Annotated in this window: 51 protein-coding genes and 1 pseudogene; 18 read left to right on the forward strand and 34 right to left on the reverse strand. The window is 33.4% G+C overall.

Features of this window, described 5'->3' with window-relative positions; genetic code table 11:
* The 5 genes from B0A64_RS16830 to B0A64_RS16855 form a co-directional block, all read right to left on the reverse strand.
* Positions 1 to 379 (reverse strand): hypothetical protein (locus B0A64_RS16830; RefSeq protein ID WP_208863549.1); only part of this gene is annotated, 379 nt, incomplete at its 3' end.
* A gap of 2 nt (positions 380 to 381) precedes the next feature.
* Positions 382 to 1,176, reverse strand: a complete 795-nt coding sequence (locus tag B0A64_RS16835) for a hypothetical protein (RefSeq protein WP_089480666.1) — start codon at positions 1,174 to 1,176, stop codon at positions 382 to 384.
* Positions 1,177 to 1,468: 292 nt separating this feature from the next.
* Positions 1,469 to 1,789, reverse strand: coding sequence for a hypothetical protein (locus B0A64_RS16845; RefSeq protein ID WP_089480668.1), 321 nt, complete (start codon positions 1,787 to 1,789; stop codon positions 1,469 to 1,471).
* A 174-nt stretch (positions 1,790 to 1,963) separates the two neighbouring features.
* Positions 1,964 to 3,775: a hypothetical protein gene (locus B0A64_RS16850; protein WP_089480669.1), complete on the reverse strand. Its 1,812-nt coding sequence runs from the start codon at positions 3,773 to 3,775 to the stop codon at positions 1,964 to 1,966.
* Between the two features lie 263 nt (positions 3,776 to 4,038).
* Entirely contained in the window at positions 4,039 to 4,305 is a 267-nt protein-coding gene (locus B0A64_RS16855; RefSeq protein ID WP_089480670.1) for a hypothetical protein, read from the reverse strand.
* Between the two features lie 516 nt (positions 4,306 to 4,821).
* Here B0A64_RS16855 and B0A64_RS16860 point away from each other — a divergent pair.
* Genes B0A64_RS16860 through B0A64_RS16870 form a run of 3 tightly spaced genes read left to right on the forward strand, consistent with a single transcriptional unit; the run spans position 4,822 to position 11,922 of the window.
* Positions 4,822 to 7,845, forward strand: a complete 3,024-nt coding sequence (locus B0A64_RS16860; protein ID WP_089480671.1) for a SusC/RagA family TonB-linked outer membrane protein — start codon at positions 4,822 to 4,824, stop codon at positions 7,843 to 7,845.
* Between the two features lie 16 nt (positions 7,846 to 7,861).
* A complete protein-coding gene (locus B0A64_RS16865; RefSeq protein WP_244285438.1) occupies positions 7,862 to 9,292 on the forward strand; it encodes a RagB/SusD family nutrient uptake outer membrane protein in 1,431 nt (476 codons plus the stop codon).
* Positions 9,292 to 11,922 carry an alpha/beta hydrolase family protein gene (locus B0A64_RS16870; RefSeq protein ID WP_089480673.1) on the forward strand — a complete coding sequence of 877 codons (2,631 nt, stop codon included), beginning with the start codon at positions 9,292 to 9,294 and terminating at the stop codon, positions 11,920 to 11,922. The genes B0A64_RS16865 and B0A64_RS16870 overlap by 1 nt, the downstream gene beginning before the upstream one ends.
* A gap of 92 nt (positions 11,923 to 12,014) precedes the next feature.
* Here B0A64_RS16870 and B0A64_RS16875 read toward each other — a convergent pair whose 3' ends face one another.
* The 4 genes from B0A64_RS16875 to B0A64_RS16890 all read right to left on the reverse strand — a co-directional run bounded on the left by B0A64_RS16875 (position 12,015) and on the right by B0A64_RS16890 (position 14,517).
* Positions 12,015 to 12,293, reverse strand: a complete 279-nt coding sequence (locus tag B0A64_RS16875; protein ID WP_089480674.1) for a DUF6520 family protein — start codon at positions 12,291 to 12,293, stop codon at positions 12,015 to 12,017.
* Between the two features lie 98 nt (positions 12,294 to 12,391).
* Positions 12,392 to 13,381 (reverse strand): hypothetical protein, encoded by a 990-nt coding sequence (locus tag B0A64_RS16880; RefSeq protein WP_123875929.1) that lies wholly within the window; start codon positions 13,379 to 13,381, stop codon positions 12,392 to 12,394.
* An 82-nt stretch (positions 13,382 to 13,463) separates the two neighbouring features.
* The gene (locus B0A64_RS16885) at positions 13,464 to 13,922 is read right to left on the reverse strand and encodes a MauE/DoxX family redox-associated membrane protein (RefSeq protein WP_089480676.1); all 459 of its coding nucleotides are present in this window, start codon (positions 13,920 to 13,922) and stop codon (positions 13,464 to 13,466) included.
* A 304-nt stretch (positions 13,923 to 14,226) separates the two neighbouring features.
* Positions 14,227 to 14,517, reverse strand: a complete 291-nt coding sequence (locus tag B0A64_RS16890; RefSeq protein WP_317045007.1) for a hypothetical protein — start codon at positions 14,515 to 14,517, stop codon at positions 14,227 to 14,229.
* 636 nt (positions 14,518 to 15,153) lie between these two features.
* Between B0A64_RS16890 and B0A64_RS16895 the strand changes: the two genes are divergently transcribed.
* Genes B0A64_RS16895 through mobC form a run of 3 tightly spaced genes read left to right on the forward strand, consistent with a single transcriptional unit; the run spans position 15,154 to position 18,834 of the window.
* Positions 15,154 to 15,546 carry a plasmid mobilization protein gene (locus B0A64_RS16895; protein ID WP_089480677.1) on the forward strand — a complete coding sequence of 131 codons (393 nt, stop codon included), beginning with the start codon at positions 15,154 to 15,156 and terminating at the stop codon, positions 15,544 to 15,546.
* Positions 15,531 to 16,835, forward strand: coding sequence for a relaxase/mobilization nuclease domain-containing protein (locus B0A64_RS16900; protein WP_089480678.1), 1,305 nt, complete (start codon positions 15,531 to 15,533; stop codon positions 16,833 to 16,835). Before B0A64_RS16895 ends, B0A64_RS16900 begins: the two co-directional genes overlap by 16 nt.
* 16 nt (positions 16,836 to 16,851) lie before the next feature.
* On the forward strand, positions 16,852 to 18,834 hold the full coding sequence (mobC, locus tag B0A64_RS16905; RefSeq protein ID WP_317045009.1) for a conjugal transfer protein MobC: 1,983 nt from the start codon (positions 16,852 to 16,854) through the stop codon (positions 18,832 to 18,834).
* 239 nt (positions 18,835 to 19,073) lie between these two features.
* Here the strand turns inward: mobC and B0A64_RS16910 are convergent, their stop codons facing one another.
* The 10 genes from B0A64_RS16910 to B0A64_RS16955 form a co-directional block, all read right to left on the reverse strand.
* Positions 19,074 to 19,784, reverse strand: a complete 711-nt coding sequence (locus B0A64_RS16910) for a M48 family metallopeptidase (RefSeq protein WP_089480680.1) — start codon at positions 19,782 to 19,784, stop codon at positions 19,074 to 19,076.
* The gene (locus B0A64_RS16915; RefSeq protein ID WP_089480681.1) at positions 19,784 to 23,008 is read right to left on the reverse strand and encodes a type I restriction endonuclease subunit R; all 3,225 of its coding nucleotides are present in this window, start codon (positions 23,006 to 23,008) and stop codon (positions 19,784 to 19,786) included. Before B0A64_RS16915 ends, B0A64_RS16910 begins: the two co-directional genes overlap by 1 nt.
* Positions 23,008 to 24,207, reverse strand: coding sequence for a PDDEXK nuclease domain-containing protein (locus tag B0A64_RS16920; RefSeq protein ID WP_089480682.1), 1,200 nt, complete (start codon positions 24,205 to 24,207; stop codon positions 23,008 to 23,010). Before B0A64_RS16920 ends, B0A64_RS16915 begins: the two co-directional genes overlap by 1 nt.
* A gap of 33 nt (positions 24,208 to 24,240) precedes the next feature.
* Complete coding sequence (locus tag B0A64_RS16925) at positions 24,241 to 26,220, reverse strand: hypothetical protein (protein WP_089480683.1); 1,980 nt, start codon at positions 26,218 to 26,220, stop codon at positions 24,241 to 24,243.
* A gap of 70 nt (positions 26,221 to 26,290) precedes the next feature.
* Entirely contained in the window at positions 26,291 to 26,848 is a 558-nt protein-coding gene (locus B0A64_RS16930) for an SLATT domain-containing protein (protein WP_089480684.1), read from the reverse strand.
* 19 nt (positions 26,849 to 26,867) lie between these two features.
* A complete protein-coding gene (locus B0A64_RS16935; RefSeq protein WP_089480685.1) occupies positions 26,868 to 28,172 on the reverse strand; it encodes a nucleotide-binding domain-containing protein in 1,305 nt (434 codons plus the stop codon).
* A 28-nt stretch (positions 28,173 to 28,200) separates the two neighbouring features.
* A complete protein-coding gene (locus tag B0A64_RS16940; RefSeq protein WP_089480686.1) occupies positions 28,201 to 29,424 on the reverse strand; it encodes a restriction endonuclease subunit S in 1,224 nt (407 codons plus the stop codon).
* 2 nt (positions 29,425 to 29,426) lie between these two features.
* Positions 29,427 to 30,959 carry a type I restriction-modification system subunit M gene (locus B0A64_RS16945; protein ID WP_089480687.1) on the reverse strand — a complete coding sequence of 511 codons (1,533 nt, stop codon included), beginning with the start codon at positions 30,957 to 30,959 and terminating at the stop codon, positions 29,427 to 29,429.
* Positions 30,960 to 30,980: 21 nt separating this feature from the next.
* Positions 30,981 to 31,199: a hypothetical protein gene (locus B0A64_RS16950; RefSeq protein ID WP_089480688.1), complete on the reverse strand. Its 219-nt coding sequence runs from the start codon at positions 31,197 to 31,199 to the stop codon at positions 30,981 to 30,983.
* Positions 31,200 to 31,206: 7 nt separating this feature from the next.
* Positions 31,207 to 31,764: a restriction endonuclease subunit S gene (locus tag B0A64_RS16955; RefSeq protein ID WP_089480689.1), complete on the reverse strand. Its 558-nt coding sequence runs from the start codon at positions 31,762 to 31,764 to the stop codon at positions 31,207 to 31,209.
* Positions 31,765 to 32,266: 502 nt separating this feature from the next.
* On the opposite strand from B0A64_RS16955, the gene B0A64_RS16960 reads away from it, so the two are divergent.
* Positions 32,267 to 32,653 carry a single-stranded DNA-binding protein gene (locus tag B0A64_RS16960; protein ID WP_089480690.1) on the forward strand — a complete coding sequence of 129 codons (387 nt, stop codon included), beginning with the start codon at positions 32,267 to 32,269 and terminating at the stop codon, positions 32,651 to 32,653.
* Between the two features lie 30 nt (positions 32,654 to 32,683).
* Entirely contained in the window at positions 32,684 to 33,745 is a 1,062-nt protein-coding gene (locus B0A64_RS16965; RefSeq protein ID WP_089480691.1) for a DUF932 domain-containing protein, read from the forward strand.
* A 68-nt stretch (positions 33,746 to 33,813) separates the two neighbouring features.
* Here B0A64_RS16965 and B0A64_RS16970 read toward each other — a convergent pair whose 3' ends face one another.
* From B0A64_RS16970 to B0A64_RS17035, 14 genes are all read right to left on the reverse strand, one after another.
* The gene (locus B0A64_RS16970; RefSeq protein WP_089480692.1) at positions 33,814 to 34,689 is read right to left on the reverse strand and encodes a diacylglycerol/lipid kinase family protein; all 876 of its coding nucleotides are present in this window, start codon (positions 34,687 to 34,689) and stop codon (positions 33,814 to 33,816) included.
* A 140-nt stretch (positions 34,690 to 34,829) separates the two neighbouring features.
* The gene (gene nadD, locus B0A64_RS16975) at positions 34,830 to 35,423 is read right to left on the reverse strand and encodes a nicotinate (nicotinamide) nucleotide adenylyltransferase (RefSeq protein ID WP_089480693.1); all 594 of its coding nucleotides are present in this window, start codon (positions 35,421 to 35,423) and stop codon (positions 34,830 to 34,832) included.
* A 420-nt stretch (positions 35,424 to 35,843) separates the two neighbouring features.
* Positions 35,844 to 36,566: a 4'-phosphopantetheinyl transferase family protein gene (locus B0A64_RS16980; protein WP_089480694.1), complete on the reverse strand. Its 723-nt coding sequence runs from the start codon at positions 36,564 to 36,566 to the stop codon at positions 35,844 to 35,846.
* The gene (locus tag B0A64_RS16985; protein ID WP_089480695.1) at positions 36,563 to 37,753 is read right to left on the reverse strand and encodes an NAD(P)/FAD-dependent oxidoreductase; all 1,191 of its coding nucleotides are present in this window, start codon (positions 37,751 to 37,753) and stop codon (positions 36,563 to 36,565) included. The genes B0A64_RS16980 and B0A64_RS16985 overlap by 4 nt, the downstream gene beginning before the upstream one ends.
* A complete protein-coding gene (locus B0A64_RS16990; RefSeq protein ID WP_165769839.1) occupies positions 37,753 to 38,460 on the reverse strand; it encodes an MBL fold metallo-hydrolase in 708 nt (235 codons plus the stop codon). Before B0A64_RS16990 ends, B0A64_RS16985 begins: the two co-directional genes overlap by 1 nt.
* A gap of 117 nt (positions 38,461 to 38,577) precedes the next feature.
* Positions 38,578 to 39,387 (reverse strand): sterol desaturase family protein, encoded by an 810-nt coding sequence (locus B0A64_RS16995; protein ID WP_089480697.1) that lies wholly within the window; start codon positions 39,385 to 39,387, stop codon positions 38,578 to 38,580.
* 23 nt (positions 39,388 to 39,410) lie between these two features.
* A complete protein-coding gene (locus B0A64_RS17000; protein ID WP_089480698.1) occupies positions 39,411 to 46,040 on the reverse strand; it encodes an alpha/beta fold hydrolase in 6,630 nt (2,209 codons plus the stop codon).
* A 7-nt stretch (positions 46,041 to 46,047) separates the two neighbouring features.
* The gene (locus tag B0A64_RS17005; RefSeq protein ID WP_089480699.1) at positions 46,048 to 59,058 is read right to left on the reverse strand and encodes an SDR family NAD(P)-dependent oxidoreductase; all 13,011 of its coding nucleotides are present in this window, start codon (positions 59,056 to 59,058) and stop codon (positions 46,048 to 46,050) included.
* A 7-nt stretch (positions 59,059 to 59,065) separates the two neighbouring features.
* A complete protein-coding gene (locus B0A64_RS17010; RefSeq protein WP_089480700.1) occupies positions 59,066 to 66,232 on the reverse strand; it encodes an SDR family NAD(P)-dependent oxidoreductase in 7,167 nt (2,388 codons plus the stop codon).
* Between the two features lie 4 nt (positions 66,233 to 66,236).
* Positions 66,237 to 78,626: an SDR family NAD(P)-dependent oxidoreductase gene (locus B0A64_RS17015; protein WP_089480701.1), complete on the reverse strand. Its 12,390-nt coding sequence runs from the start codon at positions 78,624 to 78,626 to the stop codon at positions 66,237 to 66,239.
* Between the two features lie 5 nt (positions 78,627 to 78,631).
* Positions 78,632 to 84,007, reverse strand: coding sequence for a beta-ketoacyl synthase N-terminal-like domain-containing protein (locus B0A64_RS17020; protein ID WP_089480702.1), 5,376 nt, complete (start codon positions 84,005 to 84,007; stop codon positions 78,632 to 78,634).
* Complete coding sequence (locus B0A64_RS17025; protein ID WP_089480703.1) at positions 83,988 to 89,120, reverse strand: beta-ketoacyl synthase N-terminal-like domain-containing protein; 5,133 nt, start codon at positions 89,118 to 89,120, stop codon at positions 83,988 to 83,990. Before B0A64_RS17025 ends, B0A64_RS17020 begins: the two co-directional genes overlap by 20 nt.
* A gap of 11 nt (positions 89,121 to 89,131) precedes the next feature.
* Positions 89,132 to 91,396 carry an ACP S-malonyltransferase gene (gene fabD, locus B0A64_RS17030; RefSeq protein ID WP_089480704.1) on the reverse strand — a complete coding sequence of 755 codons (2,265 nt, stop codon included), beginning with the start codon at positions 91,394 to 91,396 and terminating at the stop codon, positions 89,132 to 89,134.
* Positions 91,397 to 92,580: 1,184 nt separating this feature from the next.
* The gene (locus tag B0A64_RS17035) at positions 92,581 to 92,862 is read right to left on the reverse strand and encodes a hypothetical protein (protein WP_089480705.1); all 282 of its coding nucleotides are present in this window, start codon (positions 92,860 to 92,862) and stop codon (positions 92,581 to 92,583) included.
* A gap of 377 nt (positions 92,863 to 93,239) precedes the next feature.
* Here B0A64_RS17035 and B0A64_RS17040 point away from each other — a divergent pair, with 377 nt between their 5' ends.
* From B0A64_RS17040 to B0A64_RS17065, 6 genes are all read left to right on the forward strand, one after another.
* Entirely contained in the window at positions 93,240 to 93,542 is a 303-nt protein-coding gene (locus tag B0A64_RS17040; protein WP_089480706.1) for a TIGR03643 family protein, read from the forward strand.
* 13 nt (positions 93,543 to 93,555) lie between these two features.
* Positions 93,556 to 93,975 carry a DUF2452 domain-containing protein gene (locus tag B0A64_RS17045; RefSeq protein WP_317045008.1) on the forward strand — a complete coding sequence of 140 codons (420 nt, stop codon included), beginning with the start codon at positions 93,556 to 93,558 and terminating at the stop codon, positions 93,973 to 93,975.
* Between the two features lie 15 nt (positions 93,976 to 93,990).
* On the forward strand, positions 93,991 to 94,641 hold the full coding sequence (locus B0A64_RS17050) for a flavin reductase family protein (RefSeq protein ID WP_089480708.1): 651 nt from the start codon (positions 93,991 to 93,993) through the stop codon (positions 94,639 to 94,641).
* Positions 94,638 to 96,065 carry a cryptochrome/deoxyribodipyrimidine photo-lyase family protein gene (locus B0A64_RS17055; protein ID WP_089480709.1) on the forward strand — a complete coding sequence of 476 codons (1,428 nt, stop codon included), beginning with the start codon at positions 94,638 to 94,640 and terminating at the stop codon, positions 96,063 to 96,065. Before B0A64_RS17050 ends, B0A64_RS17055 begins: the two co-directional genes overlap by 4 nt.
* Positions 96,052 to 96,189 (forward strand): DUF2256 domain-containing protein, encoded by a 138-nt coding sequence (locus B0A64_RS17060; protein WP_089480710.1) that lies wholly within the window; start codon positions 96,052 to 96,054, stop codon positions 96,187 to 96,189. Before B0A64_RS17055 ends, B0A64_RS17060 begins: the two co-directional genes overlap by 14 nt.
* Positions 96,190 to 96,354: 165 nt before the next feature.
* Positions 96,355 to 97,863, forward strand: a complete 1,509-nt coding sequence (locus tag B0A64_RS17065) for a PAS domain-containing sensor histidine kinase (protein WP_089480711.1) — start codon at positions 96,355 to 96,357, stop codon at positions 97,861 to 97,863.
* 123 nt (positions 97,864 to 97,986) lie between these two features.
* Here B0A64_RS17065 and B0A64_RS17070 read toward each other — a convergent pair whose 3' ends face one another.
* Positions 97,987 to 99,042, reverse strand: a complete 1,056-nt coding sequence (locus B0A64_RS17070; protein WP_089480712.1) for a linear amide C-N hydrolase — start codon at positions 99,040 to 99,042, stop codon at positions 97,987 to 97,989.
* A 727-nt stretch (positions 99,043 to 99,769) separates the two neighbouring features.
* Between B0A64_RS17070 and B0A64_RS25235 the strand changes: the two genes are divergently transcribed.
* From B0A64_RS25235 to B0A64_RS17090, 4 genes and pseudogenes are all read left to right on the forward strand, one after another.
* Positions 99,770 to 100,039 carry a relaxase/mobilization nuclease domain-containing protein gene (locus B0A64_RS25235; protein ID WP_089480713.1) on the forward strand — a complete coding sequence of 90 codons (270 nt, stop codon included), beginning with the start codon at positions 99,770 to 99,772 and terminating at the stop codon, positions 100,037 to 100,039.
* An 11-nt stretch (positions 100,040 to 100,050) separates the two neighbouring features.
* On the forward strand, positions 100,051 to 100,578 hold the full coding sequence (locus B0A64_RS17080) for a hypothetical protein (RefSeq protein WP_089480714.1): 528 nt from the start codon (positions 100,051 to 100,053) through the stop codon (positions 100,576 to 100,578).
* A 14-nt stretch (positions 100,579 to 100,592) separates the two neighbouring features.
* Positions 100,593 to 100,808, forward strand: a complete 216-nt coding sequence (locus B0A64_RS17085; RefSeq protein WP_089480715.1) for a hypothetical protein — start codon at positions 100,593 to 100,595, stop codon at positions 100,806 to 100,808.
* 427 nt (positions 100,809 to 101,235) lie between these two features.
* A pseudogene (locus B0A64_RS17090) lies at positions 101,236 to 102,656 on the forward strand (hypothetical protein); the annotation flags it as partial.

The following is a 102,656-nucleotide window of genomic DNA, read 5'->3' on the forward strand; positions in this document are numbered from 1 at the left end:
TAGAAATATAATAATTTTTCTCTCTAAAATTTTCTTGAAAAACTGAAAAAAATAGATTAAAAAAATGGTCATTTAAATTGTTTTCAGAATATTTTAGTTCAACTAATTTTGAAATAGGAATGTAACCTTTATTAATTGCAAAATCGTATAAAGGCTTATAATCATTATATCTATTTGAATATGTTACAATGATTTTATATCCGAGTTTTTGAATATTAGTATCTCCAAAATTTGTAAATATAATTGCGTTTTTTAATAAATGATGAATTTCAGTTTCATCAAGTTCTATATTAAGTTGAAGCTTTTTATATGAATTTGCAAAATAAGTTTGTGCAAAATATTTTCTATATTGTTTGAGTGTAATTTCTGTGATTTCCATAATTAATTAGTTAACATTTCATCACTTAAAAAATCTGCTACAGATTTATAAGTCTCTTTTTGAATTGATATTATAATAACCTCTTCAAAAATGTCTTCTATAACAGTATTGTCTAAAAAATTAGAAACACTAATTTCCTCAATTTCATCTGATAAATTATGATATAAAGATGAAATCAATATTACATTTTTTTTCTGATTACTATTTAAGTTTGGAGAGTCGTCTGAAAGTAATTGTTTTAAATTTAATCTTCCATCATTTTCATTAATTACAAGTGAAACATCAATTAAGGCACTTTCCCATAATGAGTTTCTCTTTTCTGTAATCATTGTGGAAATACCTGTTTTAGCTCTGTTTAGTAGAATATTATTATAAGCTGTTGAATTATGACTTCCTTTACCATTATTACCAGACTTTACTTCGGAATACCAAAGTTTATTGTTTACAATATCACAGTAAATGATGTCAAATCCTTTTTTAATACTCTTTTCTTCTTTGTTTTTTAAAATGGATAATGATGATAACCCGTTATCTTGATGATTCAAAATGAGATGAGCAATTAATTCCCCAATCATTCCTTTTTTAATATTTGATGATTTTGAATTATATCTATCAATAAATTCTGTAAGTGTGTTTTTGTATGAATAAAATCTAGGTAGGCTGTCAGCTTCTGCAAAACCATTCCAAATTCCTTTTAATTGAATTCTTATAATTTCTTTAAATTCATCAGAGAGGTGCTCAATATAAAAAATTGAATACTTTGGTTTTTCTATAATTTTTATTCCGTTTATTGCCATTTAAAAAAGGTTCATTTTTGCAATTTCGCGCATCATTTCTGCCAACGTTCTCTTGTAAAAAGTGTTGTAGGCAGTTTTTTTTACGAATCTAAATTTACGTTTAATTTTTTAGCCAACTTATGCACAAGAGTTCCAATATTATAATAATCTAAAACTCCAACTACAGTTTTACACCATTGGCATCTAACAAACATTAATTTAAAATTTGAATCTTTAGGTGCTTCTGTTGCAACTTCGAAACCGGTTTTTTGACAATGTGGACATTTTGAACTTGAATACATAATTATTTAAATTAAGAGTTAAAATCTATATTATTTCTTCTGCAATATTCTTCAATTGTAGAGTGGATTAAGTTACGAGTCTCGTTGGAAACCACCACATATATTCGGAGTTCAGTATTTAATGGTAATGTTAGAATAGCGTTTTTAATAGCATTTTTGTTCGAAAGTGCATGATGAATTAAGCGAGAAATTGCTATTGTCGGAGCGATCTTATTTACTACCTCCATAAAATTAGGCATTAAATTTGCGTCACTTGGACCAACAAAAGTATAATTATTTTTCAATAAAAAAGGCTGGAACTTTTCTTCCAATGCAAAAACATCTTCATTCATATTTGTTGATTTCTAAGCTGTTACATTAATTTTACCTACATCGTTTGTTAGCTTGGCGATGTAGCGGGTTAAGGAAGCCAAATCTTTGAATTAATGACTAATTTTCCAAGTACAAAACCATCTTTAAGTTAAGCAAAATCCCGCCATATGCCAAACGATGGTTAGGCGATGTAATTATGGTTTACAATGTATATAAACATCTTTATTTACTTCTTGACAACTTGATATTAAAGATGATATAAACCATAAAATTTGGATTGCTTCGCTTCGTCTTGCAAAAGGAACTCCATCTTTCAAATTATTTAGATTTTGTTCAAGTGTGCTTCGAGATATGAAATCGATTACTAAATGAACTTCCCCTTTAAAATGGGGATTATTAATTGATGCCTTGTATTGATTAATTGCATCATCAATATTATTTCCTTTTCGCAATCTATTTATGTTAGTATTTACACCATCATTATTGTAAGTTGAATTCCATAAGTCTCTTTTTTCTTGAAGCTGATATGATTGTGGACTTAAGTTTCCTAAATTTTTTTGCGCTTGTCCTACAATGTCCTGAAATGCTGAAGCTGAAAATTGAGTAGTATTATGTTTTGAGTGATAAAAGATAACTTTACTGTCATATATTGCAATATGGTCAGCCCATTCTTTTACTAAATCATCGCAGATGAAGTAATCCGCATCAGCCATAAAATTTTGTTCTACAAAGTCAAAGATAGATAAATCAGCAAATTCTGTTTGACCTGCCGTAAATAAACCTTTTTCGCTATCACAATTTTCTAATTCATTATGTGCTACAAAAATCTTCATAAAATGTTCAATGTTGCCTAAAAGCTTTGAGTCCTTAAATAATTTTCTATTTGAATAGACTAAGTCAATATTGTCAAAATTTATTATGAAACTGCTAGATTGGCTGATATAATCAATAATTGAAATTTCTGCACCATTTGATTTTTTAAGTATTACATTCTTTAGTTTTGGAGACTTTAGCGTAATTGATTTTTCATTGAATTTTAATTCAATATCGTTTATGGTTGGATTTTCAACTTTAAAGACATCGTAATAATCATCATAAGTGACTTTGGAAAGGCGTTCAAAATTTTTCAAGAATTTAATAATATCAAAACTCTTTTCTAATATTAAGTCTTCGTCAAAATACCTAATAACTGTATTTGAAATGGTTTCGTTATCAAAATCTGTATATAACCCGCTGAATGTAAATAAAATTGAGATTGGAATTAAAGTATCTCGCACACTTTCATAATCTTGTGGTTCTGCAAAAACAGACAAAAAAGTATCTTTATCTGTGTGAAGTTTAATTTGACGAATTAAAATTTCTGCCCATCTACAAAAATCTTCAATCGAATTTTTTTTACCAAATTTATTTATTCTAGAAGAGTTTAAAATTAAAGAAATTTTTTCATTAGCATTTTTTAACCTTAGTGAGCTGAGCATAAAATTGTTTGCCCCTAATCCTGAAAAATTTTCTTTTAAATCTATAGCTTCTAAACTTTTTTCTCTCAAAGCTTTATCGGAAACATTAAGATTTTTAAGATTAAATTTTTCAAACTGTGTTTCCTCATTTACGAAAAGTGTTGATAAAACTTTGTAATCAAGAGGATTAAATTGTTTTAAAAAATCTTGAATTTTAGACACATTTTTTCTACTGATTACGATGTAATCATCAATTTCAACAATTAGAAGATAAGCTAGTTTTGTCTCAATCCAATTTTCAACAGATTCTTCGATAAAAGTTGGCTTTGTATTATATTTAAAAATACAAATCGAATATTCAATTTCAATATTATTTATAGTCAAAGTTTTTTTTACCTCTTTTAGTAAAAAGTTACTCGACTTAATTACAGAAGCATCTCTAAAAAGCACATCAATTTTATGTTTTGAAATATTTATATTTTCTGTATTATGAAAAATATAGGCATTTTCATTAATAATGATGTTTTCAAGCTTTTCTTGTTCTGTCATAATCTGCGATTTTTTTGGTTTATATCGCCTAACTTATTTATATCTGCTATAAAATGACCTCTGTAAATCTAATTTTGTCTGGCTTGCCATTATACTTAACTTTATCAAACATACAAAACCGCTTTTGTATTATTTTACGGTTTTCCATAAACCTTATAATTTATATGTCGCAAAATAATTCTTTTATTAATTAAAAGGCTACCGTATAAATACCTGTTTTAAATTTTATTGAGCATAAAAAAAGATGCCTAAGCATCTCTTTATTATTTTGATTTTAAACTATTCTCTATTTCTTCTACTCTTTTCATAAAATCAGAAAGAGAAATTTCAAAGTATTCACATAACAATTGTAGTGTACTAATAGAAACATTATTCTTAGCAGTTTCAATTCTACCAATATGGAATGCTACTTTTTTGTTTTCTTTTATATCGTAATTAACTTCTAGTTGATTAACATTTTTAATTGCTCGATACTCTTTTGAGGCGAGTGAGATTGCTTTTAATAACCTATAGTTTTTATATTGTATCATATAAATCAAAGAGAACGAGAAAAAAAGCTTATAACAATGACAAGTATGTCATTATGTTTTATATCTTTATAGCCTAAATACTAGAAATAGTATTAATTTTGCGATTCTTCATATAAAAACATTTGAAGCATTCGCTTTGAATCTCGCGCCGTAAAACTGGTAATTTTAGCAACGAGATGATAAGTAAGATGCTCACGTCTTGTATAGGCGTGGGCTCACTTATTGTTGCTCGGTATACCAGTACCTTCGGCGCATTAAGCTGAGTTCCATGCCTTTTTTATGTCATAAACTTTTCTGGGATTCTTAGTGGTTTTACTTCTTTTTTATTTTAAAGTATCGCTCTTATTCAAAGTCGAACCCTTTAAATCATTAATGCCTGTGTAATAAAAACAAACATTCTTATGACAATTAAGCCGTCTACTTAATTCATAAAAAATGGTCCTCTACTACAGCGACCAAACTACTATAGAGGACCGTAGCTAATCAAAACTTCGTTTAACTAACCAATTCAATATTATGAATAATATTTCATATTACAAGGATGGGAAAGCTCTTTATTGCCTATTTTTCCTTGGGCTTTGCTTATCTTTTTCATCTCTTTATTCCAAAAACACAGTCCGGCACAGTACTATTTTTACTCAACAACATCAAATTCAAGGGACTATAACCGATGGTCTCAATCCACTGCCTGGTGTTACTATTGCTGTTAAAAGCAGACTTAATTCGTCTACTATTTCAGATTATAGTGGACAATACACTCTTTTTTCCGCTCCAAATGACACCTTAATTGTTTCTTTTATTGGTTTTAAAACTGTTCTTGTCCCAATTAATGGACGTAAAACTGTAGATGTTCAATTGATTTATGATACTACAACTTTGCAGGAAGTTCTTGTAAATGCAGGATATTATTCTGTAAAAGAAAGTGAACGTACAGGAAGTATTGCCAAAATAACATCCAAAGATATCGAGAACCAGCCCGTTAACAATGTTCTGGCGACCATGCAGGGACGCATGGCTGGAGTCAGTATTGTTCAGACTACGGGCGTTCCCGGAGGAGGCTTCGACATTCAGATCCGTGGACAAAACAGCCTGCGGACCAATGGAAACAATCCTCTTTATATTATTGATGGAGTTCCATATTCTTCAGACCCAATCGGCACAGGAATAAATTCAGCAGTACTTCCCACACAGCCAAGCCCTCTAAACAGTATTAACCCAGACCAGATTGAGAGCATAGAAGTACTCAAAGATGCAGATGCAACGACAATCTACGGATCTCGCGGAGCAAACGGTGTAGTGCTTGTTACCACAAAAAAAGGCAAATCAGGAAAAACCAGATTTGCTGCCCGGATTTCTTCAGGTGCAGGAACCGTAACACGCTTTATGGATCTTATGAATACACAAGAGTACCTCAATATGCGAAGAGAAGCATTTGCTAACGATGGAATTTCTCCTATCCCTGATTACGCTTACGATGTAAACGGCACATGGGATCAAAACAGAAATACAGACTGGCAGAAAGAACTCCTTGGCGGTACAGCTGTAATTACAGATATTCAAACATCACTTTCAGGAGGCTCTGAGCGGACTCAATTTTTATTGAGCGGAAATTTCAATAAACAGACAACTGTTTTTCCGGGCGACTTCAATTATAAAAAAGGGAATCTGCACCTGAACGTCAACCATGAATCTGAAGACAAAAAATTTAGAATCAACACCTCCGTTGGTTACACCATACAGAACAATAATCAGCCCAGACTGGATTTAATGCGGGAAGCTGTGAACATATCTCCTAACGCTCCGGCACTTTATAATACAGATGGCACCCTTAATTGGGAAAACAATACTTTTAACAATCCACTTAGAAATCTTGAAGGAAAATATGCCTCCAAAACAAATGATTTGATTGCCAATATAATGCTGTCTTACGACTTAACCGATAACCTGCAGCTGAAATCAAGTTTTGGATACACTACACTTAACAACACCGAAACCACCGCTAATCCTTCGACAAGATATAACCCCGCTTTTGGGTTAGGCCCTGAGTTTTCAACGCTGATTGCCAGTGGTGCAGATCGTAAATCATGGATTATTGAACCTCAGCTCAATTGGAATAAAACCATTAGACAAGGCAAACTCAATATACTCGTGGGAAGTACATTTCAATCACAGCAAAGTAATCAGCTGGTTCAGTATGCATCAGGATTTTCCAGCAACAGCCTTATTTATAACCTTGCCTCGGCATCTAATATTTTCACAATGGTAAGCGAGGAAACAGAGTATAAATATCAAGCTTTTTTTGCAAGGCTAAACTACAACTTGAAGGAGAAATACATCCTTAATCTTACCGGAAGAAGAGATGGATCAAGTCGTTTTGGCCCAGGAAACCAATTCGCTGCATTTGGAGCAGTAGGCGGCGCATGGTTATTTTCTAAAGAAAATGTATTTAAAAACAGTACACTTTTAAGCTTTGGAAAACTAAGGGCAAGTTACGGAATCACAGGTAATGATCAAATCGGAGATTATCAGTATCTTAATACCTATGCCTCTACAGGAATTAATTATGGAGGGACTGTGGGACTGCAGCCTGCAAGATTGTTCAATCCTAATTTTGGATGGGAGGCCAATAAGAAATTTGAAGTTGCACTCGAAACAGGGTTTTTAAATGACCGGCTGTTTCTGACTGCCGCTTGGTACAATAACCAATCTTCAAACCAATTGACCGGAATACCACTGCCTGGTACCACTGGTTTTCCTACTTTGCAAGCCAATCTTGATGCTACGGTACAGAATAGAGGAATCGAGCTGACACTGCGCACTGTAAACTTCCAAAAGAAAGATTTTAATTGGAGTACCAATATCAATCTTACCATAGCCCGAAATAAACTACTCCAATTTCCTGATCTTGAAAGTTCTACTTATGCAAACCAGTATGTAATTGGCCAGTCACTCAGTATTCAGAAAGTGTACCATTTTACAGGAGTTGATCCCCAAACAGGAATCAATACTTATGAAGATGTGAATGGTGATGGACAGCTGTCGGGTACTGAAGACAAAAAAACAATAAAGGATTTCAGCCCCCAATATTATGGCGGATTGCAAAATACGCTTAGATATAAAAACTGGCAGCTGGATTTTCTTTTTCAGTTCGTAAAACAAATCAATTATAATGAGTCTATTTATTTTGGAGCTCCGGGCTCTTCTGGAAATCAGCCTAAAGCAGTACTAAACCATTGGCAGCAATTGGGCGATACAGCTAAGTACCCAATATATACAGATGGAACAAACAGTACCGCCATAGATGCCTACTACAAGTATTTTGAAAGTGACGGTGTTATCAGCGATGCTTCTTATGTACGTCTGAAAAACATTTCACTTTCCTATGAAATACCACTAAAAGACGTGCAATGCAAGTTATTCTTTGAAGGACAGAATGTACTGACTTTCACAAAATATAAAGGAGCTGACCCAGAGTTCAAATCTTCTGGTTATTTACCACCGCTTCAAGTGCTTTCTGCCGGAGTTCAGTTTAGTTTTTAATTTAAAAATGAAAAAGATGAAAAATTTCAATATTAATAATTTACAATCAAGGGATTCCAATCCTGCTATTTGGAAGTCCCTACTTTCTCTGTCATGCCTTATCCTATTTACTATCGTAGTAAGTTCTTGTGATAATTTTGTAGAAGTCGATTTGCCCGGATCTCAGCTTACTGCTAATACAGTTTTTGAAGAAAAAGCGACTGCCAATGCTGCCATGACAGATATTTATTCCAAAATAAGGGATGCTGGTGTACTTACGGGTTCCGCTTCAGGGTTGTCCCATTTACTTGGAAACTATACCGATGAGCTCAAATTTTACGGAGATCCACAAAATAGTACCGTTGCCTTTTACAATAATTCCCTGATAGCCTCCAATACAGAAATAAAAGGATTATGGGATAGCAGCTACAATCAAATTTATGCCGCCAATGCTGTTATAGAAGGCATAGATAAATCGGTTCATTTACCCCAAGCCGATAAAAAACAACTAAAAGGCGAAGCCCTTTTTGTACGAGCGCTGCTTCATTTTTATCTTACCAATTTATTTGGCGATGTTCCTTATTTAACCTCTACTGACTATCAGCAAAATAGTACTGTAAAAAAGAGGTCTGTTACTATGGTCTACACCAGCGCCAAAGAAGATTTAGAGCTGGCGATACAGCTTTTACCTGAAAATTATGTTGGTGAAGATCGTGTTCGGCCCAATAAATATGCTGCCCATGCATTATTGGCCAGAATAGATTTATATGCCGGATTATGGGATGAAGCTTCTAACGAGGCATCTGCTGTATTGAACAATACCGGACTTTACACTAACCAAGTAGGTCTTGATGAAATTTTCCTCAAAGAAAGTACAACTACCATTTGGCAGTTAGCTCCCGGTTTTGCTAGAGGGAATACCTTGGAAAGCATTACGTTTAATTTTACCAGCGGACCACCGCCTCTGTCTGCCCTTAATGATAGTTTTATGTCAGCATTCAACAACAATGATCTTCGAAAAACACATTGGATAAAAGCAGTTACAGATGGTACAAAAACATGGTATCATCCTTTTAAATACAAATATTCCGATACTGAATCATCAAGAGAGTATTCCATCATCTTTCGTCTTGCAGAAATATACCTGATACGGGCAGAAGCCCGGGCACAGGCAGGCGAACTTATAGGTGCTAAAGAAGATTTGAACAAGATTAGAAATAAAGCAGGGCTCGGGGATACCCTTGCCGGTACACAAAGCGAAATCCTCGATGCAATATTGCACGAAAGACAGATGGAATTATTTACCGAATTCGGACACCGCTTTTTTGATTTAAAAAGAGTGGGTAAAATTCAGTCTGTTTTATCTATTGCAAAATCAGGTTGGGATACCCGAGATGTTTTGTTCCCAATTCCGGAAGTGGAACTTAATCTCAACCCCAATTTAAAACCTCAAAATTCGGGATACTGATGAATACGATTATGTCCAACTGCAAAATAATTGGAATTAGTATTATTTTGTTTTTGATAACCTGTCTGGTAAACGGACAGGTTAAAAAAACAAGGAAGCTGACTCCGACAGATTTTCATTTGTGGAGTACGCTCAAAGCAGAGGCTGTTTCAGATTACGGCAATTGGGTCAGCTATTCACTTACATACGAATCGGGACTAGATACCCTTTTTGTTAGAAATACCAACAATTTAGAAACCATTGCTTTTGCAAAAGGCTGCAATGGAAAATTTATAGAGGAAAATTGGTTTGCATGTATGACTTCTGATAACATATTCCAAATGGTTAATTTAAAAACAGGAAAAACTCAAAATATTGAGAATGTACGGGCATTTTCATTTTCAAATTACGGAAAGTACCTGATTCTATATAGCAAAGAAATTGAAGGCAAAATGAAGATTGAAATTAGAAATCTCGATGGAAATTTAATTGATAATATTCACAATGTCACTTCCTACAGTATGAATCCTGATAGCAGCATGCTTAGCTATTGTATTTTAGAATCAAATAAAAACACAGTTGGTCTGCTTAAATTTGGAAAACAAATTTCCAAAACTATAGTGATACAAAATACAGAGAGACAATTTGAAAATATAATCTGGCAAACAAAGGGAAAATCGATTGCCTTTGTGAGTCGTTTAACTTCTGGAAAACCTTTTACTGCCGATACGGTTTTGTTCTATAAAATTCAAGACAGTCAACTTTTTGAATATGACAATACTGTCGAAAAAACATGGCCAAAAGACCAGGTACTGGACGCTAATTACACTTCATCACTTGGGATTTCAGAGGATAGTAAACGTGTCTTTTTTAGGATCAGAAAAAAACCGGATGAAAATGTTGTTAAGAATGACTTGGATGTACAAATTTGGCATGCCGCGGACAAAGAGTTGTTTCCATTTCGATCCAGTTACGGCAATGTTCAGGATATTTCAAGACTAGTTTACTGGGAACCAGAAAACAACCATTTTTTGCAAATTGGCGATGATAAGCATCCCATAGCTTTATTGGGAGAAAACCAACAATTTGCGCTGATATATAATCCCGATACCAACAAACCTGCCTTTAAACAGGAAGCCGACAGAGACTATTATCTTTTAGATTTAAAAACCGGTACAAAGACAGAATTTTTAAAACAGCATTCTGGCACATTTGGCAAATTATATTTCTCCCCCTCAGGTAAATATATAGTTTATTTTAAAGAGCATAATTGGTGGATTTATGACTATGAAACTGGTATTCATAAAAATATAACATCAAACACAGCTGTTTCTTTTTATGACGATTCCGATGAAGAATCTGGAGAACCTGATCCTTATGGTTATGCGGGATTCGATGCAAATGATCAGTCCGTATTGCTCTATGATAAATTTGACATCTGGCAATTTAAGTCCAATGGAACACTGGCTAAAAAACTAACCTGCGGCAGGGAGAATCAGGAGGTTTTCAGACTGGCCGATATTGATAAAGAAAATGGAAATCAAATTGTATTGAAAGGAGAACTTTTAGATCTTACTTCTAATTTAATATTGAAAGCACAAGCAATTGATAATAGCAAATCTGGATATTTTTATTTGGATAAAAATCAGCAGTTACAGCCTATAGTATACCGGTCAAAATTAACCAGTTCAATTCATAAATCGAAAATATCAAATGCTTATGTGTATTTGCAGGAAGATTTTAATGAGCCTCCCTCATTAGTTATCAAAAAAGGGAATCATCCTTCAAAGTCTATTTTTAAAAGTAATCTGCAACATAAGTATTATGAGTGGGGTAAATCTGAACTTATAACTTATAAAAATTCCAAAGGAACGGCTATGAAAGGCGTCTTATTTTATCCTTTTGACTATGATTCCAAGAGACAGTATCCAATGATTGTAAATATATACCAAAAGCAGACAAAAGCACTTCATACCTATGTAAATCCAAGCTTACTTAATGGTTCTGCGTTTAATGTGACGTATTTTACCAGTTTAGGTTATTTTGTCTTATTACCGGACATCGTATATGAAATAGGAAATCCCGGATATTCTGCAGCAGATTCTGTAATAGCTGCTGTCAATAGCGCAATAGCAAAGGCCTCGGTTGATAAAGCCAGGGTCGGATTAATTGGGCATTCCTTCGGAGCTTATGAAGCTGATTTCATCATTACTCAAACGAATCTCTTTGCTGCTGCAGTTGCCGGTTCCGGTGTCTCGGACTTGACCAGTGGTTATTTATCAGTAAACCGGGCAAATAAAAACACAGATACCTGGCGTTATGAATATCAGCAGTTTCGAATGGGCAAAACACTTTTTGAAGATTATGCAGGCTATCAAAAAAATTCACCGATCCGTTTTGCATCAAATGTAAGCACCCCATTGTTGTCTTACACAGGAGCAGAGGATTCGCAGGTGAATCCATATCAGACAATGGAGTTCTATGCAGCCCTCAGACGGCTCAACAAAGAGCATATAATGCTGCTTTATCCTAAAGAAAACCATGTTATACAAGGACATGAAAATCAAATAGATCTAACATTCAAAATTTCTGAATGGTTTGGCTATTATTTGAAAGGCGATACAAAACCGAAATGGTTTGAGCCAAAATAAGAGAAACCACTAAAAGCCAATAAAAGAACAATGCAGTTCCTGTAATATACTGGAGCTGCATTGCTTTTAAAAATAATCCGAATAACTAATAACTAGTTTGGGATTTTGTACAAAGGCACATCACAAACATTGACATTTGGATTGGCTTTACCAAATAATTGGGCACCTCCAGAAGTACAAATGTTAGCATTAAAAGTATTACTACATTGCTGTTCGGCATGACACGGATCTGCTTGTGATACATATCTATAGCCCTGTACATTTGCAAGTGCTTTTGTACTGCTCATTGAGGTAGTTGCAAAAGCACCACCCACACCTAGAACCACAACCGCCGCCGGCATCATGATTCTTTTTAAAAAATTTCTTTTCATAATAAAAATATTTAATCATTATGACCTACTCTTTTTTACAGGTTTTCGATCTTACCCCTGACATCGCGCGATATATTTTAATCATTGCTGATCTTTTTTCATTTACTTACAGGACTGCTTTGTGTAAGGTGTCCCCTCAGTTTATAACATACTATTTTTTCGCCAATCAGTGCATACAGGAGACCATGCAGCACATACATACTTCTTAATTTTTTGTCTCCTATATTGTAAATTGGAAAACTTGATCGATATGTTTTATTTGTGAGGTCATATACATCTATAATACTCGCTGTCTTCCAAATGTCTTCTGACTCATACAACCCCGGCAAAGCGGAGTTGACATACAATAGATTCCCTTCCATAGTAATTAATTTATTAACTATTAGTGGCGGTTTAGAAAAGGTTTTCATGGTACTGTTTTTAAGCTTTACTAATTTAATTTGAGCGAGGCTTACTGTATCAATAGTATTTCCTCTGTAATCTAAAGTAAGATCCGGATTAAAAACCATGAACTGGTTCCGGTACAGGTACACATACACTATTTTATTAAGCTGCTTATTGAAATGAAAACTCCCATCTGTATCAAATATGCCATCAAACTGTTTTTGCAATAATAATGGCGCAAACTTTACCTTTGTGGTATCAGATAAATTTAAGGTCCCCATAAGGCTTTCTCCTTTTTTTGGTTTCATATATCGAATAGCCATGTTCACGGAATCCATCGGTTCTAAGTGCGAAAAGTAATAACCGCTGTTTATTCTTAAATAAGCTTTCCAATTAGCCGTATTCCCTTTAAATATATAAGGAACGATTCCCTCAAAAACATAAAAATTATGATCTTTTACTCTTATTTGAGGAGAACGAAAAGCGAGGTGTTGCTCCTTTAATTCTAGATGCTGAATTTTTCTAATTTTTAATGTGGAATCAAGCTCCATTATCTGCAATGGTGCAGTGTAATTACCAAGGTATATTTTACCGTTACCGCTTCCTGCAAAATAATAGGAATTATAAGTTAAATCTGCCTGATGTATCTCCTGGGCAACATGCTGTGGAAATCGTCGAATAAATTTATTTTCATAATGAATCATATGCTCTGACAGATTAAAAAATAGAATCACAACACCAGCGCTAAAAACAGTGCAGACAAATAATATGATAATCTTTAATTTGTTATTCATGATTTCCAGATTTGTTGGTTATTGATATCTTATGTTTCGGTGCCAGTATGATACCTATTATGGCTAATAGGACAAAGCAGATATTGAAAATCAGATGTTCTCTCCAAGTCATTTTTTCCAATATCCCACCACAGGAACACGGCACAAAAGCACTAAAATTCAAAATAATATAGATGTAAACTGTAAACATTATCATAAGCATGTAAGCAGCACAAAGTCCTATAAGTCTATAATTTCTAATAAATAATACGACCGCTATAATAAGTTCTAAAACAGGCACAGTGATAGAAATCCAGTTTGCAAAAGCGCTCAATAATGGAGACTGTCCTAATTGTATTTTAAAATTTTCAAAATCGAATAGTTTACTGGCAGCAGCATACATAAAAAGGAGTGCAAATACTAAACAAATTATGTCCAGTATGAGCGTCTTGAGGTTTATATTTGATTTCATTCGAATTAGAAATTAATTTAAAGAAGTAATTCTTTATGAGGTTTATTTAAAAATCTACATCTGTCATAGAATAAATAAATTTCAACACATAAACTAACGACTTGAAATAAATACTTAATTTACAATGACATAGACAAAATTAAATCACTTGCTGCTATAAACTATTATCAAAAACCTGCCAAGATTTTTCAATAACATTCAATCGTAGTTAAAAAATGCAATAGGGTTCCCTTTACAATAAAAAAGATGCCATCAGAAATTATTTTTCTAATGGCATCAGGTAATTTGTTGATTTTAATTGCTGCTACTTTATGGCATCACCAAGTACACTTAGTTTTTCACTCAGTTCAATCAGTCCTGCTTTTTGTAAACATTCCTCTCCAAAGAGTTTTAATTCCTGAAAGTTTTCTTCTGCAATGCTAGTCAGAAGAATTGATGGTTTATCATTATCCTTAACAGATAATCCACGTTCAATAACATGGTTTAATAACAATACATTTTTTCGTGAAATTTTAAAATCAATCTTCACTACATCATTCATACCAGGGATACTAAGCACAGTATCAAAAACCTTGGCCACATCATTTGTTGTCATAATCTTCACGTTTTTAATTAATAATTTATTGATACAAAGGTATGGATGGAGTTCTAAAGTGTCATGGACATAATATGTCCATCATAGGCAAAATCCATTTCGCTTGCCTAATTTTGTATCTGAAATAAAAATAAAGTTAAAAATGACCAGCCAAAAACCTTCCTTGAAACAGTCAGGATTTTGCTATTTTAAAATTGGTTTACTGCTTTGAAAGAGCACATTTTTCAATCTAAAATACAGAGCATAAATTGGCATTACAATTACCCAGGTTACAGTAGTTCCTAATTATATGCAGTGTGCACTTTCCTTGAGTTCTAAAAATAAAAGAGAATTAGATTTTATAAAAAATACTGAAATGTTAATGCCTTTATAAATAGTGTATTCACTTCCGTAATAATACAGTTAATACATCTCGTAATGTAAAAAAGGTAATAAATGGTAAAACGGAGTTGGAAACATTTTAGAAATACTGCAATGTCTAAGAAACATTTGAAGTATCAGGGGAATTGCAACGTTCCTGCAATCGGCAAGATGTCCTGTTGTTAAACAACAGTTTCTTGCTGCCTACACTCGGGACTCGTTAGCAGTTATACGGGAAGGATAATAAGAGTTTGATAATAATAAAAATGAAAGAGGATGAAAAGAGAAAATTCAAACAGAACACGCATTGTCGGGTTACGGTTTACACCCGAAGAGTATGCGAAAATTGAAAAAAAATGGAAAGCCAGTACCTGCCGCAAGCTGAGTGATTATATTCGCAGACATCTATTTGAGAAACCTATAAACACCACTTTTAGGAATCAGTCTTTAGATGATATGATCCATGAAATGATGCCGTTATTGAGGCAATTAAATGGCATTGGAAACAACTTCAATCAGGCAGTAAAAAAACTGCATACACTAAATCAAATTCCGGAATTTAAAGTATGGATTATTAGCGCCGAACTGGATAAAAAAACCCTATTCGAAAAGATTGATGAAATCAAAAATTACATCCAGAAAATCTCGGAAAGATGGTTGCGATCATAAAGACCGGACATTCCCTTCACAAGGTTTTTTATTACAATGAAAACAAAGTAAAAGAGCATGTGGCAGAATGTATAGGAGCCGGAAATTATCCTATTGATGTTGATAAAATGGGACCTACTGTAAAACTGAACCGATTTTTAAAACAGCTGGAACTAAATGAAAATGTAAAACGAAACAGTGTACATATCTCAATTAACTTTGATCCATCAGAAAATTATTCCAAGGAAAAATTAATGGCTATTGCTGATTTGTATATGGAAAAAATCGGATTTGGAGAGCAACCTTATCTGGTATACCAGCATTATGATTCCGGGCATCCGCACATCCATATTGTCTCCATAAATGTTGAGAGGGATGGTACACGAATTGACATGCAGAATATTGGTAAAAACAGATCTGAACCCGCAAGAAAAGAAATCGAAGAACGTTTTGGACTCGTGAAAGCACAAGGAAACAAAATTAGTCCGGATTTTAAGCTCAAGCCAATCCTCTCAGGAAAGATTCAATATGGGAGAAACGAGTCCAAAAAAGCGATTACCAATGTATTGAATGAGGTTCTTTCTTCTTATAAATATGCCAGTCTTCCAGAACTCAATGCAGTACTCAAACAATACAATGTTTTAGCCGACCGCGGAAATGAAGACTCCAGAATGTTTAAGGCAAAAGGATTAATGTACCGGATACTCGATGAAAATGAAAAACCGATTGGAGTTCCTATAAAAGCCAGTCTATTTTACAACAAACCAACACTCAAATTTTTAGAGGAAAAATTTACATCCAACACTGCTGGGGGAATATCAGATATAAGAAGGGTAAAAAACGCAATTGACATGGCGTTTTTAAGAACAGAAATATCCCTTACAGAATTGGTTAAACTACTGGAAAAAGAGGGAATCAATACCGTTTTTAGAAAAAATTCAGAAGGATTACTTTATGGCATTACATACGTTGACCATAGTACGAAATGTGTTTTTAATGGCAGTAGATTGGGTAAACAATATAGTGCAAAAGCAATTCAGAAACGATGTGCATCCATAAAGGAGGTAGAGCAAAATAAAGTAAGTTTTTCGAGTGAAAAATCAAAGGCAATCACATTTGAAACACCAAAAACGGAAATAATTGCAACGCTGTTTGGAGATGATTTTAGGTATAACAAATACACAGGATCCAGCACAATAATGGGGCAGTTAGCAGAGATGCTCACGCAATCCGAACAGACGGCTGATTACCTTCCCTACGAGCTTAGAAACAAAAAGAAAAAAAGAAAAGGACAATCCAATAATCGATAAAATTGAAATTATGGCTATACAGACCGGAGAAAACGAACAGGCACTGAGAAAGATCTTGGATATGACAAGACTTATCAGCATCATTATTTTAACTATACATTTTTATTACTACTGCTATACAGCCTTTCGGGAGTGGCATCTGGTTAGCGGATTCAGTGATAAAATTATGTGCAATATTTACCATACGGGACTATTCAGTAATTTTCATAAGTCCAAACTCTTTGCTTTGGGATTTTTAATAATCTCCTTAATTGGGGCTAAAGGACGAAAAGATGAAAAACTGAATTACAAAACAGCTTTCGCTTATATAATTACAGGGGTTCTGATTTACTTTATCAGTTATCTTTCACTATACCTGAAAATTGAACTGATGCTGGCTGCAATTGCCTACATGACCATGACTTCTGGCGGCTTTCTGTTGATGCTTTCCGGTGGTACATTATTATCCAGAATTATAAAAAACAGGCTCAACAGCAAAGATATTTTTAATAGAGAAAATGAAACCTTTCCACAGGAAGAAAGACTTTTGGAGAATGAATATTCCATCAACCTTCCCGCCCGTTATCATTTAAAAGATAAGATAAGGGTCAGTTGGATAAACATCATAAATCCTTTTCGCGGTTTACTGGTTTCTGGTACTCCCGGATCAGGAAAATCTTATTTTGTTATACGTCATGTTATTACCCAGCACATTCGCAAAAGATTTACCATGTTTGTCTACGATTTCAAGTTTGATGATCTTTCCAGAATAGCCTATAATACCTGGATTAAACACAAACACCTCTATCCAAAATTACCTCAGTTTTATGTGATTAATTTTGACGACCTGACCCGGACCAACAGGTGCAATCCGTTGGAACCTTCAGCCATGAGTGACATAACGGATGCTTCCGAATCAGCACGTACTATTCTGCTCGGACTCAATAGGGAATGGATCAAAAGACAGGGCGATTTTTTTGTAGAGTCACCGATTAATTTTCTTTCCGCCATAATATGGTATTTACGAAAATACAAAGACGGAGAGTTCTGCACACTTCCCCATGTAATTGAACTCATGCAGGAAGATTACGATAGTCTCTTTACGCTGCTTAGAACCGAAAAAGAAATCGAAGTACTTATTAATCCCTTTGTGAATGCCTACCTAAATAATGTTATGGACCAATTAGAGGGGCAAATTGCTTCTGCAAAAATTGCCATGGCACGGCTTTCCTCTCCACAATTGTATTATGTTTTATCGGGTAATGACTTTACATTGGACATTAATAATCCAGACGATCCTAAGATCCTATGTATGGGCAATAATCCGCAGAAAATCCAAATATATGGAGCTGTATTGTCACTTTACGTAAACCGATTGGTAAAGCAGGTGAACCAAAAAAACAAACATAAAAGCAGTCTGATATTCGATGAATTTCCAACTATTTACCTCAACAATATGGACAGCTTAATTGCTACAGCCCGGAGCAATAAAGTAGCAACTTGCTTGGGTATTCAGGATTTTAGCCAACTGCGTAAAGATTATGGACGAGAACAGGCGGATGTGATTATGAATATTGTTGGAAACATAGTAAGCGGACAAGTTACAGGTGATACTGCCAAGCAATTGTCAGAGCGTTTTGGAAAAATTATGCAGGACAGGGAAAGCCTTTCCATTAATAGCGGAGATACCTCTATAAGTCGGTCCAAACAATTAGAATCGGCAGTGCCTCCATCCAAAATTTCCGGACTTAGTTCCGGTGAATTCGTGGGTATGGTAGCGGATGATCCTGATTGTAAAATTGAACTTAAGACATTTCATTCAGAAATAGTAAATGACCATGAAGCATTGAAAAAAGAAGAGGATAACTATGTCGATATTCCTGTCATTCGCAAAGTCGATAATACAATGGTACAACGGAATTATCTTCAAATAAAAAAAGACATCAAGGATATCATTTATGCTGAAAAAGAACGACTATTAAATGATCCTGAATTGATGAATTTAGTAATTAAGAAGTGATAAAAATTAAACTTATATATAATGACACAGAAACAATTTACCGATATTATTCAATTAATAAAGCAATCCAAATCAAATGCTATTACAGCAGTTAATACTGAAATGATTAATCTTTACTGAAATATTGGACAGTATAATCACAATCGTATCTAAACAGAACGGTAGGGGAAATCAGTGGTAAAAGAACTTAATGATTTTTTTTAATTGACATTCTTGCAAATTTGAAAAAAAACAATCATTTATGATAATGTAAATTCCAATTTTTCTTTCCATTTTTCCCAATCGGGAGATAGTATGTTTTGCAAATCATAGAATTCCTTGTTATGATTGTAATGTACTAAATGACAAAGTTCGTGAATTACTACATATTCGATACTCCCTTTTGGGGCTTTTATTAACTCTGTATTTAGAATTATTTTGCCAGATTTAGTACAACTGCCCCAACGTTTTTGCATCAATCTTATATCTAAAGCCGGTCTTTCAATTTTATACTTATTGAATTTTTCTATAGAACTATCCAACACTTCTTCGAAGTGAAAGATTGCTTTTTCCTTGTACCATTCGTTTAGTTTTTTTTCTAAATATTCTGGATTTGATTTTTTAGTTTTCATAATCATTGCACCTCTATAAAGTTTAATTTCATTTATAGTGTCTTCAATGATTTGCAACTTATATTGTCTTCCTAAATACAAATGTGTTTCTCCATTAACGTATTTACGCTCTGGCGTATGTGGTTTATAACTACAAAAAAAGGCTTGTTGTTTTAATATCCAATTGGCTTTTAATTTTACCTTTTTATTGATGTCTATTAAATTCGTATCATTTGGAGCAATAACCGATACCGATCCGTCAGGTAATACTTTTATGCCTAATGACTTTCTTTCGGCAAAAGACAATTTATATTCAATACTTTTGCTGCCATACTTTACTTGTTGGATTGATTGTAGCATTAAACGTATTTTAGTTTAGCAATTTTAATTACTTCGTCTATCAATTCATCTATTTTGTCAAATGAGAATTGCGTATCGTATTGTTGCTGTTTTTCGAAAAGTAAATCATCGAGGTTGTTTTTCAATTCTTTCTCAATTTCCGTATTGGTTTGCCAATCAATAATAAGTGTATTGTTTTCAAACACTATATTATTAATACAATCTTCTATCTCTAATCCTGTACTGGCTTGTACTTCTTTTGGCTCTGGTGCATTACTAAAACTATTCTCTAAAACTGCATTTATCAGATTATAAAAAGCAATTGCATTAGGTTTGTCCTGGATAGCATGCGGAACATTATTTTGCTTTCCAGTCAGGAATTGATTTTCGTATTCTTTAGCTTTTTGTAAATATAGTGCTTCATCAATTCGATGTTGATGATAATCGTTTATGGCTTCTCTAATTAATGCCGATAAACTTTTGTAGAAGATTGGATCTTCATTCATTTTAACATTAATTGCCTTAACCGTACGAGTTGCAATATGGTCGGCTTTTGCTGCTTTGCCTATTATTTTTTCTACTTCAGCTTCTCTTTTTTCTCTATCAAAAATATTTACTAGTTCCGTTATTTTTAATACTTCGCCTTCCGTAGTAATATGTTTATCTATTAATTTTTGAACTTGAGGTTCATAAGCTGCATAATCTAAATCGTCAAAATACCTTCTCTTAACATCTACTCTTAATTGCAAGAAAAACTTACTGTCCTTTTTGTATTTATCAATGACTTTCTCGTTTTTAATATCATTAAACTCTATTGATGCCATTGCTAATTTGAACAAACGGACAAAAGCAGAAAGTTTTTCATAAAAAGGATGTCTTATACTTTCATCATTTAATAATTCGGAATATGCTTCTGCATCGTATTTGTTTTTTATCGTTTTGAAAATGTCCCATAACTCGCTGTGTGCTTGTGGTAATTTTTCTATTTCCTTGTTGATGTTTATTATTGTTCCTGATAGTTCTTCTAACTCAAAATCATTTAAACCGCTGTATGTATTTAGAGCATTGTCCAGATTTTCTAAATTACCGAAATAATCGATTATAAAACCATATTCTTTTCCTGGAGCTACTCTGTTTACCCTTGCTATAGCTTGAAGTAAAGTATGCTCTTTCAATGATCTGGTAATGTATAATACTTGATTGTTTGGCGCATCAAAACCAGTTAATAATTTATCTACTACGATAATTATTTCAGGTTGTTCTTGCTTTTTGAAAGAACTGATTACTGATTTTTCGTAATCTAATTGTTTTCCATATTTACTCATCATTGCTTTGTAAAACTTCAAGACTACATCTTCGTTTTCCTCAAAAGCATCTTCGTAATTTTCTCTTGTATCAGGTGCAGAAATTAACACCTCACAACTTACTTTTCCAATTTCTTTTAAGTATTCTCGATATTTTATGGCTGTGGTTTTGTTGGGCGCTACTAATTGTCCTTTGAAACCAGTACCTTGAATATTATCCTCGAAATGTTCACTAATATCCCATGATCTTGCATAAATGACCTGATCGGCTTTGTTTAGTTGATTTGCTGTACTGTATTTCCTTTTTAGTGCTGTTTTACCATAAGGCGTAAGTGGTTCGGAAACTTTATCAAAAAAGGTGTCTAATGGTTTTTCATTTACTTCAATTAAATTATGCCTTCCTTCATAAAGTAAAGGTACTACTGCCTTATCTTCAACAGCATCTGTAATAGAATACACATCTATTAAACCTCCAAATTTATTGGCAGTACTTTTTTCTTTTTTCATTAAAGGTGTCCCTGTAAATGCGACAAAACAAGCATTCGGGAAAACCTTTTGCATTTTTACATTAAACGTACCGTATTGGCTTCGGTGTCCTTCATCAATTAATACAAAAATATTAGGTGAAGTAAATCCTTCTTTTGATTGGTTTATAGCCGCTTCAAATTTGTGTATCAATGTGGTGATTACTGCGTCCGTTGGGCTATTGATTAGTTCTACTAAATGTTTTCCGGTTTGTGCTTCTTCTACATCAACGTGACATTTTTGAAATGTTTCTGTAATTTGGGTATTTAAATCTATTCTATCAGTAACAAGAATTATTTTTGGATTTTTTATTTCTTTTTGAGTTGCAATTAATTGCGCCAACATTACCATAGTCAATGATTTTCCGCTTCCTTGTGTGTGCCAAATTACACCACCAGTTCGCTTGCCATTTGCATCCGCAATACTAATTTTTTTAAGTGTTTCTTTGATTGCAAAATATTGTTGGTATCGGGTTATCTTTTTAACACCATCATCATAAATTATGTAATTAAAAATCAAATCTATAATTCTTGATTTCTGACATAAACTGAATACTAATTTATCTTGTTCGGTTACGATTACTTCTTCTTTTTCCAGTTGATTAAAATAATGTAATACACTGCTAAATCGTTGTTTGAAAATAGCTGTTCGCTCTGTATTAGGTAATTCGCTGTTTTTTAGTTGTCTAATTGCATCGCCATATTGTATTCCTTCTTCCTTGGTACGGAATACTTCTTTCCATACACTCCAAAACTCTTTTTGTGTGGCTGTCGTGGCATATCTTGCCTCGTTTACCGCTAATGATAACACCATATTAGAATATTGGTATAATCCTCTTATTCCGTCCTCTGATTGGTTTCTTAAATGTTGCGATATTCCTTGTGTTACAGGGTCTTTTATCACATTGCTTTTGCATTCAATTACTACCATTGGAATTCCATTGATGAATAAAACAATATCTGGGCGATAGGTGTCGTTTCTTTCGCTACGTAATACGGCATATTCTTCGGTAACGTGGAATGTATTGTTCTCTATATTTTTCCAATCGATATATTGAAAAGAGAAACTTTTTTTATCGTTTAGAATGGTTTGTTCTAAACTTTTACCCAAAGTTATTAAGTCATAAAATGCTTGATTTGCCTTTATAAAACCATCCTGTATTGGTAATTCCCGCAAAGCGATAATTGCTGCATTGATATTGCTCTCTGAAAAAGAAAACTCTTTGTCTTTGTATTGAATACTATTTATTTTTTCGAGTTGTTTTTTCAAAATTGGTTCCAGCAATACATTACTGGTTCTACCGCCACGTAATTCCATTGCTTCATCTGGCGATACATATTGATATCCCATTTTTATGAGTAACTGCAATGCTGGAATTTGACTGATGTGGTCTTCAATATAGGATGGAATACTCATTATGACTCTATGTTTTTTGATTGATTATACAATTCTCCCAATTCGTGTAATTTGGCTTGGAGTAGTTTTTTATCAATTAATTTAGTGGTATACTCTGCAACTTTTGTCGGAGATAGTGAACGGCTCATTGCAATTTCTACAATCTCATCGTCTTTACTTTTACAAAGGATTATTCCGATGCTTGGGTTTTCGTGTGGCAGTTTGTGATCCCTGTCAAGTGCTTCTAAATAGAAGTTCATTTTACCTAAATACTCGGGTTTGAAATCGGTAATTTTTAATTCAAATGCAACCAAACATTGCAATACTCTGTGATAAAACAATAAATCTACTTCATAGTCTCTATTAGCTACTTGTACTCTGTATTCTTCGCCAACAAAAGAAAAATTATTTCCAATTTCTAAAATGAATTTCTTTAGGTTTTTCACTATTGATTTTTGTAAATCGCTTTCACTAAAATTATCACCTAATTCTAAAAACTCTAATGAATAAATGTCTTTTAAGTGCTCGTTTATCTTGGCCGGTAATTGTGTCGGCAGTGCCGACACTTTTGTATTGCTTAAAGCATAGCGTTCAAATAGGCCACTTTCAATTTGTCTTCTTATTTCCCGTTGGCTCCATTTCTCTTTTGAAGCCATAATCAAATAGAATAATTTTTCTTCCGGCAGCTTACACGCTGATAAAATCTCTAAATGAACTGACCAACTCAATTGTGTCTGCAGTAGGGATACAATTGTTTTTTCACTATTATCATCATCTAATTGTGTCGCCATTGGTGACGCTTTTACATTTTGTGGTTTTTGAATTTGTGCCAAGGCAGTTGACACAAACTCAAAACTTAAATGTGTCGGCGGTGCTGACACATTTTTATTTTTTTGGTTTTCAGTATTTAGAGAGATGATATTTTCAAACATGATATCAAATTCCGATCCCGGACAATAGGTTTCGTAAAACTGTTTCATTCGGTATAACCCCCTACGATTAAAGGATTTTAATGCAGGCATTTCAGTTTGGATATAATCTGCCAATTGTTGTACTGTGCCTTGTCCCCAAGTGCCTTGCGCTACTTTTTGGCTTACTGTTTTACCAATATCAAAGTATAATGTTACCAAAGCGATATTGGTATATTGCCTTACTCTACCTTGTGCTTCTTGTATTAGTTTTACAATATCGCCAAATTCAGGATTTTGAATGTTGCTCATAAATTAACTTTTTATATAGCTCCTCTAAATTATTTAATTCACTCTATTTTTTAAATCATAAATTTCATTTTCTACGATGACATTAATTTCATTAACATATTCGCTATGTTTTTTAATAAGTCTTTTATTTAAAGGAATTAACGGTAAAATTCCAAAAATTAATTCAACTGAACATCCAATTGCATATTGAACTATAGGGCTTGTGTTAGAAAGACCATATTTAAAAGTTGAAAATATTAATCCAAATACAAATAATGGAATTAATACTAAAGCAACTCTATTATATAGTAGTTGAGTATCATATTTATCTCTTAATTTCCCCCGTTTATCATTACTTAAGACATTATATGCTAAATCTCTTTGGCTTTCGGCTTTTTCTCTATTTGCTTTAGCAATACTTTCCTTGCTTAATGCTTCTTCCATATCTTTTACTAAACCAATAGTATCACCTTCAATAACTCTTCTTAAATAAAGAGCAACATTTTCTTCTTCAGCACCAACTACACGCATTCTTTTCACTTCTTTAGCAACTTCAATTACTCTTTCATTAGGCAATTCATTTATTTTAATGTTTGTCCTTAAAATGAAGGCTAAATCTTTTACTTCAAAAGCCTCACTTTCAGGAACTAAAGAGTATTTAATAAGATTTTTAAATAATGGAGCAAAATTTGAGGCATCCATATTTACACCACCGCTATTAACCGCCATTAAACCAATCACCACATCAAGTCCTACTGCAATTTCGTTTTCATCTCTTATGCAGTTTTCAATAGCAAATCTTTTCATTGTACTATCACTAGTGATAATCCAACATTTTTCATTTTTTCTTATAAATTGTGCTCCACTTATAATAGCAGCATCGTGGATTATTGGATTTTCTCTTTTATCTCTTCCTGTTCTTCTTTTATAAGTGTCATTAATTCTAGTTTTTAAACTTACATCTTCCTTTCCGTTTTCAATCGCAACACTTAAAGTATCATAATCATAAATTTCAATAGGTAAATTATCACTAAAATGTGATGGCATATCTAACAATCTATCAAACATTCTTGTGACATCAGTGGCATCTAAACAGCCACGTCTTAAAGCTGTTTGAATAAATGGACAATCAGAAGATCTTAATACATTTATATCAAAACTTTCAAAAACTCTAATTGTTTCTGTTCGTCTCCAGTTCATAGCTCTCAAATATTCCTCTCTAGTTGTATGGAGATAGACGGGAGAAATATTTAATTGTATTAAAATACTTTCTAACGAATTTAAAGAAGTAGAAAGTTCGTGTTCTTCTAAATCTAAAATCATCAAAATATTTGTGTCTAAAATAAATTTACTATCCTTAAATAAATCAATAGTAATTCCGTCGGCATAATTTCTTGCAGTGATTAATCTTGAAGAGAACATTGAAATACCATAATACCAAAAAAGTAAATTATCATCAGGATCTTCACTATCAATAAACTTTAAAAACTGTGCTTTTAGCCAGTCTTTATCATTTTCAACAATTAAGGTGTTGTTTAATAAAATATTATCCAAAATTTCGTGGATATTATGAACTGAATTAGCACCATTTTTCCCTTTATAGGTAATTTGTTGAAACCACTCAAAACTGTATTTTTCGAAAAATGAAATTGCTGTATCGATAAACCATTTTTCTATATTTTCTTCTTTGCTTTCTGCTTTTGAGAAATATTTATCCAGAACTTTAGAAAGTAAATCTTTGTTTTTATCTACTTCTTTTTTGATTTGATCTTTGTAATCATTATGAATAAAATGCCTATTCGATTTAACGTTTAATTTTCGCTCTTTAATTAATATTCTTATAGCGTCTTCAATATCCTTTTGTGATACCGGTGAAGTTAATACTGTAGTTAATTCAGCTTCAATTTGTTTTAAAGTTGTACCATCACCTTTTAAATAAACAATTTTTAATATTAATTGCGACAAAGCAATTTTAGATAATGTCTTGAATTGTCCATCGTGTTTTATGTATAATGTATGTAACTCTCTTTTCATTTATAGGTTTTGGTTTGGCTGTTAGCTTTTTTTTAAATAGCTCTAATAAACAATTCAATGTTTTATATGTTTAATTATTTTTCCTTAAACTTTCAGGTAAAAATTTATCAATTTCCTCATCCGAAAATGTAAATTCTTCGTTTTTCTGTAAAGCTTTTGAAGCGATTTTATAAGCTTTATTAATCGTTTTTGGAGCACCTCTATATGCATTTAGCAATTGCTCGTTAAGCTTATTTCTTTCTATTTGATAATCGTTCACATCTTTATTACCAATTCTAATATCAACTAGCAGTGATAATAATTTCTCTCTAACTTCTATTATATCCAGTGCAGCTTGTTTGTGTTTTTCAGCTAATGCCAGTAAATTATAGTCTTTTGAATATAAACTTAAACAGAGTAGGGCAGTAGAAAACAATGCTGCAAGAAATTGAAAAACGATTCCTTCACCAAAGATCACCACCAATATACTTGTTGTTGTTAAGGCCGAAAGTATTACCTCTGTTATTTTTAAACAATCATTTCTCTCTTTTAAAACATCCGCACATTTTTCATGTGTTTTGTGAGTATAAACTACTCTTCCATATATTTCTCTAATTTGAGATTCTAATAAAACTTTTTTTTCCTTCATGGCTTATCCTTTTATAAAATTATGCTGAAATAGGTACATCAATTGAATCTTTTGCTACTACTATGTTGTTCTTAATAATATAACACTCAACATAATGTTCACCATTAAAATTGGTAGTTTCGACTATTTGTTCACTTCCAAAATCGTTAGTAATTTGTCCTCTGATACAATTTCTTTTAATGGCCTCATTTCCTCTGTTTGTGACTTTCCATTTTACAGTATATGGATGTGGGATGTTTATTTCTGAAATGAAAAAACGAAGTGATCTACCAATTATTAAAGGATACTTTTTTCTTAAATACTCTCGTAATAGACCTTCTCTAAAACCATTTTGTTTAACTTCGCAATCAATCTCTAGATTGTATCTAATTTCAATAGGATATAAATTTTCGATATACTCCTCGTTACTTTTGTATGATAAATTAAGTGCTCTTGCTTCAGTTTCTTCATTTTGATATTTAGGGAAATCATTTCCATAAATATCTCGCCATTTATTATGCTTTGTCTTATCTGAAACAGCATCAATAGCTTTACAAGCAAGGTCATATGCTTTTTTAGATTTTCTTCTAAAAGATTTTCTCACTTTTACACGTTGCTTACTTCCTAAAGCTCCATACTCTTTCTGGTCTTTGGGTTGATCATATAAATATTTAAAAAAATCTCTACTCATTTCATCAAAATAAGCAAAGCTTTTGGTGTTATAATTAGTAGTGGAATTTAAGAAATTATATGCTAAAGTATCGATTAACAATCCACCCATGCACACACCATGTTTATTCTTCCAAGACCTGGTCATCTTACAAAGCCTCCTCAGATTTCTATTCTTATTTGGTTCTGCTTCCAACATCGCATCCATTTCTTTTCTTGGCTTTGTAATCTTCCAGGATCCATCACCATAAGTATCTGGATACTTATAATCTTGATCTTCTACTTCAAAAACTGGCTGAACATCGATGTGACTACCATCTGAAAAACTAACAGTTACAACACATCTGTCTACTTTTATATCTGAAGCAGAATATGTTTTTTCAATTGCTTTTTTTGTGTCTTGCAATAGTTTTGTTTGTCCGCCACTTTTATTGTAATCATTCCATTTAGAATTAGGCATAATATATAACATGTCTAAATCTGAAATGCCTTTAATCCCGCTATACCTGCCATAAGAGCCAACCTGTAAACTATTTGCTGTTGTTGATTCTGTATCACGAAAATATTGATTTAAAGCTTTGGTTATTCGAGCATATCTGCTAGAAATTGTAGTCGCTTTATCATCACTAATTTTAATATTACCTAGGAATTCTTGAAAGGTTTCAGATGTATTCATATGTTTATGTCGGTTTGGTTGATTTTTTCTATACGGTTCTAATTTTTCCAGTTAATAGTTGTTGCATCAATCCTTTTTTCTGTAACTGCAAGATTTCTAATTTCCGTTGATATTGATTTAGTTCTTCACTAGCTTTGTCAAGGATGTCAGCTATTGCTTTTTGTTCCTCAACATCAGGGATTTTAATTTCTAATTTTAGAAAATCGGTTTTACTCATTACTCTATTTCGACCTGCACCACCTGGAGAAATTAATTCCAATAAAAATTTGAACCTTTTTTGTAAAATAAAATGTCTAAAATATTCAGGAATTGCATTTTTATAATTGAATGTGTACGTTGGAAATCGATGCGAAACCAAGCCTCCTTCATCTTTTTTGCTTACTATCGCAACAGCATGTTCCCAAGCAAACGTGATATTTATAATTAAATCATTTTCTTTCACTTCATACATTGTTTCCATTGCAATAGAAGCTGGATCAAAATCATTTTTATGGAAAATCCCTTTGCCGTGACTTCTTAAACCAAGCGCTAAATAATTTGCAGTTGGTTTTATAATTGGTCTGGGAGTAAAATTTAAACATTCAGTTATAACCTTATTATTCCATTTTTTATCAAAACCTTTTACTCTTATTTTTCCAGTAAGCAATTGCTGTGCAAGCCCGTTATTTCTCACTATCAAATTACCAATAATAGCTTTACAATTATCAATAGCAACATCCCAAGTTGATAATGTTGAAGCAATTTTTTGTTGTTCTGGGAGGGTTGGAATAGGAATAAACATTGAATTTATAATATTTAAATTAAGTCCACCTCTTCCTCCATCACCAGTAGAAAGTTGTCTTAATTCGTTATATCTTGCATCTAGGTTATAATACAGATATTCTTCATTAAATTCGTTTGAAGGAAAAATTGCTGCGACAGATTGATTTGTACAAAGTTCAATCATATTCATAGCAACAGTTCCTCTTGTTTTTCCTTGCCCTGCTAAACCTACCAATACACATTTGGGAGGAATTAATTTTGTACTAGAATTTTTCAACCCTATTTCAGTTATCCTACCTGCAACATCGGATATTTTTTTTAAATTTAATTCACCAGAACTCATCCATTTTATTTCTCCTCCCCAATACTCTTTCTTTTGAGTTGAAGGTGTACCTCCAGCAGTGGTTTTTGTTATTTCACTAATCTTTTTCACTTCCCAATCATTAGGAATTAAACCGACAGAAGTTTTCTTATATTTTTTAATATCCATTATTATATAAGATTTAGCTCTTTCAAGTAGTTTTCCATTTGGTTTTCTACTTCGGTTAGTTGTTTTTTTAGTTCCGTAATAGTGGTATGCGTGGCTTTAATATCTACTTCTTCCTCTTCTTCAAACGTATCAATATAGCGAGGAATATTAAGATTGTAATCGTTTTCTATAATATCAGAGATTGTGGCACGGTAGCTATATTTGTCTTCTACAATAGCGCCTTTTTCGGTAACTAAAGGTGTAACAGATTTGAATGTCTTGAATGCTGTTACAATATGCTCAATATCAATTTTGCGCAGCTTATTTTGATTTTTACCATTCTCAAATTCACGACTGGCATCAATAAAGAGAATGTCTTTGTTGCTTCCTTTTCCTCTGTTGAAAATTAATATAGCGGCAGGAATTCCTGTTCCAAAAAACAGATTGGCAGGCAAACCAATAACAGCTTCTAATAAATTTTCGTCAATTAGTTTTTTACGAATTTGTCCTTCGGTACTGCTACGAAACAATACGCCGTGTGGTACAATTACACCAACTTTACCCACGTCTTCATAGGTAGTTTCTATCATGTGACTGATAAAAGCATAATCTCCTTTGCTCTTTGGAGGAACTCCTCTATGAAAACGGCTGAACTGATCGGAAGCCGCCGTATCGGCTCCCCATTTGTCAAGCGAAAATGGTGGATTTGCTCCCACAATATGGAATTTCATCAATTTGTCATTTTCCAACAATTTTGGATTATTGATAGTATCTCCCCATTCTATAGTAGCACTGTCTTGTTCATGTAAAAACATATTCATACGACACAGTGCCCAAGTACTGCCGTTGTTTTCTTGCCCGTAAAGGGAATAATTTTTACCCTCAATTTCATCGGCCATTTTAATCAATAGAGAGCCCGAACCCGCTGTGGGATCACACATTCTGTTACCGGGTTGTGGATCCAGTAATTTAGCTAATAGTGTACTGACTTCACTTGGCGTATAGAATTCTCCCGATTTTTTCCCACTTTCACCAGCAAATTTTGAGATTAGAAATTCATAACTATCTCCAATGACATCGTTGTTTTTTAAATGTGATGGTTGCAAATCTAATTCTGAAAAATCAACCAATAAGTTTTTCATAATCGCATTACGCTGTTTTGTTTGTCCAAACACCGTTTCAGAATTGAAAGAAATACTACGGAAAACCATTGCTAATTTGGAACGGTTAGCATCCTCTAAAGCGGTTAATCCGATATCGATAATTTCCCCAATGTTAGGTTCGTTTCGATTTTGGAATAGGTAATCAAAATTGCTTATTTCTGGTAATATAAAACGCTCTCTTTGTAATTGGCGTTTTACCATTTCTTCATTATCTGGATACTTAATGCGGTATTGTTCAACTTTGTCTTTCCAAACATCAGACAGGTATTTTATAAATAATAGTGTCAATATATAATCCTTGTATTGTTCACTTCCCATTACTGGGCGTAAAGTATCACAAGCTTTCCAAACAATATTATTGATTTCCTTTTGAGTAATTTTATTCTCTGCCATAGTGGTTATATTTTGGAGCTATTATTTTTTATTGTTATTTACTAAATCGTTTAAAGAAGCAATATCGTTTTTTTCTAAATAAGTACCTAAATGCATATCGCTTCTTACATTCAGATCAATGTTATACTTTTGTTCGATAGTTCCTATGTGTGTGTCACTTCTTTTTTGTCTTAATTCTCCGTTATCATTTCTGCTTCTGTCGCCTCTCATTCCTGGAGCATCATTTTTTATTTTTGCCATCTCGTGATTATTTTATGATTGTTGAAATTGTTGTTTGAAATAATTTTTGTTTCTCTTTGATTAAGGCATTTGTAAGCTCAATATCTTTTAGATACAGTTCTTGTAATGCTACAACTTTTTGTTGTTCTTCTAATGGTATTAAATTAAAGGTAAAGTCTGCCAACTCGTTTTTACGAATAGAAGGAATAGTACTTCCAGCACCTGATTGCTGAAAGTGCAGTAAATTTTTTGGAAGATTGAGTACTGAAACCAAATAAGCTGGTATAATTCTAGTTTTATCAGTGCGTAAAATAAAAAATATTGAAGACGCCACGGCTTTGCCAAGTTCTTCTTTATATAATGTAGCGAAAAATCGAAATCCTTTTGCTACAAAAAGAATATCTTCATTTTGTAATAAATTTGCTATTGATTTTGAATCTTCTTCCAAAAAAGTATCATCATTTACAATATATTGCCCAAATTCATTGAAATGTTTGGCTTGAAAATATGGAATAGTACCTTTTTTACTAGGCTGGCCATAATAACCGAACTGAATATTTGCTATTTCTTTTAACTTAACTTCCATCTCATTATTTTTGTAATGTTATTCATTTCTGATACAAATGTACAAAAATAATGCAAATACACAAATTTATTTTATTGTATATTTATTCGTTTTTTTTTAAACACCTTAAATGACTTGTGTATTATATAAAAAATTTAAAAAAATATATTTAAAATCTCGTAGACTACCTCTTTTATTTGCTTCATCTTTTTAATACTAACATTGAGTTTATATCTCCCTGGAATTTAAAAAACACATTTTCATCATAGAAAACCAAAAAAGTTTTTCTTAAAGCTTTCACTCGAAACGGACTAAAAGGGCAGCTAAGATAGTGACTTAAGCATGTCCCGTGCGCATAATGGCGGCGCTCCCCTTGCCACCCTTCGGGACTTATAGCACTTACCCATCCTTAAGCCACTTACATCTTGCTTTCTTTTTTCCCGTTTTTTCGTTTTGAAAACAATTTTTGTGGGAGCAGGATTAAAGAGAAAGTAAATAATAGTAATCCTTAAAAATTAAAATTATGGAAATCACAGGACGATTAACAGCAGATGCAGTAGTTCAAAAAGTGAACAATGACAAACAAGTAGTCAATTTCAGTATTGCCATCAATGACAATTACAAAACCAAAGGCAGTACCGAAGTAAAGGAAGTAACAACTTATATCAATTGCTCCTATTGGTTAAATACTGCTACAGCACAGTGGCTAAAAAAAGGAACACTCGTACAGCTCTTTGGACGTATTGGCATGAATGTCTACAATAACAGCGAAGGCGAAGCAGTAGGCACGCTGACTTTTCACACCAATAATATTAAAATTTTGGTTTTCCCCAAAAAAGCAGAAAGTACTGAAGCCAATTCAGCAGTAAAAGAAAAGAAAGCAAAAAAAACAGCAGACGTACCTTTTTAACAGTATCAAAATCACTTAAAATTCAACATCATGGCACATAATATAAATTACAATGAGCAGTCAGGAAAACACAGTTTTTTCAGTACTAAACAAAAAGCATGGCACAATTTGGGACAGATTATTACCGATTACCCCACAAGCGCGGAGGCAATTGCGCACGCAGGTTTGGATTATGAAGTAGAAAAACGTAAAATTTTCACAACCAGTTCATCCGAAACCATTTTGGATAATGAAATCATTCTGAGTAAAATAGAAGTACCAAATTACTACAGTACGGTGCGCACCGGTAATGATACCGTACTCGGCGTTGTGGGCAAAGACTACCAGATTGTACAAAATAGGGACGCCTTTTCTTTTTTTGACAGCATCGTTGGCGGTGACGGAATCCTATACGAAACTGCAGGGGCACTCGGAAAAGGGGAACGCATCTTTATAACAGCAAAATTGCCAGATTATATTAGGGTTGGTAACGATGATTTGATTGAGAAATATTTGTTCTTAACAACCTCACACGACGGAAGCGGAAGCATAACCGCAGCATTCACCCCCATACGAATCGTTTGCAACAATACACTTAATGCCGCTATGAATAACAAAACAAATACGGTACGTATTCGTCATACCTCCAATGCCAAACAGCGTTTGGAACAGGCACATAAAGTAATGGGCATATCCGATATGCTATCATCACAAATGGAATCCATTTTTAACCATTGGACAAAAATCCGAATAACGGACAATGAAGTGAAAAAACTAATACAGTCCGCCCTTGTTCCGAGTAAAGAAGTGCTCAAAACTATACAAAATGGAAGGGAAGACGAACTCTCGACTTGCTTTACCAATATGGTCGATAGCGCATTTGAATATGCCATGAGCAACCCTACACAACTGATGGACACCACTAAAGGAACTGTCTTTGGGGCTTACAATGCAATCACAGGATATTTTCAGAATGTTAGAAATTACAAAGATGAAGAGGCTAAATTAACTTCCCTTTTGATGGGTGGAACAGGACAGATTCGCACACAATCCACTTTTAATCTTTGTGTGGATTTTGCAAATAAAGGCTCGGACGCCTTGATTCTGAATTAGCTAATCAGGACAGGCATAACCTGCCTGTCCTTTTAAACCCTGATTAAACTCAATAATAGAATAACTTACTAAGCTATTACAGTCAATGCACTTGGCTTAATACGTACCTGAATAATAGGCTTTTTTAAAATATAAATTTCTCCGTCACAATGAATAGAAGTATCCGAATCAATATGTACATCAAACTCTGCCGCACGTAATAAGCTAGTATGGGATGATTGTTTGATTTTTTTACCAAATATATTTCCCAAAATCCTTCGTAACATCAAAAATGGATAAGGTTTAACAGCTATACAATCCAATAAACCATCATTAGATTGTGCGTCAGGAGCTAGATATAAATTGTTTCCTACTTTAGATACATTACAAAATGTAATTCTGAAAAATCTATTTTTCAAACCCAAAAAATCGCATTCAATATCTTTGTAGTTAAAACAATATTCATAAGTCACTATTCGAATAAAATTCCATATCCCCCGATTATGTTTTTTCTCATTAAATATCTTGGCGCAATGTGCATCAAAACCAATTCCAGATGCTGTTAAAAAGGGAAGATCATTAATATAACCTACATCCAATTTTTCTAATCTCTGTTTGTTCAAACCTTCAATAGCCAGTTTTACATCCAATGAAATTCCTAAATGTTTCGCTAATCCATTACCCGAACCTACAGGAATGATTCCCAAAATAATTGAATGACCAATTAATGCCTTTGCTATTTCATTAATGGTACCATCACCGCCTACTGCTACAATGATATCCGCACACTCTTCTACCGCTTTATTAGCAATCTCATAGGCATGATTTTTGTATTCTGTAAACTTTAAAGAATAGTTATATCTTTCTAATGAAATATATTGCGCTATATAATCTGTAATAGCATTAATATTATTTTTAGTTCCTGAAATTGGGTTAATTATAAACCAAACCTCTTGTTTATTCATAAAATCTTGTTTTTAAGTATTATAATTTTTAACTCAAGTTAAGATAAAAATTATCCTAACACTATAGCTTTACTAATTGAAGGCAAAAGTATACTGCTCGACTTTGGAGAAAAAAATCAAAAGACAAACTTTTAATTATTTCAAATAAAAAACTCATTCCTGGAGATATATTCCTCAACTACAGAAGGAACCAAATAATTAATAGGATGACGATTTTTAATAGCATTTCGAATATAGGTACCTGAAATATCGAGTATTAATGGAACTTCTATAAATTTAACCTTTGGATGTTTTTTAAAATTGCTATCAGGAGTATTGTTTTTAGGGCTAACATATATTTCATATTTTTCCAATACTTTATTAAAAACATTCCATTTCTTAAATTTTACCAGCGCATCTTCACCGATGATTAATTTAAATTCATGCTCTGGAAATTTATCCGACAGTTTATTTAAATTATCAACAATATAACTAGGCTTAAGCATGGTAAATACCGTAGGTGAAGATGATATAAAATCAAAGACCTTTAATCTAGGATTATCTGAAATTGACATATTAATCATTTCGATACGAGCACTTTTTGGCAACGTAGTTTTCCTGTTTCTAAACGGGCTTGGAGGTGCTGGGATGAGCCAAACCTCTTCCAGATCAGTTGTATATGCCATCGTATTAGCAATGATCAGATGTCCCATATGAATGGGATTAAATGAACCTAAAAATAAACCGATTTTCATAGATTTGTACAATTATAAAAATAAAATAAAATTTGGATCGTACTAATTTTACCAATAAGAGTAAAATCAATGGTCGCCTTACACAATAGTAATGCTTTTTCTACATTTAAGCAAATTGAGAATGATTTTCAGTATTAAAAAATTTAACACTATTTATTTTAGAATTCACTATAGTTTTTTTTACACTTAGTACCAGTTAAAAAAAACAATGATACTGAGATTATAAGAAGATATCCAAAGAATAATCAGCTGCTTTTTTATCAATTATTTAAAATCGCTAAGCTTGTTATCAAAATATGATTTTTTTCATTTTATTTTTCAGTAGATTATTTATTTAAATAAAAGTTTAAGACTACAAAGTATTATGGTGTGACTATAATACTTATTCTTTTCTTTCTACAACTTAATTTTTAAAATTGGTCAATATTGAGAGTTATATACTAGGCCTTTATTCATTATATGAAACTCCATAATTAAATCTTTAACTGTTAAAACCGAAACTTTCTCTGGAAATATTCCCTCCTCAGCAGCACAGATTGCCATTTTATAATCAGAATCGATAGCGTAAAGTTTATAGTACCAAGAACCAACATCATTATTTTTACCAATTATCTGGTTATTGAAGTTTATCTCAAAAGAAACTTCATTAAGCGGAATATAAAACCCCTTTCCCATTGCCTTTACATGTGCTTCCTTAAGTACCCATAAATTAAAAAAAGTATTTATCCTTTCAGGCTTACTAAGTAATTCCAATGTTTGTTGTTCTTTAAGCGATAACACACTTTGTAAAATTTTTCGATTGTAATTTATTTTTTCGATATCGATTCCTACCTTCTTTTCAGAACATACACCAACAACCCACTCTCCCGAATGTGAAAGATTAAACTCAAAGTTAAATTCATCTGAAACTTCAGGCTTCCCATACTTATTATATTGATATCCAGAAAAGTCTAAGGTGTTTTTAAGATGTTCAGGCAGCATATAATATTGTAGTAAACCAGTTACTGCAGACCGATATTTATCTTCAAACCGAATAAAATTTGAAATTCTTTTTTGTCTTTCTTTTTCCAGAAATGGTATCAGACAATCCAAGTCCTCAATTGTAGCATCCGTTAAACCAATATGAACTGCAAATACCTTCATCGCAACTCATTATTATCAATTGTAAGTAACCTATGAGCTTCTTTCTTAGCACGTATACAACAATCTTCAATAGCGAGACCTTCCATATAATTGGAAGCTATAAATAATCTCGTTTTAGCAATATCCATTTCTATTTCTGTTAATACTGCCTGATCTTCTAAAGTCGTGATTGGTAGCTCTGATCTTCGCTCTTCCAATAACTTGACTTGTTGAGCTTCCACATCAAAAACATTTGCGATAGCCTGTATTTTTTCTTCCTTGGTATATTTTTCTCCTTTAAAATGGAAAACCCAATATTTTTCACCTGAAACTTCATGAAAAATCGCAGAATAAAAAACATCATTAAGACTAAGAATACTTTTCTTACGCTTTCTTAAAGCTGTTTGGTCACTGAAACCTACCAGCATTGTATCTATCTGAGCTAACTTAAGTCTTTGAAGTTTTTGAGCTAATTTTGGAACTGTATTAACCAGCAATTGTGATGTTATTTCAGACGGACAGGAAAAACAAATATTTAAACTACTCCCCAGTAACTCCTTATCATTCCATATTTGATACATTCCTTGGTCAAAAGTTACCGCCGACACCTTTGTTCCTTCATAACATTGAATATTTGGATTTTCCTTTACAATATCCATAAATTGCTGTAAACCATTTTTTAACACAAATTTTTTGGGAAATTTTTTATCAGCTTTTCGCTCCTTAAACAATAATTCTGCCGGAAACTGATCTGGGTTTTGACACAATATTGCTCTAAACAAATAGTGAAATAACTGTTTATAATTTTTTCCTCCAAATATAGAACTGTAATAACTACTTATCGACTTGTCTTGTTTTGAAACCAAAAACATACGTGGCAACGATAATAACAATGATCCAAAATTAATATTTTTCAAAAGAGTCTGAAACATACCGTTTTTATATCCTTCGAATTTCAAATTAGGCACAGCTTTAAGTTGATCTAACTTTCCATAATACTCCAGAATTTCCAACAATGTTTTGTATTTATAGGTCAATGTATGCCCGCCTAATTCAAAAAAATAATTATTATCCAAAGTTATACTATCGAAGCAACCTCCTAGTTGCCTCTTTTCATAAAGTTTCACATGGTAACCATTTATTGCGCAATAATGAGCAAAACTAATTCCACTAATACCTCCTCCTACAACTATAATTTCCTTTTTCATTACTTAAAATTAAAAATATTTGTTTGATGCTTTCGCATTCTAATTTTAACAAATTTATCGATATCTTGAATGTGTAAATATATGTTTTTTTTGACAATGTCTTTATAATAGGCACCTGGTTCAATACCATAACAGTGACCTGGATATATCATAGTATCTCCCGATATAAATCGGGTTATAAATTCTAAACTCCTAAACATAGCCTCTGGATCACCTGTAATATCATCGCAAACTCCACACCCTTCAATAAATAAGGTATCCCCTGTTATAATTGCTGATCCTGCATAAAAACACATACTCCCTTCAGTGTGTCCTGGAGTATGCAAAGCAATCACTTCTGCATTGCCTAATTGAATGGGATATACATTGGCATCCCCTGTCCAAAGAGGAGTCAATTCGCAAATACTAAATAATTCTACTGAGGGTGAAAAAGGAAATCTCTTTAAATCCAGTTCATGTATATATATAGGTACTTTGTATTTTTCTGCAAAAGTAACTGCCAAATCAATGTGGTCAAAATGAACATGCGTAATGAGAACATACTTAATTTTAACCTTTTCCTTTTCAATTACGGCAACGATTTTTTCAAGTTGCCAAGCTGGGTCTACTATGGCGGCTTCACTAGTTTCATTATCTACCAGAAGATAACAGTAATTTATCATTACGTCACCCATTTCTACTTTAATTTTATGAACTTCTATTGACATATGCATTGTTTTTTCAGCCTCATCTCTATCCTAATTATCCATCAGAAATTATCACAAAATACATTATCTCTTTTAAAGACACTGGTTCTTGCAGTCTTTTTCTCCTAGTCTATTCGTTTATTTTGTTGTTTTCTCCTCTTCATGATGATCTTCTACAGATGTTCTACTCACTACTTTTTCATATTCTATATCATAATCTTTATGCACAGTTTGGCAAATCCTATCCCATATATTTGTATAAAGCCCATAGTTAACATGTTTTCCAGAATGGTGCATATTATGAAACGTCTCTGTGTTGATCCATTTTAAAAATATACTTTTGTTGAACCCTGGACCAAAGAATTCAAATCCACAATGTCCATAGATAGCATTAAACATTATTATCAGAGTAAAGACTACAAAAGCACTCATATGCGCAGGTATGATAAAGATCATTGGGGCAACCACACCTCCGCTAAGTAACATTTCTACAGGGTGCATGCAAAACGATGACCAAGGAGTAGGATTATGAGAAGAATGATGGATTTTGTGAACGTTCCACATAAATTTAGTATGCAACAATCGATGTACAAAGTAAAAATAGATATCATGTATAAGCATCATAATGATTATACTAAAAACAAAATAGAGCCATCCATAATCGGAAATATTTTCATATATTTTTGTATATCCATTTTTGTAAAAATAATACACAATTGTCCCAACAAAACCCATTACTAATGCACTTGAAATCGACCACTTAAATTCATATTTTATTTGCTCCTTTTCTGGAAAACTTAACTGATTCTTTCTTTTAAGATATTTCCCTTTTTTCCACACATACAAAAACTTATACATAAGACCCGCTATAAACATATAACGAATCCAGAATGATAAAAATACAATCAGTGGCATTAGAAGCCATTGATATTTAAAAAATAATTCCATGTTGATATTGATTGTTTAAAATATTAATTATTAATAAAATCTAAAATTTTTGCGTTAAAATGTTCACTTTCGGTAATAAAAGGGAAGTGACCTGAATGGGTAAAACTCAAAAAATCAGCATTATCAATATTCTGATAAAGATTTAGGTTTTCTTCCATTGGGATCATACTATCGTATTTTGAACCTGTAATTAATGTAGGTAATTTTATTTCATCTAATTGATTCGAGTTATCAAAATCAAGAAAAGCTTTACCATATGCTATTTTACCTTTAGTGTCTAGTATTTGACTATTTTGCACCAACTCCAACGCGTACTCTCTTATAGGTAAAAAATTCACATCTGACACGTGTAAATCTTCAAGGTCTTTCCTAAAATTTAACAAATTACTTTCTTCGCTCCAGATATTGGCTCCCTTAATATTCGCAGAACTATTAACCAATACCTGCTTCTTAAACAACTTTGGATATTTACCTGTAAGAATTTGAGCTATCATTCCCCCCATTGACCAACCAATAACATTTACTTCAGAATATCCATGCTGCTCAAGACCCGATTTAATTTGTTCCGCTATTCCGAAAAAAGATATCTTTTGAGTAATTGAAACAAAAAGCGGTAACTGAACAAACAAACATTGATTATTCTCTGAAAAAAGTTGTAATTGCTTTTCCCAAATCTTCGCTGACATGCCAAAACCTGACAAGAAAAGGATAGGATTACCTTTACCTTTTATAAATACTTCAATATCACCATTTGGGCCATTAAAAATTATTTTTTTCATTTCTTTGAAAAACTTATCATTTTTAACATTATACCCCTTTATTATTTGAGGATTAACCTTTTCTTTATTTGGCTTTGAAACTTCTATTGCGGGCATTGAAATATTCTCAAATTGAATATCATTATCAACTAAATATTCTCCAATTGCCTTAATGGTTGGATAATCAAAAAGTATTGTTGGAGATAATTTATTCCCGAATGTTTTGAGCATAATTTCAATCAATTGCATTCCCACTACTGAATCCAAACCTAAATCAGCAAATTCCATCTCGTCATCAATTTCTTCTATTTCGATTTTCAGAATGTCTGCAATAATTCTTTTTAGCTGAAGAGTTAGTTCTCCGACCTCTTGCTTTTTGTCATATACAATAGTTTTTTCAACTTTTTCATTTGCTTCTACGCCGAATTTATGCGTACGATTTAATATAGCCTCTAACTTCACAGTATTGCCAGTTGCCACAACTACCTGATGATGAACTGATTTCAAAAGATCGTCAAAAGCAGAAATACCATCTATATTATCCAAAGCTTTCTGACCAAGCAAATTGAATAACAATTGTTCTCCTGTTTGCGAAATCTTCATACCTCCATCTTTCCAATAAGGCCAATTAATAGAAATGGTATGACCATATCGTTTTCCCTGCTCAACTAATTTATTACGATTAGTTGCCTTTACATTCAGGTAAGCATTTGCTGCAGAATAAACCGTTTGTCCTACATTTCCAACAACTGCTGCTAAAGATGAAAATAGAACTATAAAATCTAGAGGCTGACTTTTAAACGCATTGTCCAACAATTCAAATCCTTTAATTTTAGGTGTCAATACCATCAACTCTTCCTCAACAGATAATTGATTAAATGGCTTATCATAATTACTGCCTGCACAATGAATAATTCCACTAATCTCAAAGCCTTCAAGGCCTTCCCCTAGATTTTGAACATCTTCATCTGATGAAATGTCACATTTTCGATAATCCAACAATCCTTCTTTAACACTCGAATATAAACTATCTAAATCTTCCACAGACAGATCCTTTCTTCCAACAACAATAACCTTGGCATTCTTCTCTAACAGATGATTTATAATTGTTCTACCTATTGCACCCGTGCCACCAGTCACTAGATAGATCTTTCCGGCTTGAATTCCAATAGTTATCTGTTCAGAAACAACTGAAGTGTTCCAAGACGGAGTTAGTCGCTGATTTTTATCGTATAATACCATATCTCCATTTTCAAAGAGTTCTTGCAGCAATATCTTTATATACGTTTTTGAATCTGATTCATTAATGGTTACAGCTTTGAACTGAATTCTAGGTTCTTCTAGCTTGAGTGAATTGAAAAAGCCTGTAAAAAGTTCTAGTAATTCATTGTTAAGAGTTCTCTGAGATTCATTAATCGAGGTAAACATGATATTTATTTTCCCCTTTGGCTTTTCTTGTAATATCCTTCTAATACGTGATGTCCAGTTTAAATAATAGGAAATTGCGTTTGTTTTTTCGCTTTCAGTCGGCAATAGATTAAATAGGCAGATAGCTTTATCCTGATTCCAATTTTTAATATTATCGGCATTAGAATCGATGATATCATAATTCAATTCTTTACTAGCCTGCCAAAATAAAGGATCTCCGTAAAAATAAAGTTTATTATCTGGCAATGTAAATTCACGTGCCGTTATAGGACTGAGTTTCCAAGTTGGAACAAAATACTGCAAATTAGACTCGACTACCTCTTCAGTGACTTTAGGAGTATCTAAACTAAAATTTACTACAGTAAACTTTGTTATTTCTACGACACATTCACCCTCCTCATTTAATAAAAATATATTGAAAGATCTATGTACTTCTGAAGGGCGGCTGTTTTTCGCCAATTGAACATAAGAATACATATTTTTGGTCAACTCTCCTTTGATTTCAACGCTTTCCATAGAAAATGGTAGTCCGATAAACTGATCGTTCTGCTGATTTATTCCAATGACAGAGTGTAAAGCACTGTCTAACAAAGTAGGATGCAATTTGAATTCACTAAATTTCAGTCCATCTAATTTCGGCAACTTAATGATGGATATTGCTTCTTTATCATTTCCCCTGAGTTCCAAAACCCCTTGCATACTTTCACCTAAGCACAAACCTGCATTTGCAAATTTAGAATAAAGTTCCTCCTTTTTATTTACCAAATCTGTTCTATCCAATATCTCCTGTACATTAAATCTTTTGTTTTCCTTCAGATTAAAAGAATAGTCAAGGACGACATTTCCTATCGCATGAATTTCAACTATATTGTTATTGTTCGATTGTAGTTTCAAACTTATAGTACTATCATCAATTGAATTTATTTCTACCTCAATAACTTTTAAAGGGGTATCAACTTTGAGTGGCGACTTCCAAATAATATTAGTCAATTTATGTACAGAACTCTCGGAAGCCAATGCACCAGCTGCCCTAAACATTTCTAGAATTGCAACACCAGGAAGAATAGAAACATTATTAATAATATGATCTCGTAAGTAGAACTCTCTATTAGAAAACATCTTACTAAAACTAATTTTCTTAAGAGAAGATTCATTCTCGTCTAATAACGGATGCAACGAATTTAATACTGATTTACTACCAGCTTGCATTTCTATTCCCTGAGGCAGGTCATACCAATGTCTTTTCCTATCAAAGCCGTACGTTGGCAACGACAATATTTTAGGTCGAGATGAATATAGTTTCTCCCATGCCACAGTAGTACCGGCCAACCAAAGTTTAAGGAGTTTATCATTTTTACCTGTTCGAAGTAATTGATCAATGTATGCTATATCATCGACATCAGTATTGGTAATGATTGGGCTTTCATTTTTGCTTAATTCATTTTGATATACTCCTTTTCCTTTTTCAATAAATGTCGTCAACTTCTCTATTACTTGTTCAGCCGAAACAGCTGTAAAAGCTATTCTATGTGGCATAGATTCTCTACCTATCTGTAAAGTATAGGCTATTGCTGTTAATTGTCTCTGGTCAATATTATTAACATTAAAGTATCCTATCAACTGATTAACATTATTTAACAAAGAGTTTTTATTTTGTGCCGAAATCAATATTAGTACCTTATCAGCAACCGGTTCATGTATTTTTTCAAACTCAAAATCTTCTAAAACAGCATGAGCATATGAACCACCAAAACCAAAAGAACTCACTCCTGCTCTTCGAACTCCCGCAATAGGATTCCAAGGTAAGGCTTCCTTATTAATTTTAAGTGCCGTTTTGTCTAGTTGAATGAATGAATTGAGTTTTGTGAAATTTGCTAAAGGAGGAATCGTTTTGTTTTTCATAGACATTACAACCTTTAACATTCCCGAGATACCAGCAGAACCTTCAGTATGACCTATGTTTGCCTTAGCCGATCCTACATAACAAAAAGACTCTGCTGTTGTATGTTCCTTAAAAGCAATCTTTAAGCCATCCATTTCGATTGGATCACCAAGTTTAGTTCCTGTACCATGAGCTTCGATATAACTAACTGTTTTAGGATCAATTCCTGCATCATCCCAAGCACTTTTAATAACCTCCGCTTCCTTATTCGGACTCGGTGCAGTTATTGTATTTGTATATCCACCATGCCCAGTGGCAACACCTTTGATCACTGCATGGATATTGTCACCATCCTCAATGGCTCTTTTTAGAGGTTTAAGCAGCATAACAGATACTGATTCACCGGGAACATAGCCATCTGCTTGATCATCAAATGTAGTTGTTAATCCCTTTTTAGAAAGAACTCCTAATTTACTAAAATACACATAATGATCGGGAGATAACAGTAGATTAGTTCCTGCTACAAATGCCATTTCACAATCTCCTGCCTGTATTGCGCGACAAGCAGAATACAAAGCAACTAATGATGATGAACAAGCGGTATCAATTGGGTAACTTGGTCCGGATATATTAAAGAAAAACGAAGCTCGATTTGGAAACATTGTCATAGAGTTTCCAGTTCCATCATAAGGATGAATGATTTTACCAACGGCTTTGGCATTATCTGAATAATCATGCGAACAGATCCCAACAAAAACACCAGTTTTTGTTTTACGTAACTTATTTATTATCCCAGCATCTTCAGTTGTAGCATACATTTCTTCAAGTAATATTCTCAATTGAGGATCCATTAATTCCGCTTCATGAGGAGAAATATTAAAGAATCCAGCATCAAACTTGTCAATATTATTTAAAAAACCACCCCATTTACAGTTTATTTTACGCTCTTCCATTGAACAATTAACATCATACCAAGGTCTGTAATCAAAATGAGAAACGGGTATTTCACCTGTAAGCGATTCTCCTTTGCTTACTGCATCCCAAAACTCATCAAGAGTATCTGACTTAGGCAGTTTAGCAGACATTCCAATTATTGCAATGTCTGAAGCTTTATAATCTCGTCCATTGTATTGAAAAAAATCATTTTCTTTCGTATTCTTATAATTGGAAGGGGGTATATTTTCATTCTTTATGGATGATTCAATTATCTTCTCTTTTACGATTGAATCTTCCTGATTTTGAACTACGCGGGTTTCATCAGAAGTTCGAGACATCAAATTAAAGTACTCTTGAAAACCTGAGCGATATTCTTCTAAAAAATACTCTGAAAGTTCCTTTACATTTTGGTATTCAAAAAACAAAGTTGGATAGAGCTCAATCTTCAATTCATCTTCGAGAATCTTAGATATTCCAATTAAATTCTTTGAATCTGCTCCAATCTCCATAAAGTTCTTTTCCAAAATTTGATCTAAATCTAGATCAAGACCAGTTGCTAAACCAATTTTTGTTACAATAAACTCTTGAATCATATCAAGTAATTCTGCTTCACTAAAATCATTCTTTTGTCTATTAACATTTGATGGTGTTAGATCTGTAATCTCTGTATTTATTGTTGAAGTCATAATTGGATCTTTAGAAACCTTACTTATTATTACATCATTCCCATTCAGCTCGGATTTAGTAAAATTAGCCTTCGAATCTTCGCGCACTGAAACCTTTTTTGAGGTAAAACCCGAACAACTTATAACAATTTCTGTATCATTATAAATATCAAAATCCATGATTTGAATTTCATTATTATACTTTTGTACTGATGTCTTACAATAATATCTTGTTGCATTTTTTGCTCCTTTAAAAACAACTATTTTCTTAATGAACAATGGAACATATCCTGGTTCTAGATCTGCAGTAGCAATCAAAAAAGCACTATCTAACACACTAGGATGTAAATAATAATCATTCAATTCGCTTACGATTTCTTCATCCAAATTAATGACTCCTTGATGATTATCCTCTGAAATTATATATGACGTGACACTTTGTAGACCTTTTCCATAAACTACATCCACTATTAGTTGTTTCTCATAGAGTGCTCGTCCATTTTTTGTTTCCTTTGTCTGTACAATTGAAAAAATATTTGAATCAATAGCAGCTTTGACAATGTCAGTCTGAAAATTAAACTTACCGCTACTAGCCATAAAAGGTGGCTTTTGCTCACCGATTCTACAGATCGTACTTATTGTTTCTTTTTCAGTTTGAACCTCAATAGAGCCTGTTTCACCTTCTTTTAAAATAAATGGCTCAATGAGATTAAACTTTTCAAACTGCAATGACATTTCATCTCCCGATGAATTATTAATTAAATAATTGATCATAAGAGAGAGATGTGTCACTCCCATCATCACATGAGCCCCTCCTAGAGTATGATTTCTTAAAATAGAATCGTTAAAAGCATAGTTAATCTTAACCGGAAATTTTATTTTGGTTGCTTGATCTTTCTTAATTTGCTTCAAGATTTGAAGCGCATCACTATCGTTAATACTTTGCGATGTTATATCCTTTAAAAGGGCCGTAAGGTCTTTCATCTTTCTATTAGTTTAAATTTTTTATCAGTTTTTCCGCTTCCTCGATCGATATATCTCCTTTTCTAAGACCCGCAAAAATATCTAGTAATTCATATTCAGCAACAGGTAAGATTTCTTTACCCAAACAATATCTACTCCTATTGAATTTCCTATTCTTTATAGGGAGTCTTTTGACAGAGTTACCAGTATAATCTTGCACTATAATGTGACAATTAGTCCCTCCAAAACCAAAAGAAGATATTGCAGCCAATCGTTCTCCTGCTGACTGAGTCCAATTTGTTAGACTTGTTACTGGAAAAAATGGCGATTTATCGAATTTAAATCTTGGATGAGGATTATCGCAATTTAATGTTGGCGGAATTTTTCCTTTATTTAATGATAAAACAACTTTAATAAATCCACAAACTCCCGCAGCTGTCAACATATGTCCTACATTTGTCTTAACAGATCCTGTCGCGCAAAATCCTTCTTTATCCACAAACTCCCGATAAACCTGTGTAGCAGCTTGTATTTCAATAGGATCTCCAAGTAAGGTCCCTGTTCCATGAGCTTCTAAATAACCAATATTTTCCACATTGACATTTGCTTCATTAATTGCAGCTTTAATAACTTCCTTTTGAGCATCTCTATTTGGCGTTGTAACTCCCATAGTTCTTCCATCATTGTTTACGGCACTACCTCTTATAATAGCTAATATTTGATCACCATCTCGAACTGCCTTTTCATAGTCCTTAAGAAAAACCAACCCACCACCTTCTCCCAAGGTAAATCCATCGGCTGATTGGTCAAAAACCTTAACCCGTCCGTCTTTTGACAACACTTCAGCACCGGAGAATCCTTTATGGGCATGATCGTCAAGAAGTAATGATATTCCGCCTGCCATTGCAAATTCGCATTTACCATCTCGAATAGATTCCACTGCCTGATGAATCGCGACCAATGATGAAGAACAGGCAGTATCAATTGTTCCTGAATATCCTTTAAAATTATAAAAGTTAGAAATGCGGGCAGCCATCATGTTTTGAATATTACTGACGATAGAATACTTTAACAATTCTTTGGTAATCTCCCCCTCGTGAATCCCAATATAATTGCTTGAGGTCCCTCCTAAAAATACCCCTGTTTTTGATCCATCCAGTTCTTCTTTTCTATAACCCGCATTGTCTATTAATTCTTGACTCAGTTCCAGCAATATCCTTTGCTGTGGATCCATAACCAAGGCTTCCTGATCAGTAATATTAAAATGCGACGCATCAAATGCATCATAATTATCAATGAAAGCACCAAATTGCTGTTCATTTTCAGATAAACTTTCACTATTTACTTCCCATCTGCTTTTAGGTATAGTTCCAATAGATGAAACTCCATTTACCAGTCTTTCCCAAAACTCATCCGTAGTATCAGAACCCGGAAAACGACAGGCCATACCAATTACAGCCACGCGTGAAGTTTCTTCTTTTTTGCCATCACGTTCTTCTTTAAAATTTTCCTTTTGTGGAAAACCATCTTTAATTTCAGTTATTACCTCAACTTGCTTTTGGCTTTTATTTTCAGTAAAACCATCCTTTAATTCTGACTGTTCCATTAGCAATTCATCTTGATGGTTCTGTAATAGAAATTCGGATATCCCATGGATAGTAGAATTATCAACTAGCAAATTAGGATCAATCACAATTCCCAAACTACTCTCTATTTTACCTAAGGTACGCATCATCAGAATCGAATCCATACCAAAATCGACTACATTAACCTGAGAATCAAGTTCGTCTGGAGAAATCTTTAAAGTTTCAGCTAAACATGATGTCACAATTTCAATCATCCTCTCTAGAGAGTATTTTTCGTTAGCTTCTGCCTTTTGATCTGACAATTGATTCTTGTCAAAAGACTCAATACCATTAAGCATAGCAAAAATCTTATCATCATTTCCAATAGTTACTACTGATTGAAGATTATTGGAATTAAGAATGTTATCAAAATAGGCTATCCCAAGTGAAGTTGTCAATTCTTCAAGACCTTGTTTTTGCATAATAGCTAAATACTCTGCTTCCAATTGCATACCTCCCTCTTTCCAATAAGGCCAGTTGATAGAAATAGATTTTCCGTTTCGTTGATCTTGCTTATGCATAACGTCTCTGTAATGCTGATATGAATCCATAAAACAATTGGCTGCTGCATAATCTCCCTGACCAACATTTCCCATTACACCTGCCAGAGATGAGAAGGTGATAAAAAACTTCAATTCATCATTTATGGTTAATTCATCCAGATTAATAGTTCCGTTAATTTTTGGTAAAAGAACTCTATTAAAACTTTCTAATTTTTTTTGAATTAGAAAATGATCTTCGACAATTCCTGCAGCATGAATAATCCCATGAATACCTCCGCAATTTCGAATATTATTCAAACACACCTTCAATTCCGCCCTATTGTTGACATCACAGGAAAGATATCTTATAGAACTGTCATGATTCCCAATAATTTCAAGTTGGGATATCTCCGTGTCATTAAGTGTTCTTCTGCCAATTGCAAAAACATTTACCTGATACTGTTTAATCAAATGCTCAGCCAATAATTTACCAACTCCTGAATGACCTCCAACAATTATAATATTATTGCCTTTTTCCAGTTCATTGTATTTTTTACCCGATAAAACAGATCGCTCAAAATGACGCAAATAGCGCTTGCCCTTTTCTAATTTCACATTAAATTTAACGACATTATTTTTTTCATAATGAAGAGTACTTAACAAGTCAGGTAATGGATAGAGATGATCAAATTCAACCACCATTAGTTTTCCTTTGGGGCTTTCCTTAGTAAAAGATTTAGCTAGCGCATTAGCACATTGATTATAGTGGTTTTTTGAACTGGTAGTATAACAATAGAAAAAGGGTATGTTTTTGATTTTATTATGTTTTAGTACAGCCTGATATCCCAAAAACAGACTACGCACCCCAATATTCAGAAGATCATCATGTTCAATGATAGTATCTTTAACATACAAATAATTCCACAAATGGATGATCTGGTTTATCTTTATATCTTGCTGTTCTAAATCACTAAATAATTTAGAATAATCAGCTGGCTCAGCTGGATTAATAATAACCTCATGTTTTGATTTCCACAAGAATTCTTTACCATATACTACCGTAATAATATCACCCCGATCTTTAATTGGTTGTAAATAATCTTCAGAATTACAGAAAATCAAGCTATTTGATAAGCTCAAAGAGGACATGTCATTTAACCTGAAAGCTTCATCGCAGTGCCACTTGGGTATATAAATCTCGTTTAATTTCTCCTTTTCTGGCACGGTAATAATCGATTGTACAGATTTAGGATCAAATGCTCTTACGACAAACTCATTAAATCTTGCCAAATGTTTTCCAAACACATCAAAAATGTCAATATCAAAGCAAAAGATCAGATCATCATTTCTATATTTTTCAGTCAGTACTTTTGCATGGACATAACACTCGCGTGTTAAGTTTGCATAACATTCAAAAGATTTAAATGAAAATGGTAAAAACATTTTGTGATCTTCGGCACTTAAGTTGACTCCCATTATAGTCTGTAAGGCTCCGTCAAGAATAGTATGATTAAAACCAGTTACGGCATCACTTGATTCGCCATCTATGGATATAAAACTTAATGCTTCTAGATTTCCACAATTAATTTTTTGAATTCCCCGAAAAGATTTTCCATAAACTAGAGACACTGAGCCATAGAGTTCATATACTTCCTTCCCTTGAACTACTTTAGGACAACGTGCTATTATGGAATTCAAATCAACCAATGTAACATTCGGTTTTTCTTTAACTTGTGATCTCAATACCAATTTCCCCATTGCATGTAATTGGTTAACGCCATCAGACTCTGAACTTACCTCAACATCAAAACGGTCTTTACCCGGCTTGATATCAACCCGAATTTCACCTAATTGCTCATGATAAACAATCGGAGAAGCTAGAATAAAATTATTAATCTTCACCACAGGATCATTGGCGTAAATTGCCTTCATCGTCTGACGGAACATCTCAAGATAAACAACTCCTGGTAAAATCATTTGCCCTGAGACATTGTGATCTTTCAGAATGTTTTCATGACCTGAAAATTGTTTTGTAAAACTAAATTTTTCAAGGTCCGAATGGTTAGAATCCCATAATTCAGCCCTGTTGTCTGTTATCTTAACATTTTCAATAAGAGGATCAACCTGCTTTAACCAATACCTATCTTTTCTAAATAACTGACCAGGCAAATGTACTTTCAAATATTTCTGTTCAGAATAAAGTTCATTCCAATTAACATCTCCACCTTTTATCCAATATTCTGCAATCTCTTTAATATTATTATTACTTATTGGTTTCTCAAAAAGCGCTAAATCATCCTGTTTCGTTTTGTTTTTTTGTAAAAATATATCAGTGCTGTCCTTATTCCCTTTTGAATATTCCGTTAAGGCTTTTTGCAATTGGGTTAAACTACTTACATTAAAACAAACTCTATTCCTGTGGTGAACACGTCCGAGTTGTAATGTTCCTGCAATATTTTTCAAAGAATAGTGGGTTAAACTGCTTCGGTTGGATAAAAATCTGTTTAACTCAACCACTTTATCATCTAAATCATCTTTATCAGAAGAAAGAATAATCAAATGATTTATGGTGGAAGACTCTGATAATTCTTTGTTTTTGTACTCTTCTATGATAATATTGGCATTACTTCCTCCGGCTCCAAACGAACTTATTGTGGCTATTCTTGGCAGAGGTCTACCATCCAGATTTATTGGGTTCCAAGGACTACAAGATTGTTGCACGAAAAAGGGTGTTTCCTTAAATTCAATTTTAGGGTTCTCTTCTCTGAAATTAATACTCGGTACCAATGTTTTGTAATAAAACTGTAATAAAACTTTTGACAGCGAGGCTAATCCTGCAGCCGCTTCCAAATGACCAATATTAGACTTAACAGAACCAATTGCACAATACTGTTTTTTGTATTGATTTTGTTCAAATGCTTTGGTTAAAGCTCTCACTTCTATCGGATCACCAAGTTTCGTTCCAGTTCCATGTGCTTCAACGTATGAGATTTCCTGGGGTTTCACCCCGCTACTTTTTAGGTTTTTAGCAATCAGTTCTGATTGCCTCGCGATATCAGGTACTGTAAATCCTGCTGATTTCCCTCCGGAATTTATCACTGATCCTTTAATAGTTCCATAAATAAAGTCACCGTCTGCTATTGCTTGTTTTTTTTGTTTTAGTAACACACTACCCACTCCTTCTCCATCAACAAAACCATCAGCATCTTTATCAAAGCTTTTACATTCGCCATTGCTGGCCAACATGTTGAATTGACTGTACTGAATGTATCGAGATGGATGAATAATCAGATTAACACCGCCGACTATAGCAGAATTACACTCTTTATCCAGAATACTTCTACAAGCTAGATGTAAAGCAGTCAAAGAAGAAGAACAGGCCGTATCAATGGCTATACTAGGACCATGAAAATCAAAGAAATGAGATACTCGATTTGCTATCGCCCAATACCCACAATTTGGTAGTGATATATTTCCTTTCATCATTTCCTCAACTCCCAACAATTGGTACTGACTAGACATCACACCAACAAAAACACCGACATTTTGTCCAATTGAATCTGCAGTATAACCAGCATTTTCCATTAAGGTCCATGCATTCTCTAGAAATAATCTAATTTGGGGATCTGTAAGTTCAGCTTCGAAGGGAGACATTTTAAAAAGTTGAGCATCAAATTTATCAATGTCTTTAATAAAACCACCCCACTTACTATAACTTGTTGTTTCTTTTTTGGGATCTGAATCAAAATGATCAGCTATATTCCATCGATCTTTTGGAATCTCCTCAATACAATTCTTACCTTTTTTTAGATTCTCCCAAAACTCGTCTAAATTCTCCGCCTGTGGATATTTCCCAGCCATACCAATTATTGCAATCTCATTCTCTTCATTGTCAGAAAAAAATGAATCTTTTTGTAATTCAGGACTGTCTAATCGCTCAAATATAATTTTCTTATTTACAGACTTAAAAATTTCTTTTTCTTCATCATTTAGCAGTACCGAAGAATAATTAACCTCTTCTTCTAAAGAACCTAACTCCATAATAAAGTCAGGAAACTCCTTTAAAAAGAAAGAAGCTAATTGTTCTATATTGGTACATTCAAACAATATTACCGAATTTAATTTTGGAATATCTTTCTTTAAACGTTCTATTAATTCTTGCCCCGTAATAGAATCTACCCCGTATTCATCATAGCTTTTCACAATTGAAATCTGTTGTGCTGGTATCTGCAAAACTTCAGAGAAAATGCCCTTGATGTAATTAACTACCACGTTTTTTTTATCTGATATTTCTTGATTTTTTTGTGGTACTGTATTTTTCTCATGGTGAGATGGAGTAGGTAATTTATCAAAATTGAGAGATAAAATGGAACTATTTTCAGCCACCATAATTTGCATTGACTCACTTTGTCCTAAAAATTCACCTAAGCCATAATGCGCTGTATTGAAATATCCGGCTGAGATCAACATTTTAGACCAGAGAGGTATTGAAAGAACAGGTGAAAAAGGAAGACGATTTTCTTTATCTTGAAACTTCCACCATTCTTTTGTCAGCCCAAATGTAAAAGTATTAAAGGGGTTATTTTCTATCATTTCATTCAAAACCAGTATTCCATTTTTGGAAAGTAATCCACGAATATTCTGTAAAGAACTAAAAATTGAAGAAGTTGCATGAATTACATTACTTGCAATTACCAAATCGAAATGATTAGAATATTGTTCTCCAAAAGAGGACGGTTTTTCGATATCTAAAATATCGTATTTTATAAAATCGTATTGCGCAAATGTTCTTTTCCCGTAATTGATAAATGATTTTGAAATATCAGTATAATGATATTCTACATTTAATCGACTTTCTTTTAAAAGTTCAAATACTGCTTTACTTGTACCTCCTGTACCAGCTCCAATTTCTAATATTTTGAACACGAAACCATCATTCTTTCGTTGAGCATGAAGGTTTAGCAAATCTATGGTAATTCTAGATACTAAAGTATTGTAATAGTCCATTATCCGATTACCTTGATAAATTTTGTTGACAGTCTCCATTGAACCATTTGGAAACAAGACCTCAGCATGACTAGTTGTACCATTAACAACATCTATAAAGTTCTTTACACAATTATCAAGCAACTCAAAATAAGGCAAATACTCACCTCCTCTTGCCAACAAATCTTGCTTAATTGATTCCTGCCTATTTTTCATTGGAGAATTAAGTATAGTACTTACTTCAAATTCATCTTCGTTAATTTTAACCAGATATTCCTCGTCAACCAATAATTCAAACGCAGAACGTATGAGGGCTTCGTAGACAGGTAATACTTCTTGAGTATTCATAAATGAAAGGATAGAAATTACTTTGCCGTTTCGGTATTTACTAAATAGTCCTTCAATCGAAAGGACCACATAGTCACGAAAAAGTTCTTTACTTTGGATGTAATCCAAAATAGGAAAACCCTCATTTATAAATCGTAACGTTTCATCCTTGTTAACTTGATCTAATATTATAGATGTTTCATTGGATATTATTTGTAAAATATCTTTCAAATTTTCAGAAAGTTTTGCGATACATATTTTGGAATAAGAAGTACTTAATCCTGTTTCAAGAAACCTTATACCTTCCTTATTATCTATTCCCATAATACCGACAGCTTCAAGTAACTCCCTTTGATCCTTTCCTGCAACTATTCCGGTCTGTTCCCAAAACCCCCAATTAATAACTTTCACGGTACTCTTCTTCATAAATTTCCAGTACTCTGCAAAGCTATTTTCAAATACACATGCAGCAACATAGTTTGATTGTGTCTTACTTGCGATATCAGCATTTATGGATGAAAAATACAAAACGTTCTTAACATCAATATTTTCAGTAGCAAAATACATCGACCAACTCCCCATCACTTTAGGAGAGAAAGCTGTATTAAAACATACTTCATCCATTTCCAATATTGGCTTATCATCTAGTCGAATAACGGAAAAGACTAATTCATTAATTACTTGAAGGTTCAATTTCTCAATAGCCAATCGGCATTCCTTCTCTAACGTAATATCTACTTGGATATATTGCGCAGTTGATCCTTTCGCTTTATACGTATCCAATTTCTTTTGCTTTTCAATGTCCATCTCTGAAGAGCCTAAAATGAAAAGATTCACATTGCTTTTGGAAACCAGCCATTCACAATACTTAGATCCTAATCCCCCCATACCGCCAACAATAACATAATTTCCTTCTATTGCGATTTTAGTGGATGGATCAACTGTAATTGGAATATTTTGTAGTGCAATTTTCCGATATTGAAATAATATTTTATTTCGTACCGCATAATCTATGCATAACTTAGTTGCTTCTAATTTTTTAATATTCTCCAGAACGGTGTGATTTCCCTGTATCCATTCATTCTTGTCAAGATCCAGAAGACCTACTTTCAACCACGATATATCTTTAGGCAGTACTTTAGCTAAGCCCTTCATTGCTGAAAGATTAGGATTTAGGAAATTATCTTCTGTTATCGTATCTGCATTTAAAGTGAACAGATTAAGATTAACTATTTTTTTGTCTTTATTGCGCTCTGCAAGAGCTTTTATAAAACGCAATAATGAAAAAGTAGTCAATTCTTGTTGATCCTGTACTTTGGAAAGAGATTGCGGTATTTCATTGTTTTCTGCCAGCCAACAAATTTCGTCAAAGTGACCGTTTAGCTCCAAAAATGCTAGGAAATCATCCTGCTGTGATTTAACCTCATATGAATTTTCATAAACTCTATTTTCCGCTCCTAAATATAGAAAAACAATATCCTCTGGTCTGGTTTGAAAACGTTTTTTTAATAGCGGTAAATTATCCGGATTGTTATATACCCAAAGTCCTTTCCCTTTATCTCTGCTTTGTTCAAAGCCAACTTTACAAGGTAATTCTTTGATGGCTTTCCATGCATAAGTGTATCCAGGTAAAAAGTCAGTATCAAGATTAATCTTGTCAGATAAAGTTAATTTATCAGCAAATTTAAGTGTCAGCTTCTCAATAATGAATACTAACTCAAATTGTGAATTGTACGCTTTAAGTGTGATAAAGCATGATTTTTGATCTCTATCTATTTCGATTAATTCGACATGCACCCAACAACTTTTAGGTTGCTCTTTTAACCAACAAACATTTTCGAATTTATGAGGCAGCATCAAATTTAAAGCCTCGTTTGGGGTCTGTAGTCCACTAATACACTGAATAATTGCATCCATCAAAAAAGGATTCCACAAATAGCCCTCTTCTAAAGTAGCTGCAGTTTCAGGTAAATTAACAAGCCCTAAAACTTCATTTTCACTACACCATAATTTAGAAATACCTCTAAAACTTTCTCCGTAACATATCTCTACAGCTTTAAAACGCTCGTAAACCTCCTCATGTGTCATTGTAAATTTAGACCGCGATTTAATTGAATCCAGAGAAATTAACTCTTTAATGCTAGATGTATTTGTTCCAATTAAACAGGTTGCCAAAGTCTTATTACTATCTGTAAATTTTAATTCTGCCTTAATTTGATTTTCACCTTTCTCAACAACTACAGAAAGTTTAATGTGGTCTGAAACAACAAGCGGAGCCAATAGTAATAAATTATTTACTACTAATTGATCGCTATATTGAGGCAAAGCGGTACGAACCCCCTCTAAAATCAATTCCATTGTACCTACACCAGGTAAAACAAAAGTGTCTTTTACTAAATGTTCATTAACCAAAACTTGGTGTTTCGATAAAAAGATAAAAATCTCCTGAATATCGGCCTGCTTCGGTGAAAGTGCATACTTAATTTTTTTCTCTAGTTTGATCGCTGGCAAATCATACCAATAAGATTCTTTTAAAAACGCATAACCTGGTAAAGAAATTATCTGAGCCTTACCTTCATTAGAACTCCTTATTTGAGCAATATCAATGCCTGCTCCCCCAAGCCACAGCTCCACGAATTTTTCTTGGCTGGTATTTAGATCTATATCTGTTAGTAATACATCTTCATAATCAGAATCTTCAATTGAGCTACTAGCAACCTCAGAATCGTCTCCCTTTACATAGTTCGACAGAGCCCTTTTTAATTGTTCCATGCTACTAACTTTTATCACAAGTCGCTCTGAAAAAGATTCCCTACCGGTTAATAAACTGTATGCAATATTTGTCAATGTACAAGTATCCTTGTTCTCATGGAGTTCAATAAATTCAAGAATTTGCTGTACATTTCGAATTAAGCTGTCCTTGACCTTTGCAGAAATAATAATAAGTTCTTCCCTATTTGATGAAGAATGAATACGATCAATCGCAGGAGCTTCCTCTAAAACTACATGTGCATATGTACCACCAAATCCAAAAGAACTTACTCCTGCTATAAGTGGCTTATCAGATTGCCAGTTAGTATTCTCATTATTTATTACAAAAGGAGAGTTTTTTATCTTTATATAAGGATTTAATCCCTCAAAATTAGGCATGGCGGGAATAAACTTATTCTTAATACATAAGGTCGCCATTAATATCCCTGAAATTCCTGCAGCCCCTTCGGTATGACCTATATTAGATTTAACTGAACCTATTCGACAAAAACCTTTGTGCTCAGTATTACCAAAAGCCATTTTTAAAGCTTCAATTTCAATCGGATCACCTAATTTAGTTCCGGTTCCGTGAGCCTCTATATAACCTATTTGCTCAGGTAAAATATTGGCATTATTCCAAGCTTCTTTCAATACTAAAGCTTGAGTTTTTGCACTTGGAGCTGTTATCGAGTTTGTATATCCTCCATGCTTTACTGCACTCCCTTTGATTACTGAATGAATTGGATCGCCATCAGCAAGAGCCTTATCAAGAGGCTTTAACAGTACCGAAGCAATTCCTTCTCCAGGTGTATATCCATCAGCTCTACTATCGAAACTGTGACAACGCCCACTCTCGGATAATGCACCTATACTTGAGAAATATTTATAATGCCAAGCACTTAGTAATAGGTTTACACCTGAGACGAACGCCATTTCACAAGATCCATTTTGAATTGCTTTGCACGCTAAATCCAATGCAACAAGTGAGGATGAACAAGCAGTGTCTACTGTCAAACTTGGTCCCTTAAGATCAAAGTAGAAGGAAGGTCTATTTGCTAACATCGTTAAGGCATTCCCAATTCCATCAAATGGATCAATTTCTTTATTATGGAGTAAACTCTCTGTTTGATAATCATGAAAACAAACTCCCACATACATCCCTGTATTGGAACCACGAAGCTGACTTACCACACCTGCGTTTTCTGCTGTGTGATATAGATTTTCCAACAAATGCCTCATTTGAGGATCCATCATTCGCGCTTCTCTTGGTGAAATATTGAAAAACAATGGATCGAATTTGTCAATATTATTTATGAAGCTACCATCTTTACAATATGACTTATCCTTTGCTTTCTTATCTGAACTGTAATGCTTATCAACACTCCAACGTGAAGGAGGAACTTCAGTTATCATGTCAGATTGATCGACAATATTCTTCCAAAATTCGTCGACATTATTTGACTTCGAAAATCTCCCCGCCATACCTATAATTGCTATGTCATTTGATCGAGGCTCCTGCTTTACTTCCAACTTTAAAGTTTCTGTTGATTCTACATTAGGAATGAAAGTTGGCTTAACTTCCAATATCTCAATTTCTTTGACTTGCTCGTTTACAAGAAATCCTATCTTTGACTCTGGAGAAAATTTATTCAAGAAGCTCTGTATGTCTTCCTTAAATTCCTCAACAAAAAAAGCGGCTAATTCACTAACATTTTGATATTCAAAAAATATTGTCGGATACAATTCAACTTTCAAATCTTCTTCTATCTCCTCGGTCAAATGAATTAAAGCTTCCGACTCAATACCAAGATCCATAAAATTGGTCTTAAGTAATTTATTTTCTGACAAGGAATTATCAGGAATTAGTCCCGTAATTTTGTCTACCAAATAGTCTCTTACTTTTTTAATTGAACCATCCCCTGCATTATCCAAGTTACTGCTCTTTACGCTGCTCTTTTCAATGATATCCTCCTGTACATTTTTTGTCGATTTAGAGGATGGATCAGCTATTTTCTTACAGCTAACTCCTTTTAAACAAATCACTTCTTCATGGTTGTAATCATATATTGAGATATCAAAGATGGCAATTTCATCATTGGCCTTTTTAAGTACCGATTTACTAAAACAATGATTAGAAGTCGCTTTAAAACAAATTATTTCACTTACAAAAAGAGGAATATATACATTTCTATTTTCAGAGGTTGAAAATGCTCCAAAAAAAGCACTAATAATCGCACCATCAATAAAGACCGGATTAACTTGTAAAGCTCCCGTGACTGGAAACTCAAAATCGTTAAACATTTCACAGTATGTGAAATCATTCTCAATGGTTACTCTCTCCACTGTTAACAATGGATCCTGATAAACAATACCGTTTTTATTAAAAATTGAGTATAGCTCAGATCCCTTATAAGTGAGGTTTGACTCCCAATCTATAAGAGGTAACTTCTCAGGATTTATACCATTTATAGCCACACTAGTTTGGGCTGAAGCAATAGATCGCCAACCCCCCTGATCATTGATATCTGATTGTACATGAGTTTGTTTATCCTCAATTTTCAATCGAAGTTTTATTATTTCCTCTGCGTCCAAAATTACCCTCTCATGAAGCATAAATTTCTTCAATACAACTGGGAATTGGAAATTCTTTCGATACTCTTCTTCCAACAATAGAGCCAAATGTGTAACACCAATCAGAATTTTACTTCCATACACAACATGTCCATTAATCACTGGTGATTTGTGGTTGAGCATAAGCTCAATTGAACTCACCTCATCCCCACCTGACTTCAATTTTTGCAAGGCCTCGCTTACAGAAATCTCATTTTTCGCTAGACTTTTTATTAATTTTATTCTTTCCTCCAACATGGTGATTTTACATTAATTCATTAATTTTCTCTAACGCATCCTCTTCGCTCAGCTTTCCTGAGAAGATTCCATTAAGAATGTTTTCTACTTCAATTTCCGATGAGTGAACAACAGTTTTTCCTAACCAAAACCGCTTTCTATCAAATTTTGTAAGATCTAAACTTTGACGGCTTGGTTTATAAGAAGAATCCATTTCTTCCAGAATAACATGGCAGTTAGTTCCACTAAACCCAAAAGATGAAATTGCAGCTCTCCTTGGATGATTTTTTTCCTTCCAAGGCTGTAGCTCCCGAGAAAGTTCAAAAGGGTTTTTTCCAAAACCAAATCTGGGGTGTGGTAGATCACAATTTAGCGTTGGCACGATTATTTTATGATGTAGAGACAAGAGCACTTTTATAACTCCCGAAACCCCGGCGGCAGTCAGTAAATGCCCCATATTAGATTTCACAGAACCAACTTTACAAAATCCTTTTTCATCAGTATGTTCACCATATACATTTGCTGCAGCTTTAATTTCAATAGGATCACCTAACAATGTACCAGTCCCATGCGCTTCCAAATATCCAATTGTAGATGGGATAATTTTCGCGTCCTTAATTGCTTCCCGAATTACATCTTCCTGAGCTTTCATATTCGGAGCAGTTATTCCCATAGTCTTCCCATCATTATTAACGGCACTTCCTTTAATAACTCCAAAAATTTGGTCACCATCATTTATGGCTTCTTTTAATCGTTTAATCATTACTAATCCGGCACCTTCTCCTAATACAATTCCATCAGCAGATTTATCAAAAACCTTACATTTTCCATCCTTGGCCAGTACCTTACTATTACTAAATGAAATCATAAGATGTTTGTCTATGGGTAAAAAAACACCACCAGCAATAGCCATTTTACATTCATTTTCTTTTAAGCTTTTACATGCTTGGTGAAGAGCAACTAAAGAAGAAGAACAAGCAGTATCGATAGTAAGCGCGGGCCCTTTTAAATTATAATAGCTTGATAATCTTGCAGAAATCATACTAGGGATTTTATTAATAACCAACTTCTTCGATTGCTCGGGAGTTAAAAAGGCTTCAGCATTTTCGTAGTAGTTATTGGCTCCTCCTCCAATAAATACACCCACATTTTGATTATTTAATTCATCCATATTGAAACCACCATGATCAAACAAGTGTTGGGTCAATTCCATCAAAATTCTTTGTTGTGGATCCATCACTAGAGCATCATCCTCAGATATATTAAAGAAACCATTATCAAAAAGGTCTACTCCTTCGATCATTCCTGCCCATTTCGAATAGGATTTCCCATGCGTTTGTACCTTGGGATCGAAAAATTCGTCAATATCCATTCTATCATCACCGATCTTATCGACAAGACTGTCTCCTTTGCAGAGGTTCTCCCAATACTTCTCAATATTTGGTGACTTTGGAAACCTGCTAGCCATTGCCACAACTGCATATTCATCATCTTCACTTTCCTTATCTCCGGAATTTAAAGCATCATCTTCTATAACTGAAATTTTTTCCTTCCTCTCTTTTTGATTTTCATTTTCAGAGGTAAAACATATTTCTCTATAATTCTCTAATAAATAATCTGCGAACAAATTAATTGTTGGGTTTTCCAATAAGGCTCCAGGTTCAATTGTGAACCCTAGTTCAAGCTCCATTTCATCCAAAATTTGGGTCATTAAAATGGAATCTAATCCATACTCTTCTAATATTGTATCGTAATCAATATCATCAAGTTCAACTTTTAGTGCTGCCGCTAATATAGAATTCAGCCTTATTTTTAAATCTTTTAGTAATCTTTTATTACTATCAGGTTCAACAACACTTGCATGTTTATACAATTCATTATCAAATTGTTTTTCTAGATTGAAAGACTGGAATCTTGAAATTACATTTTCTAAGTAAATTAATTTATCACCTTTAAAAACAATTGTATGCGGAATATTCATTTTTAAAGCGTCAAGAAATACACCTATCCCTTCCGACGTTTCCAGAGGTTTCATCCCAATTATCCTTTCCAGACGGTCCGACTGCTGTGAGGATATTCGCATACCTCCTTCCTTCCAGTAAGGCCAGTTTATCGATATCGTCGTCCCATTTCTTTTTCCCTCCGATTGAGCTATATTTCGAGATAATGCAAAGTTGTCCATAAAACAATTTGCTACTGCATAATCTGCTTGCCCTATATTTCCAAAAACTCCTGAAACAGAAGAACATAAAACTAACCAATCAATATTTAGATGTTTCGTTAACTGATCTAAATTTAACAATCCTTGTACTTTAGGTTCAAAAACTTTGGACATATCCTCAGGTTCTTTTTTTGTCAACATGGAATCCTTAACAAGTCCTGCACTGTGAATTATTCCGTTTATTTTTTGATATCGTTTTTCTACTTCATTTATAACTTCTTTTAGATCTTGAGTCCGCGATATATCACATGAATAATAAGTAGCTTCCCCTCCTAAACTTTCAATTAATTCTAGAAAAACGTTTATTTCACTAGTTATCAACTTTCGCCCAACAAGAATCAACTTTGCCTGATATTTTTCAGCAAGAAACAGCGCAATTAATTTTCCTATTCCTCCAGTTCCGCCAGTAATTAGGTAAATGCCCTTTTCAACAATCCTTTCACTAGTTTTTGACGAAAAATTATCTTCAACTATACGAGGTGCAAAACTGACTCCACTCTTTATTTTAATATATTTAGCTTCTGACTTTATTACATTTTCTGCCTGTCTTATTGAAATTCCGTCACTTCTAAGATTATCGATCCATAATCCTCTGAAAAATATCCCTGGCAACTCTATTTCAAAACTTCTAAACATTCCCATCATGGCTTCCTGCATTGGTTCAGCATAATTTGAAGAAGTACTCCCTACCCATAACAGATTTTTACATGTCTTTACTCTATTTCTGTTAATAGCCTGACACAAACGAAGACCAAAAGTACTATTCCACACTAATTCTTCAATACTACACTGATCGATAGCTTGCTCTGCAGTTGACGAATCATCATCAACCTTTGATATACTTATTATTCCATTAATCTCTATCCCTAATAAAACCAACTGTTTAAATAAACGATCAAAGTCAGCTGGTTCATGAAAATTTAAGCCAAATTCTCTGCTTGATTTTTCTTCATAATTGTCTTGATGCTTGACAATTATTTGTTGTTCTAGAGGCAGAGTATCACTATTTACAACTTTTGTATTTTCTATGGAAGGAACAAATATTACCAAATTACCGCTTACTGAGTTCTCCGTTAATTTATACTTCTCCCAATTTTGATTAAAATAAACAACATCATTATGTTCTGAAATAATCTTATTTTGTTTATCTGTTAGATTTTTCTTATCTATAATTAAACATTCATATCCAACAATATGAAGTACGATTTCATTATGAATATTGAATATTGAAATATCATAAAATTGCTTTTTGTTTAATTCAGCCTTTTTTTGGACTACTATGGTATTCTCTTCAGTTGGATCATTAAAAAGTTCAACCGAATCAAATCCGACCGGAACCCCGCCTGAGTTCTGAAGAAAATCAACCCCTAAAGTAGTTTGTAACGCAACGTCTAAAAGTTGTGGTATAAAGGGATTAGTTCGATTTTCTTTTATTAATTCAAGTGGGATTCGAACTCTTCCTCTAGCTTCTAATTTCGTTCCAGACAATTGCTCTATCAATTGAAAAGAGGAACCATACTGCATTCCATTATCGAAGAAACTCTGATAAACTTCTTTTGAATTAAGGCTTAAATCAAAAGAAACTTCATTTTTACTAATTTGAGTTTTCGTTACATTTGATTTTAATAATTTCCCTTTGCAATACACTATTTTTTCATCTAGGGAATCTGAAATACTAAAACTGACAATCCCATCCAATTCTTTTATAAATACTCGTAAACAGAATGGACTACCAACCAAAGTAAGGGATCGTACAAGCTTAACATTTTTAACCATTGGAAAAACCTCTATTCCTAAAGCCTGTTTACCTGCCTGAATTGCCATAGCAATATATCCAGCACCCGGAAAAACAGAATTACCCTGAAATTTGTGATGCCCTATTACGTTTTCCTTTCCAGAAAAGTTAAATTCAAATACTACATTTTCTACTGTAGAGACATTTTTACATGCAAATGGGTTACTAGCATTCTCAGATTGCTTAAATGATTGCTCTGCAACATTAATCCAATAGGGTTTGCGATCAAATGGATATGGTGGTAGTGAAACTGTTAATCCATTAGTACACTCTTTTTCACTCCAGTCAACATGCTGACCATTCACCCAAGATCTCGCAAGTGTTTTTATTTCATTTCCAATGTCTTCATTGGAAGTTGAAAGCGATTCACCCGTAAAGATATTAGCTGAAATTTGTCCATTCAAAAATACTTCGGAAGCACTTATTAATTCCGTTAAATTTGAACAAACAATAGCCAATCGACAATTCATTGCTTTTCTCCCTTGTTGTAAAGTATAAATTACATCGTTGAAAATGATAGTATTTTTTTCAAGACGAATATGACTAATTATCGTGTCAAGGTATTTTTCCAGAGTACGATAATTCTTTGCGCTAAGCACAAATATCTCTTCTTTTGTTTGTTTTTGCAGGAAAGGTTTTTTTTCAGGTGCCTGTTCTAAAATAACATGAACATTCGTTCCCCCTGCGCCAAACGAACTTACTCCAGCGATACGCGAAAGTTCTCCTTTTGGATTAAGAGAGGGTTGCCAATTTTGTAGTTTGGTAGCAATCTCGATATCATTATTACCAAAATCGATCTGCTTATTAAGTTGATCAGCATGAATTGAGGGCGCTATTTTTCCGTGTTTGAATTGTTGAAGTACCTTGGCTACCCCTGCAATACCAGAGGCACTTTCTAAATGTCCAATATTAGATTTTACTGACCCTACCAAAAGTGGATTAGCTCGATCTTTGAAAACCTTTAACAGTGCATTTATTTCTATTGGATCTCCAAGAGATGTTCCTGTACCATGAGCCTCAATATAACTAATTTGTTCTGGTAAAACATTTGCTTTGGCAAGACTTTCACGAATTACAGCTTCTTGAGCATTGGGATTTGGAACCGAGTAACCAGCGCTTTTTCCACCATGATTTACGGCACTACCTTTAATTACTCCATAAATATGATCACCGTGCTTTATCGCATCTGTTAAAGATTTAATCAGTATACATCCAACTCCCTCTCCAGGTACATATCCATCTGCATGTTCTGAAAAACTGTAATTTTTATCCCCTGGTGATATCATACCAAACTGGCTGAGAAAAACATATTTTGATGGATGAGTTGCCAGATTAACACCACCTGCCAAAGCCCATTTACAGCTACCGCTTTTAATTTCCTCGCATGCCCTATGAATAGCCAGTAAAGAAGAGGAACATGCAGAATCAACCACATAGCTTGGGCCTTTGAAATCGAAAAAATGAGATACTCTATTGGCAATTGAGAAGGTGAAAGGTGAAGATATTTCATAATTTTTACCAACACTCTGCTCTAAAGCATTCCAGCCATATGTATTCCACATTACACCAACAAAAACTCCAATTTTATTTTCATGTTCATTCATTAATGACTTATACTTGCTTCCAGTATAACCAGCATCATCCATCGTAGCATAAGCCATTTCTAAAAAACAACGTTCCTGAGGATCAATTCTCTCGGCTTCCCTTCCAGACAATTTGAAAAACAAAGGATCAAATAAGTCTATATCTTTAACAAATCCTCCTGATTGGCTATTGGTCTTATAAATATTTTTTCGTTGGTTAGAATAGAATTCCGTATGATCCCAACGATTCAGAGGAATAGACTCAATGCAGTTTTTTCCTTTTTCGAGGTTTTCCCAGAATTGATTCATATTTTCTGATTGAGGAAAACGACCTTGCAACCCCACTATTGCAAAATTATCGCTATCGGAATCCGTCACTAACGTTTGATTATTCTTAGTAAACTCAATATTCTTTTCTACATCTATAGGCTTAGGCGCTTTTATAATTGGTAATTCAATATCAAGAATATATTGCTCCTTATAATTATCATAAAGATAATCTACCAGTTCACCTATTGTTGGGTACTCAAACAAAAGTGTAGGATAAATTTTTGTTTGAACCTTACTTTCCAATGCCTCTCCTATAGACATTAAAGCGTTTGAATCAAGACCGAGGTCATAAAACCCAACGTCTGACTTCAAATTATCAATAGGGATTTTATATGAAACATGAAGTAATTTAATGAAATCTCTTTTTATTAAATCTAGAGTAATATGACCATTCTCTATATTTTGAGGAATAATATTAATTTCTTGTTTTTTTCCATTAAAATCTATCTGATTCCTGATAATTTTTCCTTTCAGATTTTTGATCGTTGCTATACTGACTCCGAATTCATCGTATATTTCGATGCTATTGGTCACAATATCTTTTACTTTAATAATTTCCTCATCAAGCCTCTTAGCTACAACAAAAATTTTACGTGGTAAAGGAATTCCCATGGTAAATTCCTCAATAACAATTGGTAAAAGTGGTTTTGATAATTTAGAAACATCAAAGGTAACCAATCCAACGAGTGTTGCAGCATCCATTAAGCACGGATTTGCAACATATCTGTTGTTTGCCCCATGTAATTCAGATACTGTCAACTCTGCAAAAACTTTATCCTTTGTTTTATGAAGGAATCCTTGGGCACGCATATAATTACCATGCTGAATTTTAAATTTTTCAGCTATTGAATAAATTTCAGTTAATGGTATAGATCCAATTTTATTTAATTGTAACTCTTCAAGATCAAGATCAGGTAATGGTTCAAATGATCTAGCTATAATTTCTGCTTCAAAATGCTTTATTGAGTTGTCTTCATCATTAGCAATACAACTTTCGATTGTAACAGACATGCCATTTTCGCTTCTGTTCAATTTCATTGTTAATACGCGGTCGAAATCATTAATTAACCTCAAAGGCTGCTTAAAGGTAATATGTCGTATTCTAAAATTAGATACTTCATATTTAGCGTTTTCTAATACACGATATATAAAGTCAAGATAAACAACACCTGGAAGGATAGAAATACTGTCTACTTTATGATCCCTTAAAATAGGGTTATTCTTGTCAATTCTGATCTGAAAGTTTTTATTTACTAATTGCTCCATAATTCTATTTCAAATCGTTAATTAATTCTTTTATACTAAAAAAACTTTCCATATTAATTTCTTCAACTTCAGGTTCAGTAATAATGTTTGCAGGTTCAATCTCTTCTATGACAGAATATTTATCAATAAAATCATACCAAAGCCTTTTTTTATCCCATTTTGGTGGAGATAAAGATGTTCTAACCTTATTATAATTTAAATGATCTTTATCTCTAAATTCTGAAATAATTACATGAGCGTTGGTCCCTCCAAAGCCAAATGAACTTATACCAGCCCTTTGCACTGGTGTATCATTTGAATTCCATGACTGAACTTTTTGCTGAATATAGAAGGGAGAATTTTCAAAATCGAATCTAGGATTAGGAAATTCTGCATTGAGTGTAGGCACCCATTTCTGATTCTTAAGACATAAAGACATTTTTATAAAACTTGCAATTCCAGCTCCACATAACAAATGCCCAATATTAGTTTTTACTGTACTCACTCCGCAAAATTGTCGTTTTTCTGTTTCAAAAGCATATGTTAAAGATTTTAATTCTATTGGATCTCCTATACTTGTACCAGTGCCATGCGCTTCTATATGATTTATATCAATCCCCTTCAGGTTATTCTTGGCCATTGCCGTTTTAATGACATCTGTTTGGGCTACGTGATTTGGTGTTGTTATTCCCATCGTCTTACCATCATTATTGGTGGCAGTACCATCGATTACCGCATAAATGTTATCACCATCTTTAATTGCATCAGACATTTTTTTAAGAATTACACAACCAGCTCCTTCTCCTGGAACAAATCCGTTTGCCCGTTTATCAAAAGCATATGATTTATCAGATTTAGATATGACATTCGCCTTGCTTAAAAGCAGGTATGGAGTTTCATCAAGTAATAAATCTACTCCACCAGCAATTGCCCAATCACATTCACCTGTGGAAATACTCTGTACTGCAAGATGTAAACTAACTAGTGAAGATGAACAAGCAGTATCTACTACCAAAGCTGGTCCTTTTAAATTAAAAAAATGTGCTACATGCGCAGCTATCATATTCTGTCCCAACCCAATAATCGTATTGGGAGATATCTTGTCAGGTTTGTAACTTGATTTTCTTGCTCCTATAAATACTCCAATATTGCGTTTACTTATTTCGTCTGCTGTATACCCACTATCACTTAAAGCTTCTGTACATTGTTCTAATATTAAACGGGCCGCTGGATCTACTTCTCTGGCTAATTCCTCAGACATATTAAAATAATGATTATCGAAATATTCGACGCCATTGATAAAGCCCCCCCAGCAACTATCACTTTTATCAGATTGACTAACTTCAGAATACCACTTTTCTTTTTCCCATCGTTCCGGCAAAACTTCAGAAATTAAACTTTCATTATTAATTAAACTTTCCCAAAATTCCTGCTGATTGTTAGCTGAAGCAAATTTACATGACAGACCAACGACAGCTATTTTATTATCCTCAGAATTTAAATTTTCCTCGTTTAAAAAATCTTTCTTCATTTTCGGTTTAGAAGAGATAAATACTCGATAATCAAAATATCCTTCCATATCCATCACTTCTGGATATAATTTTGAGAATTCCATTCCTGCTTTCTGAATAAATATTTTCCAATTTTCTATATTAATCAATGGAGAGTGCTCTATTCTTTTTTGATTATCTTCAAATTTCCACCAGCCCTCCAGCAAACCAAACGTATAGGTTGACAAGCTGCTATACTTTACTAATTCCAAAACATACAATCGCCCTCCTGGCATTAATAATTCATTTACATTTCCAAGCGTATTGGTTATGCTAGTAGTAGCATGTAAAACATTTGACGCAATTACAATATCAAACATTTCGTAGTCCAATCCTTGTTTTAATCCTGAACTTTCAACATCAAATATTTTATAAATGACATTCGGAAATTCTTTTTGAAGTTTTCTCTCAGCATTCTTAAGAAATGATAATGAAACATCTGTAAAATAATATTCAATAGTTTTATCAACTGATTTTAATTGTTCCAATACAGGATAACTTGTACTACCTGTACCTGCTCCAATTTCCAAAATTCTAATTGCATCGTCTCCCTTTTTTTGTTGAATGTATCCGCTTATTGAGTTACCAATTTGACGATTCAATTCTTTAAGTTGCGGATCCTCTGAATATACTTTCTGCAATTCCAATAGGTCACCACTCTGAAACACGACAGCAACTGGGTCTATTTCTCCTTTCAAAATCTTAGGATAAGCCGAAATACAGCGGGTGACAAAATTAATATGGGGTTCCATTAAGACACTAGCCCTTTTTAACTTAAGTTTTGTTCTTTCCAGATAGTTATCTGTCGAAATTTCTGATTTAAAAAATGTAATAATGTTCTCATCCATTTTTATTACGTCTTTCTTTTCGAGAATATCTAAAAAAGCATCAAATAATGGATTAAAAACTGACTTGATTCCTAATCTTGATTGGAAATCATTCTTACTCATTGATCCACTTTCTCCAAATCTATTGTCCAGTTGATAAAATGCCTTTTTTAACAATTCAAAGGCATATGATTCAATGGCTTCTCCAAAATCTTTAATATCCATTGATGTAATTTCGGATTCACTTATTAAAAGTTCTACATCATTTATATTGTTTGATTCTGAATCTGTTATACTTTTTGTTTTATGCAAAAACTCTGCTGACAAATAGCCAATAAGCTGACTTAGTGTATCATTATCGAGCAAAATGGATGGATCGATTGGATGTTTTACCAGCGCTTCTATTTTAGACACCATTTCCGCTAATAAAATAGAGTCAACTCCATAATCGGCAAAATTTCTATCGAAATCTATTTGCTCATCATCTAGATTTAAAGTGTCTTTTAGAATTTTCGTTACTGCATCTTCGAACTTCCTTTTCTGACTAATTTCATCCTTCCAATAATTATCTTCAATAACTTTTGAGGAAATTGTCATCTTGCAGTTATCGATAATTGAAGATGATAAAGTCAGAGAACTTTCGAGCTCAAAATTATCATAACTGTATTCAATCAAAGATTTGATAATAACTTCTCTGCTAATTAAATCAATTCCTAATTCCTCCAGAGGCACACTAATATCAATATCGCTTTCCTGAACTTCTAGTATCTCAGCCACAATAGAAACAAGATATTTCATTTTAATCTTGTCATAAATCCTTTCATCTTTTGAAACTGACTGTGAATTAACCAATTCTGTTTCAATTTTTGAAAATGGCTGTACCGTGAGCCATTTATCTGCCGGTATCAATATGTTTTCCATTTCTGCGGCGAATACAACAGCTTCTGAACTGGACATCGCTTTTTCAAGTAAATCAAATCCAGTGTCATTGTCAAAAGCCTGAAATCCAAATTTATAGTAGAATTCTCCTTTAATCGCTCCACTTCCTGAGGCTTTCCAAGAAGTCCAATTAACTGATGAATAACGTGTACCATTTACGTTTTGCTTTGATTTAACAAAATAATCCATAAATTCATTAGCTCCCGCATATTCTGATGCCCCCACTCCCAGTACAGGAATAACCGAAGAAGACGAGAACAACACTACGAATTTAGGTTTCAGAGGTGCCAACAAACGGTCGAGGTTAATTAATCCACTTACCTTTGGTTCAAAAACCTCAATAACTTTACCAATTGTTTTATTTATAAATGCGGGTTCATCATAATTTGCCTTTCCAGCACAGTGCATACATCCACCCAATGTTCCCCACCTCAAACTTAACTTATCAAGAACATTTCCAAATCGGTGAGTATCCATTAAGGAACCATTGTAAACTTCAAATTCTACATTTTTACTCTGATAATCCATTAATAAAGAAATCTTTTTTATAATTTCATCTGGATATTTATCTGGGGAATTCATAATTCGTGACCACTGCTGAACTTCAGGTAAAGCACCTGTTCCTGTCAGCAGTATTTTTCTCGCTCCTTTTTCTATCAAATATTTAACCAGAGATAACCCTATACCACTAGTTCCTCCCGTTATAATATAGAAATATTCGCTACTAATTTCGATTTCATGTCGTTTTGTTTCTGACTTTAAGGGAACTTTTTCAAAACCAGAAATTAATCTAGTTCCATTTCGATAACAGATTTCTGTGTAACCATCATTTGAATGAAATTCTGACTTAGCAATATTAATTGCTTCAGTACATGAAGAAGTGGATATATCAATTACTTTTGACTCAATTTTCTTATATTCAGCACCTATTGCCTTAACAGTTCCAATCAGCATAGCGCCTCGAACATGAGATAAACTTACTTCACAAATTAACAATTCTCTAGTGAAATAATGGAGTTTCATACCATTTAATCTATTTTCTTTTACTAGTATCTGGAACAATTGGAATTTACACATTGCCCCATCATAATCACTAACAGTTTCCTCTGCTTCTAGATTAGAAAGATCTATAAGATGTTCTGTATTTTGAATTGAATTAACAACATTCTTAAAAAACTGATGGTCAAGATTTTGTATATCTATGACTATTGCTTTACCCACACTTAAGATTAAATTTTCAAAACCAAGAATTACGAAGAGAAAATTTTCAAATTGATTTTCAACTAAATCAAACTCATTATTATATTGATTTTCAGTCAATACAACAAGAGTAGTCCCACTTACATCTCTTTTACTATTGAAATCTAATTCTTTTGTCCACCAATTTTTTCTAAACAAGTGATTCAATTTACTCAACTCTTTTTCTCTTTTAGATTCATTGGGAGTTTCGATATCTGAAAACCAATATTTCTTAAGTTTAAAAGGATGAACAGGTAAAGATACTCTCTGAGGTGGAATAGAATATAAGCTTTTCCAATCCACTTTATTCCCTTGAGTCCAATAAGCAACAAGACATTTGAGATCACCTTGTTCAAGTCCTTCCAAATATTGTCTTTTATTAATTGATTGCTCAGTAATTGAACTTTCCCCTCTCTTCTCTATAAATTCGATAAGTTGAATAATTAAATCATCTCTATTTGAACCAATAAATCCAATTCTTGCAGCAAGATTCATTCTTCCCGTTTGAAGTGTATAAGCAATTTGCTCCAATGAAAAGGAATTTCGCTCGACATGGTTCAATAAACTCTGAACTTTTTCGATCAGCTGTTTTTCATCTTGTGCAGAAATTATCCAAGCAACTGAACCATTTTCTTGATGGTTGGAATCTGAAACATTTTTGTTTTTTTCGATATATTCTTCAATAATTACATGAGCATTACTTCCTCCTGCGCCAAATGAACTTAATCCTGCTGTTAATGGATAATTGTTACCTTTCGAATCCTCATTTCGTAACCACGGCTGTAACTTTTGATTTAAATAAAACTCTGACTCTTGAAAATTAATTCCCGGATTGATCCTTTCTGCATGAATTGAAGGCACAAGCATCTGATTCTTAATTTGAAGAATAACTTTCATTAGGCCTGCCATTCCAGAGGCTGCTTCTAAATGACCTAGATTTGATTTTACTGAACCAATAGCACATTTTTGATTTGGTAAATTATACCCTTCAAGAGCGCGTCGAAGTCCATTTATTTCAATTGGATCTCCTAGGGATGTACCTGTTCCGTGTGCTTCAATATACCCTAAGGCAGCAGGATCAATTCCAGATTTCTCAATAACATTGCGAATAAGGGTGCCTTGTTTTGTGGGATTCGGAACTGTATAACCAGTAGTTTTACCACCGTGATTTATACCACTAGCCCTGATTACGCCATAAATACTGTCACCATCGGATTTAGCCTGAGATAATCTTTTTAAAACAACAACACCAACTCCTTCACTCGGAACATATCCTTCACCTCCCTCACCGAAACTATTACATCTTCCATTTGGTGATAGAAAACCTCGTTCTTTTAATACTATATGATTTATTGGGTGTAACGCCAAATTAACTCCCCCTGCCAAAGCAACATCACATTCTCCTATCAGGATACTTTGACAAGCATAATGTAATGCTGTAAGTGACGAAGAACAAGCTGTATCGAAAGCAATAGATGGTCCATTAAAATTTAAACTTGAAGATACTCGATTCGCTACTGCATAATAAGTTGACAGAGGAAAAGTGTTATCCCCTTTAAGAGCTTCTTCAACTCCAAAAAAAGAATAACTCCCCCACATTACTCCTGCAAAAACTCCAACTTGATTTTCACCTTTATTAGAATATTTAATGCTTTCTGCAGAATACCCAGCAGCTTCAATAGCTTTATGACATTCCATTAAGAACAAACGCTCTTGAGGATCCATTAAACTTGCTTCACGTGGTGAAATATTAAAATACAATGGATCAAAATGAAAATGTTCATTTATAAAACCACCTTTATTGGAAACATTCATGTCTTTTAATCCTGATAACTTCCATGTTTCAGGAACAGAGTCATGAACCATATTTCCTCCATTACTTAGCTGGCTCCAAAAATCATCAAGATCATTTGCTCCAGCATATTTACCGCTCATTCCAACAATGGCTATCGGATCCCTTAAATAATTTAATTGAGAATCTTTAGCTTGACCATCAGTATCTAATTCCGAATCCCTATGGTTTTCCTTCTCAATCGTTTTGTTATCCTGAGTTTGTGACAACAATTGTTCTGGCATATTAAGATTTTCTTTCTCAATCGTTTTATTATCAGGAGTTTTTGACAACAATTGTTCCAACTTGTTTTGATGATTTTCTATAAAATAGTTTGTTAATTCAGTTAAATTAAAATATTCGAAGAACAAGGTTCTTGATAAAGAGCCAAATTTTAATTCAAAAGCTTCATTTAAAGTCGCTACAATCAGAGAGTTTAAGCCAAACATTTCGAAATTTGCTTCGGTATCAATTTGAGAAACATTAAGTCCCACCGCTTCAGAAAAAATCGAACTAATTAATTGCAAAGCACGTTCTTCAAATAAACGATCAGAATTTAATTCTATATTTATAGAAGAAGATCTATCGATCTTTGTTTTCGGAATCTTATTAAAGTGATTTATATTCCCTTTAAATATCCCAACCATTCCTTCCTTTTGAGAAAGAAGTGTTTCCATTACAGAAAATCCTTCGTCAGTTTCTAATGGCTGCATTCCTGTTTTAGACAAAAAATGATCCTTCATATCGTTTCCAACTTGCATGCCATCATTCCATAAAGGCCATGCCAATGCTAATGTTTTTCCATGACGACCACCTGTTTTCTTAACGTTATTGCGATGATTAGAAAACGAATTAAGAAAACTATTTGCACATGAATAATCTCCCTGTCCTTCATTTCCATATAGGGATGAAAGAGATGAAAATGCACAAAAGAAATCAAGAGGTTCAAAACGTGTAACATGGTCTACATTTAAGACACCATTAACTTTAGTGGAAACTACATTTCTAAAATTGGCAGTAGATTTTAGGTATAAGTACTCGTCTTGAATGATGCCTGGTAAAAAGAAGACTCCATTTAAAATCGTAAAACGACTTTTAATATTATAATACAAATGTTCAACTTCATTCATATTAGTAAAATCACAACACACATAATCCTCAAAAGAAAGACCTAAATCAGTCAATTTCCCTTGAATATTTTCTAGCGATGATCTTCCCGCCACGATTAATTTTGCATCATATTCCTTCAACAAATACTGACACAGTTTAATACCTATACCTCCTAATCCTCCACAAACAAGATAAACGCCTTTTTTTCTAATCGTATTAGTCTCATCTATTGGATCAACTATATTCTTTACAAGATATTCATTGATCGATCTTCCATCGACATTAAACTTACTTTCAAAATCTGCTTGTTTTAGTTCCTGAAACAATTCAGATATATAGTCCGACAAACTTCCCTCTATTTGTAATGTACTACAAATCGTATTTGGATTTTCCTGCCTTATAGTTCGGTTATATCCTGAATACATTTCATAAAAAGGTCTATAAAGAGCCCCTGACTCGAAAACAGTAAGTACACGTTTCGAACCCTTTTTAAACTTATACCAAACCTGCAATAAATGATGAAAACTAATAATCTCCCGATCAAGTATCTCATAAGCATTTTGCCACATTTCATTTGAGGTGCTCTTACCATCTTCAGAAATCCAAATCATATAATCGGGAATATTTTGACCCAATTTTTCAAATAACATAGTAATACTACTTTCGTCCATTAGATTAACCGAAAAAGTATTCCCGCTTTGTTCAAAATGCATTCCTTTCGCTAATTTTATCAATTTAACTTTAGGAAAATGTGAAGTCAACCACAATTCTATACTGTCATGATGTGCAGTATTTTGACTGCAAACAAGAACAGTTTCGTTGTCTTTTAGTACTGATAGATTATCTGAATAATTATTAATTACCCAATTATTTTCAATTGTTATCAATCGAGAATCAGCACTAAGTTGCTTTGTGGTTAATCGCCCTGCATTTATTCCTACTATTCTTCCTATAGAACAACCATTAATATCAAACAAAATAACATCATACTTATCGTTAGATTTAGTTGCATACGCAAAGAAATTATTCGGTAATTTATCGGGCAGTTGTAATAAATCAAAACTTACAGGAACAAACAAATCTCCTTGAGAATCTCCTGCATCAAATATTCCCATGATCGTTTGAAAGCATGCATCTAACTTAAAAGGAGAATAAAAATATTTATCGTCTTGGTCTCCACTTTCAATCGATGCTAAAGCAGAGTTGTCGCTGACATACATTGTATTAATTAATCTGAAAGATGGACCAAAACTAATTCCGTTTCTCTCCCAGAATTTATATATGTTTTGATTTTCTATAGTATGATTTGCATTGGATTTAATACTTTTAAGAATTATTGTTTCATCCCAATTTTCAACTTGTGAAGAAATTATCCCCTTCGCGTTTGGATGAGCTATATCATTAACAAAGGAAACAACTTCAAATTGAACTACATTATTGTCTAATTCCGTGAATCGCACTGCTGAATGCCCGTATTTACCATCAATAACTATTGGTTCAATATAAAAAATATCCTTCCAATTGTATTCACTCTTTGAAAACCTAGCAATATAAGCCTCTCTTACAAACTCTATAATAGCTACTCCAGGCACGACAAATACACCATGAATAATATGTTGGGCAACAAATTTATCATGGATAGAAAACTTTCTCTGAGTAAATCCATCGTTATTGATAGATGGTTGTTTTTCTTTGACCCAATAACGATCTCCTTGAAATGGATATGTTGGAAGACTTATTCTTTTACCAAAATCATTAGAGTAAAAATTTTCCCATCGAATATTTTCACCATTTAAATAATGAAAGGCTATCCCGCTAGCTAAATCATCCTTACTGGCTTCTAATTTCGATTCTACAGTTGATAACCAATTGCCTTGTTGCTGCTCTTGTGAAACTACAAGACTGTTCGAATTATATGTAATTTCTTCTGATATCAATTTTTCGAGTAAATCCTCTTTCCCTTTAAACACAACTACCGCCCTATGTTTAAAGTGATCTCTCCCAATATTTAGGGTAAAAATAATGTCATTAAGATTGACCTTGTCTTTATGGGTTCCAAACCAAGTTTTAAATTCAGTAATTTTCTGCAGTAAAGCTCGTTTATCCTTACCAGAAAAAGTAATTAATGAAGCCTCTTCTAATTGCTCCGAAGAAAAATTATTATACTCTTCCAATACCATATGACAATTAGTCCCACTCATTCCAAATGCATTTATAGCAGCCATTCTTATCCCATTTTCAGCAATCCATGGCTCCTTGTTCTTTACAAGATAAAAAGGACTATTTTCAAATTTAATGTGACTGTTTTCAGTACTGAAATTTGCAATAGCCGGAATTACTTTATGTTTAAAGGCTAACACCAATTTTATTAGAGAACTAATACCCGCAGCTTGTAATGTATGTCCTATATTTCCTTTCACAGATGAAATAGCACAAAATTTATGTTGAGAGGTATAACTCCTGAAACTGTCCGTTAATGCAGTTATTTCAATAGGGTCTCCTAATTCGGTGCCTGTCCCATGAGTTTCAACATAGGATATTTTGGAAGGATCAATATCAAAACGGCGATAAATGGACTCTTGTAATTCTTGTTGAGCTACAGGATTCGGTGCAGTGATACCGTTACTTTTACCGTCTTGATTCAGTCCATTTCCTTTTATTACTGCATAAATATTGTCCTTATCTCTAATAGCATCACTCAGACGTTTCAACATTACTATTCCTACAGCTTCGCCAGGAACAATACCATTTGCATCATTATCAAATGGCTTGCAAAGACCTGTTTTTGATAGCATTCCAGTTTTACCTGCCAAGCTATGAAATCGTGGAGTTAGAAATAAAGAAATACCTCCGGCAAGAGCCATATCTATGGAACCATTTCTCAAACTATCGCATGCCATATTTACGGCAGCCAGAGATGAAGAGCAGGCAGTATCTATGGATATACTTGGCCCTTTTAGATCAAGAAAATAGGAAATTCTTGCTGCCAATATGGATGATATGTTTCCTGTTAAGCTTGTATGGGAGATCGAATTTGGAGAGGAATAGTCATAATCACTCAATCCTGCTCCTACATATACACCACAATTAGCCCCCTTCAATGAACCTGCTCTATAGCCTGCATCTTCAATTGCCTTGTATGATTCTTCAAGAAATAACCTTTGCTGCGGATCCATATAACGAGCTTCAAGTGGAGAAATCTCAAAGAATAAGGCATCAAATAAATCTATATCAGAGAGAAAGGCTCCTCGCTTCAACATTTCGTCTTGATCACATCCATATTCCTTTATATCTTCTTTATCCCAGTGTTCAACCTCAGTTGAAAATTCTATTTTTTCTTCAATGAGATTATCCCAATACTGCTGCAGATTTTTCGCACCTGGAAATCTACCAGACATACCGATAATTGCAATTGGTTCTATTTCCTTTTTATCATTAAACTCGCTCAATTCATTTTTTTGTTTAATTTCAAATGATGTTTGCGACATTGAAAAATTGGAGACTGGTATATGCTCCTCGGAAGTAACCGTAAAAATTGGATTCCTTGTTATTATCACATGGTCGGCTATATATTGGCTCAAGGAATCTATATCTGGATATTGATAAACAAGAGTTACTTTAAGGTTGATATCGAATAGTTCATTTATTTGATCAATAAAAGAAACTCCAATTAGAGAATCCATCCCATAGTCAGCAAAACTCTGTGATGAATCAATATTTTGTTCGTCAACCATCAGAAGATTAGCAATTAATTTAATCAAATCATGTTGAATATCAAGATATTCAGATTTAGATTCCTCATTGCTCGAAACATTCGATAACTCATGAGTACTATGATGTTTTTCACCAACAATAATACTTTGAAACTCCTTATTTAAAGCATATCCTTTCGAATAACCAAACCCTTGTTGCGCCATAACTATTCTCCAACTTTCTTTCGAAAGAAGAGGAGAACCTGGCAATCTAAGATCATCCTTATAAGACCACCAACTATCTGCCAACCCAGATGTCATCATTAAAAAAGGGCTCACTTCAGTTTTTTCGTTAAGAATAAGAATGCCATTATCTTTTAATAAAAAATTAAGATTAGATAAAGATTTTGTGATCACAGAAGTTCCATGAATAGCGTTACTTGCGAAAACTATATCGCAACTTTTATCTAGCTCTTTATATTCTGAAGGATCTTTTTGAATATCTAGAACACGGAAATCCATAAATGGATTTGATTTTCCAAATTTTTCTTGTCCAAAATTAACAAATCGCGCTGAAGCGTCAGTATAGATGTACTCTACCTTCGTACCCGATTTTGAAAAAACTTTTAGTACTTCTATACTAGTTCTGCCTGTTCCTGCACCAATTTCCAATATACGAATCGGAGAAATATTTTTGTTTGTCGATAATCTATCAACAATTTTAGAAACTGTATTTGCTAAAAATTCATTAAAAAAAACTGCTGCGATATTTTCCCTATAAATTTTTCCTTCTATTTCTAAAGCTTTCTCAGAGAAAAGCATTTCATCATATCTTATTTCTCCTCGTAAAATTTTATTATATGATAAAATACAATGATCTAAAAGCTCAACATTGGATCCAAAACTAACTGAATGAGTTAGTAAATTATCCCTAAGAATGCCAAGCGAAGATGATAGCTCTTCCTGAGAAGGAATTCGTAAAATCTTAAATTTTCCATCTTGAAATTGAAAATCGTTAATTCCATTAATTATCAATAAAAATGAATCAATTAAACGATTATATTTTGGCAAAACATCAATTGTATCAAACAAAACTTGTTTCGAATACCAACGATTGGCATCAAATAATTCAAAATAAGGTTGAAAAAAGGAAAATAGAACATTTTCAGCATATTTATCTAGATCATTTACCCCATCTATTATCTTCTTTTTATCTACTGTATTCATTGTATTCAATTTATAAATGAGCTAATTTCATAATCTAATCCCTCTAATAATCCTTTACGATCTGTCTGGGTTAATAAAAAACCCTTCAAGGCGCTTTCGTCTACAGTTACAGGCATTGTTATTTTTTCAATATTAGCTGTTGTGGAGTAAATGTTTTTTTGTCTTTCTGGCATCAAATCGGTGTACCAGGCAGTTGTGCGTGCGAATGGATAGGTTGGGAGATGCATCACTGGCAAGGTTTCTCCCGCATTAAATTCCTTCCAATCAATATGAACTTGGCCTAAAACCCAAGCCTGTCCTAACTCGGAATAATTTAATTCCTGGAATGTTGGAATAGTTTTTAGAGAAGCCTTACTTTGCACAACTCCCATATGAATTGCAATTGAATCTTTAACAATTGAATCCATTCCTGTTTGTAACCCTAATAAAATGTCATCTATGCAATGCGCTATAATCACTAAACGATAACTGAAGTGAGTTCTTCTGCATTGCAAGTTATAAGCTAATTGCTTCAAATCAATTAGCTGTCCCTCATTAATTAATTCACTTAAAAAATTGAGATAATCTTGACAATAAGTTCGGAGTGTCTTCTCAGATTTCGCAGAAAGTACAAACAAAATACCTTCTTTTGGTAATGGCTTAATTTCATCTGCTAATTCTTCATATTCTTCTACTATAAGATGAGCATTTGTTCCACCGAAACCAAATGAGCTAACCGCAGCACGTCGAGGAATATTTTCTTTTTTATTCCAGTTAATAACATTGGTATTTACAAGAAAATTACTTTTCTCCAATTGTAAAAGTCCATTTAAATTTTGTGCATGAGAGTTGGGAGGAATTATTTTGAATTTCATTGCAAGAAGAACTTTCATTAAACCTGCGATTCCTGCTGCAGACTCTAAATGTCCTATATTCCCTTTAACAGAGCCCAAGTAGCATTTTGTACTATTCTCAATAGTTCCTATCTCTTTTTGTTTATAGGCTTCTTTCAATCCATTTACCTCTACGGGATCACCTAATTTTGTCGCAGTGGCATGAGCTTCAATCAATTGAATAGTATTAATATCAATTCCTGCTCTACTCATTGTATTGCAAATAAGTTCGGACTGACGACTAGAATTGGGAGAAGTGTAAGTATTTGCCTTACCGCCATGATTTACTCCAACTGCTTTTATTATTCCATAAATTTGATCTTTATCAGCTATAGCCTTATTATATGGCTTTATTAAAATTGTACCAATTCCTTCTCCTCGTATATAGCCGTCTGCATCTTCTGAAAAAGGTCTGCATTTTCCGGTAGGAGACAACATTCCTGCTTTACTAAATATATGAAATAGATTATCCGATAGATTCAAATTAACACCTCCTACAAGAGCCATGTCACAATCTTTATTTTTAATAGACAATACTGCTCTATGTATTGCCACCAAAGAGCTAGAGCATGCAGTATCAATTATTTCGCTTGGTCCATTCAAATTGAGCAAATAAGAAACCCGATTGGCAATCGAACAATGAGCATTACCTGTTGAGATAGAAGGATCGGCTTCAATTTCTGCTTTAATCAACAAAGACAGATAATCCGAAGTAGAGACACCTGCAAATACACCAATATTACACCCTTCTGTGCCCATTAAATTTATCCCTGCGTCTTCCAACGTTTTCCATGCAGACTGTAAAAACAATCTCTGTTGAGGATCCATTGTACAGGCTTCTCTCTTTGAAATTTTAAAGAAATCATAATCAAATTCATCTATACCATCGATAAATCCTCCATTCCAGGCTTGAGATAATGTTTGCAGTTGCTCTATTCGCTGCCTCGAAGCTTTGTTTATTACATCCCGACCTTCAACCAGTATCTTCCAAAATTCATTTAAATTATGGGCTCCAGGAAATATACCGTTCATTCCTATAATGGCCATATCATCATCATTACTAGTATGATTTTGCTTAATAGGTGCCTTCTGCTCTTTTACAACCGTGATGTTTTCCTCCGTAGTGTCGATAATCTTTGGCTGTAAAGTAACCAGATGAGCTAATAAGTCACCATATACTCTAAATTGGAAAAAAAGCGTAGGATTTATAGAGATCCCTAAACGTTCTGAAATTTCATCTGTTATAGCATACAATTGAGATGAATCAATTGCAAAATCAGCCAATTCGATATCCTCTTCCAGAAATATTTCGTCAATTTTTGTAATTTCCGATATGATATTGTTCACCTCTTTTTTTAATGAACTAACGTCAAGTTTCTCCAAGAAATCAGCCTTTGTACTTATTTTTTTATTGTCGTGATTACTTAAAAATTCCATTGGATGATTTATTGTCTTTTCATCAAACCAGAAGTTCTTTCTGTCAAATGAATAAAATGGTAAATCAACTTGCTTTCCTTTTATTTTGAATTTTTCAGTCCATGAGGTTCTTTTTAAATAATTGCTAGTGAGCCAGCTATTAGCATCATTAAGCAAATTCTCATCTATTTGCTTTTCTCCTACACACAATCTTATTACATTTTTATTGTCTGCAGATACCTCTTTTAGTAATCCGTCAATAAGATCTACTAAATCATGTAAACTTTCAGCAACCAACATAACCTTTTCTTCATATGTTTCTCTACAAGAAAACAAAGTATAGGAGATATCTTGAAGAGTTAAATCACTGTCTAAATTATCTAGCAGATAAATTTTAAGCTTTTTTAATTGTAAAATTAAACTTGATTTTGTTTTCGCAGAAACAGGAATTAAGTAATTGCTATCTATTATAAGACTAGATGGTAATTTTTCGCTTTGTTCATTAGGAGCTAACACCACATGAGCATACGAACCACCAAAACCAAAGGAACTCACTCCTGCATAATTCTGATCTGCAATACGATCAAACAGTGGGATATTTTCAACATTTACCTTCACAGCTATGGTAGCCTCATCCACTATTTCATTTAACTTTTTATAGGTTGGCATGCTTGGTAAAACTTTGTCTTTCATTGCCATGACAACTTTAATTATACCTACAAGTCCTGATGCTCCTTCAGAGTGCCCAATATTAGATTTAATTGATCCTAAATAACAATTGGAATTTAAAGTCTGTGTACACATTTTGATTGCCTCTAATTCTATTGCATCACCTAAATTCGTTCCCGTCCCATGCCCTTCTATGTATGCAAGATTTGAAGGAGAAATTCTTGCTTTTTGCCAAGCTTGCTCCATAACCCATGCTTGTTGACGTGTACTGGGTGCAGTAACGTTATTTGTTTTTCCGGTGTGGGCTACAGCTGTACCACATATTTCAGCATATATCCTGTCTCCATCTGTAATCGCCTTTGCAAGTGGCTTTATTAATATACTTGTAACAGCTTCAGCTGGTACATAGCCATCTGAATTATTACCAAAACTATCCGTAATCCCCGTGGGCGATAAAAAACCTTTGGACGAAAAATAGACGTAATGCTCTGGACTAAAAAGCAAATTCACACCAGTTACAAAAGCCATATCACAATCACCAGATTGTATCGACTGGAGAGCAACATGCAGCCCAATTAAAGAAGAAGAACACGCAGTATCTATAGTTAAACTAGGTCCTTTTAGGTCAAAGAAATTGGATATTTGGTTCGAAAGAATCGTTGCCGCATTTCCAGTACCAGTATATTCATTAGTTTGTATCTGCTGTCGATTCATTACATCGTAATAATCATGGAAACAAACTCCGGTAAATACTCCGGTATTTGACCCCTTTAAGTGCAATATTTTCCCAGAATCTTCGGCACATTCATGTACTACTTCAAGCAACTGCCTAAGTTGCGGATCCATCATTTTAGCTTCATTTTCTCCAATGGAAAAAAAATCATTATCAAAATGAGTTGCGTTATCTATATATCCTCCCCATTTACAAACTGTATGCTCTGCTATATGGGCCCCTTCATTATAATATTTTCTCCAATCCCAACGATCTGCAGGAATTTCTGATATAAGTGATTCATTATTTTTTATCCTTTCCCAAAATTCAGGAATAGTATTTCCACCAGGAAACCGACCTGACATACCAATAATGGCGAATCTTCCAGAATCATCATTTTTTATTTCTAATTTACTTAGTTCATCATTATTCTTTACAATTGTTTGATTACCTTCTGAAGAGTTTTCTTTTTTATTATCACTCTCGATGGAATGACTTCCATTATAATGAACAGATTCATAAAATTCTGATTGAAACTCTGTGATTAAATATTCAGCAAATGACTGAGGGTCCGGATATTCAAACAATATTGTTGGAAATAATTTTATATTAAAGTCTTTTTCTATAATTCCTACTAGATTGATCAATTGCATGGATTCAAGACCTTGATCAATGAAGTTTTTGTCTAAAAATATTTTCTCCGAACCATTTGTCCTCTTCAGAAGCCCCTCAATATAAAATAACATTTGGTCCAGATCATCCAATTCAGTATTGATAATTTCTATTTTGCTCGTTGATTTTATGCTAGTTTTATTGATTGAATCAGATAAATCTGTTATTTTGCTTTTATGAATTCTTTTACAAACAACTTCTTTCATTACAGCAAACTGTTCATAACTATCATTATACAGTTCTACATTAAAAATTATTATTTCAGAATTCTTTTTCACCAGAGAACAGATGCAATAAGCAACAGTACTAATATCAATTGACAAATCAACCATCATTCTTTTTACGCTAAAAGGAACAAAAGGATCATCAAGTTCCGTAGTATCTGCTACAGCCGTTGCGGCAACCAATGCTCCATCGAAAAAAGCAGGATGAATGTGATACTGAACTCCGCTTTGCAATACTTGATCTAGCTCTAAACGTCCATATACACGCCCTTTCTTTATTGCTATTTTAGTCAAAGTTCGCAACGACTTGCCGTGAATAATGTCAGCTTTTTTTATGGCTTCATAAAGATTATCAGCTGCTTGAAATTTAACATCATCGAAGTCACTTGTGGTAACCTTTTGATTTGAGTCTCTAACTGAAAAGAAACCTTCTGCACAATCTGTTGCATAATTATCCTTGTTTCTCTCAAAAGTAATCTGTAAAAAATCGGAGTTTTGGTCAACTGACAGTTTAACCTCATCTTTATAATGGAATTTAACCAGTTGCTTAAAAAGCACATCGTTTATCTCGAGGCATTTATCCTTAACATTATGCAAAATAAGATAATCTATAAATGTACTAAGGAAAGTTACCCCCATCAAAACCTGATCGCCACGAACAGTATGATCCTTTAGATAGGGTTCATTATGTTTGAATAATTTATGATTCAATTTATCAAATTTGATTGCATCAAAAATGTGTACAGCAGCTTCTGTCGAATCCAATTCTTTTGCCGCAACTTGGTCAATAATTTTATTAATCTTTGATATAAGCATATATTCTTCTCTTTGCTTCTTCAGCTGTAATCACTTTTTCGTTAAGGTCTTCTAAAACTATTTTTACTTTCTGCTCGGTTGACATTACTTTAGGTATAAATCGCCGTCTAGAAAATATTGTCAAAGGCTTTGGAACTCTATTTTTAATCCATTCCATTGTTGGTATAAACTCTTCAACAATGAGATGCCCATTAGTGCCCCCAAAGCCAAATGAAGAAATAGCTGCCAGTCGTGCATTTCCATTACTTTCCCAATCTTTCAAACCTGTATTTGGATAAAAGGGAGAATCTTTAAAACGGAATCGATCGTGAGGGTTATCACAATTAATCGTAGGTATAAGTTTCTTATGGCTCAACATCTGTAAAACCTTTACAAAACCGGTTAATCCCGAAGCGGACAAGCTATGTCCCAAATTCGATTTAACAGATCCTACTGCGCAATATTGCGAAGAGCTAGTATACTCACGAAAAACATCTGTTGCTGCCTTTATTTCTATTGGATCTCCAAGCAAAGTTCCGGTTCCGTGAGCTTCATAATAGCCAATATTTTCAGGGTTAACTCCAGACTTATTAATTACTGACCGAATAACATCTTTTTGAGCTTGTAAATTCGGTGTGGTCACTCCCATTGTATGTCCATCATTATTCACAGCCGAACCACGAATTATTCCTAAAATATTATCCCCGTCTTTAAGTGCTTGATTATAATTTTTAAGTAAAACTAAACTTGCAGCTTCACCTAACACAATTCCATCCGCATCTTGATCAAAGACTCTCATTTTTCCTTTTGGTGATATTACTCCCGCCTCTTTAAAACTACGTTGAATATTGGGATGCAAAGAAACAAATACACCTCCTGCGATAGCCATTTCACTATCTCCGGACCTTATACTATCACATGCTTGATGAATTGCAACCAAAGATCCTGAACACGCTGTATTGATAAGGATAGATGGCCCTTTCAAATCGAACTGATGAGAAATTCGGGCTGAAATCATATTTGAAATTTGCCCCACTACATAATGCTTGACTTCCTTCGAATCAAAATCATCAATATTTTCTTTGGAAAATCCTGTCTTTTCGCCTGCTATAAAAACACCTACATTTTTTCCGCGTATCTCAGAAGAATCATATCCACTATTGTCTAGTAGATGTTGAGTTTCTTCCAAAATTACTCTTTGATTAAAATCCATAACCATAGTCTCCTCATCATTTATATTGAAGAAACCTGAATCAAAATCAGCGACATTATTTACAAATCCACCTATATATTTCTGATTATGAATACCAACCTTTGAACTACTACTGTATTCGTTAATCAATGTTCTGTCTTCCGGTAATAATTCAGTGAGATCCTTTCCTTGTGATAAATTCTCCCAAAGTTGGTCAACATTATCAGACTTTGGAAATCGGCCCGCCATACCAATAACAGCGATTAAGTGACTCTCTTCCTTAGAATCATTAGAGTCTTTTAATATTTTTTGGTCTTTAATTTTTAAGGAGTCCGAACTGAGATTACTTAACTCAATTCCCTTCATTAATTGCCTATCTTTCATCAGTTCAACAGATAAACCACTAATCGATAATGAATTGGTAAATATAGATACATCAACACTGGTGTTGAATTCACTTTCGATTTCATTCATCAAACCCATCATTAACATAGAATTAATTCCATAGTTTTCAATAGATTCATGCTCGTCCAAACTATCAATACTGACTCCCATTAGGCCTGCAAAAATTTGCTTAAGCTTTTTTATAATATTTGGAACCTCGACATTACTCCGAACGTCGCTTACATTACTAGCCTTTTGTTCACAATACCCTTTTTGCACAAGAACTTCATCTATAAGATTTTTGTCTCCCTCAAAAAAAACAATTTCGTTTAAATCCGATAACATGGCTGCATTTAAAAAAGTAAATGCTTTCTCTTTTCCCAAAGGAATGAAATTGAACTCTTTCTTCATGTAATGCAACACGCTTTCACTTACTTGCATTCCTCCTTTCTCCCAGTATGGCCAACAAATTGAGTTAACTTTTAATGTATTAGCTGGATTTTCTGATTGTAATTTCGCAAAAGCATTTTGATATGCATTTGCCAAAGAATAGTCAGTTTGCCCTATATTTCCAAGTACTGAAGAGATAGAAGAAAACAAAGTAAAAAAATCAGTTGTGATTGGTGATAATAGTACCCATAAATTATTGGTGCCTTCAATTTTTGGCGACAATACTTTTTTGAAATCTTCCCAAGATTTATGTGAAATAAGTTTATCTTCACATATACCAGCTGTATTAAAAACACCATTAATATGACCATACTCAGACTTTAAAAGAACAGCCAATAGTTCTACATTATCCCGAACTGTAATATCCACAGAAAAATATTCTATCTTTTGCAGGTAAGTAGTTCTCAAGCGGTTTATCTTAGCTTTTTGCTCGTCCCCCAATATTGATCGACCAACAAGAATAATATTCACTTCTTCGTTTTTAAGAATATACTCTATCAACATTTGAGATATTTCTCCAAACCCTCCAGCAATCAGATAAGTTCCATTCTTTTTTAACCAATTTGCAGAAGATATAGATGGTATCTGAACTGCTCGAAGTTTCTTATTATTGTATGCTTCTTGAAAAAAGGCACCTCCACTAATAAAGTTATCATCATTAAATAAATTTGCTAAAACGGAAGTAATTATTGATATTTTATACTTAGATGTACTTAACCTTAAGGGCTGAATTCTCAAAGAAGAAGTTTCATGGCTCAGTGCTCTCGAAAAACCACTTAATGCTTCCATATAAACAAAATTATCCTCTTCCGCAGTATAAGGTATCACAATTGCTGATCTTGTTTTCCGGAGTTTGCTCAACTCTTTACAAAGACAGAATATGGGAAATATTACTTGGTCTATACCTGAATTTTCTATAGAATCTAACTGATTAACAGAATCGTTAGGATATTGAGGACATAGAATAAAATTTAAAGTATCATATCTTTCAATATTACTTATAAGTTTGACATAATGTTCCTGATTATTAAAATCTAATTCAATTTTATCCGAAGACAAAATCCTAAAATCTGTCCCTGCAGTAACAAATACGGGGGAATAATTAGTCCCTAGTTTATAGCGATATTCCGCTTCTTGTTCTTGTGAATTTATAAAAACATATAATGGTCCAGAGAGGATAGTTTCAGTCTTATTTTTAGATTCCTTATAAACAGAAGTATAAACTTGAATTGTTTCTGCAAAATCTGACTGAACATTTAATAATTCAACATCTTTGGATTCTTTTTGTTTAGAGGGTTCATGATACAATATTGAACTCCCCTGAAAAATGTAACCAGGCAAGGGAATCTTTTTCCATTGACCCTTTTGCAATATTTTTGTCCAATCAACTAAACCTCCATTTACCCATTTGTTCAATAACCAAGAATAATCTGCAGTCATGAATTTAGAATTTATCTGTTCCGCTATCTCATTTTCATCTTTGCTCTCCAAACTATTACAAACTTCGCCACTAAAAAACAGATCCGCACTAGTATTGCTAATGTAGCTTTCAATTCCTAATTTTAATTCTGCTATAGTACTAGCAACAATCCCTAAGCGATACTTCTGATGATCTCTTCCAAACATTAAGGTTCCTGCCCAATTAATTAAATCAAGATCTGCCTTTTCCTTATTAAGTGATATAAGTAGTGCTTTACATTGCTGAAAAAGAGAATCAATTGATTGAGCTGAAATTAAAAATGGGTATGACTTATTTGATTCTTCAGATTGAAGTTTTAACTGCAACGTTTGATCAAACTCTTCCAAAACAAAACAACAATTAGTATTGCTTAAACCAAAATTATTAATTGCAATTCTTCTAGGCAATTCTTGTTTTCCTGTTTTTCGAAATGCGGTAGCCTCTTTAACAACTTTCATATAGTTTGAGGCCCTTTCTATTTTTGAATTAAGTATTTTCAATCCAGCAACAGGAGGCAAAATTTCATGTTTAAAACTTAGCATTGACTTAATAATTGAAATTGTACCTGAGAACGCTTCAACATGACCGGTATTTGGTTTATAAGTCCCTACAAAGCAGGAGTTTTCTTTTACTAAAGCTGCCTTTTTAGTATCGAAAGTACGTTTAAGCGCCATAAATTCCATTGTATCGGTATCAGGATTCCCAATTGCTTGTGCTTCCACATACCCTACAGTTTCCGGTTCTACGCCACTCCGCTCAAGAGTTTCTTTCATTAATTGAGACTGCGCAAAAATATTTGGAGCTATAATACTCTTACCCTTTCCACTATGATTTACTCCAGATCCCTTGATAACGCCATAAATATGATCGTTATCCTCAATTGCATTTGATAATTTTTTTAGTAGAATAAGACCAACGCCTTCAGCTCTCACATATCCATCTGCTGACTGGTCAAATGACGCACATTTTCCCTTTTTAGATAGCAGTCCTAATCGAGTACTTTCAATATGACGAGTTGGTGTTCCTATATAATTTGCTCCACCGCAAATAGCACTACTACATTCCTCATTTAGTAAAGCCTGAATGGCATAATGAATGGCAACACCAGAACTAGAACAGGCTGTATCTAAAGCCAAACTTGGTCCCTTAAAACCAAATTCATATGACAGTCTCCCTGGTAAAAAACACATAGCACTTCCTAGAGATGTAAATACATTATTTTTTATCTTATTATTTTCTTTAACTTCCTTAAAGTCTAAATTTGTTATTCCGAGAAACACCCCCGTAGAGCTCCCTTTGATTTGATCGGGTGCATAGCCTGCATCTTCGAAACATGAGTATGTCGCTTCCAGTAATGACTTTTGCATGGGATCCATTTGACTGGCCTCATTTACTGATATATCAAATAAGTTAGTATCAAATCGATGAATATCATCAACAAAGCCACCCCATTTCAAAGAATCCAAAGAAACACCTTTTAGTTCCTCTTTGTTATATATGGTATCAAATTCACGATCTGAAGGAATGCCTCCTGTGTGTTGCTTTTTATCAATTAAATTTTGCCAGAATTCTTGATAACTAGACGCTCCTGGAAGTCTGCACGACATTCCAATAACAGCAATATCTCTTTGGTCGTTTTTTTTGGTCATTCTAAAGGGATTTATAAAAATTGTTTAGGACTCAACATAGTATCAAATCTTTCTTCCAGATACAAATGAGTTTCGTTAATTAAAATATTTGCTACTTCATCTACTTTTCTATTTCGCCAATCTTCTAATTTAGAACCTTTTACCCATTGATTAAATGCTCCCATTGCAGGACCACAATGTACTTGAAAATCAACTTTTTGGCTTGAATCTCCACTTAAGGCCAAGCGACCAGTGTGAACAAAATACCATCGAAAAATAAGTCCCATTTTATGTTTGGGAACACGGTTAGCTTTTTCAATTTCTGATGGATTTGACTTAGCAAAGTAAGTTGTAGTTTCTTTCCAAATTTCTTCGATCGATCTCTTAAAATACTTTTTCTCTATCATCGAAAGCACATCAGGATCTATTTCTTCAAGCGAGCTATGATTCTTATAAAGTTCGTACAATTTGTTAGCTCTAACATGGAAAAAAACACCTCTTTTTAACACTTGAACCCTTGCACCAATTTCAAACATGTCACCAGCTGGAGCATATGCTGTATCATACACATCGATATTGGCCAACATTTCTTTAACCATATCACTTGTTCCTGCTTCAACAGTTGCTTGGTTAATAGATCCGGTTAGTACAAAATCCGCCCCTAACATATAAGCAGCTGCCATTGCTTGAGGTGTACCTATTCCTCCAGCAGAACCTATCCGTACTTCACTAATTAGTGGGTTTTGCGACAATCGTTGTCTTAAGGCACTGATAGAAGTAATTACTGTAAATGGGTTTGCTTGATCTGTATGTCCACCAGAATCAGCTTCAACGCATATATCTGTAACCATAATCAACCTATCACTCAATAATTTTTCATTGAGTGATAAAAGTCCTTCACTAAATAATTCCTCTACTATTTTTTGAGGAGGTACCGATAAAAAAGCTTCTGCTACTTCCGGTCTAGAAATTTTTGCAATAATCCGATTTGGAGCTACAATTTTTTGTCTTGAATCAAGATGAATCCCTTTTAATCGAAATAAAACAAGGCTTTTCGTGACTTTAAAGAATGCTGATGCTTCAATTATTGTAATTCCCTTTCTTAAATACAATTGAATAGTTTCAATCTCAAATTGAGGCTTCATCAAATTGCACATCAAATTCATTCCATATGGCCGATCATGAATTCCAATAGCGTCCTGTATAGTTTTAATGTCACTCTCAATTTCAGAAATGGTCATACCTCCAGTACCTAAGAAACTTAAGTGTCCTGCTTTGGCCATCTTAATCACCAATTCCTTTGAAGAAATTCCTTTATACATGGATCCAGCAACATAGGTTGATACTGTATTGTATTCTTTCTGAAAAGCTGGGTTTCCTAAAGTAAATCTCTTCACTTCTGGTTTTTTAGCAGCAACTATTTTTTGCATCTGATTCTCAATCAAAGGCTTGTAATCCTGCTTAATATTAACAATCATCTTGGTAAGTGCTCCAGATGGACCAATCTCCTTAAAATCTGAAACACCATTTTCCAACAAGTATTCTATGCTATGTCTCCATTTAACAGAGCTCACAATTTGACTCACAATAAGCTCTTTTAACGAATCTGATTCATAAGGTCTAGCGGTTACATTTGAAATGACCTGTACTTCAGGATTAGATACGTGAATATTTTCTAATTCAGAACTAAATTCTATTTTGGCATGTTCCATAAATGGCGTATGAAAAGCACCGCTAACATTAAGGGGTACAAATAGTTTTACACCAATTTTCTTGATTTCTTCCTCTAGACTTCTAATACTCTCATCTATTCCGGAAATCACAGTTTGAAATTTCGAATTATAGTTGGCGATAAACACTTCATTCTCCATGGAAGCACGCACAATTGCTGAGTGAATTTCGTGAGATTCAATCCCTATTACCGCAGCCATTCCACCATTTTCTGCTTTTCCCATCAACTTCCCTCTTAGTTTAACTAAATGCAAAGCAGTTTCAAAATCGAGAACCTTTCCCAAAACCAAAGCATTGTATTCCCCTAAACTATGACCTAATGCGAAATCGGCTATCAAGCCTTCTTCAGATTCTTTGAGATACTGTAAATGATTAACAACAAAAATAGCTGGCTGAGTATATTCAGTATTTTTAAGTTTTTTATCAGGGTTGCGCAAACATAAATCAACCAGATCAAAACCAACAATATTGGAGGCTTGTTGTACTATTTCAGGATACATATTAAACAACTCCTTACCCATTCCTACTCTCTGGGATCCTTGTCCTTCAAAAACAACTGCTTTCATAAAAAATCTATTCTAGTATCAATATATTAATTTCAGAAATAAATTAAATGGATTAACTAATTTCCAAGCTAAATTCTTTCTTATTTTTTATTTTTTTTCAGCATTATCTGAAATATTTAAAACTAGATTTTTTATAACTTTCTTACATTAAATATGTCCTAAAAGTTAAGGATGGTAATTATATTTTTTTTAGCAGATATTTTTCTCTACTCAACTTAACCATTTAACAACTAATTATATATCAAACAAATACAATGACTTATACATTAGCATTATTTATCACACAAAAAAAGGGGCTTATTTTATAGTAATATCCTTATTTATAAAAATCTCAAAGATAACTTTTTTTAGTACTTTTCATCAAAATACCAAAAAAAAATTAACAAGAAAAGATCAAACTTCTGACATTGTTAATTTAATGTAGATCTTAGAAAAAAGCAGCAAAACGTTAGTACTAAACAACATTGCAAAACTCAATTGAAATAACCATAATTTATCAAAATAGAATGACTATTTAATTTATCTTCTATTCATAAAACCTAACAACAGCGAAAACGTAATTAACAATCATTTACAACAGAATGAATTCCTAATCATAATACTCAATTTAAATTGCAAAATGGTAATCATTACAGTCTAAATACTATCGGTTAAAATATACCGTGAAATCTGGTTTAAATGAAAACTTTTCAAAATAAAAAAGACGTAACATAGATAAAGGTTTTTCATAGCATTAGATATAAGTGAATTCGTGCCAAATCTACCTAATTGTAATTTTAAAACTTTACGGGATTCCTCATTTTGATCATTTTTTTATAAAAACTTATTAAAGATTAGAATCTTTTGCAACAATAATTATTACTCTCTAATGTATTTGCACACAAAATTAGAGTAACAATTACATTTCTATTAAGTTTCCTTTCAAGTTCAAAAATAAATTTTAATGTTTTGTTGTAAAAAGAGTATTTTTTGTTATTCAAATCATTAAATTACCCGAATTAATTGCAAATTCTGGTAAAAGTGAGCACCCCATTCCGGTAAAAGAGAGCAATTGATTCCGGTTCAAAGTGAGCACCCTATTCTTGTAAAAGAGATCAATTGATTCCGGTTCAAAGTGACCACCTCAAAAAGTAGTGTTTATACAATTACAACTTTTTGCCAAAGAAAGTCAAAAAGGCTTAAAATCAATTTAGAAAACTTGTGGACGTTATATTTATAAGCCCCTTCATGCTGATAATGCTTTTATCTGAATCTGAATCCAAAATAATTAATCCTTTACAATCCAGTACTATTAATGCCTCTAAAACTTTTGCCTGATTGATAATTTCCATAGATAAATCCTCTTGTAATAATTCAGTAAAATAAGGTGTAAACAAATTAGTTAAATCTTCTAAAGTATAATCCCTTTGAGGATTTTGAGCCAGAATACTAAGAATCTTCTCGAAAATATTAAAAGTTGTATACATAAAATTAATTCAATTTTTAAATACTTGTATTGACTTTAAAATTACTTATTGTTTTTTGATTTATAATCCTAAAAATAAATTTTCTTAATTCGCTTTAAGCTTTTGTAAGAATACCTAATAGCAAAATATATTAGAAAGACATAGCCAATTTCAGCATTTTTCCAAAGCATGCATATAAGAACATAAATTTAGTATGTGTTTTCCTTAAGTTCAATCATTTCTTCTGTCAAAATTTAAAAAAACAAGATCTATTTCTATTTTCTAAAATTATATCCGGCAAATTAAAATGAGATGTATTTCAATTTTACGCTTCTAACAAATATAAAAAAGATTATTTTTGTTTAATGGTATTTAAAAATTGTTAAACAAAATAAATAATGAAATCAATTATTGCAAAGATCAATAATACTGTATTGAACGAACTCCAGATCGACAGAATTATAGAAATGGCATGGGAAGATCGAACTCCTTTTGATGCTGTAAAATTTCAATTTGGTCTATCTGAAGCTGACGTAAAAGCTTTGATGAAGAAAGAATTAAAATTCAGCAGTTACAAGTTATGGCGTGAAAGGGTTGAAAATTGTAAAACAAAACACGCTGCAAAGAGAACCGAAGGAATTGACAGGTTTAAATGTAACAGGCAAAGAGCAATTTCAAATAATAAAATCTCTAAGCGTTAATATATGTTGACAGATGATGAAAAAAGATAAACCCGATAATGTAGTTTTTTCTGATGAGCATGGCTATAATGCAAGCCTTTTGCCGTATGCTACAAGTGTGGGCGCACCGGTAATAAAAGCTGATGATTTAACAGGCTGGAAAAACATGGGCATCAATAAGGTAAACAAAGAATTTGAAAGCAAATTCTTTGTACTAAAAATGCAATACCAGAATTTAATCAAGGAATTTCAGTGGAATGAACGCGTATATAATGCCAGATTTTCTTTTGAACCTATTGTGGGTGAAATATATCATTTATACAAAGATGCAGATGGTTTTGATTTTCTCTCGCTAATAGGACCTAAAGAATGGAACAAGGAACATATAGGTACTTTGAGACTTAACAGTGATAAAAAATGGATATTGATCGATTTGACAAATGCTGTTTTTTAATAAAATTTCAAACTAATGAAAAACAAAATAAATTTTAAAACCAGTGATCTGGAAAAAATGGACAAACAAACTGCCGTGCATTTAATCAATAGTTTAGGCGGTTTTAAAAGTGTAGCATTGGCAGGAACTTCTGATAATGAGGGAAACACTAATTTATCCATATTTAGTTCCTTTTTTCATATTGGCGCCAATCCGCCATTAATAGGCATGATTTTTCGCCCAAGTCCGCCCGAGCGTGATACTATGAGAAATATTTTAGATACAGGATTTTATACCATTAATCATATCAACGAAAAGATTTATAAACAAGCACATCAGACATCGGCGAGATACAATAAAGAAATTTCAGAATTTGATGCTGCAGGACTCAGTGCAGAATATAAAAATAACTTTCCAGCTCCTTTTGTACTCGAAAGCAACATACAGTTAGCTATTGAATTTAAAGAAAAAATAGACATTTCAATCAATAATACCACTATGATCATCGGGGAAATAGTCCAGATTTTTATTCCCGAAGATTGCTTGTCTGAAAATGGTTTTGTCAATTTAGAAAAAGCCAATACCGTCACTTGTTCCGGTCTGGACAGCTATCATAAAACGGTACAATTAGATAGGTTAAGTTATGCAAAACCCGATAAGGAAATTACATCATTATTTAAAAGTTGAGTAAAAAAGAGATAAATATTATATGGTTCAAACGTGATCTGCGTTTTACAGATCACGAACCTCTTTTTATGGCGCAGCAGGAAAACATTCCTCTTCTTTTGGTTTATTTTTTTGAACCTTCAATAATGGCTTACGATGATTCTGATGTACGTCATTGGCGGTTTGTTTATGAATCCTTAAAGGAAATGCAGTCTAAATTAAAGTCAATTGACGCGCAGATTTATTATTTTCATAACGAAGTTCAGACTGTTTTTGAGCAGTTATACAATCTTTATGATATTCAAACCGTGTTTTCACATCAGGAAATTGGCAATAAAGTCACTTTTGACAAGGATATTGCCATTCAGTCTTTTTTTGATGCTCATAAGATTCTTTGGAAACAATCGCAACTGCACGGTGTAATCAGAAAGCTGCGATCAAGAGAGGACTGGGATAAGCGCTGGGAAAAAACAATGCGCGCAGCTCCTAAAATGATTGAACTGAATACTTTTAAATTTGAAAATTTAGATCCTGATTTTTATCAAAAACTAAAAGGAAAAGCACTTTCTAGTGAAATTACAAACCGAAATGAAAACTTTCAACAAGGTGGAGAATATTGGGCCTGGCGGTACTTAGAGAGTTTTGCAAAAGAGAGACATGTCAATTACAGCAAACATATTTCCAAACCTGATCTAAGTAGAAAAGGCTGCAGTCGTTTATCTCCCTATTTAACTTACGGAAACATCAGTATGCGAATGGTGTATCAATATACCAATCAGTTTTATGAAGCATCGCCCAACAAAAGAGCCATGCTTAATTTTGTTTCGAGACTGCACTGGCATTGCCATTTTATGCAAAAATTTGAAAATGACTGTCAAATTGAATTTAAAAACATAAACAAAGATTACGATTCCCTGGTAAAACCCAAAAACGAAACTTATATAAAAGCTTGGCAGGAAGGTAAAACCGGAATTCCTATAATTGATGCCTGTATGAGATGTTTAGTTCAAACAGGGTATATCAATTTTAGAATGCGGGCGATGATAGTTTCCTTTTTTACCTTTAATCTCTGGCAGGACTGGCGTGAACTGCATTTTCTGGCAAGGCAGTTTTTAGATTACGAACCCGGAATTCATTATCCGCAGATTCAGATGCAGGCGGGCACAACAACAGGCAATACCATTAGAATTTATAATCCCATTAAAAATTCACAGGAACACGATTCAGAAGGCATTTTCATAAAAAAATGGCTGCCCGAATTAAGTGAAATCCCATCACAATTAATTCATGAACCTTGGAAATTAAATGGTATTGAGCAGCAATTTTACAAATGCGAGATAGGTACAGATTATCCAGAGCCTATAGTTGACATAGAAGAAACTCGAAAATATGCGAGTGATATTGTATGGAGTTTTAGAAATAAACAAAAAAATGCGAGGAGTTAAGAAACAAAACCTGCCCACTAAAATTTGTGTTGCCTGCCAAAGACCATTTGCATGGAGAAAAAAATGGGAAAAGGTTTGGGACGAAGTAAAATATTGCAGCGATAAATGCAGAAATAATAAATAAAACGAGTAAATAATCAGACTCCTTGTTTGTGATTAGCTTGCAGGTAATTAATATTGGTTTAAAATTGTAATTTACCTCATTGTAATTTTGAAATAAATTTACAGATTAGTATAATAATTAAAGTTAAAACATTCTTAGCTTCGCGAAAATATAATCTACGGCCTTATGTACGACAACTTAATTCTTTTGAAAGATATAGTGGAAACTGCACCATTGCCCATAGCAGTTTATGTTACCGATGAATTAAAAATTGAAATAGCCAATCCCGCTATGATTAAAACCTGGGGCAAAGGAGATGGCATTATCGGCAAAAGTTACAAAGAGATTCTGCCTGAACTGGAAAACCAGCAAATATTTGATCAGGTAATGAGTGTACTAAAAACAGGCTTTGCTTTCCATGCGAAGAATGCAAGGGTTGATTTGGTGATCAATGATGTTTTAAAAATCCATTATTTTAATTATAGCTTTACACCGTTATATGATTCCAATGGAAAAATCTATGGGGTAATGAATACGGCTACTGATGTAACAGATCTTAATCTTGCACAACAGCAGATAAGAAGTTCAGATGAAAGGTTAAGAATGGCTCTTGACTCCTCAGGTATGGGAACATATGAGATAGACCTTCAGACAAAGAAAATCAAGACATCAGGGAATTTCAATGAAATCTGGTCTGTTGAGGGGGAAATAGTTAATGAACAGCTCATCTCAAAACTGCATCCTCAGGACCAGATAGTGCGTAAAAAAGCTCATGAAGAGGCTTTAATTACAGGAAAAATTTCTTATGAGGCCAGAATTATAAAGGTTGACAATTCTGTTCGATGGGTTAAAATAAGTGGTAAAATTATCAAGGACGAAAAAGGTAATCCCGCCACTATTATTGGAATTGTGCAATGTATTGATGACCAAAGAGAATTCTCAGATGAACTAAAAAAACAAGTGGACGAGAATACCGAGGAGCTGCGCAGATCAAATGACGATCTGCTGCATTTTGCTAATGTGGTAAGCCATGATCTGAAAGAACCAGTAAGGAAAATGAAAATTTTCAATAACCTTTTAAGAAATGATATTGAAACTAATTTTTCGGAAAGCTCAAAAAAATATCTTGACAAAGTGCATCATTCTGCCGAGCGCATGCAGACTATTATTGAAGGCATTTTGTCTTACTCGACCATTAATAAAACAATCCAGACTGTTGAGAATATAAATCTCGATGCGATAATTGAAAATATAAAAATAGATCTGGAGCTCATTATAAAAGAGAAAGATGCCATACTAATTACAAGCGAACTCCCTGCTATAGAAGGAGCCCCTATCCTGATTCAGCAGCTTTTTTATAATTTAATTCATAATGCATTAAAGTTTTCAAAAGCTGATCAGCCCCCTCGTGTCATAATATCATCTGCTATTATAAATAGTGAGGGTAAAGACTTATTGCAAATAAGTATCAAGGACAATGGTATTGGATTGGATTCGAGTCACTATGAAAGAATTTTTACTGCCTTTGAAAGACTGCATTCCAAAGACCAGTACGAAGGAAATGGACTTGGTCTAGCACTTTGCCGAAAAATCGTGAAAAGACATAATGGAGATATTAGAGCCATCGGAGAGAAAGACAATGGAGCTGAGTTTATTGTAACCCTGCCTTTAAAACAGTTCAAAGCTACCATTTAAAATTCTTAGCAAAACTATCGAATTTTTTAAACACTCAATATGGTGTAAAAAAAGCAATAAAAAAATGATAAAGCTCCAAAATAATAGTACTTGAAGGTTTATCATTATAGTGCGTTTTTATTGTTAGTCAAGACCCGCAAACTTAAAAGACTGGCTTGCTTTAAAATTCATTAGGGACTCTCCCGAATAATTTTCATTATTTTCCAAACTCAGCTTTCTAACTTTAGCTTTTTCACTAAAGTCAATTTTACTAAATTCGACCCATATGACGTTTGGATTCAATACATTGTCAAAATAATAGATAAGATTTTTTTGGTCTGCCACAGTTCTCCATCTGGTAGAAGAAATATTAGGTTCAGTTGGCGAAGAAATACCCAGTGGCACAGAGCAATTTCTTATCACTCCAAACACGCTGGCAATTGCCACTCTTGTATTATCCGTTTTTGGGATAGCGTCAATATAATAGGATGCCCTTGTAAATCTGTCTGCTGCTCTGTTTGTTCCGGGTAGCATAATGGTTCCCGGAATTCCTTTCCAGTAGCTGTTTATTGCCAATTGTTCTTCAAAAATCGGCGAGTTGGTCATTACAGTGAATTTAGGATCATGATGTATGACCAGTTTTCCGTTGATATATTCAAAAATAGCATTGTCTCCAGTGGGATCAGAAACCGACAAATGAACAGTAGCAAAAATATCCGTTCCAGGAATGTGAGAGGAAACAACCACAAAATCATTCTCTGAAAATGCCTCCACTGCTTCTGCTACCGTAGCGAAATTATCCAGGGTATATTGTAGCCAGAGTGAAACTGCGAGCCCTTTTTTACTTCCATTTTTTTCGAAATTAGGAAAATTTGATTCCGCCAGCCATAAAAGATTACTCACTAGTCCTTTTTCATTCATACCGTCAGAGGATGCAATATCCCACGAGCTGGTTATGACACTTCCATATTTGGATTTCCATTTTACAGAATTGACTCCTGCTTCTCCATTTCTATCCATTGCGCGAGGAAAAATCCACAAATTTGCAGGGATATCAGTTTTCCAGTCCATAGATCTAGCTGTAATAATCATTCCATTTAGCCCCTTGTATACCACCCTTGTACAGGCTGCTACATCCTGATTGAGAATTATTACAATCAGGACAAGTAAAGTGGTAAGAGTTTTGTTTTTTAGTTTCATTGCTTTTTCTATTTAAATTAGATTTCGATTCCTTTAAATGAGTATATGTCAGATTTTCATTTTTAAGACATTGCAGTTAGCTTATCAATATTAGTTAATTTAATGTGTTATACATATCTGATATGTAGTTGTTTACAATTTACTAAATTACAATTTAAAAGTTATCTATACAAAAATTAAACTTAAATCAAAATCATTGGATCAATCCATTTTTTTGATGGATGCAATTTAAAAAAGATTTTTAATCTGTTATTTTCACATTATAAGAGATTTGGAGAGCTGATAGAATCTTTTATAACAATGAGTAAAAAAATATTGAGCATACATTACATCATAACCTAAATTGTAGCTATAGTAAAGAGTTAAAAAACTTCAATAAGTTTATGGAAGAACTATTTAAGAACTCGCACCACTGGTGCGAGTTCTTAAATAAGAGATTTGTATCCCATTCTATTTAGTTACTTTTCTTTATAAAGCTCTATTAATTTTACATTGTAATAATTTAATGCGCTGAAGTTAAGCGACCCAACACGTGATCCTTTCTTAAATAACATATTATTTCCCTTGTATTTACTCGGATTTTCATAAAGGCATCGGGCCCTTTTTCTACACATAAATACAAATAAAGACACCAGCTTTTATTTTTTATATGCTTAATTATTTTATAGTTGTCACATTCAAAATCCTCTTTTTTTAGAAGAAAGTTTTGTTGAGAAAATACTGAAACTTGGGCAATACCTCCTCTAATGTCGGAATTGAATTTATTGAAAGGTTTTTTAGTTCCGATTTTTTCAAAAGTTGTCCATATCTGCCTTTACTTTTTATTGCAGGACATGCACATTTGCACGTGGTTTCCGTAAATATCCAAAAAGATGGCAAACGTATTGATCTGCATCATTTAGGAATCAGAAAATCAGAACCTGCAAGAAAGGAGATTGAAGAACGCTTTGGACTCGTTAAAGCAGAAGGACAAAAAAGAAAGAAGTATTTACTTTAGAGCCAATTTCAATGGAAAGGGTTCAATACGGAAGGATTGAATCAAAAAAAGCTATTTTTAATATTCTGAATACTGTTCTGAACCATTATAAATATTCAAGTCTGGCTGAACTTAATGCAGCTCTAAAACAATACAATGTTTTAGCTGACCGTGGTAATGATAATTCCAGAATATTTTTAACAAAAGGATTGGTATATCTCATATTAGATAAACAAGGCAAACCAATTGGTGTTCCAATAAAAGCGAGTAGTTTTTATAATAAACCGACTTTGAAATTTTTAGAAGAAAAATTTAATGTTAATGAAACCAGAAACTTATCCGACAAATTGCGTGTGAAAAATGCTGTTAATATGGCATTATTACAAGAACAGGCAATGCCTGTAAGCAAACTTGCAAAACTATTGGAAAGAGAAGGAATCCATACTGTTTTTAGACGAAGTACGGAAGGTCAGCTTTATGGTATTACCTATATTGACCATACTACAAAAAACGTTTTTAATGGCAGTAGCTTGGGAAAGAGTACAGCGCCAAAGCTATAGAAGAGCGATGCGGAATGAAGATTGCTGGTGAACAAAAAGGAAATCAGATTTATGAAAAACTTCCTTCTAAAGAATTGTTGATTGATGACCTCCAATATCAAAAAAATACAATTACTATCCCAAATTTGGTCAAACTGTTGGATCTAATTACACGTGCTGAATATTCTTCTGATTATGTAGCAAAACAGTTTAAACAAAAGAAGAAAAGAAGAATCCAAAGAAGGATTTAAAAAAGTTAAGGGTATGAAAATAAACCCTTAACTTTTTCTCCATTTTTTGTTAGTACATCCATGTGGACGTGCTATGAAAAAATTAGAGCGATACTTAAGGATGTATTTGTACAACATTGACCCTAACGGGACAATTCTCGAACCATTTTCATGATGATTTGAAACGAATAAATACTATCCAATCATAAAGAGATTACTTTTACAATGTAGAACAAATGGTCAGATATAGAATGGTACCGATATGCTTGATAGTCTATGATAATTAATACTTTTTATGGAACTACTGACAACAATCACTGAGGCAAGAAATTAGATAAATAATTAATTTTAAATCATTTACAAAATAATACTTTTCAATTTAACATATTATTTATAAGAATTTAACTATTTTTGAATTAAAATTATATGTAATCCTAAAATAGTTATTATGAAGAAATTTTTATTTTTATTTTGCTTTAGTGTATCTACAATCCTGTATTCTCAAATAGGTATTAATACTGCAAATCCGCAAGGTACACTTGACATTACGGCTTCTAGTAGTGTTACTCCGGCAAACAATGATGGATTATTAATTCCAAGAATAGATGCGTTTCCCACAATCAATCCTGGAGCAGGCCAAAATAGCATTTTAGTATATTTAAATTTGGATACAGGAGCCGGGTCACCATTTGGAGTAAATCCTCCAGGTTTTTATTATTGGAGTTTTCCACAACTTAGATGGATTGGACTTGACTCCTCAGCGTTATCTTGGTCACTAAACGGCAATAGTGCAACGATTGATGGGACTAATTTTATAGGTACTACTGATAATGTTCCTTTAAATTTCAGAATAAATAATCAAAAAGCCGGAAGAGTAAATACCACACATACTTTTTTTGGCTATCAGGCAGGAAACAGTAATACTGAAAATTTTAATGTAGGTATAGGAGATAATGCATTTTATACCAACACAACAGGTTACCACAATGTTGCCATTGGATCTAATGCGCTGTATAAAAACAGCACCGGCGTTGAAAATATTGCTGTGGGATCGAGTGCTCTGCATGAGAATACGACATCATCTGGCAATGTAGCTATAGGTTATGAGGCCATGTATTTAAATACAGAATACGGAGAGAATGTTGCTGTAGGCTTTCAGGCATTAAGAAGTAATATTGAAGATTCTAATACAGCAGTGGGCTATCAGTCCTTATATGCTAATACATTGGGATATTCAAATACAGCAATGGGTAGAGAATCCCTAAGAAATTCGACAACCGGAAGTGGAAACACCGCACTGGGAAGAGAATCATTACGCATGAATACTACAGGAGCAAACAATAGTGCTTTTGGTAATAATTCAATGCGTAATAATACTACAGGAAATGAAAATACTACAGGAGGAGATCTCTCTTTATTTTCTAACGAAACAGGTTCTAGTAATTCAGCCTACGGAATCAATTCTCTTTTTCATAATTTATCTGGAAATGTCAATACCGCAATCGGTAAAGAAACATTATATAACAATACAACAGGAAATAATAATGTGGCTTTAGGCTTTGCTACATTATATTCTAATACTAGTGGAGATCAAAATATAGCCATTGGTATGGAATCCTCCAGAGACAATATTTCAGGCGCGGGCAATATTGCAATTGGTCTGGAGGCCTCAAGGATTAATGCATCAGGAAATAATAATGTTGCTGTCGGAAATTTTGCTTTATATAGTAATGTAAGCGGCAGCAACAATACGGCTCTTGGCCATCAGGCGGATGTTTCTAATGGCAATATAACAAATTCAACTGCTTTGGGAAATGGTGCTGTGGTTGATCAATCTAATAAAGTTAGAATTGGTAATGATAATGTGAC

This window comes from Flavobacterium araucananum, assembly GCF_002222055.1.
Classification (GTDB): Bacteria; Bacteroidota; Bacteroidia; order Flavobacteriales; family Flavobacteriaceae; genus Flavobacterium; species Flavobacterium araucananum.

Bases quoted from the DNA above. Each gene is read 5' to 3' on its own strand.
- B0A64_RS16855 (WP_089480670.1), bottom strand. From the start codon at position 4,305: ATGATACAATATAAAAACTATAGGTTATTAAAAGCAATCTCACTCGCC.
- B0A64_RS17085 (WP_089480715.1), top strand. From the start codon at position 100,593: ATGAAGATTGCTGGTGAACAAAAAGGAAATCAGATTTATGAAAAACTT.
- B0A64_RS16885 (WP_089480676.1), bottom strand. From the start codon at position 13,922: ATGAAATCAAATATAAACCTCAAGACGCTCATACTGGACATAATTTGT.
- B0A64_RS16870 (WP_089480673.1), top strand. From the start codon at position 9,292: ATGAATACGATTATGTCCAACTGCAAAATAATTGGAATTAGTATTATT.
- B0A64_RS17015 (WP_089480701.1), bottom strand. From the start codon at position 78,626: ATGAATACAGTAGATAAAAAGAAGATAATAGATGGGGTAAATGATCTA.
- B0A64_RS17035 (WP_089480705.1), bottom strand. From the start codon at position 92,862: ATGTATACAACTTTTAATATTTTCGAGAAGATTCTTAGTATTCTGGCT.
- fabD (WP_089480704.1), bottom strand. From the start codon at position 91,396: ATGAAAGCAGTTGTTTTTGAAGGACAAGGATCCCAGAGAGTAGGAATG.
- B0A64_RS16860 (WP_089480671.1), top strand. From the start codon at position 4,822: ATGAATAATATTTCATATTACAAGGATGGGAAAGCTCTTTATTGCCTA.
- B0A64_RS16850 (WP_089480669.1), bottom strand. From the start codon at position 3,775: ATGACAGAACAAGAAAAGCTTGAAAACATCATTATTAATGAAAATGCC.
- B0A64_RS16895 (WP_089480677.1), top strand. From the start codon at position 15,154: ATGAAAAGAGAAAATTCAAACAGAACACGCATTGTCGGGTTACGGTTT.
- B0A64_RS16835 (WP_089480666.1), bottom strand. From the start codon at position 1,176: ATGGCAATAAACGGAATAAAAATTATAGAAAAACCAAAGTATTCAATT.
- B0A64_RS16985 (WP_089480695.1), bottom strand. From the start codon at position 37,753: ATGAAAAAGGAAATTATAGTTGTAGGAGGAGGTATTAGTGGAATTAGT.
- B0A64_RS17010 (WP_089480700.1), bottom strand. From the start codon at position 66,232: ATGGAGCAATTAGTAAATAAAAACTTTCAGATCAGAATTGACAAGAAT.
- B0A64_RS17025 (WP_089480703.1), bottom strand. From the start codon at position 89,120: ATGACCAAAAAAAACGACCAAAGAGATATTGCTGTTATTGGAATGTCG.
- B0A64_RS17060 (WP_089480710.1), top strand. From the start codon at position 96,052: ATGCGAGGAGTTAAGAAACAAAACCTGCCCACTAAAATTTGTGTTGCC.
- B0A64_RS16990 (WP_165769839.1), bottom strand. From the start codon at position 38,460: ATGTCAATAGAAGTTCATAAAATTAAAGTAGAAATGGGTGACGTAATG.
- B0A64_RS16900 (WP_089480678.1), top strand. From the start codon at position 15,531: ATGGTTGCGATCATAAAGACCGGACATTCCCTTCACAAGGTTTTTTAT.
- B0A64_RS16995 (WP_089480697.1), bottom strand. From the start codon at position 39,387: ATGGAATTATTTTTTAAATATCAATGGCTTCTAATGCCACTGATTGTA.
- B0A64_RS16865 (WP_244285438.1), top strand. From the start codon at position 7,862: ATGAAAAATTTCAATATTAATAATTTACAATCAAGGGATTCCAATCCT.
- B0A64_RS16950 (WP_089480688.1), bottom strand. From the start codon at position 31,199: ATGGCAAAAATAAAAAATGATGCTCCAGGAATGAGAGGCGACAGAAGC.
- B0A64_RS16890 (WP_317045007.1), bottom strand. From the start codon at position 14,517: ATGACAACAAATGATGTGGCCAAGGTTTTTGATACTGTGCTTAGTATC.
- B0A64_RS17045 (WP_317045008.1), top strand. From the start codon at position 93,556: ATGATGAAAAAAGATAAACCCGATAATGTAGTTTTTTCTGATGAGCAT.
- B0A64_RS16960 (WP_089480690.1), top strand. From the start codon at position 32,267: ATGGAAATCACAGGACGATTAACAGCAGATGCAGTAGTTCAAAAAGTG.
- B0A64_RS17000 (WP_089480698.1), bottom strand. From the start codon at position 46,040: ATGAAAGACCTTACGGCCCTTTTAAAGGATATAACATCGCAAAGTATT.
- B0A64_RS16920 (WP_089480682.1), bottom strand. From the start codon at position 24,207: ATGAGCAACATTCAAAATCCTGAATTTGGCGATATTGTAAAACTAATA.
- B0A64_RS17070 (WP_089480712.1), bottom strand. From the start codon at position 99,042: ATGAAACTAAAAAACAAAACTCTTACCACTTTACTTGTCCTGATTGTA.
- B0A64_RS16910 (WP_089480680.1), bottom strand. From the start codon at position 19,784: ATGCTACAATCAATCCAACAAGTAAAGTATGGCAGCAAAAGTATTGAA.
- B0A64_RS16930 (WP_089480684.1), bottom strand. From the start codon at position 26,848: ATGAAGGAAAAAAAAGTTTTATTAGAATCTCAAATTAGAGAAATATAT.
- B0A64_RS16955 (WP_089480689.1), bottom strand. From the start codon at position 31,764: ATGGAAGTTAAGTTAAAAGAAATAGCAAATATTCAGTTCGGTTATTAT.
- B0A64_RS16940 (WP_089480686.1), bottom strand. From the start codon at position 29,424: ATGGATATTAAAAAATATAAGAAAACTTCTGTCGGTTTAATTCCTAAT.
- B0A64_RS16935 (WP_089480685.1), bottom strand. From the start codon at position 28,172: ATGAATACATCTGAAACCTTTCAAGAATTCCTAGGTAATATTAAAATT.
- B0A64_RS16970 (WP_089480692.1), bottom strand. From the start codon at position 34,689: ATGAATAAACAAGAGGTTTGGTTTATAATTAACCCAATTTCAGGAACT.
- B0A64_RS17050 (WP_089480708.1), top strand. From the start codon at position 93,991: ATGAAAAACAAAATAAATTTTAAAACCAGTGATCTGGAAAAAATGGAC.
- B0A64_RS16880 (WP_123875929.1), bottom strand. From the start codon at position 13,381: ATGATTCATTATGAAAATAAATTTATTCGACGATTTCCACAGCATGTT.
- B0A64_RS16965 (WP_089480691.1), top strand. From the start codon at position 32,684: ATGGCACATAATATAAATTACAATGAGCAGTCAGGAAAACACAGTTTT.
- B0A64_RS17020 (WP_089480702.1), bottom strand. From the start codon at position 84,007: ATGCTTATATCAAAGATTAATAAAATTATTGACCAAGTTGCGGCAAAA.
- B0A64_RS16925 (WP_089480683.1), bottom strand. From the start codon at position 26,220: ATGAAAAGAGAGTTACATACATTATACATAAAACACGATGGACAATTC.
- B0A64_RS16945 (WP_089480687.1), bottom strand. From the start codon at position 30,959: ATGGCAGAGAATAAAATTACTCAAAAGGAAATCAATAATATTGTTTGG.
- B0A64_RS17005 (WP_089480699.1), bottom strand. From the start codon at position 59,058: ATGTTGGAGGAAAGAATAAAATTAATAAAAAGTCTAGCGAAAAATGAG.
- B0A64_RS16875 (WP_089480674.1), bottom strand. From the start codon at position 12,293: ATGAAAAGAAATTTTTTAAAAAGAATCATGATGCCGGCGGCGGTTGTG.
- B0A64_RS16845 (WP_089480668.1), bottom strand. From the start codon at position 1,789: ATGAATGAAGATGTTTTTGCATTGGAAGAAAAGTTCCAGCCTTTTTTA.
- B0A64_RS16915 (WP_089480681.1), bottom strand. From the start codon at position 23,008: ATGAGTATTCCATCCTATATTGAAGACCACATCAGTCAAATTCCAGCA.
- B0A64_RS17065 (WP_089480711.1), top strand. From the start codon at position 96,355: ATGTACGACAACTTAATTCTTTTGAAAGATATAGTGGAAACTGCACCA.
- nadD (WP_089480693.1), bottom strand. From the start codon at position 35,423: ATGAAAATCGGTTTATTTTTAGGTTCATTTAATCCCATTCATATGGGA.
- B0A64_RS17040 (WP_089480706.1), top strand. From the start codon at position 93,240: ATGAAATCAATTATTGCAAAGATCAATAATACTGTATTGAACGAACTC.
- B0A64_RS16980 (WP_089480694.1), bottom strand. From the start codon at position 36,566: ATGAAGGTATTTGCAGTTCATATTGGTTTAACGGATGCTACAATTGAG.
- B0A64_RS17080 (WP_089480714.1), top strand. From the start codon at position 100,051: ATGGAAAGGGTTCAATACGGAAGGATTGAATCAAAAAAAGCTATTTTT.